Source organism: Enterococcus sp. AZ179 (genome assembly GCF_050498885.1).
GTDB lineage: Bacteria > Bacillota > Bacilli > Lactobacillales > Enterococcaceae > Enterococcus_D > Enterococcus_D entomosocium.
Window position 1 is genome coordinate 3,215,759 of record NZ_JBMHEO010000001.1, and the last position, 115,343, is coordinate 3,331,101.

Consider the following 115,343-nt stretch of genomic DNA (forward strand, 5'->3'; position numbering starts at 1 on the left):
CACTAGGCAATGAATTTATCGTTTTGATCAAGGATTCCTCTTTGCTTTCAACGATCGGCATCTACGAGCTGATGAACAGTGCGCAGATCGTTGTCACCAGTTCTTTCCAACCATTAACGCCTTTCTATGTGGCGGCGGTCATTTATTTCATCTTGACGTTTACGACTTCGCGACTATTGAGTTTATGGGAAAAGAAACTAGGAAAAGGCTATCGTCGTTAAAAGGAGAAGACAAGCTATGATGTTAGATATTCAAGAGTTACACAAAACCTTTGGCAGCAATCAAGTGCTAAAAGGGATCACAACGACGATCGAGCAAGGAGAAGTCGTTGTGGTGATTGGACCATCTGGTTCAGGAAAAAGCACGTTCTTACGCTGTTTAAACTTACTAGAAGTACCGACAAGCGGAAAAATCTTTTTTGAAGGAACCGATATTACCGATCCAAAGAATGATTTGTATAAGATGCGGGAAAAAATGGGCATGGTTTTTCAAAATTTCAATCTTTTTCCGAATATGACGGTTTTAGAAAACATTACTTTGTCCCCGACGAAAGTCAAAAAGATAGCAAAACCAGCTGCTGAAACACTAGCAAAGCAACTATTGAATGATGTAGGTCTGCCTGATAAGGCAAACTCCTATCCACAAAGTCTATCTGGTGGACAAATGCAACGGATCGCTATTGCACGTGCCTTGGCGATGGAACCGGATGTGATGCTCTTTGATGAACCGACTTCTGCGTTAGACCCTGAAATGGTTGGCGAAGTATTGTCCGTTATGCAGCGTTTGGCTCAGCAAGGAATGACGATGGTCATCGTCACTCATGAAATGGGCTTTGCGAAGGAAGTCGCGGATCGGATTTTATTTATGGATCAGGGAATCATTATGGAGGAAGGAACGCCAGAACAGCTCTTTGATCATCCGAAAAACCCGAGAACCATTGATTTTTTAAGTAAAGTATTGTAAAATGCGAGAAGCTCGCAGTTGCAAATGACAATTTTGGACTTTTTCTAAGCATCCTTTCAGTAAAAGGATGCTTTTTTGACGGAAAAAAAGAATACTTTAAAGAAGTGATGGAACAAACTGTTGTTTCGACACCTTCGTTTTTCAGTTCTTTTACAAGAAACCTGCAGAAACTGGCGCACTTGCTAGTATTCAAAAAGATTCTATTGTATAATTACAGGTTGAAGAGGTCTGATCTTGATAGAAACCATCTGCGTGATTGTAGGCAGATCGGACTGTTTCTTTTTAAGGATCGACAATTTGGATCGATGACTAGTCGTCGATTTTTAATACGTGAAGAAATCATGCAGCAAAGGAGATTTTATGTTTTCAAATTATAAACCGACTTGGATGGTCGATGCGATTTATAAAATCACCCCTAGCCAACTAAAGGCACAGGGGATCAAAGGGATTTTGACCGATCTTGATAATACCTTGATTGCTTGGAACAATCCTGACGGAACCGAAGAACTAAAAAACTGGCTACTGGAAATGAAAAATGCTGGGATACCGGTAGTTGTCGTTTCCAACAACAATAGTGAACGAGTGGCACGGGCAGTTGCGCCCTTTGGTTTAAAGTACGTACACCGCGCATTAAAACCCTTTTCAAGAGGGATCAAACAAGGCTATCAACAATTAGGCTTGAAAAAAGAAGAGGTCGTGATGATCGGCGATCAAATCATGACGGATGTACGAGGTGCCAATCGTGCCGGTGTTCGCAGTATTTTAGTGAAACCAGTGATCCCAACGGATTCTTGGAAAACCCAATTTAATCGAGCCGCAGAAAGAAAAATCATGAACTATTTATTGAAGCACAACCCAGAGTTAAAATGGCGTGGAGGAATTTAATATGACAGAAGGAATCGAAGAAATTCACTGTATCGGCTGCGGGGCAGTGATTCAGACAACGAACCCCAATGAATTGGGCTACACCCCGCAATCCGCATTAGAAAAAGGACTTGAATCAGGAGAAGTCTATTGTCAACGCTGCTTCCGTTTGCGCCATTACAATGAGATCCAAGATGTTTCCCTTACCGACGATGATTTTCTGCGTCTACTGAATGAAATCGGGGAAAAAGAAGCCTTGATCGTTAATGTCGTTGATATTTTCGATTTTAATGGTTCATTGATCCCAGGACTGCACCGCTTTGTCGGCAATAATCCTGTTTTATTAGTGGGCAACAAGGTGGATATTTTACCGAAATCTTTGAAAAAATCGAAAATGACCCAATGGATGAAGGAACGGGCTTACGAAGTCGGTTTGAGACCCGTCGATGTATTGTTGACGAGTGCCAAGAAACCGGGTGAAACCCAAGCGTTGCTACAAGCGATCGAAACGTATCGTGAAGGTCGTGATGTGTATGTGGTTGGTGTGACGAATGTTGGAAAATCAACATTGATCAATCAAATCATCAAACAAACAGCAGGGATCAACGAGCTGATCACCACTTCGCGATTCCCTGGAACTACATTGGATAAAATTGAGATTCCATTGGACGACGGGCACTTTTTGATCGACACACCAGGAATCATTCATCGTCATCAAATGGCACACTATTTAGGTAAAAAAGATCTGAAAATCGTGGCACCAGCCAAAGAAATTAAACCGAAAGTGTATCAATTGAACCCTGAACAAACCTTGTTCTTAGGGGGACTTGCCCGTTTTGATTTCATACAAGGAGAACGAAGTTCGTTTGTTGCCTATGTAGCGAATGATGTAGCGATCCATCGGACCAAATTAAGTAAAGCCGATGAATTTTATGAGAAACATGTTGGTGGGCTGCTGCAGCCGCCACGAGCAGATGAAGTGGCGGATTTTCCTGAACTCGTCCGTTTCGAATTTTCAATCAAAGAAAAAACCGATATCGTTTTTGCTGGACTTGGCTGGATCACGATCACCAAACCATGTGTCATCGCCGGGTGGGCGCCAAAAGGTGTCGATGTGCTTAGACGTAAAGCATTAGTATAAGGAAGAAGGAAGATTATGGACTTACGAGGAAAACAAAAAAGATTTTTACGAAGTGAAGCGCACCATCTAAACCCGATTTTTCAAATCGGCAAAGGCGGCTTGAATGACGCGATGGTGTCGCAAATTGAAGAAGCACTAGAAAAACGGGAATTGATCAAAGTCTCATTACTCCAAAATACCGATGAGGTTGCTGACGAAGCAGCTGAAACGATCCGTGAGAAAGTTGGCTGTGAAGTGGTTCAGATCATCGGACGAGTGATCGTTTTATTCAAACCGTCTAGTAAAGAAAAATACCAAACGATTTCAAGCAAAGTTCGTTCAATTTAGGAGGGAGAAGGCATGCAAGGACAAACATTTGGAAAGGTACAAACGGTTTTAGAGACACAAACACAAGAACTTGTACCGAAAAAGCAAGTGGGCATTCTTGGTGGAAATTTTAATCCAGTACACTACGCACATCTGGTCATGGGTGAGCAAGTAGGGCAAGCATTAGGGCTGGATAAAGTTTATTTCATGCCTGAGTATTTACCGCCTCATGTTGATGAGAAAAAGACAATTCCCGCTGAGCATCGTTTAGCGATGTTGAAGTTGGCGATCGCCGATAATCCGCGATTTGCTGTAGAGACCATTGAGTTGGAACGAAAAGGTAAGAGTTATACGGTTGATACGATGCGGGAATTGACAGCTAAGAATCCAGATACTAATTATTATTTTATCATTGGCGGGGATATGGTGAACTATTTACCAAAATGGCATCAAATCGATGAGCTGATGGAATTGGTAACTTTTGTGGGGGTTCGCCGCCCGGAAGTGCCGATCGATAGCCCATACCCGATTATTTGGATCGATATTCCTCTAATGGATGTCAGCTCAACAACAATTCGTAAAAAAGTGCAACAAGGTTGTTCGGTTCGCTACTTATTGCCTGATAATGTGTTACACTATATTCAAGAAAAGGGGTTGTACTTGGATGAAGAGTGAACACTACACACAAGCAGAACGGGAACTTTTGATGCAAAAGGTCCAAATGCAGATGAGTCAAAAGCGCTTTGAGCATGTGTTAGGTGTCGAAAAAACGGCCGTTGCCCTTGCGGAAAAATATGGCGCTTCACCGGTCAAAGCCAGCATCGCTGCTTTGACTCATGATTATGCCAAAGAACGCAGCGATGAAGAATTTCGATTAGTCATTCGTAGAGATGGATTTGAATTGGATCTCTTGAACTGGAACAATGCTATCTGGCATGGACTCGTCGGTGCTGATTTCGTTCAACGAGAATTAGAGATCGATGATGATGAAATCTTACAAGCGATCCGTTTGCACACAACCGGAGCTGCCAAGATGAGCCTACTAGATAAAATCATCTATGTGGCAGATTATATCGAACCCGGGCGTACGTTTCCTGGAGTCGTTGAGGCTAGGGAAATCGCAATGATCGACTTAGATGCCGCTGTTGCTTACGAAACGAAACATACCTTGCTTCATTTGATCGAAACAGAAGCAGTTATCTACCCAAAAACGATCGAAACCTACAATTTTTGGGTAGCCAAATATAGGAGGGAATTACCATAGATAGTCAGAAAATATTAGAAATTGCTGTAAAAGCCGCCGATTCAAAACATGCCGAAGATATTATGGCATTAGATGTGCGGGAAATCTCTTTGCTAGCAGATTACTTTGTGATCTGTTCAGGAAATAGTGAACGTCAAATCAATGCGATCATTGATGAAGTCATCGATAAAGAAGAAGAAAGTCAAGTATCTGTTCGCCGTGTCGAAGGAAAAGATGGTGGAAAATGGGTCTTGATCGACTTAGGTGACGTAATCGTTCACGTATTCAGTGCCTCAGAACGTGCTTTTTACAACCTAGAAAAATTATGGTCTGATGCGCCGCTTGTGGATCTTAATGAATGGGTCGTGGCGTAATGGCTTACGAAACCTTCGCATTTGTCTATGACGAAGTAATGGATTCCAGTCTCTATAAAAAGTGGCTGGATTTTTCTTGTCGTCATTTAGGAAAAAGAAAACAGCTGTTAGAATTGGCTTGTGGAACCGGTGCGTTAGCCGTTGAATTTGCCAAGGCTGGTTTTGATGTGACTGGGTTAGATCTTTCAGAAGAGATGCTGATGATCGCTAGTCAACGGGCTGAAAAAGAAGAGGCGGCTGTGCAATTTGTTGCGGGTGACATGCTGGATCTCGTAGATATTGGCACCTATCAAGCTATTACTTGCTATTCTGACTCTCTTTGCTACATGGAAGATGAGCAGAGTGTGCAGCAAGTGTTTGATGGTGTTTACAGTTGTTTAGAAGAAGATGGCGTCTTTTTATTTGATGTGCATTCCTTATATCAAATCAATGAAGTGTTTCCTGATTATAGCTACCATTACCAGACGGATGAATTTGCCTTTCTTTGGGAAAGCTATCAAGGAGAAAAAGACCATAGCATTGAACATTTCTTGACCTTTTTTGTTGCACAAGAGAATGGGTTGTTTGAACGCTTAGATGAGCTTCATCAAGAAAGAACCTATCCTCTCGAAAGCTATTTAAGAATGTTAGAAAATGCTGGTTTTGCTAATGTTGAATGCTACGCTGATTTTATCGATACAAAACCAAATGAAAAAAGCCGTCGCTGGTTTTTTGTCTGCCATAAGTAACCGTTATGTAAAACAGGAGGGATGTCGATGAAGGCTTGCGGACTAGTCGTAGAATATAACCCTTTTCACCATGGCCACCAATACCATGTGGACAAAGCCAGGCAAGAAACCAACGCTGATGTCATTGTAGCCGTGATGAGTGGGAATTTTTTACAGCGTGGCGAACCAGCAATCATCGATAAATGGCAACGAGCCCAAGCGGCATTGCAAAATGGCGTCGATTTGGTCGTTGAACTGCCATCCGCTTGGGCCGTCCAGTCTGCTGATTTTTTTGCAGCGGGAGCGATTAGGATCTTACAAAATCTGCAATGTGATTCTTTGTGTTTTGGAACAGATGCGAAACAACCCTTTGACTATGCAAAGTTCGCTCAGTTTGAAAAAGAAAATCAGCGGATGATCGATGACGCATTTCAACGCATAGCTAGGCAAAATGCTACCTATAGTCAAAAAATGAGTATGGTCCTCAGTGAGCTTTATCCTGAGTACCATGCAGAAAATGACCAGCCGAATCATCTGTTGGGTATGGCGTATGCACGGGAAGTGTTGTGTTATGAAAAACCAATGAGGCTTGTTCCCATCCAACGAATTGCGGCCTCTTATCATTCAGAACAATTTGAGCATCCAACGATCGCTAGTGCCACAGCCATTCGTCAAGGTCTCAAACAAGGTGAAGCTGTTGTGGATTTTGTTCCTGAAGCAACACAAAAATTTCTTTCGCAAACAACAGTCGACTGGGAAACCTTTTGGCCGTATCTTCAATACCAGATCATTTCTGCCCCCCTCGAAAAATTAGCTGCTATTTACCAGATGGAAGAAGGACTAGAATATCGACTAAAACAATATGTGACTGCGGCGGATTCGTTTGCAGATTTTATCAAGTTGTTAAAGACAAAACGCTATACCCAAACGAGACTGCAGCGTCTTGCTTGTTATGTATTGTTCCAAGTGACAAAAGCTGAAATGAAGGAAGCCCAAGCACATCCCTTTATTCGAGTCTTAGGCTATACAAAGCAAGGGCAGCACTATTTAAAAGAAGTCAAAAAAGAGTTGACCCTTCCGCTGATCGCTAAATTCGGTAAGAAAGAAGCACAGCGCTACGGCTTGTCATTGCGGATCGACCAGATCTATCAGCAAGGGAATCCTCAAATCACAGAACAAAATTTTCGAAGAATTCCGCTTTTTATTGATAAATAAGTGAAAATTACTTCACAGAACGCCATTTGACAAGTATAATGAATAAGGATTTTTAAAAACAAGAAAGCGAAGTGAAATCATGGGTCGTAAATGGGCAAATATCGTAGCGAAAAAAACTGCTAAAGATGCAAACAATAGCCGAGTTTATGCAAAATTTGGAATCGAAATCTACGCAGCAGCAAAATCGGGTGATCCTGATCCTCACGCGAACCAAAAATTACGCTTTGTTATCGAACGTGCGAAAACCTACAATGTGCCAAAACACATTATTGACCGTGCGATTGAAAAAGCCAAAGGTTCTGGCGATGAACAATACTCAGAACTTCGATATGAAGGATTTGGACCAAATGGATCAATGGTGATCGTCGATACTTTGACAAACAACGTCAACCGTACCGCAGCCGATGTTCGGGCCGCTTTTGGTAAAAACGGCGGGAATATGGGTGTTTCTGGGGCAGTTGCTTATATGTTTGATAACACAGCATTATTTGGCTTTGCTGGTGACGATGCTGATGAGATCTTAGAATACTTGATGGACAAGGAGATCGATGTTCGTGATGTTGTTGAAGAAGATGGACAAATTATCGTTCACGGTGAACCAAGTGACTTCCATGCCATTCAGGAAGCCTTGAAAGAAAAAGGAATCACCGAATTTTCAATTGCTGAAATGCAAATGATTCCTCAAAATGAAGTAACCTTGACTGGCGATGATCTAGAAAAATTCGAAAAAATGATCGATGTATTAGAAGATCTTGAAGATGTTCAAAATGTCTATCACAATGTGGCAGACGCTGAAGAATAAGACATACTGGCAGCCTAGAGGTGATCTGGCTGCCAGTTTTTGGTGTTTTTTTCATCAACCTTCCGTTGTTTAGTCAAGTGAAAAAACAAGAGAGCGAGAAGCACTTCTCTTGAAAATTCTTCAATATTCATCGTCTTTTCAGTTGGTTTCCAGACATTTTATATGTTATGATTTACTACATAAGCAAACAACTCGTTAGGGGGGCAGACATGGAAGAAAAAATCGTTTTAGAGCCATTTAATCGAATCTTAAGTGGTTTTGAAAAGCTAGCAGAAGTGTCTGTATCGATTTCTGACTGCTCGGCTCTTTGTCGGAAATATCAAAAGTATGGGGTGGAAGGGTATCGTCTAGGCGATTATCGTGGTTCTTCTTATTTGAATCGTTATTTAAATGTCGTCGTTGATCGCGCACCCTTGTTAATTTATAAAGAGCGATTCTTGATTCCTTTGGTCTTTCGCATGTCGGAATACTCTGAACGGCTCTTTATCGATGATTATCGAATGGAAGGGTTCTTCTTGCTGTTGGATTGGCTTTTAGAACACCGACCAGAAAAAGCAATTATTGATTATAAGCGAACGCGTGCTTTACCTCACAGAAAAGAATTGGTAATCGATAGTTCTTATGTGCTTTTTCGATTGACGGAAATTCTCGACGGTGCTGGTTTTCCTCTTAGTCGCTTTACAACGATCGAGGAATTTAGTCAATGGAATCGTACCCATCGTTTGATCGATAATGGCAGTATCGGACGTCATACAAAATTATTTGTTCCAGAAGATCCGGAACACGTTTCTGAGCTGCAGATGATTTTAACAATCGTTGGGATGCGTTATCCAGAAACCCGCTTATTTATTGGCGAATTAAAAGGCTAAAAAACATCACAATCGGCTGGTTTCATTTGAGAATCAGTCGAAAGTGATGTTTTTTTGTTAGGTTATTCGTCAATCCGTGATGCTTCTTGAAACTGATAAGTGGCAGGATCAGCTTTCACTAGAAGCGGCAATTCTTCTTGGGTAAGGACGGTCAACTGATGCATCGCCCGTGTCGCCATTGTATAAAAAATCAATTGGTCTTGTTCAGTCGCGAAAGTGGCACCTGGTGTCCAGACAAATACTTGGTCAAACTCTAGCCCTTTTGCTAAAAAGGCCGGGAAGATCATGACATTGCGTTTCATGAAGTCTTCTTCAGAGGTGATCAGCTGCACTTGTTCCTGCATTGTTTCTGTCAGCTGGGCATATAACTGCTGGCAATCCTTTGCGGTTTTACAAATGATCGCGGTGCGCCAACGCTGATTCTCCGCTGCCTTTCGAATACTGGTTTCTAGGAAAGCCAGATTTTCAGATTCAGTTCCTTTAACAATTGTTGGTACCGCACCTTTACGAGCCGTCAATTCCACTTGATCACTGCCAACTAAAAATTGATTGGCGAAATCTGTGATTTCCTTAGTCGAACGATAGCTGGTTTTCAATTGATAACGTTTCACGCTTTCGTGGGGGAATAATTCTGCTAATGCTCCGACGATCGTTTCATTGCCATAAACTTTTTGGTTCAAATCGCCGCACAGGGTGATACCAGCCTTTGGATAAAGCTGACGCAGCAGAGCCACTTGTGCTGGTGGAAAATCCTGCATTTCATCGATAAAGATAAACCGAGCTTTTTCTTCGACGTGAACAGGATAAAGCTGTTTGATCAGTAAGAAAAACAAAACGGCGTCTTCTTGTTTGATTTGTCTTTGGCGCATTCCTTGGCGAATGTTGGCAATACTTTGCTGCCAAGCCGCAGCCTCGATGCCAGTTTCTTTGACTGCAGCAGACTCAACCGATTGTAAAAAGTGTAAGTATTGCTTGGCTTGGTTGATAAACTGAAAGTTTTTCACTCCCCGCGTCAAGGAACGGAACTTCTTACGGACGATCTGCTGTCTGAGTTTCTTCCGCAAACGGCGTTCGTTTTCTTCGCTGTATTCTTGATGAGGATCGTTGGTAAATACTTGTTGCAATTGCTCTTCGGTCGCTTCTTTGACCCAGTCTTTTTTGGCTTCATCTTTTTCCAAGCCGCCGATTTTTTTTAATAATTTTGTTTGAAGCAGTTGGGTTCTTTGGTAAATCGGCAATTCATGATTGGTTTCTTGGTACCAGCGGCGAATCTGTTCTTTTGTCAAATAGGTTTGCCCTTGGATTTTTAGATCACGGAACAAGGGGCCGATCGGTGCAATCGAACGGACATAACGGTTGATTTTTTCCACCAAGAAAAGACTACTTTTGATTTTTTCAATGGCATCATCGTCGCCGCTTAAAAAGTTCTCTTCTTGTTGGGTTTCTTTTGTTACTTCATAGCCAGTCAGAATCAATTGGATAAAGTGGTGGAAGGTTCTTGTGGGCACTTCACTTTCCCCTAATGAAGGCAGGACCATGGATATATAGTCAGAAAACAAATGATTGGGTGAAAACAGCAAGACTTGTTTTTCGTCCAGCCATTTGCGATTCCGGTAAAGTAAAAAGGCGACCCGCTGCAATAAAGCAGAGGTTTTCCCACTTCCAGCAATCCCTTCGATCAGTAAAAATTTATTGGTGGTATCACGAATAATTTGGTTCTGTGCTTTTTGGATCGTTGAAACGATGTTACGCATTTGAGAAGAAGAGGCCTCATCCAAGATTTCCAATAAAAATTCGTCATTGATGATCTCCGAAGTATCGACCATCGATAAGATCTCACCATTTTGAATTTTAAACTGGCGTTTTAAGAGCAGCTCTACCGTAAAACGGTCGGTGTCTGTTTCGTAGAATGTTTCACCAAGTTCTCCTTCATAGTAAAGATTAGCGATCGGTGCGCGCCAGTCAATGACGATCGTTTCTTCCTCTTTGTCTCGTAAAGAAGCGATCCCTAAATAGAGGGTCTCGGTTTCTTGCTCTTCTTTGAAATCGATTCGAGCAAAGTAGGGATTGCCTGCCATCGTTGTTAGGGTTTTGACGCGTTTTTCTTGTGATTCTGCGGTTTGATACTTGATCAGCAGTTCTTGTTCATGCTGCTGGTACTCGATAACTGATTCATAAAAGGCTTCACTGTCGCCTCCGCGAATTTTCTTATCGGCGATTTCTTTTAATTGATCATCCATTTTAGCGGCTAATTCTTGTTTTTGCTGCGAAAGGATCGCTTGTTCTCTGTGGATCAGAGCAATGGTCTCATTGATATGTTGTTGTTCTTTTTGACGTTCGTTCACGAAGGATCCTCCTTAAAAAAATTGCGACATAAAATTATAGCATATTTTCCCTGTGAATGTCGTGGAAAAAAAGAAACTATGCTAATATTTATAAAAAGAGCTTAGGTGTTCAAAAACGAAACGAAATAGAGGTGGAAAAGGTGAGAGAAGAAGCAGAATTGCGCCAATTGATCCTGTCTGTTGGGAAACGTGTTGGGGCACGTGCCATCGGTTTATCTGGTTCACGGACCGATCCACAGGCGCCAAAAGATATTTTGCAGGATTTTGACGTGGTCTTCGTGATGGAGGATATTCAGCCTTTGGTCGATGATTCTTCATGGTTAGAAGCCTTTGGATCAATCATGATCAGGCAAACACCGGAAGCTAGCACGATTTATCCACCCAGCTTGGGTGGTTGTTTTACCTACTTAATGCATTTTCAAGACGGAGCACGAATCGATCTCATGCTTTGTCCTCTTGCACTGGTCGATCGTCTTGCTAAAGAACCAGGCTTGCAGCCGCTGCTTGATCCAGACCAATTACTAAGTTTTGCTAATCAAGCAAATCATTCGCATTACTGGATCAAGCGCCCGACCCAAGCCGCTTTTCAAGAACACTGCAACGAATTTTGGTGGGTAAGCACGTATGTCGTGAAAGGGCTGCTTCGAAAGCAACTAATTTATGCTACGGATCATTTATACACCATTTGTTGGCAAGAATTGTTATGGATAGAAGATTTGTTTGTTGCCCATGCTCAGCAATTTCAGGTGAGTACTGGGAAAAATCATAAATACCTGCAGTCGTTTCTAACGGAAAAGGAGTGGCGGGAATTGACCTCATTGCTTGATTTTTCCACGATCACTGCTTGCGGTCAGTCCCTTTTGAAGATGCAAAAACGATTTGATAAGCAAGCAAAGAAAATCAGCGAGAAATTAGGGTTGGCCTATGATTGGCAAGAAGCTGAGAATGTCCAAACATATACGAAGTATTGGAGTGAAAAAAATTGGCAGATGAGACCAGAGAACCAAAAATAAAAGACAGTCAGATTCAAGCGTTTTGGCAGCGGTTTTTAAAAGCAAATCCAAGAAATCAATCTTCTCTGACCTATGAAGATGCTTGGTCCTTTGGTGATACTTCAGAAATGGCGGATGAACTGGCAGCACTTGTTTTAGCTGGCAAAAAGACAGCGACGACCTCCGCCGCTGCGCTCTATGAAATCGAGCAAGAAGCATTGCCACAATCAGAAACGTATAGTGTCCTTTTAGATGGTTCGGATGTACCAAGAGCTGTTCTTTATTTAGAGTCAGTGTCGATCGTGCCATTTGATGAAGTGACAGCAGCGTTTGCCTTTTTAGAAGGGGAAGGAGATCGCACTTTGGCTTATTGGCGCCGTGTTCATGAAGCTTTTTTTCGACGAGCTTATGCCTCAGCGGGGTTGTCTTTTCACGATCAAATGCTATGCGTTTGTGAAAAGTTTTCTGTCGTGTATCAGGAGGAATAAAGACACGTTTTTCTTTGGAAATCATGGGAATAGCTTTTGTCTTTTTGAAAAAGGTGTATAATCAAAAGCAAACAAAGGAGGAAATCGTATGCCATTTATTCATGTCGAACTAGTTGAAGGGCGTTCGCAAGAACAACTGACGAATATGATGAAAGAAATCACTGAGGCGGTCCATAAAAATACGGGTGCCCCTAAGGAGCATATCCATGTCATCATCAATGAAATGAAGCAAGGAACCTATGCTGTGAATGGCGATTGGAAATAATTCTCTTGCTTTTTCTTGTAGGTAGTGGTTTAATTGAGCCATAATCGATCAATAAAAAAGACACCTGAGTTTGAGAGTCTTCGATAAGAGAGGGAAATCTTGGCTGAAAATTTCCTGGAAGAAAACCAAAGGATGACCACTTTTTTTAGACCTCTGTCGAAACGGAGGCGGTTGAACCGTTATCTCATGAAGAGGAAAACAGACTTTTTCTGTTTTCGAACAATAGGTGGAACCACGAGTGATCGTCCTAGTATCGTAACCGATACTAGGACTTTTTTATTGATTGAAATCATTCAAAGGAGGACATTCATATGTCATTATTTATTACATTTCCTGATGGCGCAAAAAAAGAATTTGCTGTTGGGGTAACAACTAAAGAGATTGCTGAAAGTATCTCGAAAAGTCTTGCAAAAAAAGCCTTAGCTGGAAAAGTCAATGGACAACTGATCGATCTTTCACGTCCGATCGAAGAAGATGCAACGATTGAGATCGTGACACCCGATCATGAAGACGCCTTAGGTTTACTTCGTCATTCGACAGCTCATTTAATGGCTCAAGCCATGCGCAGACTCTATCCATCGATCCATTTTGGAGTAGGACCTGCAATTGATTCTGGTTTTTACTATGACACAGACAATGGGGAAAAACCAGTAACTGCGGAAGATCTACCAGCAATCGAAGCAGAAATGATGAAAATCATTAAAGAAAATCTGCCAATTGAACGACGTGTATTAACAAAAGAGGAAGCTTTGGCTCTTTTTGCTGAAGATCCATACAAAGTTGAGTTGATCACAGAATTACCAGATGACGAAACGATTACTGCCTATCAGCAAGGAGAATTTGTTGACTTATGCCGCGGCCCTCATGTCCCATCGACAGGTCGTATCCAAGTGTACAAATTGTTATCAGTAGCCGGAGCCTATTGGCGTGGAAGTTCTGATAATCAAATGATGCAAAGGGTATATGGAACAGCCTTTTTCGATAAGAAAGACTTGAAGGAATTTATTCGTTTACGAGAAGAAGCAAAAGAACGCGATCATCGTAAATTAGGGAAAGAATTAGAATTGTTTATGTTGTCCCCTGAAGTCGGCGCGGGTTTGCCTTTCTGGTTGCCAAAAGGAGCAACGATCCGTCGTACGATCGAGCGTTATATCGTGGATAAAGAAGTTAGCCTTGGGTACCAACACGTATACACACCAATCATGGCAAACGTGGATTTATACAAAACATCAGGGCACTGGGATCATTACCACGAGGACATGTTCCCACCAATGGATATGGGGGATGGCGAAATGCTGGTTCTACGACCAATGAATTGCCCACATCACATGATGGTTTACAAAAATGACATCCATTCGTATCGTGAACTACCAATTCGGATCGCTGAATTAGGAATGATGCACCGCTATGAAAAATCAGGGGCACTATCAGGGTTGCAACGGGTTCGGGAAATGACCTTAAATGATGGTCATACATTTGTTCGTCCTGATCAAATCAAAGAAGAATTCAAACGGACACTGGATCTTATGGTGGGCGTTTACGAAGACTTTAATATTACTGACTATCGTTTCCGTTTAAGTTATCGCGATCCACAAAACAAAGACAAATATTTTGATGACGATGCGATGTGGGAAAATGCGCAAACAATGCTAAAAGCGGCCATGGATGAATTAGAATTGGATTATTTTGAAGCTGACGGTGAAGCAGCTTTCTACGGACCTAAACTAGATGTCCAAGTGAAAACAGCTTTAGGTATGGAAGAAACCTTGTCAACGATCCAATTGGATTTCTTATTGCCTGAACGGTTTGATCTAACATATGTTGGTGAAGATGGCGAAAACAACCACCGTCCAGTGGTGATCCACCGCGGCATCGTTTCAACGATGGAACGTTTTGTGGCTTATCTGACGGAAGTCTATAAAGGCGCATTCCCAACGTGGTTGGCGCCGATCCAAGCATCGATCATTCCAGTTTCAGTCGAAGCTCACAGTGACTATGCTTACGAAATCAAAGAACGCTTGCAGGCACAAGGACTGCGGGTAGAAGTGGATGACCGCAACGAAAAAATGGGGTATAAGATCCGCGCATCACAAACCCAAAAAATTCCTTATCAAATTGTTGTTGGGGATCAAGAAGTCAATGATGCGACAGTCAATATCCGTCGCTACGGCAGCAAGGAGACCCAAGTCGAAGAATTGAATCTGTTTGTTGATGCAATGGCTGCTGAAGTGAAAAATTATAGTCGAGCATAGCTTTTGGTTCAAAGAAAACAAATGATTTTATAGTATAGGCACCTGCTTTCAGCAGGTGCCATTTACCTTTTTTAATCTATATAAAATAAAATAATTAGATTTTTTTTGTTTTTGTGAATAAAATCGTGTATAATTAGTATGTGATAAAAAGGAATAAACTAGAAGGAGTTTGTGATGAATTATAATTACGGAGTTAGAAAGAAATCGGTTGTATCGGTCATTTTATTAACATTTATTACTTGTGGCATTTATACATTCTTTTGGATGTACCAAACAACCAAAGAGCTGGCAGAATACAGCGGGGATAATCGTCTTTCGCCAGAGACGTCGATTTTACTCACGATCCTTACTTGTGGATTGTATCAAATTTATTGGTGGTACCGAATTGCGGATATCTTTATGAGTGCACAACAACGAGCGAATATGCCTCGTCTGAGTGACAACAAAATTCTTTTTGTCGTCTTGAGCCTGTTTGCTTTTGATTTCATCAACATGGCGATTTTACAAGGTGATATGAACCAAATGTGGGAAGCGGCTGATCAAAATGCCATGACCTCATCTAACAATACAAACGATTCGTCTGATTCAGATGATTGGGTAGATTATTGATTTGTCCGTTTAAAAGGTTAACGGGGTTTCCTTGTCCAGGTTGTGGCATGACGCGCGCCTACTTGCACTTATTTCAGGGTGATCTTGAAGGTGCGCTGCATTTTCATCCCTTGTTTTGGTTAGTGCCGATCGTATTCGGAATCGTTTTATTCAAAAAAAATCCGAAAATCAGCAAACTTTACTACAGTCACAACCTGTGGGTGACATTGACACTTTTGGTACTAGTGGTTTATGGTGGTCGGCTCTGGCTTCATTTCCCACATGACGCGCCAATGGACTTTGATCCAGAGAGCATTTTCCCACAACTACTACGTCGGATTGGTCAAGTGATTCACTAACAGCCATTCACCCAAGCATTAAAAATCTTTAAGAAAATGCTTTGTTTTTTTCTGAAAGCGAAGGGAACATGCGACAGTAGTTGAATCTTTATGAAAATTGTGTTATATTTACAATGTAATGATACTTAGAGTGAGTGAGCGGTTTTTTCGCTCACTCTTTTTAATGGAATGAAGTTCGTTTCGTTGAGAAATAAAGGAGGCGATGTTGTGAGTACGGTAGTGGAAACTGTTACAGATATAGTGACCCCTATTCTGGATGCGCAAAAATTTGAATTAGTTGAAGTAGAATTTGTGAAGGAAGGGAAAAATTGGTTTCTTCGTGTGTTCATTGATAAAGAAGGCGGAATCGATATCGAGGAATGTGCCTTTGTCAGTGAACAACTTAGTGAACAATTAGACCAATGCGAACCTGATCCTATTCCACAGGCCTATTTCTTGGAAGTTTCTTCCCCTGGCGCCGAGCGTCCATTGAAGAAAGAAGCAGATTATCAACGGGCAGTCGGCGAGTACATTCATGTTTCTTTATATCAACCGATTGATGGAGAAAAACAGTTCGAAGGCTTTTTACAGTCATTCGATGAAAATCAGCTAGTTATGAAGACCCGAATCAAAACCAGAGAAAAAGAACGAACGATCGACCGGAAAAATATTGCCAAAGCTCGTTTAGCCATTCAATTTTAAACACGGAGGAATGAAAGAATCATGAGTAAAGAAATGTTGAATGCATTGGATGCATTAGAAGCAGAGAAAGGCATTTCAAAAGAGATTGTCATCGATGCCTTGGAAGCGGCATTGGTTTCAGCGTACAAACGTCATTACGGGCAAGCACAAAATGTGGAAGTAGAATTTGATCAGAAAAAAGGCAATATCCACGTCTATGCAGTCAAAGAAGTGACAGAAGAAGTCATGGACTCGCAACTAGAGGTTTCATTAAAAGAAGCGATGACAATCAACCCCGCTTATGAAATCGGCGACAAAATCCGCTTTGAAGTAACGCCTAAAGACTTTGGTCGTATTGCGGCGCAAACGGCAAAACAAGTCATTTTGCAACGGGTCCGTGAAGCGGAAAGAAACATTATCTATAACGAATTTAGTGCGTACGAAAAAGACATTTTGCAAGGAATCGTTGAACGCCAAGACAATCGTTATATCTATGTAAACTTAGGCAAAATTGAAGCCGTGCTTTCAAAACAAGACCAAATGCCAAATGAGTTTTATCAACCCCATGATCGGATCAAAGTATTCGTTTCTCGTGTTGAAAATACTTCAAAAGGACCTCAAGTATTCGTTAGCCGCAGCCATCCAGATTTGCTGCGCCGATTATTTGAACAAGAAGTGCCAGAAGTATATGATGGTACTGTAGAGATCGTAAGTATTGCTCGTGAAGCAGGGGATCGTGCCAAAGTTGCTGTTCGTTCCTTTGATGCCAACGTCGATCCAGTCGGCACTTGTGTTGGCCCTAAAGGTCAACGGGTTCAAGCGATCGTCAATGAACTAAAAGGCGAAAACATGGACATCGTGGAATGGAATGAAGATCCAGCGATCTTCATCGCCAATGCGTTGAATCCAGCAGAAGTCAGCGACGTTATTTTTGATGTTGATAATCCGAAGGCTTGTACTGTTGTCGTGCCTGATTACCAACTATCATTAGCGATCGGTAAACGCGGACAAAATGCTCGCCTAGCAGCCAAATTGACTGGCTTCAAAATCGATATCAAATCAGAAACAGACATGGAAGAATTTTATGCGAAGCTGGATGAAGGCGACTATATCGATGAGTATGATGCCAATGCTTCAGAAGCTGCTGAAGAAATCAGTACAGAAGCAACAGAATCTGCAGAAACAGTTGATGAAGCGATCCTTCCATCAGACATGACTGCGGATGATTATGAAAATGTTGAGTTTGACGAAAAATAGTTGAGGTGAGATCGTGATGAAAAAACGAAAAATTCCTTTACGAAAATCAGTGATTTCAGGCGAAATGCTACCTAAGAAAGAAATGCTTCGTATCACTCGTTCAAAAGAAGGCGTTGTTTCCATCGATCCGACAGGAAAAATGCCAGGTCGGGGAGCTTATATAGCGATCGAACCGGCTGAAGCCCAGAAAGCATGGGATAAGCGTATCTTGGATCGAGTGCTGGAAACGAAATTGACAGATGAATTTTACCAAGAACTATTGGACTATGTAACGCACCAAAAAGCGCGAAAAGAGTTATTTGCAAATGAATAAAACCAAAGCATTAAATATGTTAGGACTAGCCATGCGTGCTGGGAAATTAGTAACTGGTGAAGAAATGACTTTAAAAGAGATTCGCAATGAGAAAGCAGCTTTAGTCATTATCGCCAGTGATGCTGGTAAAAATACACAAAAGAAAATTAAGGACAAAAGTTCTTATTACGAAATTCCGCTCCTAGATGCATTTTCTGCTGATGAAATCAGTGCGGCCATTGGGAAACCAAGAATGGTCATTGGCATCTTAGATCAAGGATTTGCAAGGAAGGTGCAGGAATTAATATTAGGTTAGGAAGGTGATTGCATGGGAAAAAAAAGAATTTATGAACTTGCAAAAGAATGGAATAAGTCGAGCAAAGAGGTTGTTGAAAAAGCACAATCTTTAGGCTTTGATGTCAAAAATCATATGGGCGCGATCTCAGATGGAGAGGCGCAAAAATTGCAGCAGTCATTAGGCGGCAATCCAAATGGTAAAACATCTGCAAACTCAAATCCCGCAAATCAGAAACCAGCCAACCAGCCGGAAAAACAAGAGCAAAAGAAATTTAAAACGCAAAGAAATAATCCTAACTTCCAAAACCGTCATAACAATCAAAGTCAACAGCGAACTACGCAAAGCAATAACCGTCCTGCTGGTCAAGGACAAGTAGATCGCACGAACAGTCAAGGAAGTAACAGACCAAATAACCAAGGAAGTCATAATCGAGTGAATAACCAAGAGAATCGTAACAATCAAGGGCAACAAAACCGCCCAACAAACCAAGGACAACAAAACCGTCCGAATAATCAAGGGCAAAAAAATCGCCCAACAAACCAAGGACAGCAAAACCGTCCGAATAATCAAGGGCAACAAAATCGTCCGAACAATCAAGGACAGCAAAACCGTCCAAACAACCAAGGACAACAAAATCGTCCGAACAATCAAGGACAGCAAAACCGTCCGAATAATCAAGGGCAACAGAATCGCCCAACAAACCAAGGACAACAAAACCGTCCGAATAATCAAGGGCAACAAAATCGCCCAACAAACCAAGGACAGCAAAACCGTCCAAATAACCAAGGGCAACAAAACCGTCCGGCCGCTCAATCTGCAGGAAATACGCAAGGGGCAGACCGTAACAATAACCGTCCGCAAGGATCGAATGATTCCCGTGGAGGAAATCAAAACCGCGGCAAGTCAAACTACGGTGGACGCAACAATAATTTCAACAATAACAATCGCAACAAATTCAATAAAAAAGGCAAAAAAGGCCGTCAGCAGACGGAAAAGAAACCGCCAGTTCCAGCACGTAAATTCCGTGAGCTACCAGAAGTATTGGAATATTCAGAAGGCATGAACGTAGCGGATATCGCGAAAAAAATCTACCGTGAACCAGCAGAGATCATCAAGAAACTCTTTATGATGGGGGTTATGGTCAATCAAAACCAACCTTTAGATAAAGATACGATTGAACTGCTTGCTACCGATTACGGAATCGAACCACAAGAAAAAGTTCAAGTGGATATCGCAGACATCGATAAATTCTTCGAAGCAGAAGAACAAATTGAAGAGAATTTAGTATCACGACCACCTGTTGTGACGATCATGGGTCACGTTGACCACGGGAAAACAACATTGCTTGATACTTTACGTCATTCACGCGTAACAAGTGGTGAAGCTGGGGGAATTACGCAGCATATTGGCGCTTACCAAATCGACATCAATGGCAAACCAATTACTTTCTTAGATACTCCTGGACACGCGGCCTTCACTAGTATGCGTGCACGGGGAGCAAGTATCACCGATATCACGATTCTTGTTGTCGCAGCTGATGATGGAGTGATGCCACAAACAGTGGAAGCGATCAACCATGCGAAAGCAGCAAAAGTGCCGATCATCGTTGCAGTAAACAAAATCGATAAACCAGGTGCTAACCCACAACACGTGATGCAAGAATTAAGTGAACATGAGTTGATCCCAGAAGCTTGGGGTGGCGATACGATCTTCGTTGAAATCTCAGCGAAATTTGGGCAAAACATTGAAGAATTGCTTGAAATGATCCTCTTAGTAGCAGAAGTCGAAGATTTGAAAGCTGATCCTACCCAACGGGCGATCGGTACAGTCATTGAAGCGCGCCTTGATAAAGGAAAAGGTCCTGTAGCAACACTATTGGTTCAACAAGGGACTCTTCATGTAGGTGATCCAATTGTTGTAGGGAATACTTTCGGTCGTGTTCGCGTAATGACGAATGATTTAGGTCGTCGTGATAAAGCAGCTGGACCTGCTACACCAGTCGAAATCACAGGATTGAATGATGTGCCTCAAGCAGGTGATCGTTTCGTTACTTTTGAAGACGAGAAAACAGCTCGAGCAGCGGGTGAAGAACGTGCAAAACGTGCTTTGATGGAGCAACGCGCATCAAGCAGTCGTGTGACATTGGATAACTTGTTTGAAAGTCTAAAAGAAGGCGAACTGAAAGAAGTAAATGTCATCATCAAAGCAGACGTACAAGGTTCAGCTGAAGCATTAGCTGCTTCATTGAAGAAAATCGATGTTGAAGGTGTGCGAGTGAACATCGTCCATTCAGCCGTTGGTGCAATCAATGAAAGTGATGTAACGCTAGCAGCAGCAAGTAATGCCATCATCATCGGATTCAACGTCCGTCCAACACCGCAAGCCAAACAGCAAGCGGAAGCGGAAAAAGTCGATATTCGTTTGCATCGCATCATCTACAAAGCGATCGAAGAAATCGAAACTGCGATGAAAGGGATGCTTGATCCTGAATTCGAAGAAAAAATCACTGGTCAAATGATCGTTCGTGAAACATACAAAGTATCTAAAGTGGGCACGATCGCAGGTTGCTACGTAACGGAAGGCAGTATTCGCCGTGACAGTGGCGTCCGCGTGATCCGTGACGGCATCGTTATCTATGAAGGCAAACTTGCCAGCTTGAAACGCTTCAAAGATGATGTCAAAGAAGTGAAGCTAGGGTTTGAATGTGGCGCGATGATCGAGAAATTCAACGATCTTAAAGTTGATGACGTGATCGAAGGCTATGTCATGGAAGAAGTACCGACAAAATAACGGAATGACAACTATACAAGGAGGCTTTTTGAATGGCTAACTATCGAGATCGCCGAGTGGCACAAGAAATCTTAAAAGAAGTCAATCAAATTCTTCGTAAAAAAGTTCGTGATCCTCGCGTGCAAGATGTGACGATCACAGATGTACGAGTAACTGGAGATTTACAGCAAGCAACGATCTTTTACAGCACCCTAACGGACTTAGCTTCAGATAAGCAAAAAGCCCAAGCAGGACTGGAAAAAGCAACTGGCTTGGTTCGTCGTGAATTAGGTCAAGCGTTAACGCTCTATAAAGTTCCAGAAATCCAATTCGAATTGGATGAATCAGTACAATACGGGAATAAAATTGATGAAATGATTCGCGCATTGCACTCAGAAGAATAAAAAAAAGAGCAGCTTCCAATCGAAGCTGTTCTTTTTTATTTGAAAAGAGCATCAGGTATTCATCAGTAAAGTTACCAGTCCAGCAACACCTGTCCCCAAGAGCCAGCCTCCGATCACATCTGTTAAAAAATGGATCCCTAAGTAGACTCTGCTAAAGCCGATCATAAAGCTTAACAAAACTGCCAGCAGACTCATCGGAAGGACTGCTGAGGGAACCAATTGTCCAAGATTCAAGGCGATCGTTCCGTACATGGCAGCGGATGTGGCAGCATGGGCACTAGGAAAGCTGTGATCTTTTTCTTCAACTAAACGATGATCGATCGGACGATCTCGTCGGACGATCCGTTTGATCAGGTAAGCAGCTGCTGATACTATGAAGATACTGACTGCTGTTTTTGGTGCAAGATCCGCCCGCGATGATGGAAAGACAAACAATAGTAAAGCGATCGCAACTGTCGGAAAGGCTTTTCCTAAATTGGTAAAAAAGTGCATCATGCGCGTCAAAGAAGGCGTACGGCTTTGGATGATCTGCAAAGCAAACGCTTCTTCCCAACGCTGCATCGTGCCGAGCTGAATCATGATCAAAAAGATGGCAAATCCAATAAATGACCCTATCGTTAAAACAACCATTTTAGGACCTCCTTATATGCTTAGTTTATCATGTAATGAGAAGGAGCGAAAAGGATTTTGTCGTGCAATGAATTTTTTTTATATGTTATAATAAGCAAGTTGAAGTGAAATGGAGGAATACGATGGACGGGATTTTACCATTATGGAAAGAGCGTGGACAAACAAGTCACGACTGCGTGTTTAAATTACGAAAAATATTAAAGACAAAAAAAATCGGACACAGCGGCACACTAGATCCTGACGTGGATGGTGTCTTGCCCATTTGTATCGGAAAAGGAACGAAGATCGTCGAATACTTGGTTGATTCTGGAAAAGTCTACACCGGGGAAATCACCTTGGGCTTCAGTACCACTACAGAAGATCGGTCGGGGGATATCGTTGAACAACAAGCACTAACTCGTCCGTTTACGAAGACAGAAATCGATCAGGCAATGAAACAGTTGACGGGGACGATTACCCAGATCCCGCCGATGTATTCGGCGGTCAAAGTCAATGGCAAACGACTTTACGAATATGCTCGCAACAATGAAACTGTCGAGCGACCACAGCGCAAAGCAGAAATTTATTCCTTCAAACGAATTTCAGAGCCGGTTTTTCATGAGGACAATACGCAAAGCTGGCGTTTTGAAGTTTCTTGTGGAAAAGGGACTTATGTTCGCACGTTAGCGGTCGACACAGGAAAATTGCTGGGTGTACCCGCGCATATGTCTGATTTGACTCGCTTAAAAAGCGGTGGTTTTTCTAAAGAACAATCTTACACGATTGCAGAGGTGCAAAAGGCAGTCGATGAACAACGTGTTTCGGAACTACTGCTACCGGTGGAATATGGGGTATCGGAGTTTGTTCAAGTGACGATCGATGCGGACCTCTGGCAGAAAGTAAAAAATGGCATGCGCTTGCCTTTCAGCGTGTTTGGATTACCAAAGCGCCCAGAGGAATTAGTGGCGATTTTTTATCGAGAACAATTGATCAGTATCTATAAAGCTCATGACAAATACCAAGATATGATGAAACCGGTAAAAGTCATCCGTACAGAAATAGGAGAATGAACATGGAAATCATTGAAATGAGACACCCTTATGATCACGAAACGATTCCTGATGAGGAGATCGTCTTAGTGTTAGGCTTTTTCGATGGCGTACATCTAGGTCATCAGAAAGTCATTGAAACAGGACGAAAGATCGCAGAAGAAAAAGGGTTAAAATTGGCATTAATGACCTTTAATCAACATCCCTCGATCGTTTTTCAAAAAGTCGATCCTGAAAAAATGCAATACCTGACCAGCTTGGCTCAAAAGGAAGCGCATATGGAAAAGCTTGGAGTAGATATTCTTTATATCATTGAGTTTACTTCTGCTTTTGCAAATCTGGCACCACAGGTGTTTGTGGATGAATACATGATCGGTCTGCATGCAAAAGTTGTTGTTGCTGGATTCGACTATACCTACGGCAAGAAAGAGATAGCCAACATGGCGCTGTTACCAACATATGCAGAAAATCGTTTTGAAGTTGTGACTGTCGCGCAAGAATCGTTTGATGAAGAAAAGGTTAGCTCCACACGCATTCGCTCTGCCCTACAAAATGGCGATATGGCACAAGTCAATCGCTTGTTAGGGTATATTTATGAATTTGAAGGAACCGTCGTTCACGGTGATGCTAGAGGACGAGAACTTGGGTTTCCAACCGCGAATATCAAAGTAAAGAGCACCGTTCGGTTGCCAAAAGAAGGCGTCTATGTGACGGAAATCAAAGTCGGTGACAAGTGGTATCCATCGATGGGATCGATTGGTCACAATGATACGTTTGGTCAGGGGCGCCAGTTAACAGTTGAAATCTATATTCTCGATTTTCACCAAGATATCTATGGTGAAACCGTGGCGATCCGCTGGCATCATTTCTTACGTGATCAAGTCGCTTTCAATGGCGCACAAGCGTTGATCGAACAATTAAAGCAAGATGAACGAGACACTGAAACTTATTTTGATGGGCTTTCTGAAGAAAACTAAGCATTCGTAGTGAAAAGAAGCGTTTCTGGCTTCTTTTCACTTTTTCTTTTTCTTTCTTTTTATAACGTAGTTTATTTGAATTCTAATGCTTTCCCCATGAGGAAAAAACGTTTTTTCGATATACTAAAAAATAGGCAAAAATGATAATTTATGCAGAACGCTGCAAAGGGAAAGGGAGAGAAAAAGTGACAATTGGAAAAAAAGCGAAAAAGGGGAAAGAAAAGAAAGATTTAACTAAAATGAAAACGCCTCATACGTATGTCATCATCTTTGGGGTCGTATTGTTGGCGTGGTTGCTGACTTTCTTAGTTCCCGCTGGAAAATTCAGTACACAAGAAATCGAGTATACCGATGCAAATGGGGAAATAAGTACCAGAACGGTCTTGATGCAAGATTCGTTTCGTTATGCCTACCCGTTAGATAACGAATACGTCTATCAACAGTTGAATCAATTGGAAGACGATCCACAAGAGTTGGAAGAATTAGATGTCGATCCTGAGGCTTTAGCAGCTGTTCTAGCTGAAGGGCCTAAAGAGTTGTCCCAGAGTCAATTAGATGAGGTGGGACTGACCGATGACACGCTTTACAGTCTTTACGGCGAAAAAATTTATGATACTTCTGAAAAACTGCACAAAACAGCCAAGGTTTGGGGAACTGATGACTTTAACGGTTTCGGCTTCTTAAATTTTGTTTTTGAAGGATTGGTTTCTGGTGATAAATACGGCTCAGCAGTTGGGATCGCAGCACTGATCCTAGTGGTCGGTGGTGCGTTTGGTATTATCATGCAAACCGGAGCGATTGATGCGGGGATCTTTGCATTTATCAGCAAAACTCGTGGATTAGAACGCTTGGCATTGCCGCTGTTGTTCTTTGCTTTTTCATTTGGGGGCGCTACCTTTGGGATGGCAGAAGAAGTCATTCCGTTTTCGATGGTCATGGTGCCTTTCGTGATCGCATTGGGGTATGATTCGATCGTGGCGGTCACCGTCACCTATGTCGCCTCCCAGATTGGAAATGCCACCTCGTGGATGAGTCCGTTTAGTGTGGCAGTAGCTCAAGGGATCGCAGGTATTCCCGTTCTTTCAGGCGCAACGTTCCGAATCATCATGTGGGTCGTGGTTACCGCACTATCCGCAGGGTACCTCATGATCTATGCCGAAAGAATTCGCAAGAATCCTGAGAAATCGCTAACGTATCAATCGGATGCGTATTTTAGAAATCATCTTGAAAAAACCTCCAGTGAGCAAAAACCATTTTTATTAGGTCATAAATTGATCTTGGTTGAAATGCTGGCGGTTTTGATCTGGATCGTATGGGGTGTGACGCAGAAAGGCTACTATATTCCCGAGATTGCTTCTCAATTCTTTGTTATGGGCTTAGGGGCAGGAATCATAGCGGTTCTTTTCAAATTAGAAAATATGGGCTTGAATGATGTGGCGAGTGCCTTTCAATCTGGTGCCTCAGAATTGGCAGGAACTGCAATCGTTGTGGGGATGGCCAAAGGGATTCTTCTGGTTCTCGGCGGTTCTGATGCCAATGTGCCGTCAGCGTTGAATACGATTTTGCACAGCATCGGCGGTTTGTTAAGCAATGTTCCAGCATTTATTGGTGCCTGGTTCATGTACATTTTCCAAAGCTTCTTCAATTTGATCGTGACTTCAAATTCAGGTCAAGCTGCATTAACCATGCCGATCATGGCGCCATTAGCCGATCTTTTAGGTGTCTCTAGACAGATCGCTGTCTTGGCTTATCAATTAGGCTCGGGCTTTATGGATGCCTTCACTCCAGTATCGGCAAGTCTGATCGGTGTCTTAGGTGTCGCAAGAATCGAATGGGTGAAATGGGCGAAATTCCAGATCAAAATGCAAGGTTTCTTATTTGTATTAGGAACCATTTTTATCTTTATTGCGGTCGCAATCGGCTTGCAATAAGAAGTAATCAGCCACAAGGAGGAAGCACTTATGAAGGTGATACGACAAGCAGAGGTTTACGCTCCTGACTATTTAGGAAAAAAAGATATTTTATTAAATGAAGACAAGATCATTGCTATTCAAGATTCGATTGAAGGAGGATTCTCAGGTGTTCCTCTTGAAGAAATCGATGGCACAGGGTTACTCGCTGTGCCCGGCTTTATTGACTGCCACTTTCATATCTTAGGAGGTGGCGGGGAAGGCGGCTTTCAAAACCGGACACCAGAAGTGAAATTGAGTCAATTGACCTCTGCAGGAGTAACGACAGTGGTTGGCTGTTTAGGTACTGACGGAGTAGGCAGAGATATGACTGCCTTGATCAGTAAGGCGCGTGGACTAGAGGCGGAAGGCATCACGACTTATCTTTATGACGGTTCGTATCGATTGCCTTTGGCGCCCGTCACGGATTCCATCATCCAAGATTTTTTGACTATCGATAAAATTATTGGTATCGGTGAAATTGCCGTTTCTGACCATCGTTCTTCACAACCAAGTTTCGAAGAATTTACCCGCGCGGTTGCGGATGCTCGTGTTGGTGGGATGCTTTCTGGAAAAGCAGGTATCGTAAACGTCCACTTAGGTGGAGGAAAGAAAAAATATGAGCTGCTTTTACGAACCATCGAAGAGACAGAGATTCCAATCAGCCAATTTTTACCGACACATGCCAATCGGACCAGCGAGCTTTTCGAAGCAAGTATTGCTTTTGCAAAAATGGGTGGAACGATCGATTTTACGGCGAGTGAAGATCCTGATTTCTGGGAAAAAGAAGACGATGAGGTTCGCTTCAGTAAAGGATTGAAACGTTTGTTAGCAGAAGGGATCGGGCTGGATCAATTTACCATGACCTCTGATGGGCAAGGCAGCCTCCCGTACTTTGATGAAAACAATCAATTCATAGGTCTGGGTGTCGGCAGTTCGCGAGCGCTGATGGTAGGCATTAAAGAAGCAGTCCAAAAAGAGCAGATTCCATTGGAGATCGCCATTCGAGCAATCACTTCCAATCCAGCGAAAGTATTGAAGCTTGATCAAAAGGGACGTCTTGCAGCAGGGATGGATGCTGATATTTGCTTGCTGAACAAAGACTCATTAGCAGTAGAAACGGTTCTAGCAAAAGGCAGAACAATGGTAGAAGAACAAGAAGTAAAAGTGTGGGGTACCTTTGAACAACTAACATAAGAAGAATTCAGTTTTAACAGACTAAGAAACGGTTGTTTTTCTAAACAGAGTTGTAGAAGAAAATAAGCAGCCCGATCCATGACCAGCATTTACTGGACTTGATCGGACTGCTTTTTTCAATTAAACGCAAGTATTCTTAAGCTTGCAACTCATCCAATTTCTTCATGTCTTCTTCAGAAATTTCAAAGTCAACTTTGGCATTGTCAGCAATGTATTCTTCATGAACGGATTTTGGCAATGGCAGAATGTCTTTTTGTAGCAAGTAACGAATTGAAAGTTGTGGAATAGATTTTCCATAGGCTTCAGCAATCGTCTTCACTGCATCGTTATCGAGTAAACGACCAGTAGCGATTGGTGAATAGCCTTCCACTAAAATTTCGTGCGCTTTGCAAAATGTCAATAGTTCTTCATTTGTGAGGCCAATATGGTAAATAAACTGGTTGACCATCGGTTTCACATCGCAATGATCAAAAATATTTTGCAAATCTTTTTGATCGAAGTTGGAAACACCAATCGATTTTACTTTTCCACTTAAGTAGGCTTCTTCTAATGCTTTCCAAACATCGATGTTTTCAAGATAAAAATCTTTGTTTTCTGGATTGTTTCCCATGATTTTCCAAGGACGAGGGGCATGGATCAAAATCAAATCGATATACCCTAAGTCAAGTTTTTTTAGAGAAGCATCAATGCTATCAACCGCTTCTTGGTAGGTCTTTAACTCAGCAGGTACTTTCGTGGTAACAAAAATTTCATCGCGGGCAACGCCTGAATCGCGCACAGCTTTCCCAACCGCTTCTTCGTTTTTGTAAGCTGCCGCTGTATCGACATGTCGATAACCATTTTGAATGGCAAATTTTGTTGCGTTGTAAGCATCTTCTGGAGAAGATTGCCAGGTTCCAAGGCCAATCTTAGGAATTGCCAGTTTGTTCTGCAAGGTAAATGTTTCTTGTAATATCACGTATCTCAACCTACTTTCATCGCTTTTTTTTGTTACATCTTCCATTATAAAACGTTTTCTTGTTTGAAACAAATCAGACGCTGAAACTTTTGAGGGAAATTGACTTTCAAAAGGATCTTTGATACATTATCAGCAACCTAAACACAGAAAGATGTGGAAAAAATGGATTTTGTTAAAGAAGATTTTGCCTATTATCGGCGCTCTTTTGAATTGATGTATCGCAGTTATTTCCGTAGAAGAATGATTGCCCTTGGTGTGGCGATTTTGATTATCTTAGGTTATTTACTTTTGTTACAAGAAAGTTTGCTTTTAAATATCATTTTGCTAGTTATATTGCTAGGCATAATGGCGTGGTTGGTTTCACTTTATCAGCGAGCGAGTGAGGTCGTACTTGCTTTCGAAGAAGAAAATCAGGTGCCGAAAATTCATCAACTGACAGAATTTGAGGATCATTATGCGTTCCAAATGAATGATGGAACAACGATGCGCGTGAAGAAAAACGGCAATCGCAACTTTCCTTCCAATAATAAGCAGTACACGTTGATGGCAGGCTATAAAAAAGTTTTCTTTGTGCAACAACCCTTGATGATTTTTTATTATGACCTCTTGGAGATGAAGTATGATGAAGCGTATCGTTTGAAACGAAACCGCCAAAACGGGTTCAATCGTTGGTCGCGTTATTTCAGTTTTCGCTCCTTTAAGGGATCGATTGGCAATGTCTTTCAATTCTTGCTGGGAAATATTTTCTTCTTATTTATTGCGTATCGGTTGATCCGCTATCTGATCGATATTTTGCTGCACATTTTATAACTGTTACCAAGGTGAAGATTCTCATCGTTTTCATAGACTGGTGAAAAAGATGATAGGACTTAATTTTTTTAAAAAGGTATACTTAAGTCAGATAAGACAAGCAATTGTCTTTCGTGAATAAGAGTCCTGCTCTTGTTAAGTAAGCCGTCAACAACAGCTTATCTATTGTGGCGCTAACAGTTTGGGGGAAGTGTTAGTTCTTGTAACAAACAGATTTTTTTCTGGGCGGGATAAGAACAAAAGCGGTATTTTACCGTACTTAATAAGAGTAGTGCTCTTTATTTTTTCTATGAATATTTAAAGACATCACTTCTTGGAACTGGTGTTTTTTCTTGCTTAAAAATAGTCCAAGTGATAGGAGAATTCTAAGAACTATGCTACAATGAGTGCCGGTGCTCTCAGCGGTGGGAGCAAAAAAGAAGGTAGAGGAGAATTACTTAGGAATGCCTGAAGGTCAAACAATAAACGATCCATCTACAAAAAGCGCGCAAAATATTTCTGCGTATATACATATACCTTTCTGTGAACATATCTGCTACTACTGTGACTTCAACAAAGTGTTTTTAGAAGGGCAGCCAGTGGATGAGTACATCGAAGCGTTACTAAAAGAAATTGAGCTGACCCTCTTGCGTCAGCCTCTCAATGAGGCGAAAACGATTTATATCGGCGGCGGGACGCCAACGTCGCTTTCGGCGAACCAACTGGATCGATTGCTGTCAGGTGTGCATGAATTGCTGCCAACACACACAACCAAAGAGTTTACTGTGGAAGCAAATCCTGGTGATTTGAGTGAAGAAAAAATGCTGGTTTTGAAAAATCATCAAGTCAATCGCTTGTCGATGGGGGTCCAGACCTTTGATAATCGCTTGCTTAAAAAAATTGGCCGCAAGCATACCGCTGAAGATGTTTATTCAACTATTCAGCTGCTGGAAAAACATGATTTTCAGAATGTGACGATCGATTTGATTTATGCACTTCCGGGACAAAGCATAGAAAGCTTCCGTGATACACTGACGCGAGCGATTGATCTCGGGTTGCCTCACTATGCAATGTATTCTTTGATTTTAGAAAACAAAACCATGTTTATGAACTGGGTTCGCCAAGGGAGAATGGCACTGCCTTCTCAAGAAGCTGAAACGCAGATGTTTGATGAGGCGATCGCCGCGATGACAAAAGCTGGATTGAACCAATATGAAATCAGTAATTTTGCACGACCAGGGTATGAGTCCTTACATAATCTAGTGTATTGGAACAATGAACATTATTTTGGCTTTGGGGCAGGCGCCAGCGGGTATCTTGGACAGACTCGCTACAAGAACAAAGGTCCAATCCAGCATTATTTGAAACCATTACAGGAAAATCAGTTGCCAATCCACGAAATCGAAGAATTGACAACCAGCAATCAAATGGAAGAGGAACTGTTTTTAGGCCTTCGTAAAAAGGTCGGCATTTCAAAAATACAGTTTGCAGAAAAATTCGGGAAGTCTTTTCAGGAAATCTATGGTTCAACGAGCGAACAGTTGATTCAAAAAGGCTGGTTGGCTAGTCAAGGTGACCGTGTCTTTTTAACGAAAGCTGGGATGTTTATTGGCAACGAAGTGTTTGAAGCATTTCTCTTGGATGCAGAAAAATAAGAAAGAACGAGTAAGAGAAGTAGCCATTTCGTGCTGCTTCTTTTTTTGATTTCTTTTTTAGCACTCTCTTAGAAAGAGTGCTAAAAAAGTGATGCAAATACTTGACATTCCTAGCAAATATGGTATATTTATAATCGTGTTAGCACTTAATAGGAATGAGTGCTAACGGAGGAGTGGATAAAATGTTGACACCTAGACAACAAATGATTTTACACCTCATCATCCAAAATTATACGAATACTGGTCAGCCCACGGGCTCGAAGCGATTGATGGAAGATGGGGTTGAAGCTAGCTCTGCCACCATTCGTAATGAGATGAAGGCGCTGGAAGAAGCTGGACTTCTGTTAAAGACACATTCATCTTCAGGGCGTGTGCCGTCAATAAAAGGGTATCGCTATTACGTTGATCACTTATTGAAGCCATCGGAAGTTGACCAAAACGAAATTCAAACCATTCGTCATTCTTTTGGAAAAGATTTTCATGAAATCAATGAAATCATCCAGCAGTCTGCCACGATCTTGTCCAACTTGACTAGCTATACAGCGTTGTCTCTCGGGCCAGATATGAAGGAAAGGAAATTGACCGGTTTTCGAATCGTCCCATTGAATGCACGACAGATCATCGCGATCATCGTGACGGATAAAGGGAATGTCGAAAATCAAGTCTTTACTCTTCCTGAATCGATGAGCAGCGAAGATTTGGAAAAAATGGTAAGGATCATCAACGACAAATTGATCGGTGAGCCTCTAATGACGGTCTACCATCGTTTAAGAACAGAGATTCCTATGATTCTGCATAAGTATTTTCAAACGACTGACGGAATCGTTGATCTCTTTGATACGATGCTGAGCCACATTTTTGAAGAAAAAATCTTCGTCGGCGGGCGAATGAATCTTCTGGATTTTGAACCGACGCAAGATGTTAGTCAGTTCAAATCGATGTATTCATTTATGAAAAATGCAGATCAGCTGACACAGCTGCTGGCGCCAAGAGATTCTGCGATTCAAATCAGAATCGGCTCTGAGCTTGGCAATGACTTGTTACAAAATATGAGTCTGATCCAAGCTAGCTATGAAATCGAAGGTCATGGACAAGGAACGATCGCTTTATTAGGTCCATCAAGTATGCCGTATTCACGGATGTTTGGTTTGATGGAAGTTTTTCGAGGCGAGTTAGCAAAAAAATTGGCCGATTATTATCGCGCATTAGACGCTGCCAATGAATAAGCGGCAATGAAACAAATCGTAGAAGGGATGGTTGAAACGTGACGGAAAAAGAAGAGCGTTTAGATGAAGAATTAGATAAAACTGCTGAAGAAACCGCAGAAACAACTGAATCTTCAAATGAATCAACTGAAACTGAAGCACAGACTCCTCAACCAGAGGAAGAAACAGTGGAAAAAAGCGAATTGGAACTTTTGCAAGAAAAGAATAATGAATTGGAAGATCAATTCCTGCGTGCTCGTGCAGAGATCGCAAATATCACTTCACGTAACCGCAACGAGCGGGAACTTTTACAAAAATACCGCTCGCAAGATCTTGGCAAAAAACTGTTGCCAGCAATCGACAATTTGGAACGAGCGATGGCAGCAGATGTCGATCAAGACCAAGCGGCGAATTTGAAAAAAGGCGTTGAAATGGTTCTTGAAAGTCTGCGTCAAGCCTTAAAAGAAGAGGGAATCGAAGAGATTCCTGCTGAAGGTGCAATGTTCGATCCGAACTTGCATCAAGCGGTGCAGACTGTACCTGCCTCTGATGAAACACCGGCAGACACAATCGTTACTGTCTTGCAAAAAGGGTATAAATTGCATGATCGTGTCTTGCGTGCAAGCATGGTCATCGTTGCACAATAGTTCTTTCTATCTATAAGTAGATGTTTAAATTAAAAAAGGGAGTGTATTACTTATGAGTAAAATTATCGGTATCGACTTAGGAACAACAAACTCAGCTGTTGCTGTCCTTGAAGGCGGCGAAGCAAAAATCATTACGAATCCAGAAGGAAACCGTACCACACCTTCTGTTGTCTCATTCAAAAATGGTGAGATCCAAGTAGGGGAAGTTGCAAAACGCCAAGCAGTGACAAATCCTAATACGATTTCTTCTATTAAACGCCATATGGGTGAAGCTGGATACAAAGTAGAAGTTGAAGGCAAATCGTATACACCACAAGAAGTTTCCGCAATGGTTCTTCAATACATCAAAGGATTTGCTGAAGACTATTTAGGGGAAAAAGTTGAAAAAGCAGTCATCACTGTTCCTGCATACTTCAACGATGCACAACGTCAAGCAACCAAAGATGCTGGTAAAATTGCCGGTCTTGAAGTAGAACGGATCGTCAATGAACCAACTGCCGCAGCTTTAGCTTATGGGTTAGATAAAACAGATAAAGATGAAAAAATCTTGGTCTTTGACTTAGGTGGCGGTACTTTCGACGTATCGATCCTTGAATTAGGTGATGGCGTCTTTGACGTATTATCAACTGCTGGGGACAACAACCTAGGTGGGGATGACTTTGATAACAAAATCATCGATCACATGGTAGCAGAATTCAAAAAAGAAAACGGCATTGATCTTGGAAAAGACAAAATGGCTTTGCAACGTTTGAAAGATGCTGCTGAAAAAGCGAAAAAAGACTTGTCAGGTGTAACAAGTACACAAATCAGCTTACCGTTTATCACAGCTGGCGATGCTGGTCCATTGCACTTGGAAATGACCTTGACTCGTGCGAAATTTGATGAATTAACAGCAGACTTAGTAGAACGTACAAAAATTCCAGTACGTCAAGCTTTGAAAGATGCTGGTCTATCACAATCAGAAATCGACGAAGTGATCTTAGTTGGTGGTTCAACTCGTATTCCGGCAGTAGTTGATGCTGTACGTAAAGAAACCAATAAAGAACCAAACAAATCAGTAAACCCAGATGAAGTGGTAGCGATGGGGGCTGCGATCCAAGGTGGCGTGATCACTGGGGATGTGAAAGATGTTGTCTTACTAGACGTTACACCATTATCATTAGGTATCGAAACGATGGGTGCTGTCTTCACAAAATTGATCGATCGTAACACAACGATCCCTACAAGTAAATCACAAGTCTTCTCAACTGCAGCAGACAATCAACCAGCCGTTGATATCCATGTCTTGCAAGGGGAACGTCCAATGGCTGCTGATAACAAAACATTAGGAAGATTCCAATTGACGGATATTCCACCAGCACCTCGTGGCATCCCTCAAATCGAAGTAACATTTGATATCGATAAAAATGGGATCGTTAATGTTTCTGCAAAAGATTTAGGTACACAAAAAGAACAAAAAATCACGATCAAATCATCTTCAGGTTTATCAGATGAAGAAATCGAACGCATGGTAAAAGATGCTGAAGCAAATGCTGAAGCCGACAAACAGCGCAAAGAAGAAGTTGATCTACGCAATGACGTCGATGCATTGTTGTTCACTGTTGATAAAACATTGAAAGAGCTTGAAGGCAAAGTGGATGCAGACGAAGTCAAAAAAGCGGAAGAAGCTCGTGATGAGTTGAAAGCTGCGGTTGAAGCAAACAACTTAGAAGAAATGAAAACGAAACGTGATGCTTTGAATGAAATCGTACAAAACTTAACCGTTAAATTATACGAACAAGCAGCACAACAACAAGCACAAGAAAATCCAGAAGCTGCACAAGGCGGCGCAGACGATGTGGTTGACGCCGACTTTGAAGAAGTAGACGGTGACGATAAATAATCGCTGTTTGTGAAAAAGCCAAAGTCACCGCTTTGGCTTTTTCTTATGAATTTGCGAAACGTATTTTTCTAGAGCGAATTATATGCTAAAATACGAGAGACGCAAGAATAGAGTGGAGGGAAGCCAATGGCAGACAAAAGAGATTATTATGAGGTCTTAGGTCTACAAAAAGGGGCTTCGGATGACGAAATCAAAAAAGCTTATCGTAAGCTTTCAAAACAATATCATCCAGACATCAATAAAGAACCTGATGCAGAAGCAAAGTTTAAAGAGATTTCTGAGGCCTATGAAATATTAAGTGATTCCCAAAAAAGAGCTGCTTATGACCAGTATGGTCATGCTGGTACCGATCCGAACTACGGAGGCGGTTATGGCGGTGGATTCGGCGGCTTTAACAGTGGCGGATTCTCCGGTGGCGGTTTTGGTGGATTTGAAGACATTTTCGAATCGTTTTTTGGTGGTGGAGGCGGCAGAGCAGCCAATCCTAATGCACCTCGACAAGGAGCAGACTTGCAATATGCGGTTGATCTTTCCTTTGAAGAAGCGATTTTCGGAGTGGAAAAAACTGTTCAATACAATCGTGAAGAAACCTGTCATACCTGCGGCGGGAACGGGGCAAAACCAGGTACTTCACCAGAAACCTGTCATAAATGTCATGGTGCAGGTACTATCAATGTTGAACGTCAAACACCGCTTGGTCGTGTAATGAGCCGTCAAACCTGTGATGTTTGTCATGGAACTGGGAAAGAAATCAAAGAACCATGTACAACCTGTCATGGTACTGGCCATGAAAAGAAAAAACATAATGTAAAAGTCAACGTGCCTGCAGGTGTCGAAGATGGACAACAAATGCGTTTATCTGGCCAAGGGGAAGCTGGAACCAATGGTGGTCCTTATGGGGACCTATACGTTGTTTTCCGTGTGGAAGAAAGTGATATTTTTGATCGTGACGGTTCAGAGATTTATTACGAGTTGCCGTTGAACTTTGTCCAAGCAGCTTTAGGAGATGAGGTCAATGTGCCAACCGTTCACGGGAATGTGAAGTTAAAAATCCCAGCTGGGACCCAAACAGGTACGAACTTCCGCTTACGCGGTAAAGGAGCACCTCGCTTACGGGGAGGCGGCAATGGCGATCAACAAGTCAAAGTGAAGCTGATCACACCTAAGAACTTAAATGAGGAACAAAAAGAAGCATTGCGGGCTTATGCAAAAGCTAGTGGTCATGAAACCACCGAACAACAACCAGAAGGGTTTTTTGATAAAATGAAAGATGCTTTTGGTGGGAAAAAGAAATAACAAGTAAATAATCCAATTCATGCCCTTATAAAACCATCAGTTTTATAAGGGCATGAGTGTTTGTATGGCTATAAATGTGCAGTATGTGCGAGAATCGAATCTTCTTGGCGATCTTTTTTTCTTTTCCTTTGAAATCGCTTGCTTAGTGTGTCACAATAAAAGTAGACCAATTGAAGGAGGAGATACAATGGAAAGAATATTTGCGAGTCCGTCACGATACGTTCAAGGAAAAGGAGTATTGAAGGATGGTTTATCTCACATTAAAGATCTAGGAAAGAAAGTGCTGCTTTTGACCGATGAAACAGTTTGGAAAATTGCCGGGGAAGATTTATTTGAAAATCTCAAAGCGGCTGATTTAGGTCCGGTAAAAGAAATTTTTGGTGGAGAAGCTTCTGCAAATGAAATCGATCGTATCGTCTCTAAAGCCAAAAGCGAATCCATTGAAGTAATTGCTGCATTAGGTGGCGGGAAAGCCATCGATACTGGGAAAGCTGTTGCGGATGAATTAAACATACCGATTGCTGTTTTGCCAACGATCGCTTCTACTGATGCACCAACTTCGGCACTTTCTGTTATTTATACAGATGAAGGTCGCTTTGAAAAATATCGTTTTTACAACAAAAACCCTGAACTTGTCTTAGTGGATACAGCCGTTATTGCGAAAGCGCCTGCCAAATTACTTGCAGCGGGTATTGCGGATGCACTAGCAACCTATGTCGAAGCACGCGCCGTTGCCCGAAGCCATAGTAAGAATATGGTGGGTGGTATTCAACCAATTGCCGGCATGGCAATCGCTGAAAAATGCGAAGAGATTCTTTTTGAGAATGCACTGAAAGCCTATCAAGCAAATAAAAAACAAGTCGTTACCGAAGCTTTTGAACAAATCGTGGAAGCCAACACTCTGTTAAGTGGTTTAGGCTTTGAAAGTGCTGGTTTGGCAGCAGCTCATGCGATCCATAATGGCTTGACAGCCCTTGAAGGAGACGTCCATGATTTGACTCATGGGGAGAAAGTTGCTTACGGGACACTTACACAATTGATGCTGGAAAACGCGGATCCTGATGAAATTGACCAATATATTGAGTTGTATCAGGCGTTGGAATTACCAACGACATTAGCTGAAATGCATCTTTCTGATGTTAGCGATGCAGAGCTTATGAAAGTCGGTAAACAAGCAACCATCGAAGGGGAGACGATTCACAATATGCCGTTCACGGTATCCGCAGAAGATGTTGTAGCCGCGATCAAAGCCGTGGATGCCTATGTGACTGCTTATTATCCTCTTTAATGTTATTTTATAAACGTTCATTGATCGATACTTGTTGATTAAAAAAATATTTGACAAAAAAAAAGAGTCGTGCTATTTTGATAACAAGCAAATTAAAGGAGGGAACAAGACATGACGAACTTCAACACACAAACTACCTGTTGTTGTTGTATGGTGCAAAAAGCAGCATACCCATTTGTCATGCCTATTATTAGTTCCTTTGTCGTAGCAGATCGCTGATTTTTTTAGTGATTCGCTTCTATCCGGATAAGACGACATTTTTTTGGGGTACTGATGTAATAGTCAGTACCCCTTTTTGTTTGCTTTTTTTTACCGCTTTCAATGGCGACGGCTGATGATTGCAAGCCAAAATAGGTATATGAAGCTTACAAGTTTTGCCTAAAAATCTGAATAAGGAGTCAAACGATGATCGTTAAAAATGTAAAAGAATTGATAGGGCATACCCCGCTCTTTGAATTTGATGCCGCAGCTTTAGGCGGAAAAAAGGGAAGTAAAATCTATGCGAAACTTGAATATTTAAATCCTGGTGGCAGCATTAAGGACCGCTTAGGAAAGTACTTGATCGATGAGGCATTTCGTGAGCGTACAATCAATCATGAGACAACAGTAATTGAACCGACAGCCGGAAATACCGGGATTGGCTTAGCTATTGCCGGGATCGAGCATGGACTAAAAATGATTTTTGTTATTCCAGAGAAATTCAGCATTGAAAAGCAGCAATTGATTGAGGCATTAGGCGCAACTATCGTTCATACACCAACGAAAGCTGGCATTCAAGGGGCAATCGAAAAAGCAAAGGAATTAGCAAAAGGACAGCCGAATAGTTTTATGCCATTGCAGTTTCATAATCAGAACAATCCTGCAGCCTATCAAGCAACATTGGGGCCTGAGATCTATCAGGAATTACATGGAAAAATTGACAGCTTTGTTGCAGGCGCTGGCAGTGGTGGTACTTTTGCGGGTGTCGCGACGTACTTAAAGAAGCAAAAATCAAGCACTCGTCTTGCTGTTGTTGAACCGGAAGGATCAATCTTGAACGGCGGTCCTGCCCATGGCCACGAGATTGAAGGGATCGGTGTTGAGTTCATTCCACAATTTTTTGACGATTTGCTTATTGATAACATTTATACGATAAGTGATGCCGAAGGCTTTGCCTTTACTCGTTACTTGGCAAGAAACTATGGTCTGCTTGTTGGAAGTTCAAGTGGAGCCGTGATGGCAGCAGCAGTAAAAGAAAGCCTCGAATTACCAACCGGAAGCTCGATCGCCACAGTCTTTCCCGATGGTGGCGACCGCTATCTATCAAAAAAGATTTATGCTGGCCAATCAGCAATCACACCATTCATAGGAGGAACAAACAATGCATTTTAATACAAAAGTAATTCACGGCGGTATCAGCGAAGACGAACTCACCGGTGCAGTCAGTGTGCCAATCTACCAAACATCTACCTATCGGCAAAATGCTCTTGGTCAGCCAAAGCAATATGAATACAGTCGTTCAGGCAACCCAACTCGTTTTGCCTTAGAAGAATTGATTGCGGATCTTGAAGAAGGCGCTCAAGGGTTTGCTTTTGCCTCTGGATTAGCAGCCACCCATGCGATCTTCACGCTTTTTCAGACAGGAGATCATGTCATTTTAGGAGATGACGTTTATGGTGGGACATTTCGTTTGCTTCATCAAGTATTAGAAAAAAGCGGGTTGACTTATTCACTTGTCAAAACCGATGATTTAGTTGCTATTGAAACAGCAATTCTTCCGGAGACCAAAGCGATTTTTCTGGAAACACCGACGAATCCGCTGTTAAAAATCACGGATATCAAATCGGTTGCGAGACTAGCTGCCCAGCACGATCTCTTGACGATCGTGGATAATACCTTTGCGACGCCATATTTTCAAAAGCCGCTACAATTAGGCGCAGATATTGTGATTCACAGTGCTACCAAGTATCTCGGTGGACACAGTGATGTAGTAGCTGGATTAGCGGTTGCCAAAGAGCCGCTAATCGCCGAAAGAATTGCCTTTTTACAAAACGCTATTGGCGGTGTATTGGGGCCTCATGATAGCTGGTTGATCCAGCGAAGCATCAAAACACTTGCTTTGCGGATGAAAGCACATCAAAACAATGCGATGAAAATTGCCCACTACTTACAAGCACATCAAGCTGTCGCAAAGGTTTATTATCCAGGATTGATTGACCATGAAGGTTATGAGATCGCCAAATCACAGATGTCTGGGTATAGCGGTATGATATCTTTTGAACTAAACGATGAAACGAAAACAGCCGGCTTTGTTGAATCATTAAAGATTTTTACTTTAGCAGAAAGTTTAGGTGGGGTGGAAAGTTTGGTTGAAGTGCCAGCCGTGATGACTCATGCCTCAATCCCTAAAGAAATCCGCCAGCAATCAGGGATCAAAGAAGGACTGATTCGGTTGTCGGTTGGCATTGAAGACAGTGAGGATCTTCTGGCGGATTTAGAACAAGCGTTTGAAAAGGCAGGTAGCTAGTGATGGGCAGAGAGTTTATTCCAATTTTTTCTGACTGGGCAGCTGAGTACGATGAAACAGTTGCAGGTAAGGATGAAGAATATCGAGCGGTTTTTTTCAAATATGAACAGTTACTATCTGAAATTGCTGAAAAGGCAGGGCGGTCTGTGGTAGAATTTGGTAGTGGAACTGGAAATCTAACACAAGCTCTACTTGATCAAGGGAAAAACGTGCTGGCAATCGAGCCATCGCCAGAGATGCGGCGGATCGCCAAGTCAAAACCCAGTCTTTCTAAAGTGACTTTTGTAGATGGTGATATGGAGATTTTTCCTGAAATCACGGATGTAATCGATACGATCGTTTCTACCTATGTTTTTCATCATCTTACGGAGGACGAAAAACAACGGGCAATCGGCAAATATGCGGCGATGCTGCCAAAAGGCGGGAAAGTGCTTTTCGGGGATACGATGTTTCTTTCCTTAGCCCGAAAAATGGAGCTAATCGATGAAGCGCGGCAAGCTGGACACCAGCGACTAGCCGCTGATCTGCAACGGGAGTACTATCCAGTTACTGCGGATATCGAACGATATTTTCGCCAACATGGGTTTACCAGTCGTTTTAAGCAAATCAATGAGTATGTTTGGCTTGTGGAAGCACAAAAAGAGTAGGAGAGAAGTACAATGAAAATGAATGTTGAAAGCTTTAATTTGGATCATACGAAAGTCAAAGCACCTTATGTACGGGTTGCCGATAAAAAACAAGGAACAAATGATACCATCATCAAATATGATGTTCGTTTGAAGCAGCCGAACCAAGCACATATGGATATGGCAAGTCTGCATTCTTTAGAACATTTGACGGCAGAGTTGATTCGTAATCATGCAGATTATATCGTGGATTGGTCACCCATGGGATGCCAAACCGGCTTCTATCTGACTGTCTTGAATCATGACGATTATGAAGAGATTTTGACAGTCCTAGAAAAAACCATGAAGGATGTTTTGCAAGCAACTGAAGTACCTGCCAGCAATGAAGTGCAATGCGGTTGGGCGGCGAACCATACCTTAGAAGGTGCGCAAAAATTAGCGCAAGAATTTCTTGATGAACGTGACAATTGGTCGACCGTTTTTGCCTAAACAAAATAGAAGTAGAAAAAAGGTGCCTGCGTTTGTATTCGCGGACGCTTTTTTTGTTAATCCCGCAAAGAGAGGGGGATTCACTATTTTTCGTTTATGGTTCTACCGCTTGGACGGTGATGCCGACTCCATTCGGATTGTAGGTATGACTAATGTAAAACTCAAATCCTTCATGAACAAAGAAAAGTCTCCGAATGGCGCTAACGTCCCTGATGTGAGCATCTAAACCATACTGTACGATCAATGTCTCTTTGATCTCCTCAACATCAGCCTCTTTCTCGAATTGTGAGAAATCAATACCGAAAAATTCTGGGACATCAACCAATGTGATTTTCGCTAATCTTTCATCACCAGAATCATCAAAGTCAAAATCAAAGCTGATTTTGGACAGTTTATCCCGTGAACCTAAAGGCACTCTTTTTGTCTCGAGAGCGCTGCTATCAACCATCATTGATAACAAATCAATGGCTGAATCAGGTAAGCGAGTGGTTACTTTTCTTACTTCATCAACCATTGCTCCTTGATCGGGAGAAAAAACTTTTCTAGTCTCTTCTGTGACGATCACATTTTCGCGGCGCCGCTTTCGGTTGATGGCACTGCGCTCTTGGTTTACCCGATCACTACGTTTGATGAGATCGAGGCCAAGATCGCTGATGGACTCAGGGGAAGGTCTTTCTTCCAGTAAAGCAGTTAAGTAATCGATCTCTAAAAACTGCTCGTAGGCAGCTGCCGGCTGGTTTTCGCTGTAGAAGAGGGCAGCGCCAAGCAAAAAACAACTGATACCCAAAGAAAGCAAAAGGCTTCTTCTGCTATGCTCCCGGATTTTTTTTCTAAGTCGACTCAGTTTCATTTGATCCTTCAACTCCCAAGTTTTTTAGATGACTTCTGATAAAAGTGGTGATTGAATTTCATCCTGCGTTTTACCAATATCAGTCACGTGAGATCGCTTAATGGATTACTTAATTTCTGTTTCAGAAAACTGATCATGCCAGGCCACATCAGAAACGATTCGGTTAATAAGAGTGACAATGATTGCTTCACCATCGGAATTGATCCAGGCATTGGATTCCACACCTACGACTGCTAGTCGCCAAGAAGGAAGGCCACCCATGATTTCAAGAACTTGATCGCAAGACATTCCTATTTGCAGTTGATGGAGCAAGTCTTTGTTGACTGTTCGATTCCACCGTCGCGGCAGCCCGATCTGCAATTGTTCACAATACGAAAATTGAGGGGCAACTGTTTCGGTACTGCTCTGAGTTTGTGCAACGTCATCAGAAGAAGGAGTTGTTTCTGATGCGGGTTCTGATGCATGGTTCTCAGTTCTGGAAGAAGAAGCTCTGGTTTCTGAATCAGCTGACAAAGATTGAGAAGACGACGTTGCTTCTGGTGAAAAACTGCTTTTGGTGTTGTCATCCATGATTTCGTCAATCAAGGTACAGCCAGTGAGAAAGAGGGAGAGTATCACTAGTGGGAAAAATAAAATGATGGTTTTCATAAGATAGGTTCCTCCAAAATGATTTTCTTGGCCTTCCTTTGTTATTTTAATGTTGGTTTTTTATTAGGAAAACCCCGTCATTTGCTATAAAATAAAAAAGAAAAACGTTTGTATACCTATTTTGGTTTGGAGGGAGTGTTGTTTAATAAGTGTAACATGTTGCTTCTGATCTGGCTACTTGATTTCAAATGTCCTTTCATGGTTTTAGTAAAATTAGTATCTGCAGCTTACGATGGTGAAAAGGAAATGTTATAATAGATTTAACTACTCAATAAAAATTTGCTATTTTAAAGGTGAACCCTGTTTACTCTTACCAGGTCAACAGGAACCAGCATACCGGTTGCTAAGAATTTATGTAAGGATTCATAACAAGGAGAGGAGGGAATGAAGATGAGCATCTTAAAGCAGTGGCAAGCAAAACATCAAGCGAAAAAAGAAGCAAAAAAACAAGCGTTACGTTTAAAAAATGCGCAACTTCGTGCAGCAGGGAAAGAGCCATTGAAGGGTTGGGGAAAGATGGTTGATACTGGCGTCGGAGGGGCGAACAAAGCCAACCCTATCGATACAAAAGTATTTTTAGGTGAAAATCAAAAGCGGATTTCAGAAGAAACCAAACGAAAAAATCAATAAAAAAAAAGACCTCTGCAACAGTCCGAGAAAAGAGCTGTTGCAGAGGATTTTTTTAGATATTCAATACTTTGTCTAAGAAATCTTTCGTACGATCGTGCTTAGGGTTGGAAAAGATTTGCTCAGGTGTACCGTCTTCCAAGAAATTACCGCCATCAATAAACATCACACGGTTTGCTACTTCTTTGGCAAAGCCCATCTCATGAGTAACGATTACCATGGTCATTCCTTGTTTTGCCAAATCCTTCATAACATTGAGTACATCTCCAACCATTTCTGGATCGAGGGCGGAGGTTGGTTCATCGAACAACATCACATCGGGATTCATTGCTAAGGCTCTAGCGATTGCCACCCGTTGTTTTTGTCCTCCAGACAGATTGTCCGGGTACATGTCTTTTTTATCTGCCAAACCCACCGTCTCTAATAAACGAATCGCGTTTTGTTCCGCTTCTTGCCGAGAAGCATTTTTTAGATCCATTGGAGCTAAAATAATATTTTCTAAAACCGACAAGTGAGGGAAGAGATTGAAATGCTGAAACACCATGCCGATATGTTGACGAACAGCATTGATATTGGTGTTTTTATCCATCAGATGTGCGCCGTCAACGATAATATCGCCGCTGGTTGGTTCTTCTAAGCGGTTCAAACAGCGTAAGAACGTCGATTTCCCAGATCCTGAAGGGCCGATCACACAAACGACTTCTCCTTCAGCGATTGAAACATTGATATTGTTCAATACGGTATTGTCGCCGTATTTTTTTACAAGATTTTCAACTAAGATTTTTTCTTTCATGCTATTTCACCTTCTTTTCTAAAACTTTTGCAAGTTTCGTTAAAGCTGTGATCACGACTAAGTAAATAATCGCGATGATCAAGTAGACATAGGTACTTTGTGTGGTTCGTGCAACGATGATTTTCCCAGTTTGCAATAATTCTACGACTCCAATAACCGAGATGATCGTTGTATCTTTCAACGAGATAACGAATTGGTTAACGAAAGATGGAATCATGATTTTGATCGCTTGCGGTAAAATGATTTTCTGCATTGTCCGAGTGTAGGTCATCCCCAAACTACGAGAGGCTTCCATCTGACCTTTTGGCACCGCGTTGATCCCACCACGGACGATCTCAGCGATATAGGCACTGGCATTTAAGGTCAATGTAATGACCCCAGCAGCAAAGTCCGGAATCGTGATACCAATCGCATCGGAGAGGCCGAAGAAGATGAAGAAAGCCAATACCATCATAGGAATACCACGAATGATGTCAACATAGATCCCTGCAAAAACCCGCAATGCTTTGATTGGAGCAACACTAAATAGTCCAAAAATGATTCCGATCACTAATGCTAAGGCAAAAGAAATCAATGCTAGTAAAAGGGTATTCCATAATCCTTTTAACAAGACGTTATAGTTGTTGCTGATCAAACCAGTGATCGTTGATTCATCCACTCGTTTTTCTGTGGCAGATCCATCTTCAATGTATTTATTGATGATTTGATCGTACTCCCCAGTCCGTTTCATTTCTTTCAATGCTTCATTGAACATTTGGATCAGTTCAGGATTTTGGCCTTTTTTCACCGCAAAACCGTACTGACCACCAGATTCTTTTTCAATCGGTGTCACTAGTTTTTGTCCTTGGCTGATGGCATAACCAATCACTGGATAATCATCCATCATGGCATCAATTTGTCCGCCGTTAACAGCCGCATATAATTGATCGGCAGCATCATAATATTTGATCGAATAGCCATATTTCTCTTCGTTGGCGATCAAGAAGTCTGCACTTTCTGTCCCAACTTTTGCACCGACGGTTTTTCCATCTAAATCTTCATAGGATTTGATGGAATCATTGCCTTCTTTTACAGCAATCTGAATACCACTTTCAAAGTAAGAATCAGAAAAGTCATAGGATTGACGACGCTCATCAGTGATTGTCATCCCAGCGATCATCCCATCTGCTTGGTTACCATCCAACGCTTGCAAAGCTCCGGAAAAACCGATGAAATTGAATTCGATGTTGAACCCTTGCAATTCTGCCGCCCGGTTCATTAAATCAACATCGATCCCTACATACTCATTGTCTTCATTTTGAAATTCAAATGGAGCGAAGGCTGAGTCACTGGCAATTCGGTAAACATCTTTCTTTGGTTCGACTTTCACCATTTCACTAGTGCCTGCATCTGTATCAGACGTTGTGATGTAAGTATTGACGATTTCGTCGTATTTGCCGGAAGCTTTCATATTGGCTAAACCAGCATTGAATTTTTCAAGGAGTTCTTGGTTTTGGCCTTTTCTGACGGCAAATCCGTAAGAAGCACCTTTTTCAGGTTCGCCGACAAGTTTCATCGGTTCGCCATTGTTGATAGCATAGCCAAGCACTGGATAATCATCAAAAGCGGCTGCCACAGTACCATTGCGTACAGCGCCATATAGTCCAGTAGCGTCATCATATAATTTGATGTCGTAGCCATATTGGTCTTTATTGCTTTCTAGAAAGCGAGCACTTTCGGTACCAACCTTTGCACCGACCGTTTCGCCTTCAAGATCCTCGTAGCTAGTAATACTGTCATTGTCAGCAGCTACTGCCATTTGAATCCCACTATCGAAATAAGGATCAGAGAAATCAAAGGTCTCTTTACGTTCATCTGTGATACTCATCCCAGCGATCATGCCATCTAACTGATTTGATTGCACGCCTTGAATGGAGGCGTCAAAACCTAAAGGACGTAAATCAACTGCAAAACCTTGATCTTCTGCGATCGCATTTAATAAATCTATATCGATCCCAACGTATTCATTATTTTCATTTTGGAATTCGAAAGGAGCAAATGTTAAATCTGTTCCTATCTTATACGTAGTTTCCTCCGCACTTGCTGACTTTACTGAGAGCGTAAAAATGCTGATAATCAGCGCGATTAAAGCGAAGGACATGTGTTTTCTTTTCAAGAAAATTCCCCCTTTAGATATAACGTATTTATAGATTATATGGATTTTTTCTTCAACACACAAGTCTTTCTCTTTAAAAATATGACAAAATCGTTTAAACCTCACATTAGATGTTAGAAAATCAAACATGTTAAGTTATGCTTAATCGCATGAAACTTTCATAGCAAATGATGGCGAAAGTATGTTCGCTATGATATACTTATTTATGGAAAAGCGGCAGCGAGTTTTTCTTTTTTTGTTGTCGTTTAGAATAATCGAGGGGGAATGAAGATGATCGAAAGAACAACTTCCCATGAATTTGACTTAGTATCAAAATATCAACCAGCTGGGGATCAACCAGAAGCGATCCATCAATTGGTTGACGGGGTGGTCGGTGGAAAAAAAGCACAGATTTTGTTGGGAGCCACTGGGACCGGTAAGACTTATACGATTTCTAATCTAATCAAGGAAGTCAATAAACCGACATTGATCATTGCCCATAATAAAACATTGGCTGGACAATTATATGGCGAGTTTAAGGATTTCTTTCCAAATAATGCAGTCGAGTATTTTGTCAGTTACTATGATTACTATCAACCAGAAGCGTATGTTCCTTCCAGTGATACATACATCGAAAAAGACTCCAGTGTCAACGATGAAATCGATAAGCTCCGTCACTCGGCGACAAGTTCTTTATTAGAGAGAAACGATGTGATTGTTGTAGCTTCTGTCTCTTGTATTTTCGGTTTAGGTTCGCCGATCGAGTATGCAAGACAAGTTGTTTCTTTACGAGTAGGGATGGAAAAGTCTCGGGATCAACTATTAAAAGAATTGATCGAGATCCAATTTGAACGAAACGACATCGATTTTCAACGGGGGCGTTTTCGCGTGCGCGGCGATGTTGTGGAGATTTTCCCAGCTTCTCGTGATGAGCGAGCGTTGCGCATTGAGTTTTTTGGCGATGAAATCGATCGGATTCGTGAAGTTGATGCCTTGACGGGCGAGATCATGAGTGACACCGAACATGTGTCGATCTTTCCGGCAACCCACTTTGTGACCAATGAAGACCATATGGAACATGCGATCGCTTCAATCCAAAGTGAACTCGATGAACGACTGAAAGTTTTGCGAGCAGAAAATAAGCTGCTGGAAGCACAGCGTTTAGAGCAGCGAACCAACTATGATATTGAGATGATGCGAGAAATGGGGTATACCTCAGGAATCGAAAACTACTCTCGCCACATGGATGGACGAAAAGAAGGCGAACCGCCTTATACGTTATTGGATTTCTTCCCAGATGATTTTCTATTAGTAATCGACGAATCACACGTAACGATGCCCCAAGTTCGTGGGATGTATAATGGTGACCGTGCTAGAAAACAAATGTTAGTGGATTATGGCTTCCGTTTGCCTTCTGCACTGGACAACCGTCCGTTACGCTTGGAAGAATTTGAGAAACATGTCAATCAAATCGTCTATGTGTCAGCAACACCTGGCCCCTATGAATACGATCAAACCGATACCGTCGTTCAACAAATCATTCGACCAACTGGTCTGTTAGATCCGGTGATCGAAGTACGACCGATCATGGGTCAAATTGACGACCTCGTGGGAGAAATCAATGAGCGCGTCGAGCGAAATGAACGGGTCTTTGTGACGACCTTGACGAAAAAAATGTCTGAAGATTTGACGGATTACTTCAAAGAATTAGGGATCAAAGTCAAATACTTGCACAGTGACATCAAAACATTGGAACGAACAGAGATCATTCGAGACCTGCGCCTCGGTGAATTTGATGTACTGGTCGGAATCAACTTACTGCGAGAAGGGTTAGACGTGCCGGAAGTTTCTCTGGTTGCGATTCTTGATGCCGATAAGGAAGGCTTCCTGCGCAGCGAACGCTCATTAGTCCAAACCATTGGACGGGCAGCTCGAAACTCTGAAGGAAAAGTAATCATGTACGCTGATAAAATGACTGATTCGATGCAGCGAGCGATCGATGAAACGGCGCGACGCCGAAGTATCCAAGAAGCCTACAACGAAGAACATGGGATCGTACCGAAAACCATTATTAAAGAAATTCGCGATCTGATCGCGATCACAAAAGTGGCAGAAGAGACCGGTGAATACACCACGACTTCTTATGAAGAACTGAGTCGTGAGGAAAAAGCAACCTTGTTGTTGAAGCTAGAAAAAGAGATGAAAGATGCTGCGAAAGCATTGGATTTTGAAACGGCTGCTACCTTAAGAGATACTATTCTTGAGCTAAAAGCTGCTGATTAGAAGGAGAAACACTATGGCAAATGATAAAATCGTGATCCATGGGGCACGGGCCCATAATTTAAAAAATATCGATGTGACGATTCCCAGAGACCAACTCGTTGTTGTTACTGGTCTTTCGGGTTCAGGGAAAAGTTCCTTAGCTTTTGATACGTTGTATGCCGAAGGACAACGCCGATATGTAGAAAGTCTATCGGCGTATGCCCGTCAGTTTTTAGGTCAAATGGATAAACCAGACGTAGATAGCATTGATGGACTTAGTCCAGCGATTTCTATCGATCAAAAAACCACCAGCAAGAACCCGCGATCAACAGTAGGGACGGTTACTGAAATCAATGATTATCTGCGGCTTCTTTACGCTAGAATCGGTCACCCGATTTGTCCAAATGATCACATCGAGATCACTAGTCAGTCGGTTGAGCAGATGGTGGATGAAGTTTTGGCATTACCAGAACGCACCAAGATCCAATTGTTGGCACCGATCGTTTACCAAAAGAAAGGGCAGCACAAAAAAGTCTTCGAACGTATCCAAAGAGAAGGCTATGTAAGGATGCGCGTAGACGGTGAAGTCTATGATGTTTCTGAAGCGCCTGAATTAGAAAAAAATAAAAAGCACGATATTGCCATCATCATCGACCGGATTGTTGTGAAGGAAGGCATACGTTCACGCCTGTTTGATTCTTTTGAAGCGGCATTACGGTTAGCGGACGGCTATGCGGTAGTCGATGTGATCGGCCAAAAAGAAATGCTCTTCAGTGAACATTATTCTTGTCCTTATTGCGGTTTTACGGTTGGAGAATTAGAACCACGCCTCTTTTCATTCAACGCGCCTTTTGGTGCTTGTCCAGACTGTGATGGTCTTGGCGTGAAGCTAGAAGTCGATGTCGACTTAGTGATTCCCGATCAAAGCAAAACGTTGCGTGAAGGCGCACTATTGCCATGGAATCCAATCAGTTCACAATATTATCCGCAAATGCTGGAACAAGCCTGTCAAGAATTCAATATCGATATGGACACACCATTTGAAGAATTGCCAGAAGAACACAGAGATATTATCTTGAATGGTTCGAATGGGGAGATGTTCCATTTCCATTATGAGAATGATTTTGGTGGGGTGCGTGATGTTGAGGTCGCTTTTGAAGGGATCTTACCAAATATCAAACGCCGTTATCATGAAACCAACTCTGATTTCACCCGTGATCAAATGCGTTTGTATATGACGGAATTGACTTGTAAAACTTGTCATGGCTATCGTTTGAACCCTCAAGCGCTGTGCGTGCAAGTCAACGGAAAACATATTGGTGAAATGAGTGAGATGGCGATCAACAATGCCTTGAACTTTGTCGAAGAATTGAAACTAACGGAACAAGAGCAAATGATTGCACGTCCGATCGTGAAAGAAGTCGATGATCGTTTAAGCTTCTTAAAAAATGTCGGATTGGACTATTTGACCTTGAGTCGTGCGTCAGGCACACTCTCTGGTGGGGAAGCGCAACGAATTCGCTTGGCAACACAAATCGGCTCCAATCTGTCTGGGGTGCTTTACATTCTTGATGAGCCATCGATCGGTCTTCACCAACGAGACAATGATCGCTTGCTAGATTCATTGCGGAAAATGCGTGATCTCGGGAATACCCTGATTGTCGTTGAGCATGACGAAGACACGATGCGGGCAGCAGACTACTTGATCGATGTCGGTCCGGGTGCAGGACATGCAGGTGGCGAGATCGTCGCTGCAGGCACTCCCGATGAAGTCGCTGCCAATGAGTCTTCTTTAACAGGTCAATACTTATCTGGAAAACGAGAAATCCCAACACCGACGGAACGCCGCAAAGGCAATGGTGAAAAGATTCGTGTGACCGGTGCCTCCGAGAATAACTTGAAAAACATTTCGGTCGATTTTCCATTAGGAAAGTTCGTCGCAGTTACAGGGGTCTCTGGCTCTGGTAAATCAACATTAGTCAATGAAATTTTGAAAAAAGCCTTGGCGCAAAAAATCAATCGGAATTCGAACAAACCTGGCCGCTTTAAAACCATTACTGGTTATGAAGCTATTGAGAAATTGATCGATATCGATCAGAGCCCGATTGGTCGGACACCTCGAAGCAATCCGGCAACATATACCAGTGTCTTTGATGACATTCGTGATTTATTTGCTAAAACCAATGAGGCGAAAGTCCGTGGTTATAAAAAAGGACGCTTTAGTTTTAATGTAAAAGGTGGACGCTGTGAAGCATGTAAAGGGGACGGAATCATCAAGATCGAGATGCACTTCTTACCTGATGTCTACGTACCTTGTGAGGTTTGTCATGGCAAACGTTATAACTCAGAAACGTTAGAAGTTCATTACAAAGGAAAAAACATTTCGGAAATCTTAGATATGACCGTGGAAGATGCAGTGGAATTTTTCCAACATATTCCCAAAATCCATCGAAAATTGCAAACGATCGTCGATGTCGGTTTAGGTTATGTCACTATGGGACAACCAGCGACTACTTTGTCTGGTGGGGAAGCGCAACGGATGAAGCTTGCCAGTGAACTGCACAAAAATTCCAATGGCAAGAGTTTTTATATCTTAGATGAACCGACGACTGGTCTGCATACGGATGATATTGCCCGTTTGTTGAAAGTTTTGGAACGATTTGTCGACGCTGGCAACACCGTTTTAGTGATCGAACACAACTTGGATGTCATCAAATCAGCGGACCATGTGATTGACCTAGGTCCAGAAGGTGGCGAAGGCGGTGGCACGATCATTGCAACTGGTACACCAGAAGAAATTGCTGCGGTTTCAGACAGCTACACCGGTCATTATTTGAAAAAAGTCCTTTAAGCAGATGAAAAAGCACTCACTTTTTCACTTGTCTGTCAATAGGTTTCGCTAAAGTTTAAGGAAGCGTGAAATATCTGCAAATTTCATGATAAGGGCTTGAAATCAAAATTTTATTTGTTAGAATAGCAATAGGTATACGTATATTCGCATTGAATAAACTGCCTATAAGTTCTATCCGTTCAAAGTGGGAGAAAGCAATCAAAGATAGATACTTTGATTGCTTTTTTCTTTGTGGTATTATAATGCTATTGTAATTAAACGAAACGAGAGAGGTCGTTTTTCGTATTCAAAAGAGAGAGTGATTTTTGATGAGTCAGGAAAATTTTCTTCCCATATTATTAGGAAGCGATATGAATGTTTATGGTATGGCCAGAGCGTTCCACGAAGCATATGGTATTCAATCAGTTGCCTATGCAGGCGCCGAACTTGCGCCAACCCGCTTTAGTAAAATTGTAAAAATCAATCAAGTGGAAGGTTTTGACCATGATCCCGGATTCACTGAAACGTTGATCAAGTTAGGAAAAAATACTTACAACGATCCTGCGATGAAATATTTGTTGATTCCTTGCGGCGATGGTTATGCGGAACTGTTAGCGAAGCATAAAGAAGAATTGAAGCCCTATTATACCTTTATCGCTAACGATTATTCTTTACTAAAACGGTTGATCAACAAAGTAAGCTTTTACGAAGTCTGCGAGGAATATGGCTTGCCTTATCCTAAGACCTTCATTTTAACGCCTGAACTGTTGACGGAAGGAACGTTCAAAGGAGAGCTGCCTTTTGATTTTCCTGTGGCTTTGAAACCAGCAAATAGTGTCGCGTGGCTGTCAGTTGATTTTGAAGGACGCAAAAAAGCCTTTATTATTGATAATCGAACAGAATTTGAAGAAATCGTTTCTCGCATTTATCAAGCGGGTTATCAATATGAAATGATCGTCCAAGATTTTATTCCTGGCGACGACAGCAACATGCGGGTTTTAAATGCCTATGTTGATGAGAATCACGAAGTTCGTGTGATGGGCTTAGGTCATCCTTTACTAGAAGACCCAACCCCTGGCGCTGTTGGGAATTATGTCGTGATCATTCCAGATGAAAATGATCAAATCTATCAAATGATTCGTAAGTTTTTAAAAGAGATCGAGTATGTTGGATTTGCCAATTTTGACTTGAAATATGATGCGCGCGACGGGCAATATAAATTATTTGAAATCAACTTGCGTCAAGGAAGAAGCAGTTTCTTTATTACCTTAAGCGGATTGAATTTGGCAAAGTTTATCACTGAAGATTTAGTCTTCGAAAAACCTTACACAGAAACGGTTTATGGCAAAGCTGACGCGCCGGAGGCGAAATTATGGCTAGGTGTACCAAAAAACATCTTCTTGACTTACGCAAAAGAAAATCCTGCGAAAGAACGAGCAAAAAAATTATTAGCAGACAATCGCTGGGGAACGACCGTCTTTTATAAAGAAGACTTATCGCTGAAGCGTTGGATTCTATTAAAGAGAATGTTCCATCTATACAACAAACGATTCAAAACGTATTTCCATACGAAAGAAGGCTAGAAGATGGAGAATTTTTTTAGTATTTTAGGCGGCATGGGAACGTTAGCGACGGAAAGTTTCGTCCGCATTTTAAACCGACGGACACAGACCCATAAAGACCAAGATTACTTGAACTATGTTTTATTCAATCATGCGACAGTACCGGATCGGACGGCATATATTTTAGACAATACGTTAGAAAACCCTGTTCCTTATTTAATGGACGACATCGAAAAACAAAATTTATTAAAGCCAAATTTTATTGTGTTGACTTGTAACACAGCGCATTATTTTTTTGATGAGTTGCAAGCGGCTACTGAGATTGAGATTTTGCATATGCCTCGTGAGGCAGCGAAAGTCGTTTTTGAAAAAGGCGTCACTGGAAAAGTGGCCTTTCTTGGGACAGAAGGCAGTGTCAAAGCCGGCATCTATGAGAAAGAATTGCGCCAGTTGGGACTTGATGTCTATCTCCCAGAGCCAGCGATCCAAAAAAAGGTCAATACATTGATCTATGATCGAATCAAAGAAAATGATCATCTGGATCAAGAACTTTACTTTGAGATACTGGAAGAAGTCACCGAACGCATCGGCTGTGAAAGCGTAGTACTTGGATGTACCGAGTTATCCTTGATGGATGAATTTGTGACTGACAATCCTTATCCAGTCGTGGATGCCCAATCCATTTTAGTTGATCGGACGATTGAAAAAGCATTGGCAAATCGCCAAGCAATCTAAAGCTGATAGCGACGTTAGCGGCATTTTTTGAGCTAACGTCTTTTTTTATGCCGGTGTTCCAATGATACGCCCGGCATGATATAATAGAGTTGTTTCAGAAAGGAGTTTTACCTATGACTGAAGTGGATCATTTAGAATTGGTCATTATTACTGGGATGAGCGGAGCCGGCAAAACAGTCGCGATCCAGAGTTTTGAAGATATGGGGTACTTTTGTATCGACAATATGCCCCCAAGCTTGATCCCTAAATTTTGGGAACTGATCAAAGAATCAGGAAAAGTGACAAAAATTGCCTTAGTTGTCGATCTGCGTTCAAGATCGTTTTTTGAAGAAATCCAAAGTATGCTGATCGATATTGAAAACACGAATTTTATCGACACACGGATGCTCTTTTTAGATGCATCGGACAATGAATTGGTGTCAAGATATAAGGAAACGAGAAGAGCACATCCATTAGCGATGGATGGCTTAGTTACGGAAGGCATTCGCAAAGAGCGAGCGATCTTAAACGATTTGAAGACGCGCGCCAGTATTGTTATCGACACAACGACGTTGACCCCTCGGCAACTGAGAGAAAAAATCAATCAAGAATTTCGTGCTTCTCATGAGACAGGGTTTCGTATTGAAATACTTTCGTTTGGCTTCAAGTATGGCTTGCCGATCGATGCTGATATCGTGATGGATGTTCGTTTCTTACCGAATCCCCATTACATTCCAGAGTTGCGTCCTTTAACGGGTAAAGATGAACCCGTGTATGATTACGTCATGTCTTTTCCAGAAACGGAAAAATTCTATCAGCAATTTAGTACACTGTTGCAAACGATCATGCCAGGCTATGTCAAGGAAGGTAAAAGCAGCTTGACGGTGGCTATCGGCTGTACTGGGGGTCAACACCGTTCGGTTGCATTATCGGAGCGCATCGGGGCGGTTTTGGCAGAAGACTATCGCGTCAATATTACTCATCGCGACAAAGATAAGCGCAAAGAGACGGTGAATCGTTCATGAAAATGAAAACGTACCGGATCAGAAAGCCGAAGATCGTTGTGGTAGGTGGCGGAACTGGGTTACCAGTCATCCTGAAGAGCTTGCGGAATCAAGGTGTCGACATCACAGCGATCGTTACGGTCGCTGATGATGGCGGTAGCAGCGGCGAGATCCGCAATTTGGTTTCCTCTATTTCACCACCGGGGGATCTGCGCAATGTTCTGGCGGCTCTATCTGATATGCCGCAATTATATAATGATATTTTTCAATACCGTTTTAAAGCGGAAGACAAATTTTTAGCCAATCATGCCCTTGGGAACTTGATTATTGCGGCGATTGCTGAAATGCGTAGCAGTACCTATGAAGCCATTCAAATTTTGTCGAAAATCATGCATATCGATGGACGAGTATATCCTTCCTCAGATCTGCCATTGGTGTTGCACGCTGTTTTTAAAGACGGCACCGAAGCGGTAGGAGAGTCCAAAATCGCGGTTGATCGCAAAACGATCGAACGGGTCTTTGTTCGTAATCAAGAAAATAATGATGAGCCGAAAGCAGCTCGTAAAGTTGTTTCTTCAATTATGGAGGCAGATATGATCGTCTTGGGTCCTGGTAGTCTCTTTACTAGTATTTTGCCCAATCTCATGATCAGCGAGATCGGCCAAGCAATGTTGGAAACACAAGCTGAAACGGTTTATATTTGTAATATCATGACCCAAAAAGGTGAAACCGAACACTTTAGTGATGCCGACCATGTGCGAGTCTTGCATAAGCATTTAGGCAAACCCTTTATTGATACGGTGTTAGTCAACACCGAGAAAGTTCCAGAAGGATATATGGACCCAGAGATTTATGATGAATATCTTGTACAAGTGAAACACGATTTCCAAGGACTGCGAGAAGAAGCCAGCCGTGTCATTTCAGCTGACTTTCTGGAGCTTAGAGATGGCGGAGTTTTTCATGACGGAGATAAAGTGATTGAAGAACTTCTACGTATCGTTTACGGGGCCAAAATCTAAGAAAGGAGGGATTTTTTAATGTCCTTTGCAGCAGAAGTAAAAAAAGAATTGACTGCATTAGAAGTTCATCGCGAACATGCCAAGGCAGAACTGGCAGCTTTGATTCGGATGAATGGGTCATTAAGTATCAACAACCAGCAATTTGTTTTAAACGTTCAAACAGAAAACGCGGCGATTGCCAGACGCATCTACTCTTTACTAAAAGATCATTACGACGTGCGCAGCGAGTTGCTGGTCCGTCGCAAAATGAAATTAAAAAAGAACAACGTCTACATCGTTCGTTTGAAGCAAGAGACAAAGCGCGTGCTTTTGGACTTAGATATCATGGACGGGCTGATGTTTCAAAGCCATGTTTCTGATGAGATCATGGGCAATACTCAAAAAATGCGTTCCTATTTACGAGGGGCTTTCATGGCATCAGGATCGATCAACAATCCAGAAACTAGCCGCTATCACTTAGAGATTTATTCCATCTACGAGGAGCATAACCAAGATATTTGCGATATGCTAAACGCATATGGTTTGAATGCCCGTGCATTAGAACGTAGAAATGGGTATATTTCTTACTTGAAAGGCGCTGAGAAAATCGCTGATTTTTTGACTCTGATCGGCGCCACCAATTCCATGTTGAAATTCGAGGACGTGCGGATCGTGCGAGACATGCGTAACTCAGTCAACCGTTTGGTGAATTGTGAAACCGCCAATATGAACAAAACGATCGATGCTGCTTCGAAGCAGATCGACAATATCGAGTTTATTCAAGATCGAGTTGGCTTGCAAGCTCTACCTGAAAAGCTGCAAGAAATCGCCGAATTACGTTTGGAACATCCCGAGGTCAGCTTGAAAGAGCTAGGAGAAATGATTCCATCAGGAGCGATCTCGAAATCAGGGATCAATCATCGCATTCGAAAAATCAACGAATTTGCCGATCATCTTCGTGAACAAGTCAGCTAGTCGAATGGAATAAAAATGAATTAAAAGAGCAGGAGCAGATTTGACGTGGATGTTCGCGTCAAATCTGCTCCTGCTCTTTTATTTGTGGTTACTCATTGATCAATGCAGTTAATTCCTCAGCAGTGATCGATTCATCAAAAATGTGCCCATCTAAGATAATCGTTGGCACAAATTGAATGTTGGCGTTTTTCGCTTCTTCCACAATTTCTCCGGCGATCGCAGGATGATTTTGTTCAGATAGCCCTAAGGTATTTTTCGCATATTCTGCCACTTCATTTAAAGATAAATGACCCCATTCGTCTTGTGTTTGATAAATTTTTGTAATCTCAGCGATCGTTGCCTGAGGATCTGTACTGGAAACAAACCGATGCATCACATTGCCTCGTTGCAATGATTCTTTTTCTTTGTCGAATAATTTGATGACACGGCGTAGTTTCCCAGCTGTGACAGCTTCACTTAAGATCGGTAACGATTCCTCAAACCATTGCCGACAATAAGGACAACGCAAATTCATAAATTCGACGATCGGTTTAGCGGAAGGGTCTCCGATATGTATCCCTGTTACCGCATTTGTTTCTTGTGCTTTGATGATTGAAATATCCATTAAGATTCCTCCTTTTTCTTTTAGTTTACCGAAGTTTCTACTGAAAGAAAAGCCTCAGGTCTTTTGATCCGAGTCTGTGAAATGAGGAGGGAAATTAGCTAAATACTATGTATTTCGTTTCACGAAATAAAGAAAATTACCCAGCCGGTGCTTTTATATTCCTTGATTTTCAGCTATAATGAATTGTGTTTTATTGTGCAAAATGATGATTAAAGGAAGTTATATAGATGAGAAAAAGAAAAACAATGGATGGCAATACGGCAGCTGCCTATATTTCCTATGCCTTTACGGAACTTGCGGCGATCTATCCGATAACCCCTAGTTCAACCATGGCTGAATTAGTGGATCAGTGGTCTGCTCAGGGAAAGCATAATCTTTTTGGGCAGCCGGTGAAAGTGGTTGAAATGCAATCTGAAGCAGGGGCGGCGGGTGTGGTTCACGGCTCATTAAAAACCGGTGCCTTAACGACGACCTATACGGCATCTCAGGGACTTTTGTTAATGGTACCAAATATGTACAAGATTGCTGGGGAAATGCTGCCAGGCGTCTTTCATGTCGCCAGCCGAGCAGTAACAACCAATGCCTTGAATATTTTCGGAGATCATACCGACGTAATGGCCACTCGACAAACAGGCTTTGCTATGCTAGCGGAAAGCAGTGTTCAAGAAGTAATGGATTTAGCGCCAGTCGCTCATTTAGCAGCAATTGAAGCCAACATTCCATTTTTAAACTTTTTTGATGGTTTCCGAACCAGTCACGAGATTCAAAAAATCGAGGTGCTGGACTATGAAGAACTCGCACAACTGGTTAATCATGAAAAGTTGGCTGCTTTTCGTCAAAAAGCGATGAATCCGAATCACCCAACAACGAGTGGGACGAATCAAAATCCTGATATCCATTTTCAACAGCGGGAAACGATCAATCAGCACTATCAAACATTGCCTGAGATCGTTCGTTTTTACATGAAGAAAATCAATGCTTTAAGAGGAACCAACTATGATTTAGTGGACTATTATGGTGCTGCGGACGCCGAAGAAGTTATCGTTTCGATGGGGTCCTCAACGCAAACGATCCAGCAAACGGTGGATCATTTGTGCGCTTCTGGACGCAAGGTGGGAGTCTTGTCGATCCATCTGTATCGACCATTCCCATTAGAAGTCTTCTTAGAAAAAATGCCTGCTACCGTCAAAAGTATCGCTGTATTGGATCGCAGCAAAGAACCTGGTGCCAACGGAGAGTCTTTGCTTTTGGATGTGCAAAGTGCCATGTATGATGCAGCGATTCGGCCGACGATCATTGGTGGACGCTATGGTCTTGGGTCAAAAGATGTGACGCCTGATCAAATCGTTGCCGTTTATGACGAATTGATTAAGCCAAAAGCGAGCCAAAAGAAACGCTTCACCATTGGGATCACGGATGATGTGACGCAATTGTCGTTGCCCTCAAAAGGCACGCTAGATCTAACTGATCCATCCACCTTCCAAGCGAAATTCTGGGGATTCGGCTCTGATGGGACCGTTGGGGCGAATAAGTCAGCAATCAAAATCATCGGTGACCATACCGAAAAATATGTGCAAGGCTATTTCCACTATGATTCGAAAAAATCTGGTGGTCTAACGGTTTCCCATCTGCGATTTGGGGATACCCCCATTCGTTCTACCTATCTGATCGAACACGCGGATTTCGTTGCATGTCATACGCCTGCGTATTTGCATACGTATGATTTGCTGAAAGGACTCAAAAAAGGCGGAACCTTTTTATTAAATACGACCTGGTCACAAGAGCAAATTTTAAATAATCTACCGAAGAAGATGAAACGTTATCTTGCTGAAAACGAGATCCGTTTTTATACCATCAACGCCATGCAGTTGGCAATGGAAGTTGGCTTAGGTGGGCGGATCAATACCGCGATGGAAACAGCCTTCTTTTACTTGGCAAACATCATTCCGACCGAGGAAATCTTGCCGATTTTAAAAGAAGAGGCGCTGAAAAGTTATCGGCACAAATCGATGGCGATCGTTGAAAAGAACCAAGCAGCCATTGATCGCACCATCGAATTATTACAAGAAATCCCTGTTCCAAGCGAGTGGGCAACAATCGAAGTGCCGGAAAGGACATCCACTGCTATGACACAATTTGTGCGGGAAATCGTGGAACCCATCAACCGTCAAGAAGGCAATCAACTATCCGTCGGCACCCTCGTAAGGAACCAAATGACTGAAGGGGTGATCCCTGTCGGGACAACAGCGGTTGAGAAGCGGGGCATCGCTGTTGAAGTGCCTGAGTGGCTATCAGATCGCTGTACCATGTGCAATGAGTGTGCCTTCGTCTGTCCTCATGCGGCGATCCGCCCGTTTTTGGCAGATGAAGATGAATTAACCGAAGCACCGGAAGGCTTTATCGTCAGAGAGATGCGAGGAGCGAACGGCCAAAAATATCGAATTCAAGTTTCCGTTGAAGATTGTACAGGTTGCGGCCTTTGTGTGGAGGCATGTCCCGCCAAAGGGAAAGCCTTGACGATGCGTCCTTACGAAGAACAAAAAGAGCAAGCTTTAAATTGGGCTTTTGCGATGACTTTACGCCAAAAGGAAAATCCAGCAAAACCAGGAACTGTTTTGGGCTCCCAATTCAATAAGCCCTTATTGGAGTTCTCTGGTGCTTGTGCGGGCTGTGGGGAAACCCCTTATGTCAAACTTCTGACCCAAATGTTTGGTGATCGCATGATGATCGCCAATGCGACCGGCTGCTCTTCGATTTGGGGTGGAACCTCACCAGTATCCCCTTATACAACCAATCACTTAGGACAGGGTCCAGCTTGGTCAAACTCGCTGTTTGAAGACAATGCCGAATATGGCTATGGCATGTTCTTAGCCAACCAAACCCGACGGGAGAAATTAGCAGCCCAGTTGCAGTCATTGAAAGCCGCTGTATCAGAAGAATTGCAGGCTTTGATTGATGATTGGGACCTTCATCGAGAAGAAAGTGCTGGGACACAGCAGCGAGCAGCAAAATTGATCGCCGCCTTAGAAGCTGAGGCTTCCACGACACCTCAACTGAACAAAATTCTGCAGGAAAAAGATTTGTTTGTTAAGCCAAGCCAATGGATGATAGGTGGCGATGGCTGGGCATATGATATTGGGTTTGGCGGTATCGATCATGTTCTCGCTTCTGGTGCAGATGTCAATATTCTTGTGTTAGATAATGAAGTTTATTCCAATACGGGGGGGCAAGTCTCCAAAGCGACACCAACTTCGGCTATTGCTAAATTCGCTGCTAGTGGCAAGTTTGTTTCCAAAAAAGATTTAGGAATGATGGCGATGACCTACGGACATGTCTACGTCGCACAAATCGCATCTGGTGCTAATCAAATGCAAACGATCAAAGCCTTTGAAGAAGCCGAGCGGTTCCCGGGACCGTCAATCATCATTGCCTATACGCCATGTATCACTCACGGTCTTGCTGGCGGAATGCGTCAATCCTTGAAAGAAGCGCAAGAAGCAGTTGCATCAGGGTATTGGAGTCTCTACCGCTATAACCCGCTGTTGGCAGAAAATGGGAAACAGCCAATGACGCTCGATTTCAAAAAGCCAGCATTTGATCAAATGCCTGCCTTTATGCAGACCCAAGTCCGATTTGCTTCCTTGCAGTCTGCCAATCCCAATGCGGCGCAAGCCTTGTTTGAAAAAACCGTTTCAGATGCGAAAACTCGTTTCTATAACTATGCCCGCTTAGCAGGTCAAGAAGAAAAAATTCGAGCAAAGCTTGAAAAAAATGTAAGTACTGATACAGAACAACCAATGGCAGTAAAAACGGAGCGTGTGCGAAGAGAAAAACAGCCGTTAAGCGAAGAACAGCTCGCTGAAAGAGCAGCACGGCGTGCAGCGCGCGCAAAACGTCGTCAGCAAGAATAATCGCTAGCTGAGGAACGACCCTGGAAAAACGCTTTATCACGTTTTTTCAGGGTCGTTTGTTGTTTTTCCTATGAAATGCGTGCAAGAAGCTCTTTTAGATGAAATCTTCTAAGACCTTTGACAAACAATGATTTCATGATAATGGTAAACTAAATAAAAGAGCTGTTTATTTTTTCAAAACTTTTTCATAAATTTGTTTTTTTTCAAATCTTTGAAGAGGTCCTATGTTATACTATTATCTGAAGTCTTAAGAATAAAGGAAGGCTGTTTATGTTGATAAATTTCAGGGATTTTTTTAATTTAGATTATTGGAGAGAATTGCTCTCATTTGATATATTTTCTTGGTCTTTTTTAGTAAATGTTTTAGATGTGATCGTTGTTTGGTACTTGGTTTATAAGCTTATCCAGCTTGTGCGAGGGACAAAAGCGATCCAGTTGTTCAAAGGAGTCGGACTGTTCATTGTTCTAAGGTTTTTGGCTGGTATCGTAGGATTAAAGACGCTATCTTGGTTGATGGATCAAGTCATTACTTATGGGGTGATCGCCGCAATTGTTATTTTCCAACCAGAAATTCGACGGGGGCTAGAGCATCTTGGACGCAGCTCTTTTTTCAAGACTTCTAAAAACGAAAAACGGCGGGATGAAGTTTTGGTCCAAGCACTGGACAAAGCTGTTCAATATATGGCAAAACGAAAGATCGGTGCATTGATCACGATCGAGCGGACGACTGGTTTAGAAGAATACATCGAAACTGGGATTCCCTTAGATGCGGATGTGACGGGCGAACTACTGATCAATATTTTTATTCCTAATACACCGCTGCATGATGGTGCAGTCATTTTAAGAGATGATAAGATCGCTGTTGCTAGTGCCTACTTGCCATTGTCAGAAAGTCCACTGATTCCGAAAGAATTCGGGACACGTCATAGAGCAGCTGTTGGGATATCAGAAGTCAGTGACGCATTGACCATTATCGTCTCAGAAGAAACCGGCGACGTTAGTATTACGCTAAATAATCGCATGTTGACTGAACTTTCTCGCCAAGAGTATCTCGACGTGTTGAATCGCGAATTAGTTCCGGAAGAAAAACCTGGCAAACGCAACTTGCTGCAATCTTTCTTTGAAGGGGTCAACAAAGGAGGAAGAAAATGATCAAGAAAGAGCGTCGTCAAAACGTATTTTATGGTATACTAGCGCTGTTCTTTAGTCTGGTTTTGTTTTTCATCGCCAGCGGATCAAGTCTGCAAGTCAATCTTGCGGGAACATCAAATCCTTATGAGGAAGAGATCGAAAATGTACCGATTCAGACCACCTACGACACGGATGAATACTTCATCCAAGGATTTGAAACAACAGTGGATGTGACTTTATCTAGTCGAAATCGGGTACAATTGAATGCAGAACGTAGTGAGGAAACACGGAGCTTTCGAGTCGTAGCTGATTTGACTGGGCTCGATGAAGGAACCCATGAGGTCCCTTTAGAAGTAAAAAATCTTAGTTCAAGCGTCACAGCTGAAATCGAACCAAAAACAGTCACTGTGACGATCGAGAAAAAAGTGACCCAAACGTTTACCGTTGAACCCATCATCTCCACTGACGGAGCAACGAGTGGTTACGGCGTCGATTCAATGAGTGTCGATCCGCAGAAAGTAGAAATCACAACTGGCGATCAAACATTAGCTGAAATCGACCGAGTGGTAGCGATCGTAAATCCAGATGATATCACTGGGGATTCGATCACTGTCAATGGAACAATCGAAGCCTGGGATAGCGACAACAATCCATTAGCGATCATCGCGGATCCTGATTCGGTAGATGTTGCATTGGTGATGGAGGCTCCAAGCAAAGAAATTGAATTGTTTGTTACACAACAAGGGACAACTCCAGACGGGATCTCCCATTACATTTATCGCATGAGCAGTATCAGTGCCGTTCTGACAGGACCACAAAGAATCTTGGATGAAACCCAACAGATCGGTGTGCCGGTGGACGTTAGTGAGATCACGACAACGACGGAACGGACAGTAACCATTCCAGTGCCTGAGGGGACAACAATCAATCCAACGGTCGTGACGATCCAAATCACACCGGTTGCAGAAGCTACTACGGAGAATCAATCAAACAATGATAGCAATGAAGCAGTGAATAGTGAGAATTCTCAAGACAACTCTTCAACAGACGACACGACGAACGAACAAACAGAGAATTCCGCAAGCAGCACGACGACAAGTAGTTCTTAGTCGTTTGACTGTAGAGAATGAATAAGAGAGGTTATTAAAATGGGAAAATATTTTGGTACTGATGGTGTTAGAGGAGAAGCTAACAAGGAATTGACACCTGAGTTAGCATTTAAATTGGGGCGTTACGGCGGCTATGTACTAAGTCAACATGAAACCGGGGACCGTCGTCCTCGCGTATTGGTTGGGCGAGACACACGAATTTCTGGACAAATGCTAGAAAGCGCATTGATTGCTGGTTTGTTATCCGTTGGGATCGAGGTATTTCAATTAGGCGTTATTTCCACACCAGGAGTGGCATACTTGACGAAAGTACAAAAAGCAAGCGCAGGTGTGATGATCTCTGCCTCTCACAATCCTGCACAAGACAATGGGATCAAGTTCTTCGGAAATGATGGCTTTAAATTAGTCGATGAACAAGAAGCTGAAATTGAAGCATTGCTTGATGCGCCGGAAGATACACTTCCTCGACCTTCTGCCGATGGCTTAGGAACGGTGGATGAGTTCCCAGAAGGGTTATTGAAATACTCTCAATTTCTACGTCAAACGATTCCTGACGATTTAGAAGGGATCACGGTTTGTGTCGATGCAGCAAATGGCGCAACAGCTACAAGCGTTAATCGTTTGTTTGCCGATCTAGAAACAGAATTCTTCACAATGGGAACTTCCCCAGATGGGTTGAACATCAATGATGGTGTTGGTTCGACTCACCCCGAAACATTAGCCGAATTCGTCGTTGAAAAAGGGGCCGATGCTGGTCTTGCATTTGATGGAGATGGCGATCGGGTCATCGCAGTTGATGAACTAGGAAATATCGTTGATGGCGATAAGATCATGTATATCTGTGCAAAATATTTAGCAGAACAAAAACGCTTGAACCAAGGAACGATCGTTACAACAGTCATGAGCAATTTAGGGTTCCACAAAGCAGTGGAAGCAATTGGTCTGAAAGATGTGATCACACAAGTCGGTGACCGTTATGTCGTAGAAGAAATGCGTAAAAACGATTATAATTTCGGTGGCGAGCAATCAGGGCATATGATTTTCTTGGATTTCAATACGACAGGTGACGGTTTACTATCAGGAATTCAACTATTGAATATCATGAAACAAACGGGCAAGAAACTGTCGGAATTAGCAGGAGAGGTAACGATCTATCCACAAAAACTTGTCAACATTCGAGTGACAGATAAAAATGGTGCGATGGATGTTCCAGCTATCCGTAAAATCGTGGAAGAGACAGAAGCAGAAATGAACGGCGAAGGCCGTATCTTGGTTCGTCCTTCAGGAACAGAACCATTGCTTCGGGTGATGGCAGAAGCACCAACCATTGAAAAAGTCGATTACTATGTTGAAAAAATCGCAGCGGTCGTTCGAGAAGAAATCGGTGCGGAATAAATGAAGAAGTAAGACGATCAAAGATATTCTTTGTTCGTCTTTTTTGTCTACTTACCAGCAAGAAGTCAACTTGCGAACTAGAGAAACTTGTCAACGAATTTGTCGACAACGCTTAAAAGGGAACACGCCGTGGGCAAGCCTTGCGAAGTATAGTTGCTTTTAAAAGTCTTTTCGGATTTGTTGGGCAGAAAACAAGAAAAAAGAACCCCTATGAACGATCGAGTCATCGAACGAGGAGTTCTTTTTATTAAACAGAAGATAACCAATTCGGTTTCAGTTTTTTTAAAAACTATTCAACGGTAACGGATTTTGCTAAGTTTCTTGGTTTATCAACATCGAATCCGCGTTGTAAAGTGGCGAAGTAAGCCAGCAGCTGTGTTGGAACGACTGCCACTAAGCTGGTTACCAATGGATGAACATTTGGCAAAATGATTTGATCAGTCGCTTTTGCTAACTCTTGACTAACGATCACAAGGGTGTGAGCCCCACGAGATTCGACTTCTTTCAAATTGCCTCGCGTATGAGAGCCAGTCACTTCTTCCGTGATCACACCGATCACTGGTGTACCTTCTTCGATCAACGCGATGGTGCCGTGTTTTAATTCACCAGCCGCAAAGCCTTCCGCTTGGATATAAGAAATTTCTTTTAATTTCAATGCCGCTTCCATTGATACATAGTAATCATTCCCACGACCAATGTAAAATGCATTACGGGTTTCGGAAAGAAAATCTTCAGCAAATTGACTGATAACAGCTTTTTCATCCACTAAAGCCTCCATTGCAGAAGCAACGATGCTTAGTTCATGGAACACGTCAAAATCCAATGCTTCAGGGACAGCTTTTTCATCACCAATGGCTTTTGCTAATAAGGTCATGACAGCGATCTGTCCGGTATATGCTTTTGTAGAGGCAACGGCGATTTCTGGACCAGCATGAAGCAATAAGGTATGGTTCGCTTCTCGAGAAAGAGTAGAACCAGCAACATTGGTAATCGTCAGACTAGGAAGACCTAACTGGTTGATCGTCACTAATACTTGACGGCTATCTGCCGTTTCACCACTTTGTGATAAGAACAAGAAGAAGGGTTTTGCTGACAACAATGGCATGTTGTAGCCAAACTCACTAGATAAGTGAACCTCAACAGGGATCTGTGTTAGCTTTTCTAAAATGGATTTTGCTGCCCAACCAGCATGATTACTGGTACCACATGCGATGATGTAGATTCGATCGCTCGCTAAAAGTTCGTTTTTTAACGCTGGATCGATTACTACTTCACCGGATTCTCCTTGATATTCTTGGATCAAGCGGCGCATCACGGTTGGTTGATCATCGATTTCTTTTAACATGTAGTAAGGGTACGTTCCTTTTTCGATGTCAGTCAGATCTAGTTGTGCTTCATAAGATTCACGGTACACAAGGTTTCCTTTTGGATCTTCGATTTCGATCGCATCGGCTGTTACGGTCACCATTTCGCCATCTTCGATCTCAACAAAATGAGTCGTTTGATCGAGCATTGCTAAGGCATCGCTGCAAATGACATTAAATCCATCTCCCAAACCGATCAATAAGGGACTTTTATTTTTAGCAACATAAATGGTTTCTGGATCTTTTTTTTCTACTAAAGCAAAGGCATAAGAGCCGCGAATCAAGGACAAAGCTTTTTTAAAGGCCGCTTTGGTCGTGCTGTTGTCTTGCTCTTTCAACACTTCAATCAAATGAACAACGATTTCGGTATCTGTTTGACCTTCAAACTGGTGGTTGCTTAAATATTCTTGATGAAGCTCTTCAAAGTTTTCGATCACACCATTATGAACCAAAACGAGTGCTTGGTTTGCCGAAGTGTGAGGATGAGCATTCATTTCTGATGGCTTGCCATGGGTCGCCCAACGGGTATGTCCGATACCGATCGTTCCTGTTACTTCAGAAGTCACTTTTTCTTCCAAGTTTTTGATTCTTCCTTGGGCTTTCACTAAATGATCCGAAGTCCGATCAGCGACATAAAGGCCTGCTGAGTCATAGCCCCGATACTCTAAGCGTTCCAATCCGTTTAAAATAATTCGTTCTGCATTTGATTTTCCTACGATTCCTACAATTCCACACATAATGATAATCCTACTTTCAAAAAATTTAGTTTGGCATTATGTATTTCTATCTGCGCAGCAAGTCTTTGTCATCATCTTACGATGAGATTTGTTCTTGCCTGTAGAGTGCAGTCCCTAGAGTCATCCGCCGAATGTTTCGATAAACTCTTTCCTCGTCATCTGTTTCCAGATCAGGCGCTATCCATATTGGTCTATCTATCCTCCTTGTGAAATATTTTATAGAAATACAAGCAATATCATAATATTTATTCCTGTTTCTGTCAACTGTAAGTTATATGAAAATAATTGGTATAGTTATTGGTAAGGTTGATTTGAACCAGTCTAAAGGGAATCAAAATAGCTGACATAGCTTTGTCGAATAAGATTCCCAAGAAATTTCCTCATAAAGCTATGCTTTTTTTTTTAAGTTCGCTACAATAAAAAAGTAAGAAAGTGAGGGAATGAAATGCCAGAATTTGTAAATTGTATGACTTTTTCAGAGCTAAAGAAAATAGTAGCTGCGATAGAAAAAGATCCTAATGTCACAGATGAAACAAAGGTCATGTTGGATACGGGCTGGGACAGCTTGCAAGAAATTTTACCCGGATCAGTCACCGTGGAAACCGCGCAAACATTCAAAGTCCAGGATGAACTAACAAAGGAATTTTTTGGCGGCTACGTCTTAGCTGAAAAAAGCGAGAAATTTGATGCGGTTGGTGACGAAGAAGCAGTGATCGTCATCAAAAATCTATACTAAATTATGGGAAAGGCGAAAAGTTAGGTGGGAAAATGAATAAAAGAAGATGGATCGCAGCGGCGATCGCAGCAGGGTTATTTATCTGCTCGGGGGTTTTTTCAGTAATCACAAATCGTCCAGAGCAAGAGGAAACTCAAACGCTGCAAGGTTTAAATGCTTTGTTCTACGGAAGTAATGCGATCGAAGAGACAACGTTAGTTGCCGGAGATCAAGACAATCGCATTGTTCGCTTATCTTTAGAAGGAACGATCGCCAGCAGCTCCAGTGGCGGCTTATTCACAACAGAATCTTATGATCATCAGCGATTTTTAGAAGAACTACGGATGATCCAAGAAGATCCAACTATTGGGGGCATCTTGATGGAAGTCAATACCCCAGGAGGCGGCGTCTATGAAAGTGCCGAGATTGCTCGTGAATTAGCAAAAATCAAAGAGTTAGGGATTCCGATGTATGTCAGTATGAAAAACATGGCAGCCAGTGGCGGTTATTATATTTCGGCAGGTGCTGATAAAATTTTCGCAACGGATGAAACGATTACCGGTTCGATCGGAGTGATCATGTCGGGGCTCAACTATGCCGGCTTATTCGAAAAGCTAGGGATCGAAGACAATACGTATAAAAGTGGTGCACTAAAAGATGTAGGTTCAGCAACGAGAGAGCCAACAGAAGCCGATAAAGAAGTCTTGCAGACCTATGTCGACAATGCTTATGGTCGGTTCGTTAAAATTGTGGCTGAAGGACGCGGCATGACAGAAGAAGCCGTTAGAAAGATCGCTGATGGCCGCATCTATGATGGTCAGCAAGCGGTGTCTGTTGGCTTAGTGGATGAAATCGGTTTTCCTGAAGATACATTAGCAGCAATGCAAGCAGATCTAGGCTTGGAAGATGCAGAGATTTTCAGCTATGACGTTTCATCTACTGGATTTGCTTCTACTTGGTTAGGTTCAAGTTTAGCCGAACTGCAAGGACTAAAAGAATCAAATACAGAACGAGTGATCCAATTGATGGAAAGCTTAGGAACAAGCGATGCCCCTAAACCTCTTTATTATTATGGAGGTGAATAACTATGACAGATAAAAACAAGTATTCCACTGGCACATCGTCAACGGATGACAGTCACACAAGTACAACAATCGATCAAAGGGAACAGCGCGAAACCTCCACACCGTCAACCGGTCATACGGATGTGCGAACTGAAGCGCAGGTTTCAGAAACAGCCGAACCAGTAAACGCCAGCAAAGCGATGAAGAACGCACAAGTAAACCATCCCGATGATTTTTATCAACAAGTCTTGACGTCTTTTCAAGAAGAAGAGTATAACCAAAGTGAGATCGAAGAAAGACAAAAAGCGTGGCAGCATTTTGAAGAACCTGAAAAACAGACCGAAGACAAACGGTTCTTTAATGACTTTCCTAGCTACTTTTTTGCCGGTTTTTGGATTCGTTTGTTTGCTTTTTTAGTGGATCTTCTAGTGATCCGGGCAATCACGCAAATAACGATTGGCAGTATCTATAATCTAGCGAATCTAACGGCAACCAATCAGCGGTTTGGTCTTTACAACATCTGTGCCTTAGCGATCTATCTGGGCTATTTTGTTCTGATGACGAAGCTGAATCATGGCCAAACAATTGGGAAAATGCTCTTTGGCATCCGAGTTATTTCTTTTGTAGAAGAAGAACTCAGTTGGCAAACGGTCTTGATTCGCGAACTTTGCGGGCGCTATGTGCTGCAATTCAATGTTTTCTTTTATCTCGGTTATTTACCAATCGTCTTTAATAAAAATAAGCAGCAGGCTGCGGATTATTTTGCAGAAACAAGTGTGGTAACCATCAATTTGATCAAGGCCTTTAATAAACAGGTGGATGCCAATCACGTAATGATTGGTGCACAAAACTAACTAGCAGATCAAGCAATTAGTAAAGGAGGGATCGTGAATGGGTGAGACGATTGATTTCCCAGGACCAAATGAGCGGCTTCGTCTGGCGGCAGAAAAAGCCTACCAGTCAAAAGAGTTTTTGCAGGCTTATCGTTTGTACAATGAACTTTATCAAAAAAACGCCAGTTTTGAGATCAATCAATGGCTCGTGGAATGCTTGCAACAGCTGAATGATTTTGCCAAAGCGTTAGATCTTGCGGAAGACTATCTAGATGATTATTTGAAACAAACTGATGGTTTTTTACAAATTGGTCATCTGCTGATCTTGGATGGTCAATACTTAAAAACTCGGCGCTGGCTTACATTAGGTCAGAAAACAAAAATTCCAAAACGCTATCAGGAACAGTTGGCTAGTGAACTAGCTAAAGTAGAAGAAGTACAACAAATTTTAGGATTGGAAGATTTTCATGGGAAACGCAAGCATTTACGCGCATTAGATGAAGCCAATCAACCGGTGAGTGCAACAGAGTGGCACGTTTTTACCCAAGCAATTACCAAATCACAATTTATCTCGCTGATGCATGACACGTTGGCTTCCATCAAAAATCCGTATTTGCTACCTAAATTAGTGGATGAGCTCGTGCGTCTTGAAGTGGACGAACCTTTTGACCTAATCGATTACCTTGGGAATATGCAGCAAATCGTTCCGAAAGAATTGAAACTTTTACAGGAGGATGACGCTGTTAAAGCGATCCATAAAGCGATCGAAGAAACGATCGCCCAAGAGGACCCGATTTTAGCGGAAAGTGTCTCAGCAGAAATCGATGATCATTTAGCGATAAGTTACCCGTTTTTACCGGCAAAAGAAGAGGCAAACGCATGGGTGGCAAGCTACATTGAAGATTATCGCGGGTTATTTGAAGAAAAAGAACAGCCAAAAGCAGACAATGAAATAGAAGAACGCAAACGACACTTGCGCAATATCCTACGTTTGAGCATTCGCTGAAAGAAAAATTCGCAACTTTCATGGTAAAATGTTTACAATTAAACAACGTTAGTGTACTATTTAAAGGTATGCATGAAGCTATTTCATATGTAAATCAATTAATATTCGGAGGGAAATAAATGACTGCAAAATGGGAAAAAACAGGCACCAATGATGGTGTTTTGACATTTACGATCGCTCAAGCGGAAATCCAAAAAGGCTTGACGACTGCATTCAATAAAGTGAAAGGCAATCTTAACGTACCTGGCTTCCGTAAAGGGAAAGTTTCACGCCAAGTATTTAACCGTATGTACGGCGAAGAAGCGTTGTATGAAGATGCATTGAACGCTGTTCTTCCAGAAGCTTATGAAGCTGCTGTAAAAGAAGCAGGGATCGATCCTGTTTCGCAACCAAAAATCGACGTTGACAGCATGGAAAAAGGTCAAGACTGGGTAATCAAAGCAGAAGTTACTGTAAAACCTGAAGTAAAACTTGGTGATTACAAAGATTTAACTGTTGAAAAACAAGACCGTGAAGTAACAGAAGAAGACGTTGATGCACGCATCAAACGCGAACAAGAAGCACAAGCTGAATTAGTTATCAAAGAAGACGAAGCAGCTGAAAATGGCGACACAGTCGTTATCGACTTTGAAGGCTTCTTAGGAGAAGAAACATTTGAAGGCGGCAAAGGTGAAAACTACTCACTTGAACTTGGCTCAAACTCATTCATCCCTGGTTTTGAAGAACAATTAGTAGGAACAAAAGCTGGCGATAGCAAAGACGTTACCGTGACTTTCCCAGAAGATTATCAAGCAGAAGATTTAGCTGGTAAAGAAGCAGTCTTCAAAGTAACGGTTCACGAAGTAAAAGCAAAAGAACTTCCTGAATTAGATGATGAATTCGCAAAAGACGTTGATGACAGCGTTGAATCATTAGCGGAATTAAAAGAAAAATATCGTGCTGAATTGACTGAAACAAAAGAAAAAGCAGCAGAAGATGCAAAAGATGAAGCTGCGATCCGTCAAGCAGTTGAAAACGCAGAAATCGTTGAATTACCACATTCAATGGTACATGATGAAGTACACCGTTCAATGGATGAGTTCTTGAACAATATGCAACGTCAAGGAATCTCACCTGAAATGTATTATCAATTAACTGGTTCAACTGAAGCAGATCTTCACACACAATTTGAAGGCGAAGCAGAAACACGCGTGAAAACAAACCTTGTCATTGAAGCAATCGCTAAAGAAGAAGGTTTGGAAGCAACAGAAGAAGATATCGAAAAAGAAATCAAAGAACTTTCTGAAGCTTACAATATGCCAGTGGATCAAATCAAACGCGTCTTAACAGAAGACATGTTGAAACACGATATTACAATGAAAAAAGCAGTTGAACTTGTAACAGGCACTGCAAAAGAAGCGTAGTCAAAACTCTTAAAAACGGCGAACATCTAGTGGTGTTGGCCGTTTTTTCATGGGAGTAAATAGGGGATATCTCGGAATTACTAACAAATGATAAGAAAACGTTAGGCAAAGTAAAAATGACTTTTTCTTTCAAAAAAGTTATGATATGATTGTTTAAGACTGCAAAGTTAGTAAACCAAATTCCACTCCTTTAAATAGGTTGGAAAATTTTCAAGGGGTGAACAGTATGTACGATAATACAAACGGTAATGAAGCTGTTCGTTGTTCTTTTTGCGGAAAAACGCAAGAAGAGGTGAAAAAGATCGTTGCAGGGCCTGGGGTCTATATCTGTAATGAGTGCATTGATTTGTGCAAAGAAATCATTGATGAAGAGTTTTACGAAGAAGCAGTTCGGGAGTTTACCGAAGTGCCGAAACCGCAAGAACTATTGAATGTCCTCAATGAATATGTGATTGGACAAGATCGTGCCAAACGAACATTGGCTGTAGCGGTTTATAATCACTATAAACGCGTCAATGTAGAAACGACAGCTGAAGATGTGGAGTTACAGAAAAGCAATATTTGCTTGATCGGGCCAACAGGTTCAGGTAAAACATTTTTGGCACAAACGCTAGCACGTTCACTGAATGTGCCTTTTGCAATCGCTGATGCAACCAGTTTAACAGAAGCCGGCTATGTCGGTGAAGATGTGGAAAATATTCTTTTGAAGCTTTTACAAGCTGCTGATTATAATGTAGAAATGGCTGAAAAAGGGATTATCTATATTGATGAGATCGATAAAATCGCCCGTAAGAGTGAAAATGTATCGATTACTCGTGATGTCTCAGGTGAAGGTGTTCAGCAAGCTTTGCTGAAAATCCTAGAAGGAACCACTGCTAGTGTGCCGCCTCAAGGGGGACGGAAACATCCGCATCAAGAGATGATCCAAATCGATACGACCAATATTCTCTTTATCGTTGGTGGGGCGTTTGACGGGATCGAAACAATTGTTAAAAACCGCTTAGGTGAAAAAACCATTGGGTTTGGTACAAACAACAAACGTCTTGAAGAAGGCGAGAGCGTGATGCAACAGATCATTCCTGAAGATTTGCTTAAATTCGGTTTGATCCCTGAATTTATCGGCCGTTTGCCAGTGATGGCTGCTTTAGAGAAATTGACGGTAGATGATTTAGTGCATATTTTGACTGAACCAAAAAATGCACTTGTCAAACAATATCAAAAATTGATGGCATTAGATGACACAGAACTCGAATTTGAGCCAGAGGCTTTACGTGCGATTGCTGCGCAAGCAATTGAGCGAAACACCGGTGCTCGTGGATTACGTTCGATCATCGAAAATATCATGATGGAAGTCATGTTCAATGTTCCTTCTGATGAGTCGATTCAAAAAGTCACTATTACGGAAGAAGCTGCGAAAGGACTTGGCGAACCAAAAATCATTTACAATGAAGAGACAAAAAAAGCAGTCTAATCGAGACCAAGTCGGATAGTTTCATTGCTATCCGGCTTTCTTTTTGAAAAAAATGAAAAGGAGCGATCCAATGAAAGTACATGAAGCTGAGATCGTCATTAGTGCTGTTTCACCAGCACAATACCCAGATACACCCTTACCGGAGATTGCCTTAGCAGGGCGCTCCAATGTCGGTAAATCTTCCTTTATCAATACATTGATTAACCGTAAAAACTTAGCCCGAACCTCGTCAAAACCGGGGAAAACCCAAACATTGAATTTTTATTTGATTGAAAATACGCTGCATTTTGTCGATGTCCCTGGCTATGGCTATGCAAAAGTATCAAAAACCGAGCGAGCAAAATGGGGAAAAATGATTGAAACGTACCTCGAACAAAGAGAGCAGCTGCGAGCAGTAGTATCTTTGGTAGATTTGCGCCATGCACCTTCCCAAGAAGATGTTCAAATGTATGAATTTTTAAAGTATTATGAGATCCCTGTGATCGTTGTTGCCACCAAAGCAGACAAAATCCCTCGTGGGAAATGGAATAAGCATGAAAGTATGATCAAAAAAGCGTTGTCCTTTGATCCAGCTGATACGTTCATTCTTTTTTCTTCCATTACCAAACAAGGAAAAGAAGAAGCATGGAAAGCCATCGAAGCAGCAATCAAATAATTTTGAATAAAGAAACGAAGCGAGCAAGTCGCTCCCTTCGTTTTTTTGCTTTTTAAAAGTAAAAATTGGGGATTTAGGCTATTCTACGGAGCGTAGAGTGCCAAATTTGCCCAATCTCAGCGAAAATCTCCTTAATGTTTGTTAAACTTGTAACAAGGAGGTGTGGTCGAATGCATGAAACATTAAGTAAAAAATTAAAAGAGTATCGATCAAGACATAACTTAACCCAGAAGGAATTAGCTGCGAGGTTATTTGTTTCTGATAAGGCCATTTCAAAATGGGAACGAGGAAATGGGTTGCCAGACATCGAGACATTGGTTCGTCTCGCCGATTTATTAGGCACTCCAGTGGAAGAGCTATTAAAAGAAAAGAAAGAAACCTACTATTATGAATACAAAAGTGAACGGAGGGTTCTACGGCTTCCGTTAATGCACATTTTGATTCCCAATTTATTCTTATTACTGAATCAAGTGACGAGCGTTTGAGAGTTTTTTGTTCTGATGAAAGAGGTACCCACTGCGTCTGGCTGGTTCTGTCTTGGCGTTAAAGCCAAAGGGGTCATTGCTATGGGGCTTATCAGTTTGGGACTGCTATCGATCGGTGTTATGTCCTTTGGCGCGTTGGCAATCGGGACCATCAGCATCGGCGCGTTCGCTTTTGGTCATTTCTGTTTTGCCTTGCTCGTTGGTATAGGAAATATCGCCGTTGGATCGGTTGTTGTTGGAAATGTTGGTATCGGATTACTTGCATTAGGAAGTGTTGCTGTTGCATGGATTGGAGTTGCAAATTATGGTGTAGGGAGTTTTATGGCTGTTTTGCCATCGAGTGCAACGGCAAAGGATTTCAATCAAGCGATTCAGCAACTGCTAGCGACAGACATCCCGGATTTGATCAAAACCACTTTTTTTGAACCAATGATTCGCTTTACTCAATCCCCAATCGTGGTAGCTGGCTTTGTGGTCACGATCCTAGCAGGCGTCGTTTTCATTCTTTGTCTGGTGATTATCGGCTTGATTCGCTTACGGCAAAGTGTTTTATATGAAGAGTTGTAATGTGAGAAGGAGGATCAGATTCTAATTCTCCCAGATAAGTTGATTTGGTCGCTCATTTCTTAGCTAAAAAGGTAAAAAAGGCAAGGACCTCGCAGTCCTGTGCCTTTTTTGTTAGTCTGCTTTTTTTATATTATTTGCTTTTTTTTGCTCTTTTTCATCATCAGGTTCGTTTTTTAAGAAACGCTCAATGTCCTTTTCCTGCTTTTTATTGTCTTTGTCGTTATCGGGAAGAAAGGCAAAATCATCAAACATTTTATCTAGCGAGTCTTCTCGTTGGAATTTTAAGCCCATAAGGTTCACCTCCAAGCGCCTTTAGTTTACCACGAACGGTCGTAGATTTCACCAAAAAAAAGCGAAATAGTGTTCAATCGTTTCTCCCTTTACTATAATTAAAGAAAGGGGATAGAAAAGAGGGATAGCGATGATCAAAACTGAAAAAATTTACGGCTTTCTACAATCGACACAAATGGAAGCATCACAGTTGCGTTTGTTGATTGAAAATTGGTTCGCTTTGGTTCGTCTTAGCTATCAGCCGACGGAATACTATTACAATCAGCAAGAAAAGAAACCTTATGATTTTGATGAGGTCAGTCAACTGCTGCATAGCGACCCTGAAGAAATCAATACTGAATTGATTGTGACGGACGGCCAAAATGAGTCCAGTATCCATATCATTCAAGAGGCTGTTTTACAACGGCACCTGTTTACGAAAGACGTATTTTCCACACAGAAAACAGTGATTTTAAGTTACTTCGATGAAACGATGCAAAGAGATGGAATGTTTGGCTATTTGCGTTCATATGATGAGTACCTGATGCATAACGTCGAGCGAATCGAGAAAAGACAAAATTTTCAATCGATTGCTGAAATCAACGCGTTACCGAAGCGGAAAAATTTTGAACAAGAGATCGTTATTGATTGCAATCAATTTGCTGGGTACGATGTTTTTTACAATGGCTACACACTGACCTCTTGTTGGCGAATGTACTTTTCGGTATTCTATGCCCGTATTATTCCTCAGGTGATCATTACGGATGCGCAACAAGTCGAGCAGGTCCAAGTTAGAGATCAGGGAATCGTGATGGTGGAATTGTATCGCGATCCGTTTCAGTGGGATCACGAGTTGAATCTTTCATACCAGCGTTTGTTTCGCGATCAAACTGGGATCGATCAATTGACATGGGATAATGGCGTCGGTATTTTGAGGGAACCATATATTGAGTACGCCTTTGGCGACCAATTGATCCAAACCATCCAGTACCAAAATGATCGGCTGCAGCCGACGACTAAGCGTAACGCGACACATTTCGTCACTCGAAGCTTCGATTTGGTGAACGAAGAGTACCAGGAGCGACGGGTGAAAGGTTACTTGAATGCACAAGCGTATTTTCCTTGGATCGACCAAGATCGGTTGCGCATGATGGATTATATTGTATTAAAACCGGAATTGACTGTAGATGATGGGGTCGAGGCATATGCCTTTTATATTCGGAATCACCTCGAAATTGATTACTCAGAGGATCGCTTTAAAGACTACACAGCTTGCTTACAATTTTATTTACCAGAAACAGCCTTGAAGGAGCTGCCGATAGACGGATTGAAAGCAGCGATGCCGGATGTTCATTTTGGGTATTTGCACCGCACGCGCAAATATACGTGGGTCAATCTAAAAAAGAATGGCAAGAAACTTCGAGTGTATTTTATGAATACCCAAAAGCTAGTCGAACAGCAGCTCTTTACCAATCAAGAATGAAAAAGACCCGCAAGATCACGAGGATCTTGCGGGTCTTTTCAATTAGGCAGCTTGTTCAGGCGCTTTTTTCAACAAACCGAATACAACGCCAGAAACGATCGCACCGATTAAGATGAATAGCAAGAACAAAATTGGTTTAGATAATAATAGAACAACGAAGATCCCACCATGTGGTGCCATTAATTGGATATCAAAGGCACCGACAAGCGCACCAGTCAGTGCAGAACCAACGATAAAGCTTGGGATCGCCCGCAATGGATCTGCTGCTGCAAATGGGATCGCACCTTCTGTGACGAAGGATAGCCCCATGACGATGTTTGTTAAACCAGCTTCTTTTTGGTCTTTGGTGAATTTATTTTTGAACAATAACGTTGCGACAAAGATTGCCAATGGAGGAACCATTCCGCCCGCCATTACAGATGCCATCACGACGCTACCACCTTCAGCAACGGTCGTTGCCAATGTTGCAGTACCGAAAACATAAGCGGCTTTGTTGATTGGGCCACCTAGATCGGCTGCCATCATTGCTGCTAACAAAGCACCAAGTAAAGCGGCGTTGGTACCACTTAAGCCAGTCAAGAAGCTATTCAAACCGTCATTGATGGCTTTCATTGGCACGTTGATCAGTAACATCAAGAAGCCAGTGATCAATAGGCCGAAAACAGGGTAGAAAAGGATCGTTTTGATTCCTTCTAATGATTTTGGTAAACCTTTGAATAATGAACGCAAGAACTTGATGACATAACCAGCTAAGAAACCGCCAATCAATGCTCCTAAGAATCCAGCACCACCCGTATTTGCTAGGGCACCTGCTGCGAAACCGACGATCAATCCAGGTCGGTCACTGATACTTGAAGCGATGAAACCAGCTAAGACAGGTAACATAAAACCAAATGCCGCGCTACCGATTTGATTGAACCAAGAAGCGGCTTGGTTGTAGTTTCCTAATTGACTCAAGGCATCTTGAGGGACACCCATGAACTGGTCCACCATGAAGGAAATAGCGATCATGATTCCACCGGCAATAACAAATGGTAACATGTGAGAAACACCATTCATCAAATCTTTATAGATTCGTTGACCGACTGAACCATCAGCAGAAGCGTCCTCTTTATCAGAAGCTTGGCCACTACCGTGAAAAACAGGAGCAGTTCCGCTCAATGCTTCATTGATTAATTGCTCGGTTTTACGGATACCATCGCTCACAGGACGGTTTACTAAATGTTTGCCGTCAAAGCGATCCATTTCAACTTTTTTATCGGCAGCTACGATCACACCAGCAGCTCGGGCGATATCAGCTTCTGTTAAACGATTTTTGATTCCTTCTGAACCATTTGTTTCGACTTTGATGTCAACACCAAGTTCTTTGGCTTTCTTTTTCAAAGCATCTTCTGCCATGTAGGTGTGGGCGATCCCTGTCGGGCAAGCTGTAACTGCGACGATATAGGGACGTTCGCTAGCAGGTGCTGCTTCTTGGTTTGCCGCTTCTTCTGCTAAAGCATCGGCTTCTTGCTGTGCCTCAGCTTCTGAGAAAAGTTGTTGTACTTGATCAGCAGTTGTCGCTGTTTTTAGTTTAGCAACGAAATCTGGATCGATCAATAAGCGAGATAGAGCTGCTAACGCTTGTAAATGAGTATCATTTGCTCCTTCTGGTGCTGCGATCATAAAGAAGAGGTACGTTGGTTGTCCATCTAACGCCTCATAGTCGACACCCGCATTACTCTTTGCGAATAAAACCGTCGCTTCTTTGACTGCACTGTTTTTGGCATGGGGCATTGCGATGCCGTCACCTAACCCTGTTGAGGTTTGGGCTTCTCGGGCAAGAATTCCTTCTTTGTAGATTTCGACATCTGAAATCCGTCCGACAGCATATAATTTTGCTACCATTTGATCAATGGCACCTTTTTTGTCTGTTGCTTGCAAGTCCATGATCATGGCATCTTTCAGCATCAACTCATTGATTTTCATTTTTTCCATCCTCCTATAGATTCACTTGTTCAATAATGACTTCCGGTAGTAATTCTTCGATAAATGACGCCTCAGCTAAATCATCTGAGAACGCAGTGGCACTGCCACAAGCGACCCCCCATTTGAATGCTTCAACCACATCTTTGGTCTTTGCGTAACGCCCAATGAATCCAGCAATCATGGAATCTCCAGCGCCAACTGAATTTTTCAAAGGTCGTTTCAACACATTGGAGCGATAGATCTCATTGCCAGTAAAGAGCAGGGCACCATCACCACCTAGAGAGACGATGACATTTTTAGCGCCATCCTTTAGCATTCTTTGGCCATAAGGCAAAATATCTTCGATTGTTGAAAAAGAAGTTTCATAAAGTTCCGCTAATTCATGATTATTTGGTTTGATCAGCAAAGGCTGATCGGATAAGGCATCAAATAGTTCCGCACCAGTCGTATCAATGACAAATTCTGCACCAGCTTCTTTAACGATTTTGATCAATTCTTTATAAAAGTCGGCTGGAAGACCAGCTGGTTTACTTCCTGATAGGATGACGATGTCTTCGGCAGAAAGAGCGGCTAATTGGTGTTTTAATTCAGCGATTTCTTGCTCTTGAATGACTGGACCAAGGCCGTTGATTTCTGTTTCTTCGCCGGATTTTAATTTGATATTGATCCGGGTATCGGCAGCGACTTGCGTAAAATTGCTGTTGATTTCCTCTTTGGTCAGCCACTCTTCAATAAAACGACCAGTAAATCCGCCAACAAAACCAAGGGTAGTCGAGGAGATGCCAATTCGCTTCAAAATCCGTGAGACATTGATTCCTTTGCCACCAGGTAGTTTAAAGTCTTGTTTCATTCGATTAAGGGTACCGATCTCCAAATGATCGACGTGGACGATAAAGTCGATCGATGGATTGAGTGTTACTGTGTAAATCATTGTATTACCTCCATAATGGTTGTTTTTGCTCTGAATTTCGCTAAATAGTTTTTTGGGCAATAATCGGTGATGATCGTTGCACCTTCAATAAAAGCAACTTGAGCAAAAGTTGTTTGCTGAAACTTGGAATGGTCTAGCAAGACATAGGCTTGTTGACTGTGCTCTAGTGCAATCTGCTTGATCAGGGCTTCTTCAGGATCGGGTGTGGTGAAACCAGCTTCCGAATGAGCACCGTTCATGCCCATAAAACAGCGGTTAAAGCGCAATTTACGCAACTGTTCACCGGCATTGATTCCTAAAACAGCGTTCGTAGCTATCTTAATGGTTCCCCCTAAAATCATGGTGTCGATCCCGTGATCAATCAGTAGGGAAGCGTGCTTGACGGAGTTCGTGACAACTTTCAGCGCTGTGATGGACGATAAGAAAGGAATCATTTCAAGGGTCGTTGTTCCTGCGTCTAGATAAATGACTTCACCATTTTTGATCGTTTGTGCGGCTGCGCGAGCAATTTTTTGTTTTTCTGTTTGAAATTTCGCTTTTTTTTCAGACATGTTGGGTTCAAAACCTAATTGCTGGCTTTTTTTGGCCCCGCCGTGAATTCTAACTAGAAACCCTTTATCTTCCAGTTCTTGGAGATCTCTGCGGATTGTTGACTCTGAAGCATCCAGCAGTTGGATCAGTTCACTGACTTTGACGATTTCCTCTTGCTCTAATCGTGCCAAAATCGCTTGATGCCGCTCCTCTGTAAGCATTTACATCACCTCTTCACCTGCCATAGTAACATATGATTCATTCAAAATCAATCATAAACAGTAAAAAACATTCATGATGAAAGCGTGAATAATAGAAATCGGTCACAAACGGTCATGCTAACCTTCATTTTCCTGAGATTGCTGTCCTTATATTTGACAATTTTTACTATTATTTGGCTTAATTGAATTAAGGGGGGATAAATAAATGAATAACAAAGTCATTTTACAAGGGTTCGAATGGGACCTGCCGGCAGATAGCCAACACTGGAACAAATTGAAAGAAATGAGTAAAGAAATCAAAGAGTATGGATTTACCGCAATTTGGCTGCCGCCTGCCTATAAAGGGACAGCTGGGTCCGAAGACGTTGGGTATGGTGTCTATGATTATTATGATCTAGGCGAATTCGATCAAAAGGGGTCGGTGCCAACAAAATATGGAACCAAGGATGAGTATTTGGAAGCCATCAAAGCACTACAAGAACAAGGAGTTGAGGTTTATGCCGATATCGTCTTTAATCACTTGATCGGCGCCGATGAAAAGGAGGTCGTTCCGGCGGTTAAATACAATACCGAAAACCGCAATGAACCGATCAGTGATGAAGAAGAGATCGAAGCTTGGACTAAATTCACTTTCCCAGGACGTAAAGGAACTTACAATGACTATGTCTGGACCTGGCATAATTTTTCTGGTGTCGATTATGATGATCGCAATAAAGACCACGGGATTTTTAACTTCGCTGATAAGGGCTGGGAAAACCAAGTGGATGATGAAATGGGTAATTACGACTATTTAATGGGTTGTGATCTGGACATGGAAAATCCTGAAACGGTGGAACAGCTCAATAAATGGGGGCAATGGTACCAAGAGCTGACTGGTGTTGATGGCTATCGCTTAGATGCGGTAAAACACATTGAGTTCAACTATTACGCAGATTGGATCTTGAATCGTCGGGAAGAAAAAGGCAAACCACTATTTGTTGTCGGAGAATATTGGTCAGGGGATCTGCCAAAATTAGAAGAGTATTTAGATTCTTCAGGAAATCTGATTTATTTATTCGATGTGCCTTTGCACTATAATTTATATGAAGCATCTCACTCGAATGGCGAATATGATATGAGTCAAATTTTTGCCGGTACACTGACTGCCGCGCGCGAAGATTATGCCGTGACTTTTGTAGACAATCATGATACGCAAGTCGGACAAAGTTTACAATCTTGGATAGACGGATGGTTTAAAGTCCATGCTTATTCATTGATCCTTTTACGAAAAGCGGGTGTACCGGTTGTTTTCTGGGGTGACTTATTCGGAATCCCAGCGCAAGAAATCGCTCCTGTTGGTGATGCTTTGATCCATATGTTAAAACTTCGAGAGAAGCTTGCATTTGGGAATCAAGTCGATTATTTCGATGATCCTAATTGTATTGGCTGGGTATTAACTGGCGATTATGAACATGAGCTTTCTGGATTGGCGGTCGTGATGACCAATGCTCAAGGTGCGGAAAAAGAAATGACCATCAGCGCGATCCATGGTGGAGAGACCTTCGTGGATATATTGAGAAATAATGAAGCGAAAGTTGTTTTAGATGATACCGGAAAAGGTGTTTTCCCGGTCAATGATGGGCAAGTGTCAATCTATGTGAATGAAAAGCTAGTAGAGAAATACTTTAGCTGATCTCTTTCAATAGTCATAATAAGAGGCTGGTAAGTTTACAGCCTTTTTATTATGTAAACAAACAACGGACTGACTTTTTTCTTTCGAAACTGATGGCATCGTGAGTACTAAAATCAAAGCGCTTTTAATTAAAAGTTTTCAAAGCGTTCGGTTTTCCCCATTCACGGATAATGCTATAATTGAGAAGATTGAGAAAGAAAGGATGTTTAAAAGCATGTCATCCAAAAGTGAATTACTTAAACGCATGAATCCACGGCAAAAAGAAGCCGTTATGCATACGGAAGGGCCGTTGCTGCTGATGGCAGGGGCAGGAAGCGGGAAGACCCGTGTCCTAACCCACCGAATCGCCTATTTAATAGAAGAAAAAAATGTAAATCCATGGAATATTTTAGCCATCACATTTACGAATAAAGCGGCACGTGAAATGAAAGAACGGGTCAGTCAACTATTAGGATCGGGTGGTGAAGACGTTTGGGTTTCAACCTTCCACTCGATGTGTGTCAGAATTTTGCGCAGGGATGTTGATCGAATCGGGTATTCGAAGAATTTTACTATCATTGATTCTTCTGAGCAAAATACGCTGATGAAACGAGTATTAAAAGAATTGAATATCGATCCCAAAAAATATGATCCTCGTTCTATTTTGGGAACGATCTCTCATGCAAAGAATGAGCTGTTGACACCTGAAGCTTACCAAGCCATGGAAGGTAGTCTCTTTGAGCAAATCGTAGGTCGTTGTTATGAAAAATATCAAAAAGAGCTGCGTAATAATCAATGCATGGACTTCGATGATTTAATCATGAATACGATCCGCCTCTTCCAAGACAATGAAGATGCGCTGCAATTTTATCAACGGAAATTCCACTATATCCATGTCGATGAATACCAAGATACCAACCATGCCCAATACACGCTAGTCAATTTATTGGCCGCTCGTTTTCGAAATCTTTGTGTCGTTGGGGATGCGGACCAAAGTATTTACGGTTGGCGTGGCGCCAACATGCAAAATATTTTAGACTTTGAAAAAGACTATCCGGATGCCGCAACGATATTGTTAGAGCAAAACTATCGTTCAACGCAAACGATTTTAAATGCGGCAAACCAAGTAATCAAAAATAACCGCAACCGCCCAGACAAAAATCTGTGGACAGAAAATCGTGATGGGGAAAAAATCACTTATTATCGCGGGGATAGTGAACGAGATGAGGCGCGATTTATCGTCAGTGAAATGCAGAAACAAATTGCAGAAAAGAACCGTAAATTCGGTGATTTTGCGATTTTGTATCGGACCAACGCCCAGTCACGGATCATTGAAGAAATGCTTTTAAAAGCCAACGTTCCTTATACGATGGTCGGCGGCAGAAAGTTCTATGACCGCAAAGAAATCCGTGATATTTTGGCTTATTTATCGGCGATCGCCAATCCTCGTGATTCCATCAGCTTGGAACGAATCATCAATGTACCAAAACGTGGGATCGGTGCGATATCCGTCGAAAAACTACGAGATTTTGCGAATCTTCATGAGTGGTCATTGCTAGAAGCAGCCATGAACGTCGAGTTGGCGAATATTTCTGGAAAGGCCGGCAAAGAATTAGGAAGCTTTGGGATGATGATGGATGGCTTCGCCCAAATGGTTCCTTACCTCTCAGTAACTGAACTGACGAAAGAAATATTAGAAAAGACGGGTTATCGTCAAGAGTTAGTCAACCAGAATAATTTAGAAGCACAAGCTAGACTTGAAAACCTGGAAGAATTTTTATCGGTTACCCAAGAATTCGATAAACGATTTGAGGCGCAAAACGAAGACGATGCAGATGCACCAGATGAGAAGTTGAGTGTTTTCTTAAATGACTTAGCTTTATTGTCAGACGTCGATAGTTATGAAGAAGAAAGTAGTCAAGTGACGTTGATGACCTTGCATGCTGCAAAAGGACTGGAGTTTCCAGTGGTATTCTTGATTGGTTTGGAAGAAAATATCTTCCCGCTTTCTCGGGCTTTAATGGAAGAAAGCGAACTCGAAGAAGAACGGCGCCTTGCTTATGTGGGAATCACTCGTGCTGAGGAAGAGCTCTTTATGACCAACGCTTTTTCCAGAACATTATACGGTCGTACCCAATACAATCGTCCGTCACGGTTTATCGAGGAGATTGAACAAGATCTGCTGCAATCATTAGGCGAGCGTTCACAACCGAAAGCTGCTGCACCGTTTCAACCAAAAGTCTTTAAACCGAGCTATACACAGCCGCGTCAAACGACCGTCGCTTCTAAGCAACAGACCTCTGCAGCTGGTAATACATGGCAAGTAGGCGAGAAAGTTCAACATAAAAAATGGGGAATCGGTACGGTCGTTCGGACGACTGGCAGCGCGCAAGACATCGAATTAGATGTGGCGTTCCCACAACAAGGCGTCAAACGATTGTTGGCGGCCTTTGCGCCGATTGAAAAAGTTGAAAAATAAGGAGGATATTAGGATGGATGTCCCTTCAAAAGAAATCCAATCACGAGCAGAAGAGCTGCGTACGCAATTAAATCAGTACGCGTACGAATACTATGTAAAAGATCAACCTTCTGTTGAAGATTATCTCTATGATCAGCTGTATGCAGAACTGGTTGAAATTGAAACCAACTACCCGCAGCTAGTAACCGAAGACTCGCCCACCCAACGAGTAGGTGGCATCATTTTACCTGGCTTTGAAAAAGTCACCCATGATATCCCACTTTATAGTTTGAACGATGTGTTTGATAAAGAAGGAATCGTGGCTTTTGATGCCCGTGTTCAAAAAGCATTGGGGAAAGCGGTAGATTATGTCTGCGAGTTAAAAATCGATGGATTGTCTATCTCATTAAAATATGAAGAAGGGCGCTTTGTTCGGGGAGCAACTCGAGGGGATGGTACGGTAGGTGAAAACATTACAGAAAACCTAAAGACCGTCAAATCGATCCCACTAAAATTAAAAGAACCAATCTCGTTGGAAGTTCGTGGCGAATGCTATATGCCAAAGGCTTCGTTTTTGAAGTTGAATCAACAGCGAGAAGAAGAAGGGGTGGAAGTTTTCGCCAATCCGAGAAACGCAGCTGCTGGAAGCTTGCGACAATTAGACACACGGATCGCAGCCCAAAGAAACTTAAGCACCTTCTTGTACACACTGGCTGATTTTGGTCCGATTGAAGCCAATGATCAATTTTCGGCATTGAATGAATTAGATCAATTAGGCTTTCGTACAAATCACGAACGCAGAGTGTGCCACACCATCGATGAGGTGTGGGCATATATCGAAGAGTTTCATGACAAGCGCAGTGAGCTTCCTTACGAGATTGATGGTGTTGTCATCAAAGTCAATAATTTTAAAGATCAAGATGCGCTAGGCTTTACCGTAAAAGCACCCCGATGGGCGGCGGCATATAAATTTCCACCGGAAGAAGCGGAAACAGTGATCGAAACGATCGAATGGACCGTGGGACGAACGGGTGTTGTGACACCGACCGCTGTTATGACCCCTGTCCGGGTTGCCGGAACGACGGTCAGCCGCGCCAGTTTGCATAATGTAGATTTCATTAAAATGAAGGACATTCGCATTGGCGATTCGGTCATCATCTATAAGGCGGGGGACATTATTCCAGAGGTTGCGAAAGTCTTGGAAGAAAAACGCACGGAAACAAGTGAACCCTTTGAAGCGCCTACACATTGTCCCGAATGTGGGAGTGAGCTGATCCATTTAGATGAAGAAGTTGCCTTGCGTTGTATCAATCCGAAGTGTCCAGCGCAGATTAAAGAGGGCTTAAGCCACTTTGTTTCCCGAAATGCTATGAATATTGATGGTTTAGGGCCACGTGTTTTAGAGCAAATGTTCGATAAATCCTTAGTCAAAGATGTGGCCGACTTGTACTTTTTAACAGAAGAACAATTGCTGACCCTCGATAAAATCAAAGAGAAATCAGCTAATAACCTTTTGCGTGCCATCCATCAAAGCAAAGAAAATTCAGTTGAGCGCTTGATTTTCGGGCTAGGCATCCGTCATGTTGGTGCCAAAGCGGCTCGGATTTTAGCGGAACATTTTGGTGACCTTCGGACCCTTAGCAAAGCCAAAGAAGAAGAGATCATTTCGTTGGAAACCATTGGTGCTACAATTGCAGAAAGTGTCGTTACGTATTTTGACAATCAAGAAGTTCACGACCTTTTAGATGAACTTGAAAAAGCGGGTGTTAACTTTGCTTATCTAGGGCTGAGAACGGATCAATTGGAAGAAGTGGAGTCGCCATTTAAAGAGAAAACAGTCGTTTTGACAGGGAAATTGAGTCATTTCACCCGCGAAGAAGCCAAAGAAAGAATCGAAAACCTTGGTGGAAAAGTCACCGGAAGTGTGTCGAAAAAGACTGATATCGTTGTTGCCGGGGAAGAGGCTGGCAGTAAACTGACCAAAGCCCAGTCCCTAGGCGTTACCGTTTGGGATGAAGCTCAAATGGTGGCTGCGATCGAAGGCAGTCATTCGGCAGAACAATAACTGTTAAGTATTGTCACAGACGAGAAGCAGTTGTTTCTTCTTGTCTAATTGAAATCATTTCTTCCCTGCAATACGAGGAAAGAAATGATTTCTGCTTTTATTTGCAATTATATTTGATAATTTTCAAATTCTATTTCATGATTTGTTAAAAAAATGATACAATACATTGGAAAAACGTAAACGTAGATTACGGATACGAGAAAGAGGAGGATTTTATGGCGATCAGCGAAGAACAAGTCAAACACGTTGCCAAACTAGCAAAACTTTCATTCTCAGACGATGAATTACATGAGTTTACCTCTCAGCTAGGAAAAATTATTGATATGGTAGAAACACTTGAAGAAGTGGATACTACAGGAGTACCCTTTACATCGAATGTCGCAGAAACGATCAATGTGATGCGTGAAGATGTAACGACAGGTGGCTGGGACCGTGATGAATTAATGAAAAATGTTCCAGAATCCGAAGAAGGCTTTATTAAAGTGCCTGCAATCATTGACAATGGGGAGGCGGGTGCCTAATGACTGAACTATATAATAAAAGCTTAGAAGAATTGCATAGCTTATTAGTGTCAAAGGAAATTACTGCGACAGATCTAACGAGGGAAACCTTTGCTCGCATTAAAGAAACAGAGCCAAAAGTCGATGCGTTTCTTGCATTGAACGAAGAAAAAGCCCATGCGTTAGCGCAAGCTATCGATCAAAAAGGTATCACTGAAAGCAATGTGTTGGCAGGGATTCCCATTGGGATCAAAGATAACATTGTTACCAAAGATCTACGCACAACAGCGGCTTCAAAAATTTTAGGCAACTTTGACCCAATCTACGATGCAACCGTCATGGACAAAGTTTACCAAGCAGACATGATTCCAGTAGGTAAGTTAAACATGGATGAATTTGCGATGGGGGCGAGTACGGAAACGTCGTTCTTTAAGAAAACAAAAAACGCTTGGGACGAGACAAAAGTACCTGGTGGTTCATCAGGTGGCTCGGCGGCTGCCGTTGCAGCGGGACAAATCCCCTTATCATTAGGTAGCGATACGGGTGGTTCGATTCGCCAACCAGCAGCTTTCAATGGAATCGTCGGGTTGAAGCCAACATACGGACGGGTTTCTCGTTTTGGTTTGATCGCGTTTGCATCTTCGTTAGATCAAATTGGTCCAATGACCCGTGGTGTGAAAGACAATGCCATCGCATTAAATGCCATCAGTGGGTTTGATGCAAAAGATAGTACGTCAGCCGGGGCAGCTGTTCCTGATTTTACAGCAGGTCTGACTGGTGATATCAAAGGCATGAAAGTTGCTTTGCCAAAAGAATACTTAGGCGAAGGAATTCAAGCGGGCGTCCGAGAAGCGATCTTAAAAGCTGCAGACACTTTCCGTGCGTTAGGAGCGACCGTGGAAGAAGTCAGCTTGCCACATTCAAAGTATGGGGTAGCTGTTTACTATATCATCGCTTCTTCAGAAGCAAGTTCTAATTTGCAACGTTTTGACGGCATCCGTTACGGTTTCCGTTCAGAAAATGTCAGCAATTTAGAAGATGTCTATGTTAATTCGCGCAGTGAAGGATTCGGGGAAGAAGTAAAACGTCGGATCATGTTAGGTACGTTTTCACTAAGTGCTGGCTACTACGATGCCTACTTCAAAAAAGCCGGTCAAGTACGAACGTTGATCAAACAAGATTTCGATAAGGTCTTCAGCCAATACGACTTGATCATTGGCCCAGCTTCCCCAACGGTAGCATTTGGTATTGGAGAAAATATCAATGATCCGATCACTATGTACTTGAATGATATTTTAACCATTCCTGTGAACTTAGCAGGACTGCCAGGGATGTCGATTCCAGCAGGTTTTTCTGAAGGACTGCCTGTCGGCTTGCAAATCATTGGGAAACATTTTGATGAAGCAACCATGTATAAAGCGGCTTATGCCTTTGAACAAGCAACTGATTTCCACACGAAAAAACCAGTGATTTTAGGAGGGGATAAGGCATGAACTTCGAAACAGTCATTGGGCTTGAAGTCCACGTAGAATTAAAAACAGAATCAAAGATTTTTTCTCCAGCACCTGCTCACTTTGGCGCTGAACCAAATAGCAACACGAATGTGATCGACTGGGGCTATCCAGGTGTTTTACCAGTAATGAACAAAGCGGCTATCGAATTTGGGATGAAAGCTGCGCTTGCGTTGAATTGTGAAATCTCAAAAGAAACACATTTCGACCGCAAAAACTATTTCTATCCTGATAATCCAAAAGCCTATCAAATTTCACAATTCGATCAACCGATAGGTCATGATGGGTGGATTGAAATCGAAGTGGAAGGTAAAAAGAAAAAAATCCGCATTGAGCGAGTTCATTTGGAAGAAGATGCCGGGAAAAACATGCACGGCAAAGGCGGTTATTCTTATGTTGATCTAAATCGTCAAGGAACCCCTTTGATCGAGATCGTTTCCGAAGCAGATATGCGTTCACCAGAAGAAGCATATGCGTATCTAGAAGCATTGCGCTCAATCATCTTGTTTACAGAAGTATCTGATGTGAAGATGGAAGAAGGTTCCATGCGTTGCGACGCCAATATTTCGTTGCGACCTTACGGCCAAGAACAATTCGGAACAAAAACAGAATTGAAAAACTTAAACTCTATGTCCTTCGTGAAAAAAGGTTTAGCATTTGAAGAAAAACGCCAAGCCAAAGTATTGCTTTCTGGAGGCGAGATCCAACAAGAAACTCGTCGTTTTGATGAAGCAACCAGCAAAACTTTATTGATGCGTGTCAAAGAAGGTTCTTCTGATTATCGTTACTTCCCAGAACCAGATATCCCACGATTTGTGATCGATGATGAATGGATCGAACGGGTACGTCAAAGCTTGCCAGAAATGCCGCAAAAACGTCGTGCCCGTTACATCTCTGAATTGGGCTTACCAGAATACGATGCAATGGTCTTGACTTTATCAAAAGAAATGTCCGATTTCTTTGAAAAAACCATTGATGCCGGTGCTGATCCCAAACAAGCTTCTAACTGGTTGATGGGGGAAGTTTCAGCGTATCTGAACAGTGAAAAATTGGAACTGCCAGAAACAAAATTAACCCCAGACAATTTAGCGGGAATGATTCGTTTGATCGCCGATGGCACCATCAGTTCGAAGATTGCGAAAAAAGTCTTCAAAGAATTGATCACAAACGGCGGCGACGCTGAAGAAGTCGTAAAAGCCAAAGGATTGATCCAATTATCAGATCCTGCGCAATTACTACCAATGATCAATGAAGTATTAGATAACAACCAACAATCCGTCGATGACTTCAAAAACGGAAAAGACCGCGCAGTTGGTTTCTTAGTTGGTCAAATCATGAAAGCAACCAAAGGACAAGCGAATCCAGGCGTTGTGAACAAGCTGTTGCAAGAAGAACTAGCAAAGCGATAAGAGGCAAGCGATGAAAAGAGCAAGAGTAATCTATAACCCGACATCTGGGAAAGAATTGATTCGAAAAAATTTAGCAGATATTTTAGATGTTTTGGAAAGAGGCGGTTATGAGGCGAGTGCGTTTGCCACGACCGCTGCACCATTTTCCGCCCGTGATGAAGCAAGAAGAGCTGGCGAAGCTGGTTTTGATTTGGTGGTAGCTGCCGGTGGTGATGGCACGATCAATGAAGTCGTCAATGGGATCGCTCCTTTAGAAAAGCGACCAAAAATGGCGATCATTCCTGGAGGAACCACCAATGACTACGCACGTGCACTAAAGATTCCTCGGACCGATATCAAAGCAGCTGCGGAAGTGATTTTGAAGCAGCAAACGGTGAAGATGGATGTTGGAAAAACACCTAACACGTATTTTATCAACATCGCTGCTGGCGGACACTTAACAGAACTGACCTATGATGTTCCTTCTGAGTTGAAAAGTGTTTTTGGCTACTTAGCTTATCTAGCAAAAGGAGCGGAATTACTCCCTCGTGTCAAACCGATCAAAATGCATCTAAAGTATGAAGACGGAGAATACATTGGCGGAGCGTCGATGTTCTTTTTAGGGCTGACGAATTCAGTGGGAGGCTTTGAACAGATTGCGCCTGATGCAAAGCTTGACGATGGGAAATTTTCGTTGATCATTGTCAAAACGGCCAATATTTTTGAGATTGTCCACTTAGTTGCTTTAATGATGAATGGTGGCAAGCACATCAACGATCGTCGTCTGATTTATACGAAAACATCTTTTCTTGAAGTAGACGCGCCAGAGCAGGTCAATCGATTAATGATCAACCTTGATGGTGAATACGGCGGAGATGCTCCTATGCGCTTTGAAAATCTACACAATCATATTGAGTTTTTTGCGAATGTCGATCAAATTCCTGATGATGCGGTCGTTGGTGAGCAGAACTATCAAGAGATGAGCGAAGGTTTTATTAAAGAAGTCGAACGTCTTTCCGATGAGGACATCAATGGAGATGGCAAGATCGGCGACGAAACAAGGTAAACGATTTTTCTTTTCATGCAAAGTGAAAGAACAGGGACTTTTGGACCTGTTCTTTTTTTAAAAAATAAATTGTGGAAAAAGTAACAGGAATATTTTTAAGAAAAGTTGATAGAACAGCTTTTCTTAAATTTTAGTAAAGGACGTTTTTTGCGTTATGTTCCACATCGGACGTTTGTTTCACGGATATTAGCGTGATTCATGAAGATAAAACGAATGAAAAATTGGAAAAACGAACGATCTTCGCTAAAAAACGAACTTTTTGAAAATATACTCGTTAAAGTTCGTCATTTACGTATTTCTATGCAATCTAATGATGCAAAAGCCAGAGAGAATATGCTATAATGGTGAAACGAAGAAATGGGGGGACCGGAATGGAGCACATCGATTCTACAAAAGCGCTAGATCTGCTTAGAGATGACGCAGAACGAATCAAAAAGCTGATCCGAAACCAAGAAAATAGTTTATGTATCGCACAATGCAAAGCATTTGAAGAAGTGGTTGATACCCAAATGTATGGTCTATCACGGCAAGTGGCATTTGCGATCCGCTTGGGGATCGTCGATAATCAAACAGGACAACAATTGATGGCGGATCTCGAAAAAGATCTGAACCAATTGTACAGCGAGGTCTATGAAGACCAGCGGACACCTGAAATCGGCAAGGAGGCATAAACTTGCCAGAAAAAGTAAAGAAAAGACATTTATTAGATTATAGTATTTTACTGCCTTATATAGTGATGTGTGTTACGGGTTTGATGATGGTCTACAGCTCCACATCCTATGTTGCGATGACCGCCACACAACCGACCACAGCTGCTTCTTACGTCATCAATCAAGCAATATTCTGGTTGTTGAGTCTAGTAGCGATCACTGTCATGTATAAAATGAAAACGGATGTTTTTCGGAACAAAAAATTTGTCCAGATCGCCATGATCGTCATTTTGTTTTTATTGATCGCTGCCTTCTTTTTCCCAAGAAGAAACGGGGCCCATGGTTGGTTAACGATTGCGGGCTTTTCCATTCAACCAGCTGAGTACTTGAAATTTATTGTCATCTGGTTTTTATCTGTGACTCTTTCCTATCGACAAAAAGGTATCCAACAAGAGTTTTGGAAAACGGTTTGGCGTCCAATCGGAATCGTCTTCGTCTACACCGGGATCATGGCATTTTATCCCGACTTCGGGAATGCTGTGATCGTCATGCTACTGGCTTTTGTCGTTTTATTATCTAGTGGTCTGAATTACCTGTATACCCTGATATTAGGTGTGGCAGGAATCGTAGGCAGTACATTGATCGTCTTCTTGGTAAATTTAACTGGTGGAAAGCTTTTACCTGATTATGTCTATAGTCGCTTCTCATCATTTTTAAACCCATTTGCGGATGAATACAATACAGGTCATCAAATGGTTAATGGGTATTACGCAATGTTCAACGGTGGGCTTTTCGGACGCGGACTTGGAAATAGTATCCAAAAACGTGGCTTCTTAAACGAAGCGCACACCGATTATATATTTTCGATCGTTATGGAAGAATTAGGCTTGATCCCATCGATCATTATCTTAGGTGTTTTGTTCTATATGGTGGGACGGATCTTTCTTGTCGGTATCCGTTCAAGAGATCCCTTTAATTCCATGATGTGTATCGGCATAGGGACATTATTTATGTCTCAGATTTTCATCAACTTAGGGGGGATCACTGGTTTGATCCCATTGACGGGAATCACTTTTCCGTTTTTAAGTCAGGGTGGGTCAAGTTTGCTGATGCTGTCGATTTGTATTGGTTTTGTATTAAATATCAGTGCCGAAGAAAAGAGGAAACAATATTATTTGAATTATTGATCAATTGAATGGAGTGGATTAGATGAAGAAAATTCTTGTTGCCAATCGTGGAGAAATCGCGATTCGTGTCTTCCGCGCATGTGCGGAGTTAGGAATCAAAACAGTCGGTATTTATGCTGCGGAGGATGAATACTCCGTCCATCGCTTTAAAGCAGACGAAGCGTATTTAGTGGGGAAAGGCAAACGGCCGATTGATGCGTATTTAGACATTGAAGATATTATTCGCACAGCGAAAAAAGCCGGGGCTGAAGGGATTCATCCAGGGTATGGTTTTTTATCAGAAAACCTGGGCTTTGCTCAGCGCTGTGAAGAAGAAGGTTTGATTTTCATCGGACCATCCACTCACCACTTAGATATTTTTGGCGACAAGATCAAAGCAAAAGCAGCAGCGATCGAGGCGGGGATTCAATCCATTCCCGGATCTGACGGTCCAGTGGCATCGATTGACGACGTTTTAGCATTCGCTGACGAACATGACTATCCAATCATGATCAAAGCAGCTCTTGGCGGCGGTGGTCGAGGCATGCGTGTCGCTCATGATGAAAAAGAAGCACGTGATGGCTACGAACGTGCCAAAAGTGAAGCGAAAGCGGCATTTGGTAGTGACGAAGTTTACGTTGAAAAATATATTAGTAATCCAAAACATATTGAAGTCCAAATTCTAGGGGATACGCACGGAAATGTCGTCCATCTATTTGAACGTGACTGCTCTGTTCAGCGCCGTCACCAAAAAGTAGTCGAAGTGGCACCTTGTGTGTCAATGACGACTGAACAACGGGAAAAAATTTGTCAAGCTGCCGTTCAATTGATGAAGCATGTTGGCTATATCAATGCCGGAACAGTGGAATTTTTAGTTGAAGGCGATAAATTTTACTTTATCGAAGTAAACCCTCGGGTCCAAGTGGAACATACAATCACTGAAATGATCACCAATTTAGATATCGTGACGACACAAATACTAATTGCACAAGGCAAGAATCTGCATAAAGAAATTGGGATTCCTGAACAAAAAGATATTCGCTTCGAAGGGGTTGCGATTCAATGTCGCGTGACAACGGAAGATCCAGCGAATAATTTTATGCCAGATACTGGTAAGATCGATACCTACCGCTCTCCGGGTGGGTTTGGGGTTCGTTTAGATGTCGGAAATGCTTACGCCGGTGCGGTGGTAACCCCTTATTTCGACTCGCTACTTGTAAAAGTCTGTACGCATGCTGCTTCGTTCGACCAAGCAATTCAAAAAATGATGCGCTGCCTGAAAGAATTCCGTGTACGTGGGGTAAAAACAAACATTCTCTTCATGCGAAATGTCGTTTCTCATCCAGCGTTTCGTTCTGGTCAAGCCAAAACGACTTTTATAGACAATACACCAGAACTATTCAACTTCCCTAGGATCCGTGACCGTGGGAACAAAACCATGAAATATATCGGGGAAATTACCATCAATGGATTTCCGGGGATCGAAAAACAAAAGAAACCATTTTATAATGAGCCACGGATGCCACAACACATCCAAGCAACGCCTGATTTTGTCAGCGCCAAAAATATTTTAGATACGAAAGGTGCCGAGGGTGTCGTTGAATGGATCGGTCAACAAAACAATGTCTTACTGACGGATACAACCTTCCGAGATGCCCATCAAAGTTTGTTGGCAACTCGTGTAAGAACCCATGACTTTAAGAAAATTGCCGCGATGACGGAAGCTGGCCTGCCACAATTGTTCTCAAGTGAAATGTGGGGTGGAGCAACGTTCGACGTTGCCTACCGTTTCTTAACAGAAGATCCATGGGAAAGATTGCGGATGTTCCGGAAAAAAATGCCGAATACCTTGTTGCAAATGTTGTTTAGAGGCTCCAATGCTGTGGGATATTCCAATTATCCAGACAATGTATTGGAAGAATTCATCAAAGAATCTGCAGCGCAAGGAATTGATGTGTTCCGAATCTTTGATAGTTTAAACTGGGTTCCACAAATGGAGAAAAGTATTCAAGCCGTTCGCGATACAGGAAAAATTGCAGAAGCAACGATTTGCTATACCGGGGATATCAATGATCCGACCCGTCAAAAATATTCAGTACAATACTACAAAGATATGGCGAAAGAATTGCAAAACCTTGGTGCCCATATCATTGCTATCAAGGATATGGCTGGATTATTAAAACCGCAAGCGGCTTATCGTTTGATCAGTGAGCTAAAGGATACGATCGATGTGCCGATTCATCTGCATACCCATGATACGAGTGGAAATGGGATCATTACTTACTCAGCAGCTACTAAAGCCGGTGTTGACATCGTGGATGTCGCTATGTCAGCGGTCAGTGGCGCAACGAGTCAACCAAGTATGAGTAGTTTGTATTATGCACTATTGAACGGCGAACGCTGCCCAGAAATCAATGTAGACAATATCCAACAGTTGAACCACTACTGGGAAGATGTCCGCATGTACTACCATTCCTTTGAAAATGGCTTGAACGCACCTCAAACGGAAGTGTACAAGCATGAAATGCCGGGGGGACAATATACCAATCTCCAGCAGCAAGCCAAAGCCGTTGGTTTAGGCGAAAAATGGGATGAAATCAAAGAAATGTATCATGAAGTCAATATGATGTTTGGAGACATCGTGAAAGTGACGCCTTCTTCGAAAGTCGTTGGGGACATGGCACTCTTTATGGTTCAAAATGGCTTGTCTGAGAAAGATGTTTTTGAAAAAGGCGATACATTAAGCTTCCCTGAGTCAGTAATCACATTCTTCCAAGGTGAGTTAGGTCAGCCAGTTGGTGGCTTCCCGAAAGAATTACAGCGCATTATCTTGAAAGGACGCCCAGCCTTTACCGAACGTCCTGGAACATTCGCGAAGCCAGTTGATTTTGCTGATGTGAAGCAAGAACTAGCGGAGAAAATCGGCTATGAACCAAAACATGAAGAAGTCTTGAGCTACTTGATGTATCCGCAAGTCTTCCTTGATTATCGAAAAGCTTATGAACAGTTTGCAGATGTGAAAGTTCTTGATACTCCAACTTTCTTTAACGGCATGCGCTTAGGTGAAACGATCAATGTTGAATTAGAAAAAGGCAAAATCTTGATCATTCGTCTAGATGAGATCGGTGAGCCAGATATTGAAGGCAACCGAACCCTCTTCTTTAACTTGAACGGACAACGCCGAGAAATCGTCGTTAAGGACAACTCAATCATCAGCTCTGTTCAAACGAAACGTAAAGCAGAGCCAACGAACAAAGAACAGATCGGTGCTTCGATGAGTGGCTCAGTTTTAGAAGTATTAGTCAAAAAAGGCGACCGGGTGGCACGTGGACAAACCTTGATGGTCACGGAAGCGATGAAAATGGAAACTTCGGTTGAAGCCCGCTTCTCAGGCGTAGTTGAACATGTGTATGTAACCGATGGGGAACCAATTCAGTCAGGAGATCTTTTGATTGAAGTCAAAGAGAAGTAAGGAGTCGATCCACAGATGAAGCGAAGAGGATTATTGTTTTGCGGCTTATTTGTCCTAGCCCTAATAATCGTGTATTTGCAGCCAGTTTTCATGCAAAACGCTTCAGATTCAAGAGTGACGATCGAAAACCCAATCAAAGCACCAACAAACATGAATTACGAACCAATCGCAGCTCAAGGATTAGCTGAATTGATCGGGGAACCTGTTTCGGATTTCGAAGAAGTCTATGGTCTTCCAGTTCAAACATATCGATCAGGTTACGAGTTTGAAATTCGGGTCTACAATCAATTAGACGATCAACAGTATGTTGAGATCAATACCGATGGTGAAAGTGTGCAAGCAATCAAAGTAATCGGCGCCGGGGGCTCTTCCCTGGCACCTTTTACGATGGGCATGACCTTGACTGACTTGACGGAGTTGACCATGATCTATCCTAACTTTACCTTGACACAAAATGATCGTGCGATCAGTTTCGAATTGATGGAAGAAGATATGAACTACCGTCCATTAGTGGCTTTTGACAACGGGACATTTGCTGTTTTGTTCTTTGATCAGGAGACTGCCCAACTGCAAGCCGTCACTTACTTGGATCAGACCACATTGCTTAAACTGGCACCTTATCCCTTGACGGAAGGGCAGCGACCGCTATTTCAAGTTTCGCAAACAATTGACCAAGCCCAAGCCAACCTTGAAAAAGAGACCCTGGCGTTTGTTATCATCGATAAAATTCGCCAGCAAATCGGCTTAGACAGCTTCTCACAAGATACCCAAACACATCAAGAAGCAGCTGGACTTTTATTTAATTTGACGAATAACCTATCAGACTATTTGACTTCTCAACGAATCCATTCTTATCAACGAGCACTTTCTTCGGAAAAGACAAGTAATTTTGTCTTATCGAATGACGAATGGCGAGAGTTGTTAGCGGAAAAGGAATTGGAAGCATCTGCTTCAATCTTCGAAGCGCCTGTTTATGATCCAACTTTTACGATTTTGTCATGGTTCAGCAACCCAAGATTTACTGAGCGCCTGACCCATGAACAATCAGAAAAGATAGGAATTGCTTTTTCTGAAGCAAATATGGTAGTCTTAGTGCAAGAAGATGTGGAAGGGACCGAGGATAGTACGTCAGATGATTTACGATGAAGCCTTTTTTGAGATTGAAGATCAAATTGAAGCACTTGTGAAGGCAATCAAAGCAAGTGAAACGTGTAAAACCTATCAAAAAGCGAAACAGGTCATGCATCAAGACCCTGATGTTCAGACATTGATGCGATCGTTTTTAGAAAAAAAACTAGATTTTGAAAGAATTGAAGCTTACGGTGAGTATGCGCCTGATTTCAAAGAAAAAAAACGGGCGTTGCGCACAGCCAAGCGGCAGTTGGATCTTAATGAACAAGTAAGTGAGTATCGCTGGAGTGAAACACAACTGCAGCGTTTGCTGGATGAACTGACTGTGGCGATCTCTACTTGTTTTTCTCCCTCTGTCAAAGTGGACGCTGGGAGTCCCTTTTTTCAATCAAAATCAAGTTGTGGAGGAAATTGTCATGCACGAGGATAAAGAGCCTTTTACGATGCAAAAGCGTCGAGGATTGATCGTATGGGTTTACAGCCTACGTCAACTAAAGAATTTGCGCCGTTTTGGTTTTGTTCATTATGTGTCACGCAAGATGAAATACGTGGTCATGTATTTGAACGAAGAAGAATACGAAAGCAAAAAAACAAAAATCGAGCAGTTTCACTTTGTTCGACAAGTTGAAGCTTCCTATCGACCAGATGTCGAAATGGATTTTGCTGAAAAAATTGGTACGTCAGCAGCCTATCCAGTGAAAGATGAAGGGTTTGATATCGAAGAAAAAAATACGATGATTCGATTGGCAGAAAACGTGTAATAAAAAAGTGGGGGTGCCTTGAGTCACCGCCATTTTTTTATTGCTATTTATAGAAACAGTGCTATATTTGTATTTACGAAGATCTTGGAGGGAAAAAAGCATGCGTGTAGTAGCCGGAGAATATGGTGGCCGCAGATTAAAAAGTCTCGCTGGAGACAACACTCGCCCCACGACAGACAAAGTAAAAGGGGCGATTTTTAACATGTTAGGGCAATATTTAGATGGAGGTGTTGTACTGGATTTATTCAGCGGAAGCGGGGGCTTAGCTATCGAAGCGGTCTCTCGGGGAGCTGATCATGCGGTTTGTGTCGACCGTAGTTTTCCAGCAACCAAAGTGATCCGCGAAAATATTGCTATAACCAAAGAACCCGAAAAGTTCACGGTGCTAAAAATGGATGCGAATCAAGCTTTACGGCAGTTTGCAGCTGAGGGACAAAGTTTTGACTATCTCTTTTTAGATCCACCTTACGCAAAGCAAGAGATTGTGCAACAAGTGGAATCAATGTTGATAGACGGATTGATCCGCCCCTTTGCTTACGTAGTTTGCGAAACAGACAAGTCCATCGTCTTACCAGAACAAATCGGCTCGTTGCATTTGGTCCGTGCCCAAACCTATGGCATATCGGCAGTGACGATCTATAGAAATGAGGGATAACGTGAAAAAGATTGCTTTATTTCCAGGGAGTTTTGACCCATTGACATCCGGTCATGTTGATCTGATCGAGCGAGGAGCCACGCTTTTCGATGAATTGATCGTCGGCGTTTTTACAAACACCAATAAAAAAAGTTTTTTTACGAGTGAAGAAAAAGTTCATTTGATCGAAGAAGCCCTCGCCCATATTCCTAACGTCAAAATTCTGGCACAAGAAACAGAGCTAACAGTCACGATTGCGAAAAAATTAGGTGCCCAGTTTCTGCTTAGAGGCATTCGCAGTGTGAAAGACTATGAATATGAGCGGGACATTATGGAAATGAACCATCACCTAGAACCCTCATTAGAGACCGTCTTTCTTTTAGCAGACGCAAAACATAGTTTCATCAGTTCCAGTTTGTTGAAAGAGATCTTAACCTTTAACGGCGATGTTGCCGAATATTTACCTCAAAATATCTACGATGCTATAGTAAAGAAGCGTGATACCAATGAATCTTAAATCAACGATCAAATATGTTCTCTTGTTTGTTTTAGCGCTGATCATCGCCGCTTGTGCCTTTTTGCCGATTCCCTATTATATCGAGCAACCAGGAGCAACGATCGATTTAAAAGAGCTGATTACCGTCAATCAAAAAGAAGACACATCAGCCGGCTCCTTTTCTTTGACCAGTGTTGGAATTCGACAAGCTACCGTGTTCACAGCGATTGGAACGAAATTCAATGAATTCCAAGACTTGATCAGTGAGGAAGAACTTTTAGGCGGTGCGACAGATGAGGAGTACAACCGCATTCAACGCTACTATATGGAATCCTCGCAAAATAGTGCGATTGAGCAAGCATTAAAGCTAGCAGACTTACCTTATGAAATGACCTATAAAGGGGTCTATGTCATGGGGATCGATCCAAATTCCAGCTTTGCTGGGACAATATCCGTTGGAGATACCGTCACCGCAGTCAATGGTAAAGAATTTAAAAGCAGTCAAGATTTTATCGACTACGTCCAAAGTCAAACCATTGGTGATGAAATCACCGTGACTTACTTGCAAGATGGCGAAGAAAAAGAAGCAACGGGCAAACTAATTGAACTGGAGAGCAATCAAAAAGCCGGTATCGGCATCTCCCTCGTCGATCATACAGAGATCACTTCTGATGAAGAGATCGTGATCGATTCTGGCAATATCGGAGGACCTTCCGCTGGTTTGATGTTCACCCTTGAAATCTATGAACAGTTGACCGGAGATAACCTACGTAAAGGCCACAACATAGCTGGGACAGGAACGATCTCAGCTGACGGAACCGTTGGTCGAATCGGTGGGATCGATAAAAAAGTAGCGAGTGCCAGTGAAAGTGGTGCAGAAATCTTCTTTGCCCCAGATGATGAAATCACTGACGAAGAGCGTGAAATAGATCCTTCCATCAAAACAAATTATGAAGAGGCAGTGGCAGCAGCGAAGAAGTTAGACACGGATATGAAAATCGTTCCGATCGCCAATGTCCAAGATGCCTTGGATTATCTAGCAACACTAAAAGAAGCAAATTAAAACGGCGCTCGCCGTTTTTTTTATTGTCTAAAGAATACAGTAGGCTCAAAGAAAAGGTTATGCTATACTTTTAGATAAGGAGTGTGAATCTAGTGGAATTAAAAAGACAACAACCGATCGTTGAAGCATATCATTTCGATATGAAACCGAAAGACAAAGAAATGGAAACCAAATTGAATGTCGGCTTTGCGCCGTTAAAAGTCAAAGATGAAGAATATATGGAAAAAAACAGTATTATTGGCGCCCGGCTAGAATTTCAATTAGTGTTCCCTGATTATGTTTTGTCAGGACGTGTCGGACAGGTCAATCATATTTTGAATCGTAAAGTCAATTCTGGAGAAGATCTAACAAAAGCTGAAACTGATCGTTTGGTTGAGCCATTGTTTGATATCGTCAAACGCCTGACGTATGAGGTGACAGAAATCGTGACCGACAAACCAGGACTCCAACTGAACTTCAATACCAACTCGAACCCCACACAAGAATCGACCGAAGAAGAAAAATAAGTTGAAATAGGAGGGATTTCCATTGTTTTCCAACCAAATGCAAGTGATGCTCTACGTTGATGATGTGACGAAAGCTGTCGAATTTTGGCAAGAATTAGGCTTTGTGATCATTGAACAGCAAACGATCGATGGAACATCCGTTGTCGAAATCGCTCCTTCAAAAGAGGCAGAGGTTCATTTTGTCTTATATGACCGTGAGTTCATCGAAACGCACTCACCTGAAGTCGCATTAAATTCCCCATCGATCATGTTTTTTGCTGAGGATATTACAGCTCTCTATAAAAAACTTTTAGAGATGGAAGCAGAAGTCGGCGAATTGATTCAGATGGAAGAACAGCTGGTTTTCAATTTTGCCGATCCGGATGGCAATTATTTTGCTGTTTCAGGAAAATAGGTTTTACCGATCGTAATCAATCATTCGTCTTTATGAACCCGACTCTATGCTGTCGAACCGTTCAAGACGAATGATTGTTTTTTGATTTTAATGCAAGACATTTTGCAGCCAAAGGGCTAAAATTGATAATAAGAGACTCAATTGCCTTTAAGGAGGGAATGACTATGCAAAACTATCTTTATGCAATCAGTGATATTCATGGAATGGCCGATCTTTTTAAAAGTCTTCTTGCGGAATATGATCCGAAAATCCATCAGTTGCTTTTGATTGGTGATCTAAATGACCGAGGACCAAAGTCCAAAGAGTGTTTAATGCTCGGAAAGAAATTAGTTGAAGAACATCAAGCGATTTATTTACGTGGCAATCACGAAGAGTATTTTCTGCAATTTCTAAATGCCCCAGAGGATTGGTTCGCCGCCTACGTACGCAATGGCGGCAAAGAAACGATTGAAAGTCTTTTACATTCAGGAGCTACTGAAGAGTATTCGCCAACGGAAATTGCCTTGATGATCCGAAGTAGATATGGAGACTTAATAGAGTTTTTGATGGAGCGGCCGCTTTATTACGAATGGGGGAAGTATCTTTTTGTCCATGCGGGCGTGGATTTAAGTAAAAAAGATTGGCGGAAGACCGCCGACCACGATTTTATCTGGATTCGCGAGCCATTTCATAAAGGAAAAAACCGTACAGGAAAAACGATCGTTTTTGGTCATACCATCACGCCAATGCTGCATGGAGATATGCAGACGACGGATCTTTGGCAACAAGACGACAAAATCGGCATCGATGGCGGGGCAGTATTTGGTGGATCGGTGCATGGCGTGATTTTTGATGACAAAGGGGTCCTTCAGGATATCGAATATCAAAATTTAGCAGGACCTTGGCAACCAGACTTTTAAAAGTCTTTTCTAAAAAGAGAAAAGCAGCCATTACAAGAGCCCCGAAGCAATGTTCCTTTCGTGCCTTCTTGTTTCCTCAATGGCTGACTTTTTTATGTTAAAATAGCAAAAGCAACAAAGGAAAGGTGAGAACGAATGGCAGAAATGAATCAAGAGGTACTTGATTTAGTGAAACAAGAACTAACCGCTTTTACCCAAAAACAAATCAGTACGGTGTTACAATTATTGCAAGAAGGAAATACCGTTCCGTTTATTGCCCGCTACCGTAAAGAAATGACGAATGGACTTGACGAAGTTCAGATTCGAGAAATCGAAGAGCGGTATCAGTACTTAGAAAACCTAGAGAAACGCAAGCAAGAAGTTTTGCGCTTGATAGAAGAACAAGAAAAGCTAACGCCTGAACTATCACAGGCGATTTTAGCTGCGACAAAAATGCAGGCCGTCGAAGACCTGTATCGTCCTTACAAACAAAAACGACGCACCAAAGCGACGATCGCCAAAGAAAATGGCTTGGAACCATTTGCTCAGTGGCTGTTAAGCTTCTCAAAAACAGGTGATGTACAAGAAAAAGCGGCCGAATTTATGAGTGATGCTGTTCCTACTGTAGAAGATGTCTTGGCTGGCGCCCATGAGATCATTGCAGAAGGCGTTGGTGATACTGCTGAATTTCGAAGTTGGATTCGGAGCTATTATTCTAACAAAGGACTGTATAAGAGCACGGTCAAAAATGCTGAAAAAGATGAAAAAGGCGTTTATGAAATGTATTACGATTTCCAACATCCTATCAATAAGATGGTTTCCCACCGGGTTTTAGCCACCAATCGTGGAGAAAAAGAAGACATTTTGAAGGTAACGCTTGTGGCAGATGAAGAAAAAATCACGGAGTACCTACGTCGGAAATTGATCACGAATAGTGATTCACCCGCAGCCAGTTTTGTCCAAACTGCTGCTGCTGACGCCTTGAAACGGTTTATCTTACCAGCGATCGAACGAGAGATCCGCAATGAATTGACAGAAAAAGCCGACGAACAAGCAATTGCGATTTTTGGAGAAAATCTTCGCAATCTGTTGCTGCAGCCGCCATTGAAGGGCAAAATCGTTTTAGGTTTTGATCCAGCGTATCGAACGGGCTGTAAATTGGCCGTCGTTGATGAGACAGGAAAAGTACTAGCGATCGAAGTGATCTATCCCCATAAACCGGCGCCGATAAACAAACGAGAAGCGGCTGGACCAGCGTTTCGTCGCTTATTGCAAACCTATAAAGTTGAAATGGTCGCAATCGGTAATGGAACGGCGAGTCGAGAGTCAGAGCAATTCGTCGCTGAACAATTAAAATTGATCGATCAAGAAGTATATTATGTGATCGTGAATGAGGCAGGCGCTTCTGTTTATTCGGCCAGTCCGATCGCCCGGCAAGAATTCCCTGATCTGCAAGTGGAAGAACGCAGTGCCATCAGTATTGGTCGCCGTCTGCAAGATCCGCTGGCAGAATTAGTCAAAATTGATCCACAATCGGTGGGCGTCGGGCAATATCAGCATGACGTCTCACAAAAACGCTTAGCCGAACAATTGGATTTTGTCGTTGAAACAGTCGTCAACCAAGTAGGCGTTGATGTCAATACCGCAAGTGCGGCACTCTTACAGCACGTGGCTGGTCTAAATAAAACGACCGCTCAAAATATTGTGACTTATCGAGAAGAAAAGGGGGTATTTACGCAGCGAAATCAACTGAAAAAAGTCCCTCGCTTAGGGCCAAAGGCCTATGAACAGGCAATCGGGTTTATGCGGATTCCTGGCGGAAAAGTCATTTTGGACAATACCGGGATTCATCCAGAAAGTTATGAAACTGCCAAAGAAATTTTGGCGCTCGCGGATATTTCTCTAGCGGAGCTTGGGAAAGAACAATCGGAAGAAAATAAAGTGAAGTTGGCGCAAATGCGTCCAGCAGAACTTTCTGCTAAATTGTCTGTCGGGAAAGAAACCATCACAGATATCTTAAAAGCGTTAATGCAGCCAGGACGTGATATGCGGGATGAAATGCCAGCCCCATTATTGCGCAAAGATGTGTTGAGTATGGAGGATCTAAAACCGGGAATGGAATTGAAAGGAACTGTTCGAAATGTGATCGACTTTGGTGCTTTCGTCGATATCGGTGTCAAACAAGATGGACTGGTTCATTTGTCGAAGCTGAGCCGTTCGTTTGTAAAACATCCGAAAGACGTTGTTTCCGTTGGTGACGTCGTAACCGTTTGGATCGAGCAAGTAGATGTCAAAAAAGGCCGTATCAGTTTAACAATGGTCGATCCAGGAAATGCTAAATGACCCAACAAGAATTGCAGCGTTTGGTGGAAGAGCTTTCGCTGTCTGTTTTCAATAAACCATTTACGCATCGAGCGGTATTTAATTCTCGCTTAAAAACAACCGGTGGCCGTTACCATCTAAGTGATCACCACTTGGATTTCAATCCAGTGATGCTTACTGAACACGGGATGGAGGTTTTTATCGGCATTATCAAGCATGAATTATGTCACTATCATTTGCATTTAGCAGGTCTTGGTCATCGTCACCAAGATCCTGCTTTTAAAGCATTGCTGGCAAAAACGGGAGGCCTGCGGTATGCACCTCCTGCCATAAGAACAGCTAAGCATTGCTATCGATGTCAAAATTGTGGCTGCGAGATTCGGCGGCAGCGGCGTGTGGATATCAAAAAATTTGTTTGTGGAAAATGTCGCGGACGTTTGCTAGAAATAGGAAATGATGAGAAAAGTCAAGTCGAAAAATAAAACTCGTTGCTATTTTTTTCATTTTGTATGATAATGTAGGTCGTGTGACAACCTGATATTTGTCAATACACGCGTTTTTTTACGACGCGGATTTGAGAAAAGAGGATTATAATAATGGAAAATCAAAACAAAATACATCATTTTGTTGGAATCAAAGGTTCCGGTATGAGTTCATTGGCTTTGATTCTGCACGAAAAAGGCTACCAAGTACAAGGCTCTGATGTGGAAGAATATTTCTTCACTCAACGTGATCTAGAAAAAGCAGCAATCAAATTGTTGCCTTTCGATAAAGCAAACATTCAACCAGAAATGGTCATTATCCAAGGGAATGCTTTCCCTGACACCCACGAAGAAATCATACGGGCCAAAGAACTTGGTTTAGAAGTCACTCGTTATCATGACTTTATTGGCCAATTCATTCAGCCCTATACGAGTATTGCTGTGACTGGTTCTCACGGAAAAACCAGTACGACAGGATTGCTTTCTCATGTTTTAAGCGGCATCCGGCCAACAAGTTTCTTGATTGGCGATGGTACCGGTCATGGAGAGCCCGATGCGGAATTCTTCTCGTTTGAAGCTTGTGAATACCGCCGTCATTTCTTAGCTTATTCACCGGACTATGCAATTATGACCAACATCGATTTTGATCATCCGGACTATTTCCACTCGATTGACGATGTCTTCTCAGCCTTTCAATCGATGGCAAGTCAAGTAAAAAAAGGCATTTTTGCTTTTGGTGATGACGAGTACCTGCGTAAACTTGAAGCAGATGTCCCGATCTACTATTACGGCGTCAACGATAACGACGATGTTCAAGCAAAAAACATTGAACGCACCACCCAAGGTTCAGAGTTCGACGTCTTTATCCATGGTGAAAATATTGGCCATTTTGTCTTGCCAGCGTTTGGTCAACACAACATCAACAACGCACTCAGTGTGATCGCTGTGGCTTACAAAGAAGGATTGGACATGAAAGAAGTTGCCGCTGAGATGCTCTCATTCCCTGGAGTGAAACGTCGCTTCAGCGAAAAAATCGTAGCGGATATGACGATCGTAGACGACTACGCCCATCATCCTGCAGAAATCAAAGCAACGATTGATGGCGCTCGTCAAAAATATCCGGATAAAGAGATTATTGCTGTCTTCCAACCTCATACCTTTACCCGTACGATCGCTTTAATGGATGAATTTGCGGAAGCGTTAGATCTTGCAGACCATGTGTATCTATGTGACATTTTTGGATCTGCCCGTGAATCTCGAGGGGATGTTAAGATTGAAGATCTGGGCAATAAAATTCAAAGAGGCGGAACTGTGATCAAAGAAGAGAACGTTTCTCCGCTACTAGATCATCAAAATGCTGTCGTGATTTTCATGGGAGCAGGAGATGTGCAAAAATTTGAAACAGCCTATGAAAAACTACTAAGCAATACAACTCGTAACGTATTGTAATCAAAGACTCTTGTGGCGTGTTTGCTGCAAGAGTTTTTTACATCTGAAGTTTTTGCAAAAGCAGCACCGCGAACTTGCACTTTTGTCGGCATCTGATAGAATATACTAAGATGAAACTATTCTTTTTGGAGGAATTAAATTTTGAATATAGGAAAACCGCGAAAAATAGGGAAAAGTATTGAAGATATCGAGGAAGGCGATTCGTTATCCTTAACAGAATCGATCGAAGACAATCAACTGTTGTTATATTTAGGGCTTACTAATGATGCAAACCCTTTGTATATTCAACATGACTACACGCAAAATACTGAGTATCAGCGTCCAATCGTCCCATCCATCATGTTGATGGGGATCATCACCAGTGCCGTATCGAAGCATTTGCCTGGTCCTGGCTCTCATGTAGTCAATTTTTCGGTGAACTTTATTGAACCTGTATATCATTATGAAACATTGACCTTTGAATTCGAAGTGATCAAAGTGGATAAAATGAAAGACGTGGTAACTATTTCGGTTGAAGCGATCAACACAGAAGATCATCGTATTTTAGATGCTGTGGTCATGGTCCAGCCGCCAAAAGCAGTAGCAGTAAATGAGGAGGAACAACAAGATGAATAATTTAAACAATGAAACCGTCCAAGCTCAAGGCTTAAATCGCTTTTATTCAAAAGTGTATTTATTCTTCGGCGTTGGGCTTGCGATCAGTGCGATCTCGGCCTATATTTTTGGGGAAGTCTTCAAAGCGCAAACCCTGCAATTTATCAACAATTTTCCGCTAGGATTTACCGGTCTTTGGATCTTACAGATCATTTTAGTCATTGTATTAGGTGTGAAGGCGCAGAAAAATCCGTCCTTGACCGTTGCTGGCTTTTTAGTCTATTCGCTCTTGAATGGATTGACCTTGTCTGTGACATTGATGATCTATGACTTTGGATCGATCGTGGGAGCATTTGTTTCAGCAGCCGTCACTTTTGGTGTCATGTCAGCATTTGGGATCATGACCAAACGTGATCTAAGTGTGGTTGGTCGTATCGGCTATGGTCTGTTGATCGGGATCATCATCTCAACGCTCTTGAATGTATTTATTTTACGCAGTCAACCGGTTGACTTTTTCTTATCGATCGTGACCGTCTTTGTCTTTATGGGAATCACCGCTTATGACAATCAGCAAATCCGCAATGTATACTTCGCAACGAATGGTGGCGCAAATACTGGAGTGGCCGTTTTCATGGCATTACAACTGTATTTAGACTTCATCAACTTATTCCTAGCGTTATTGCGAATCTTTGGCAAAAACAACTAAAAAAAGTGCGAGGAAACTCGCCTTTTTTTTTGTATAAAATGAGAGAGAAAACAAAGCAATTCATCGCTTTTGTGCCCGTTCTTTGATAGAATAAAGAGGAACTTTTTGAGAAAAGGAGTAATCAAATGCCAAAAAATAAATTACTACTCGTTGATGGGAATAGTGTGGCTTTTCGCGCGTTTTTTGCGTTGCATAATTCATTAGAACGGTTTAAAAATGCCAACGGGCTGCACACAAATGCCATCTATGCGTTTCATACTATGTTTGAAAATGTGATGGCAAAAGAACAGCCAACACATGTTTTAGTGGCTTTTGATGCTGGAAAAACCACCTTCAGGACAGCGATGTATGAAGATTATAAAGGTGGGCGTTCAAAAACCCCTGGGGAATTTAAAGAACAAATGCCTTACATTCGCGAATTGATCAACGCGTTAGGTGTTCAATACTACGAATTAGATAACTATGAAGCCGATGATATCATTGGCACATTGGCAAATAAAGTCGATAAAGAGCTATTTGATGTCGTCGTTTTATCTGGCGATCGCGATTTGACCCAGCTGGCAACGGAGCACGTGAAAGTTGACATTACGGTCAAAGGCGTTAGCGAAATTGAAAGTTATACGCCCGCTCATGTGGCTGAAAAATATGACGGCCTAACGCCCTTACAAATCATCGACATGAAAGGACTAGCTGGCGATGCTTCCGATAATATTCCCGGCGTCACCAAAATTGGTGAGAAGACAGCCATTAAGCTTTTAAAGGAATATGGCTCCGTTGAGGGAATCTATGAACACATCGATGAAATGAAAAAAAGCAAGATGAAAGAAAACTTGATCAATGACCGTGAGATCGCCTTTCTTTCAAAACAATTAGCAACCATCGATGTGGATGCGCCCATTGAGGTCGATGTCGACAAACTGAAATATGAAGGCAAAGATTTAGAGAAATTGGTGCCATTCTACCAAGAAATGAACTTTAATAGCTTCTTAGATAAGCTGCAAATTACAGCTGAACCAGTTGAGATGGAAGACATTTTGTTTTCGGTCGTTGAAGAAGTAACGGAAGATATGTTCCAGGGAGACACAGCATTGTATGTCGAGATGATGGGGGATAACTATCATTTGGAAGACATTGTCGGTGTTGCTTGGGGCAATCAAGAAAAAATTTATGTCAGCAATCGTGAAGAATTGTTTGAAAGTCCAGCCTTTACCGATTGGTTAAAAGACGAGAAACGTAAAAAATTCGTCTATGATGCCAAACGCACGTACGTGGCGTTAAACCGGTACACGACAGCACCAAAAGGAATCGCTTTTGATGTTTTATTGGCAGCTTATCTTTTAGACACGAATGATACGAATAATGACATCGCAGGTGTTGCCGCTCACTATGGCTATGATGCGATCCAATCGGATGAAGCGATTTATGGAAAAGGAGCGAAAAAAGGGCTGCCGGCGGATGAGGAAGACTTCTTTGCTCATTTAGCCCGTAAAGTAGCGGCGATTACAAACCTAACCCCAAAACTTACGGAAGAATTGGCAGCGAAGAATCAAACAGCGCTCTTTGAAGAAATGGAATTGCCTTTATCAATGATTTTAGCTGAGATGGAGATTACCGGTATCAAAGTTGATGCGTCTCGCTTGCATCAGATGAAGGGCGAATTTGCACAACGGTTGCATGAAATTGAAGAAAAAATCTACGCCGAAGCTGGAGAAACCTTCAACTTAAACTCGCCGAAACAACTGGGTGTGATCTTATTTGAAAAAATGGGCTTACCAGTTATCAAAAAAACCAAAACTGGCTATTCGACAGCAGTTGATGTGTTAGAACAACTAAAAGAGCAAGCACCAATCGTTGAAGACATTTTGACTTATCGTCAAATCGCTAAGATCCAATCAACCTATGTAGAAGGCTTATTAAAAGTGATCCAAGGAGATGGCAAAGTCCATACGCGATATGTACAAACCTTGACCCAAACTGGTCGTTTAAGTTCTGTCGATCCAAACTTACAAAACATTCCGATTCGTTTAGAAGAAGGTCGAAAGATCCGCGAAGCCTTTGTGCCACGAGAAACTGATTGGGTGATCTATTCCTCTGACTACTCTCAAATCGAACTACGGGTGTTGGCACATATTTCAGATGATACCCATTTGAAAGAAGCCTTTATCGAAGGTCAGGATATCCACTCAAGTACAGCGATGCGAGTCTTTGGTATCGAAAAAGCAGAAGATGTGACACCAAATATGCGTCGTCAAGCCAAAGCGGTCAACTTCGGTATCGTTTATGGGATTTCTGATTATGGCTTATCACAGAATCTAGGAATCACCAGAAAAGCCGCCCAACAATACATCGATACGTATTTTGAAAAATATCCTGGTGTGAAAACGTATATGGAGGATGTGGTTCGTGAGGCGAAGGACAAAGGGTACGTTGAAACCTTGTATCATCGCCGTCGTTACCTACCTGATATCAATTCTCGCAATTTCAATATTCGGACTTTTGCTGAAAGAACCGCCATCAATACACCGATTCAAGGCAGTGCGGCGGATATCTTAAAAATTGCCATGATCGATCTGGCGAAACGTTTGAAAGAAGAAAAATTAGCAGCAACGATGCTGCTGCAAGTACACGATGAACTAGTCTTTGAAGTACCTGAATCTGAATTGCCTCGTCTTGACGCTTTGGTGAAAGAAGTGATGGAGCAAGCCGTTGCATTGCATGTCCCTTTACTGACAGACAGCAATTGGGGCAAAACATGGTACGATGCAAAATAAATGAGGTGAACAGAGGTGCCGGAATTACCAGAAGTTGAAACGGTCCGCAAAGGACTTGAAAAACTTGTTTTAAATAAAACGATCGAATCGGTCGAGATCCTTTGGCCGCGAATCATCGAAAGTCCTGAAGTGCCGATCTTTTCGGCACTGTTGAAAGGGCAACGTTTTGAAAAATTTGAACGACGTGGAAAATTTTTGATTTTTAAATTGACAGATTATGATCTGATCTCTCATCTACGAATGGAAGGCAAGTACGAGTATTTTGAGTCAGACCCGATTGTCGATAAACATACACATGTCATTTTCCATTTTACAGATGGCAGTCAGTTAAATTACCATGATGTAAGAAAATTTGGTCGTATGACCTTAGTGGATAAAGACCAAAGCGCAGCCTATAAAGGGATCATGCAATTAGGTCCTGAACCTAAGCCTGAATTGTTTTTATTAGAAGCATTTGAACAAGGATTGAAGCGTTCGAAAAAAGCCATCAAACCGTTATTGCTTGACCAAAAGCTCGTTACTGGTTTGGGCAATATTTATGTAGATGAGGCGCTGTGGCAAGCAAAAATCCATCCAGAGCAACCAGCGGATTCATTAATGCCAACTGAAGTAGATGTGCTGCATGAAGCAATCATCGATGTCTTAGAGCGAGCTGTTGAAGCAGGCGGAACTACCATTCGGACCTATCTCAATGCACTAGGAGAAGCCGGGAAATTCCAAATGTCATTAAATGTCTATGGCCAGACAGGCAATCCTTGTGGCCGATGTGGCACACCAATCGTCAAGATCAAAGTTGCCCAACGGGGGACGCATTTTTGTCCTCAGTGTCAAAAACTGCATGTGAGGTCCAACAAATGAGTTTTGTTTTAGGCGTCACTGGGGGAATTGCCACTGGAAAAAGTACTGCAGTCGCGCATTTTCGTTCACTGGGTTTACCGATTATTGATGCCGATATCATCGCAAGAGAAGTCGTTGAACCGAATACGGAGGGCTTGCAGGCGGTGACGCAAGCCTTTGGTCCGCAGATTTTGACCGATGATGGGCACCTAGATCGACAAACCCTCGGTGCTTTGATTTTTAACGATCCAGAAAAACGCCGCATGCTGAATCAGACGTTATCTCCTTTTATTCGACAAGAGATTTTGTCTCAGATCGAAGAAAAAAAACAGGAAGTGCCCTTGTTGATCGTTGACATTCCTTTGCTTTATGAAGCCGACTACGACCAATACATGGATCAAACCGCAGTCGTTTATGTGCCAGAAGCGATTCAAAAAGAGCGGTTGATGGCACGTAATCAATTGAATGAGCAAGACGCGCAACAACGAATCGACAGTCAGCTTTCAATTGAGAAAAAGAAACAACGGGCCGATATTGTCTTTGATAATCAAGGAACGATCGCCCAACTCAATCAGCAGATCGATGATTGGCTCGCATCTATAAATAAATAGGTAAAGCAGCAGGTTCCCTTTCACTAAAGGGAACCTGCTATTTTATCTTTCAATAGCAAACCTAGCCCTATCATTTCCAAAAACAACTGGCGCTGAAACATGTCGGAAACTGTTTGGTTTGGAAAGTAAGACGATCGTTTATGAATGGTTAAATATCAAAGTACCAGCCCTGATTTATTTTGGGGTCACGATCACGCGATTGCTGGAAAAGGGGTGAAGAACGATCGGCTGATCATAAAAAGAGGTGAGAACCTCCTCAGTAAAAATCGTCTCTCGTTGACCAGCGGCGTGGACTTTGCCGTTTTTTAACATCAGCAAATGAGTGAAAATCGGTAGTAGCTCTTCTGTATGATGGGTAACGTAAAGAAGAGTCGGCGTATTCGGCAGTTGTGAAAAAGCCTCCAGACGGGTTAGCAGTTCTTCTCGCGCAAATAGATCAAGGCCCGTACAAGGTTCGTCCAAAATCAGGATCTCTGGTTGTGCCATCATGGCCCGTGCGATCATGACAAATTGTTTTTCTCCTTGAGAAAGGACGTGATAGGAACGATGGATCAGATGAGTCAGCCTCAAGTCAGCCAAAAGTGCTTTTGCTTGGTCCAGTTGGTTTTCATCATAAGATTCATAAAGACCAATACTGGAATAAAGCCCGGATAGAACGATCTCTTCAGCCCGGTCTCGTCCATAAAACTTATTTTGTAAAGCGGAACTAACCCAACCGATGCGCCGTTGAAGATCCGGGACAGACGTTTTGCCGTATCGTTCACCTAGGACTGTTCGGTGACCAGAAGAAGGCCATAAAGTTCCTGTAATCAGCTGCAAAAGTAAACTTTTCCCCGCGCCATTCAGGCCTAAAACCGCCCAATGCTCATTTTTTTCCACTTGCCAATTGATGGTTTCTAATAAAAATTTTTGGTTGCGAATGATTGAAACCTGTTGAAAATCAAGGACTGTCATCGATAATCGAACCTAATCAGGTTCTTCACCTCCATTTATAAGAATATTCAGAAAATAATACCTACTATTATAACACATCAGTCCAAATTTCGCTGGTTGGTTGGTATCGCATTCATATCTTTTGTCAGAATTCAGAATGCTTGTTATGATGAAACTATACAGGAGGGATGATAACTATGGGTACTTTTAAAGACGAAAAAGATGTGATCGTTGGCAAGGCTAAAGAAAAAATCGGTGAGTGGACCAATAATGAAGAACTTGCCCATTCTGGGAAAGAACAAGCACACGAAGGTCAGATCAAGAAAGAGCACGATCAAAAAAGAGTCAATGAATTAGAAGATCAAAATGACGAGCGCGATGCCCGCAATGATCGAACTACCCCAGAAAATGTCAGCAGTGAAGAATTGTTGCGAGCTGAAAATCCTGATGCCAATAAAATTTCTTCTGCCGATCGTCGAGATGCAGACCAGCTGAAGCATTATACTGGAATTGAAGATAAATTATAACTGAACACGGATGCCTTCGTCTTCTAGACGAGGCATTTTTTTGTTAACCAGAGTGGATGAAGAGTCAAGAGACTACTGCTCAGTTGACAATTGCTCAACATCTCATTATAATCCATTAAGATCGCATAGAGAGAAGCAAAGAAATTGGGAGGTGGTCATCAAATGCTTATTTATGCATTGTGTACGACTGTCAAGAAAGTAGAACAGCCGCAATAGGAAACGGAAAATTAGAAAGAAGGCTTTTTTATGATCGAACCTTACCAATTTCATTCAATTAAACATCAAGTATACCAATTAGTTCGAACCTATCAATCGGTGAATGATCCTCGAACGATCAAAACGGTTGAAACGATGACCAAAGACGCCATAGAACATTTTTTTCCTGAAGAAGAAACAGCACCACGTGAAATTTTAACTGCTTTCTTTCAACAGGGGATGACGATCAGTCGCAGCAATGAGCTGTTAACAGAACTCAAAGAGTACGTCCGACCCTTTCAGGTGCCGACAACAAAACAAATTGAAAAAATGTTTCGGAAAGTAAAAAAACTGAAAATACCTGATTTTGCTTCCGTTGATTTAAAAGAGACCACTTATCTTGCTTGGGATGATATCGGTAGTCAAAGCAAGTTTATGATCATAGCCACTGAGCAGGGATTTACAGGACTTCACGGTCATGTGTCAACCGAGGTCAAAAAAGGGATCTGTCCCTTGTGCCAGCATGAAGGAAATGTGTCGATGTTTCTTTCTTTGACCAAGAGCAACGGCGATGGAACATATACGAAACGCGGGAATTATATTTGCCGTGATAGCAAAAGGTGCAATCAGCAGTTGGAACAGCCAGCAAATTTGCATGATTTTGTTTCTTTGCTGCAAATGAAAGATAAATAACGAAATGAAACGGCAGAAATCTTTCTGCCGTTTTTTCTCATTGAAAAAAACAACAGTTATAGCATTATTTAAATTTTGTATTAAATGAACAGAATAAACCACTTTGGCTATTGTACCAATGGATTTCATGTTATAATTAATCATAGAAACCGATGACTTTACGTGAAAACGTAAGCGCATAAGAGAGAAAATGAGGTGGAACTATGCAATGTCCAAAATGTCATCATAACAATTCGAGGGTAGTTGATAGTCGACAAGCCGATGATGGACGTGTGATTCGCCGTCGTCGTGAGTGCGAAAATTGCGGCTATCGCTTTACAACATTTGAACGTATTGAAGAGGCACCCTTGCTTGTGATCAAGAAAAATGGTGCCCGTGAAGAATTCAACCGAGAAAAAATTTTACGGGGCTTGATTCGTTCTGCTGAAAAACGACCAGTGACAATGGATCAGATGGAAACAATCGTCGATCATGTGGAAAGTCGTGTCCGTGCTCTTGGTGAAAATGAAATATCTACGACACAAATTGGTGAGTATGTGATGGAAGATCTAGTTGATTTAGACGAGATCGCTTATATCCGTTTTGCCAGTGTATACCGCCAGTTTAAAGACATGTCAGTTTTCTTAAAAGAACTACAAGACATCGTCGAAAAAGCGAAAGAACCACAAGAATAGAGGGGGACAACAAGTGGGCAATAGTTTACCGAATCAATCGTACAAAGTGTTCAAAAGCCGTCCACTTACAACGGAAGGGAAAGACGCCCTCATTTATTTGTATCAACCAATTATTGAAAGTGATGCTTTAGCGTTGTATTTGACACTAGCAAGCGATGTCCAAGCCCAAAGCATTTCTGGCGAGGAGTCGATGACGACCGTGCATCTAGATATCTTGAATGCCATGAATGTCGGAATGCCTCGCTTCATAAAAGCCAAGCAAAACCTAGAAGGTATCGGCTTGCTGAAATCATATGAAAAAGCAGATTTGCAAAACGGATCCTCCTATCTGTATTGGTTGCAAGAACCGGTCCATCCAGCAGCGTTTTTTCAAGATGAATTGTATGCCTATCTGTTGTTGGAAAGAGTCGGAGAGCGTAAATTTAATCAGCTGGTCAAGCTGTATCAGCCAAAGCAGTGTTCCTTGACCGATTATCAGGAAGTGACTCAATCCTTCTCAGCCGCCTATGGGTTAAATACCGCACGTTTTGCTTCCCATGAAGAAACGTTACAGGCAGTCAGTGATTCTTTTCAAGAAACCAATGCGAACTTGGTGCTTGACGAAAAGCAGTTGGATTGGGACTTTCTTTTATATGAAGCGCAGCGTCGGTATATCCGTGCCGCTAATTTCACGCCAAGTTTTCGACAAAAGTTAGTTCTATATTATTCCTTATATGGCTATGATGTGTTGGAATTGTTGGATTTGATGGCGGACAATGTTTCTTTGACAACAGGCGAGGTCGACCAGAAAAAGCTGGAACAAGCCATCATGAAGAAATCACGACAAACATTCACGAAAACATCAAAAAGAGAAGATCCCCAAGCGGAAAGTCAGTTGCGCCGCTTCAATACCTTAAAACAGAATGGTTTTTCAGAAAATGATGTATTATTGAT

At 42.2% G+C, this 115,343-nt stretch carries 106 protein-coding genes (2 of these 106 running past the window's edge); 92 read left to right on the forward strand and 14 right to left on the reverse strand.

All coding sequences use genetic code 11. The features are described from left to right. The 12 genes from IGI88_RS15095 to IGI88_RS15150 form a co-directional block, all read left to right on the forward strand. On the forward strand, positions 1–221 hold the 3' end of the coding sequence (locus tag IGI88_RS15095; protein WP_005225900.1) for an amino acid ABC transporter permease. Its footprint begins 469 nt before the window's first position; only the last 221 of its 690 coding nucleotides appear in the window; its start codon lies beyond the left edge, outside the window; it ends in the stop codon at positions 219–221. A 16-nt stretch (positions 222–237) separates the two neighbouring features. Further along, on the forward strand, positions 238–963 hold the full coding sequence (locus IGI88_RS15100; protein ID WP_005235590.1) for an amino acid ABC transporter ATP-binding protein: 726 nt from the start codon (positions 238–240) through the stop codon (positions 961–963). Positions 964–1,323: 360 nt separating this feature from the next. Further along, positions 1,324–1,848: a YqeG family HAD IIIA-type phosphatase gene (locus IGI88_RS15105; protein ID WP_005225903.1), complete on the forward strand. Its 525-nt coding sequence runs from the start codon at positions 1,324–1,326 to the stop codon at positions 1,846–1,848. Between the two features lies 1 nt (position 1,849). Further along, entirely contained in the window at positions 1,850–2,968 is a 1,119-nt protein-coding gene (gene yqeH, locus IGI88_RS15110; RefSeq protein ID WP_429960741.1) for a ribosome biogenesis GTPase YqeH, read from the forward strand. 15 nt (positions 2,969–2,983) lie between these two features. Beyond that, positions 2,984–3,295, forward strand: coding sequence for a ribosome assembly RNA-binding protein YhbY (gene yhbY / locus IGI88_RS15115; protein ID WP_008378170.1), 312 nt, complete (start codon positions 2,984–2,986; stop codon positions 3,293–3,295). A gap of 12 nt (positions 3,296–3,307) precedes the next feature. Next, on the forward strand, positions 3,308–3,949 hold the full coding sequence (locus IGI88_RS15120) for a nicotinate-nucleotide adenylyltransferase (protein ID WP_016620357.1): 642 nt from the start codon (positions 3,308–3,310) through the stop codon (positions 3,947–3,949). Next, positions 3,939–4,538 carry a bis(5'-nucleosyl)-tetraphosphatase (symmetrical) YqeK gene (gene yqeK, locus IGI88_RS15125; protein ID WP_005235599.1) on the forward strand — a complete coding sequence of 200 codons (600 nt, stop codon included), beginning with the start codon at positions 3,939–3,941 and terminating at the stop codon, positions 4,536–4,538. Before IGI88_RS15120 ends, yqeK begins: the two co-directional genes overlap by 11 nt. A gap of 11 nt (positions 4,539–4,549) precedes the next feature. Beyond that, positions 4,550–4,891 carry a ribosome silencing factor gene (rsfS, locus tag IGI88_RS15130; protein ID WP_034878521.1) on the forward strand — a complete coding sequence of 114 codons (342 nt, stop codon included), beginning with the start codon at positions 4,550–4,552 and terminating at the stop codon, positions 4,889–4,891. After that, positions 4,891–5,619 (forward strand): class I SAM-dependent DNA methyltransferase, encoded by a 729-nt coding sequence (locus IGI88_RS15135; RefSeq protein WP_016612181.1) that lies wholly within the window; start codon positions 4,891–4,893, stop codon positions 5,617–5,619. The genes rsfS and IGI88_RS15135 overlap by 1 nt, the downstream gene beginning before the upstream one ends. Before the next feature lie 27 nt (positions 5,620–5,646). Then, positions 5,647–6,813, forward strand: a complete 1,167-nt coding sequence (locus tag IGI88_RS15140) for a nucleotidyltransferase (protein WP_429960742.1) — start codon at positions 5,647–5,649, stop codon at positions 6,811–6,813. Between the two features lie 79 nt (positions 6,814–6,892). Beyond that, positions 6,893–7,615, forward strand: coding sequence for a YebC/PmpR family DNA-binding transcriptional regulator (locus IGI88_RS15145; protein ID WP_005225911.1), 723 nt, complete (start codon positions 6,893–6,895; stop codon positions 7,613–7,615). A 209-nt stretch (positions 7,616–7,824) separates the two neighbouring features. Next, entirely contained in the window at positions 7,825–8,484 is a 660-nt protein-coding gene (locus IGI88_RS15150) for a hypothetical protein (RefSeq protein WP_034872543.1), read from the forward strand. Between the two features lie 62 nt (positions 8,485–8,546). Here the strand turns inward: IGI88_RS15150 and helD are convergent, their stop codons facing one another. Beyond that, positions 8,547–10,829 (reverse strand): RNA polymerase recycling motor HelD, encoded by a 2,283-nt coding sequence (helD, locus tag IGI88_RS15155; RefSeq protein ID WP_086332426.1) that lies wholly within the window; start codon positions 10,827–10,829, stop codon positions 8,547–8,549. Positions 10,830–10,969: 140 nt separating this feature from the next. On the opposite strand from helD, the gene IGI88_RS15160 reads away from it, so the two are divergent. From IGI88_RS15160 to rbfA, 12 genes are all read left to right on the forward strand, one after another. After that, the gene (locus IGI88_RS15160; protein WP_086332425.1) at positions 10,970–11,842 is read left to right on the forward strand and encodes an aminoglycoside 6-adenylyltransferase; all 873 of its coding nucleotides are present in this window, start codon (positions 10,970–10,972) and stop codon (positions 11,840–11,842) included. Continuing rightward, positions 11,812–12,309: an ASCH domain-containing protein gene (locus tag IGI88_RS15165; RefSeq protein WP_005235615.1), complete on the forward strand. Its 498-nt coding sequence runs from the start codon at positions 11,812–11,814 to the stop codon at positions 12,307–12,309. Before IGI88_RS15160 ends, IGI88_RS15165 begins: the two co-directional genes overlap by 31 nt. Before the next feature lie 88 nt (positions 12,310–12,397). After that, positions 12,398–12,574, forward strand: a complete 177-nt coding sequence (locus IGI88_RS15170) for a 2-hydroxymuconate tautomerase (protein ID WP_005225916.1) — start codon at positions 12,398–12,400, stop codon at positions 12,572–12,574. A gap of 311 nt (positions 12,575–12,885) precedes the next feature. Beyond that, positions 12,886–14,826 carry a threonine--tRNA ligase gene (gene thrS, locus IGI88_RS15175; RefSeq protein WP_086332424.1) on the forward strand — a complete coding sequence of 647 codons (1,941 nt, stop codon included), beginning with the start codon at positions 12,886–12,888 and terminating at the stop codon, positions 14,824–14,826. Positions 14,827–15,000: 174 nt separating this feature from the next. Beyond that, on the forward strand, positions 15,001–15,435 hold the full coding sequence (locus tag IGI88_RS15180) for a DUF4234 domain-containing protein (RefSeq protein WP_008378150.1): 435 nt from the start codon (positions 15,001–15,003) through the stop codon (positions 15,433–15,435). After that, on the forward strand, positions 15,432–15,773 hold the full coding sequence (locus IGI88_RS15185) for a DUF2752 domain-containing protein (protein WP_429960857.1): 342 nt from the start codon (positions 15,432–15,434) through the stop codon (positions 15,771–15,773). The genes IGI88_RS15180 and IGI88_RS15185 overlap by 4 nt, the downstream gene beginning before the upstream one ends. 207 nt (positions 15,774–15,980) lie before the next feature. Next, positions 15,981–16,454 carry a ribosome maturation factor RimP gene (gene rimP, locus IGI88_RS15190; RefSeq protein ID WP_008378146.1) on the forward strand — a complete coding sequence of 158 codons (474 nt, stop codon included), beginning with the start codon at positions 15,981–15,983 and terminating at the stop codon, positions 16,452–16,454. Positions 16,455–16,475: 21 nt separating this feature from the next. After that, a complete protein-coding gene (gene nusA, locus IGI88_RS15195) occupies positions 16,476–17,690 on the forward strand; it encodes a transcription termination factor NusA (protein WP_008378144.1) in 1,215 nt (404 codons plus the stop codon). A gap of 16 nt (positions 17,691–17,706) precedes the next feature. Beyond that, the gene (rnpM, locus tag IGI88_RS15200) at positions 17,707–18,003 is read left to right on the forward strand and encodes an RNase P modulator RnpM (RefSeq protein WP_005225922.1); all 297 of its coding nucleotides are present in this window, start codon (positions 17,707–17,709) and stop codon (positions 18,001–18,003) included. Continuing rightward, positions 17,996–18,298 carry a YlxQ-related RNA-binding protein gene (locus tag IGI88_RS15205; RefSeq protein ID WP_005235626.1) on the forward strand — a complete coding sequence of 101 codons (303 nt, stop codon included), beginning with the start codon at positions 17,996–17,998 and terminating at the stop codon, positions 18,296–18,298. The genes rnpM and IGI88_RS15205 overlap by 8 nt, the downstream gene beginning before the upstream one ends. Before the next feature lie 12 nt (positions 18,299–18,310). Continuing rightward, complete coding sequence (infB, locus tag IGI88_RS15210) at positions 18,311–21,070, forward strand: translation initiation factor IF-2 (protein ID WP_429960743.1); 2,760 nt, start codon at positions 18,311–18,313, stop codon at positions 21,068–21,070. Between the two features lie 32 nt (positions 21,071–21,102). Then, complete coding sequence (gene rbfA, locus IGI88_RS15215) at positions 21,103–21,453, forward strand: 30S ribosome-binding factor RbfA (RefSeq protein ID WP_005225925.1); 351 nt, start codon at positions 21,103–21,105, stop codon at positions 21,451–21,453. Between the two features lie 51 nt (positions 21,454–21,504). Here rbfA and IGI88_RS15220 read toward each other — a convergent pair whose 3' ends face one another. Then, a complete protein-coding gene (locus IGI88_RS15220; protein ID WP_086299383.1) occupies positions 21,505–22,083 on the reverse strand; it encodes a phosphatase PAP2 family protein in 579 nt (192 codons plus the stop codon). Positions 22,084–22,205: 122 nt separating this feature from the next. Here IGI88_RS15220 and truB point away from each other — a divergent pair, with 122 nt between their 5' ends. The 4 genes from truB (at position 22,206) to iadA (ending at position 27,234) form a co-directional block, all read left to right on the forward strand. Next, positions 22,206–23,132 (forward strand): tRNA pseudouridine(55) synthase TruB, encoded by a 927-nt coding sequence (gene truB / locus IGI88_RS15225; protein ID WP_101699076.1) that lies wholly within the window; start codon positions 22,206–22,208, stop codon positions 23,130–23,132. A 2-nt stretch (positions 23,133–23,134) separates the two neighbouring features. Continuing rightward, positions 23,135–24,088, forward strand: a complete 954-nt coding sequence (gene ribF / locus IGI88_RS15230) for a riboflavin biosynthesis protein RibF (protein WP_008378129.1) — start codon at positions 23,135–23,137, stop codon at positions 24,086–24,088. A gap of 239 nt (positions 24,089–24,327) precedes the next feature. Then, entirely contained in the window at positions 24,328–26,019 is a 1,692-nt protein-coding gene (yfcC, locus tag IGI88_RS15235) for a putative basic amino acid antiporter YfcC (protein ID WP_176273503.1), read from the forward strand. A gap of 30 nt (positions 26,020–26,049) precedes the next feature. Next, complete coding sequence (gene iadA, locus IGI88_RS15240; RefSeq protein WP_016620344.1) at positions 26,050–27,234, forward strand: beta-aspartyl-peptidase; 1,185 nt, start codon at positions 26,050–26,052, stop codon at positions 27,232–27,234. 136 nt (positions 27,235–27,370) lie between these two features. Here iadA and IGI88_RS15245 read toward each other — a convergent pair whose 3' ends face one another. Further along, positions 27,371–28,237 (reverse strand): aldo/keto reductase, encoded by an 867-nt coding sequence (locus IGI88_RS15245; protein WP_086299384.1) that lies wholly within the window; start codon positions 28,235–28,237, stop codon positions 27,371–27,373. Positions 28,238–28,354: 117 nt separating this feature from the next. Here IGI88_RS15245 and IGI88_RS15250 point away from each other — a divergent pair, with 117 nt between their 5' ends. The 11 genes from IGI88_RS15250 to IGI88_RS15300 all read left to right on the forward strand — a co-directional run bounded on the left by IGI88_RS15250 (position 28,355) and on the right by IGI88_RS15300 (position 40,575). After that, complete coding sequence (locus tag IGI88_RS15250; protein WP_429969533.1) at positions 28,355–29,002, forward strand: hypothetical protein; 648 nt, start codon at positions 28,355–28,357, stop codon at positions 29,000–29,002. A 443-nt stretch (positions 29,003–29,445) separates the two neighbouring features. Next, complete coding sequence (gene hemW, locus IGI88_RS15255; RefSeq protein WP_051154609.1) at positions 29,446–30,636, forward strand: radical SAM family heme chaperone HemW; 1,191 nt, start codon at positions 29,446–29,448, stop codon at positions 30,634–30,636. Positions 30,637–30,818: 182 nt separating this feature from the next. Then, entirely contained in the window at positions 30,819–31,862 is a 1,044-nt protein-coding gene (hrcA, locus tag IGI88_RS15260) for a heat-inducible transcriptional repressor HrcA (protein ID WP_005225934.1), read from the forward strand. Positions 31,863–31,900: 38 nt separating this feature from the next. Further along, a complete protein-coding gene (gene grpE, locus IGI88_RS15265; RefSeq protein WP_005235647.1) occupies positions 31,901–32,488 on the forward strand; it encodes a nucleotide exchange factor GrpE in 588 nt (195 codons plus the stop codon). 52 nt (positions 32,489–32,540) lie between these two features. Further along, positions 32,541–34,370, forward strand: a complete 1,830-nt coding sequence (gene dnaK / locus IGI88_RS15270; protein ID WP_005235649.1) for a molecular chaperone DnaK — start codon at positions 32,541–32,543, stop codon at positions 34,368–34,370. A gap of 126 nt (positions 34,371–34,496) precedes the next feature. Continuing rightward, entirely contained in the window at positions 34,497–35,666 is a 1,170-nt protein-coding gene (dnaJ, locus tag IGI88_RS15275; protein ID WP_005235650.1) for a molecular chaperone DnaJ, read from the forward strand. 187 nt (positions 35,667–35,853) lie between these two features. Then, positions 35,854–36,954 (forward strand): glycerol dehydrogenase, encoded by a 1,101-nt coding sequence (locus IGI88_RS15280; RefSeq protein ID WP_008382170.1) that lies wholly within the window; start codon positions 35,854–35,856, stop codon positions 36,952–36,954. 405 nt (positions 36,955–37,359) lie between these two features. Continuing rightward, positions 37,360–38,325: a PLP-dependent cysteine synthase family protein gene (locus IGI88_RS15285; protein ID WP_429960744.1), complete on the forward strand. Its 966-nt coding sequence runs from the start codon at positions 37,360–37,362 to the stop codon at positions 38,323–38,325. Next, on the forward strand, positions 38,315–39,460 hold the full coding sequence (locus IGI88_RS15290; RefSeq protein ID WP_429960745.1) for a cystathionine gamma-synthase: 1,146 nt from the start codon (positions 38,315–38,317) through the stop codon (positions 39,458–39,460). Before IGI88_RS15285 ends, IGI88_RS15290 begins: the two co-directional genes overlap by 11 nt. A 2-nt stretch (positions 39,461–39,462) precedes the next feature. Beyond that, positions 39,463–40,107: a class I SAM-dependent methyltransferase gene (locus tag IGI88_RS15295; protein WP_429960746.1), complete on the forward strand. Its 645-nt coding sequence runs from the start codon at positions 39,463–39,465 to the stop codon at positions 40,105–40,107. Positions 40,108–40,119: 12 nt separating this feature from the next. Further along, positions 40,120–40,575 carry an S-ribosylhomocysteine lyase gene (locus IGI88_RS15300; RefSeq protein WP_008382180.1) on the forward strand — a complete coding sequence of 152 codons (456 nt, stop codon included), beginning with the start codon at positions 40,120–40,122 and terminating at the stop codon, positions 40,573–40,575. Between the two features lie 94 nt (positions 40,576–40,669). On the opposite strand, the gene IGI88_RS15305 is transcribed toward IGI88_RS15300, so the two are convergent. After that, positions 40,670–41,425, reverse strand: a complete 756-nt coding sequence (locus IGI88_RS15305) for a Tat pathway signal sequence domain protein (RefSeq protein WP_429960747.1) — start codon at positions 41,423–41,425, stop codon at positions 40,670–40,672. A 105-nt stretch (positions 41,426–41,530) separates the two neighbouring features. Then, the gene (locus IGI88_RS15310; RefSeq protein WP_429960748.1) at positions 41,531–42,073 is read right to left on the reverse strand and encodes a hypothetical protein; all 543 of its coding nucleotides are present in this window, start codon (positions 42,071–42,073) and stop codon (positions 41,531–41,533) included. Positions 42,074–42,463: 390 nt separating this feature from the next. Between IGI88_RS15310 and IGI88_RS15315 the strand changes: the two genes are divergently transcribed. Further along, positions 42,464–42,703: a hypothetical protein gene (locus IGI88_RS15315; RefSeq protein ID WP_008382185.1), complete on the forward strand. Its 240-nt coding sequence runs from the start codon at positions 42,464–42,466 to the stop codon at positions 42,701–42,703. Between the two features lie 52 nt (positions 42,704–42,755). Here the strand turns inward: IGI88_RS15315 and IGI88_RS15320 are convergent, their stop codons facing one another. Next, positions 42,756–43,493, reverse strand: coding sequence for an amino acid ABC transporter ATP-binding protein (locus tag IGI88_RS15320; RefSeq protein ID WP_005235668.1), 738 nt, complete (start codon positions 43,491–43,493; stop codon positions 42,756–42,758). A 1-nt stretch (position 43,494) separates the two neighbouring features. Beyond that, on the reverse strand, positions 43,495–45,648 hold the full coding sequence (locus IGI88_RS15325) for an amino acid ABC transporter substrate-binding protein/permease (RefSeq protein ID WP_008382186.1): 2,154 nt from the start codon (positions 45,646–45,648) through the stop codon (positions 43,495–43,497). A 270-nt stretch (positions 45,649–45,918) separates the two neighbouring features. Here IGI88_RS15325 and uvrB point away from each other — a divergent pair, with 270 nt between their 5' ends. From uvrB to whiA, 7 genes are all read left to right on the forward strand, one after another. Then, the gene (uvrB, locus tag IGI88_RS15330) at positions 45,919–47,910 is read left to right on the forward strand and encodes an excinuclease ABC subunit UvrB (protein ID WP_008382187.1); all 1,992 of its coding nucleotides are present in this window, start codon (positions 45,919–45,921) and stop codon (positions 47,908–47,910) included. A gap of 13 nt (positions 47,911–47,923) precedes the next feature. Beyond that, positions 47,924–50,740 (forward strand): excinuclease ABC subunit UvrA, encoded by a 2,817-nt coding sequence (gene uvrA / locus IGI88_RS15335; RefSeq protein ID WP_086299388.1) that lies wholly within the window; start codon positions 47,924–47,926, stop codon positions 50,738–50,740. 308 nt (positions 50,741–51,048) lie between these two features. Continuing rightward, positions 51,049–52,302, forward strand: coding sequence for a carboxylate--amine ligase (locus tag IGI88_RS15340; protein ID WP_035007337.1), 1,254 nt, complete (start codon positions 51,049–51,051; stop codon positions 52,300–52,302). 3 nt (positions 52,303–52,305) lie between these two features. Further along, a complete protein-coding gene (locus IGI88_RS15345) occupies positions 52,306–53,016 on the forward strand; it encodes an amino acid racemase (RefSeq protein WP_005235674.1) in 711 nt (236 codons plus the stop codon). A 113-nt stretch (positions 53,017–53,129) separates the two neighbouring features. Then, the gene (rapZ, locus tag IGI88_RS15350; protein ID WP_429960749.1) at positions 53,130–54,020 is read left to right on the forward strand and encodes an RNase adapter RapZ; all 891 of its coding nucleotides are present in this window, start codon (positions 53,130–53,132) and stop codon (positions 54,018–54,020) included. After that, entirely contained in the window at positions 54,017–55,018 is a 1,002-nt protein-coding gene (locus IGI88_RS15355; protein ID WP_008382192.1) for a gluconeogenesis factor YvcK family protein, read from the forward strand. Before rapZ ends, IGI88_RS15355 begins: the two co-directional genes overlap by 4 nt. Positions 55,019–55,036: 18 nt before the next feature. Continuing rightward, entirely contained in the window at positions 55,037–55,972 is a 936-nt protein-coding gene (gene whiA / locus IGI88_RS15360; RefSeq protein ID WP_005235679.1) for a DNA-binding protein WhiA, read from the forward strand. An 88-nt stretch (positions 55,973–56,060) separates the two neighbouring features. On the opposite strand, the gene IGI88_RS15365 is transcribed toward whiA, so the two are convergent. Further along, positions 56,061–56,576 carry a DsbA family protein gene (locus IGI88_RS15365; RefSeq protein WP_016611872.1) on the reverse strand — a complete coding sequence of 172 codons (516 nt, stop codon included), beginning with the start codon at positions 56,574–56,576 and terminating at the stop codon, positions 56,061–56,063. 227 nt (positions 56,577–56,803) lie between these two features. Between IGI88_RS15365 and nifJ the strand changes: the two genes are divergently transcribed. From nifJ to glmM, 4 genes are all read left to right on the forward strand, one after another. Further along, on the forward strand, positions 56,804–60,487 hold the full coding sequence (gene nifJ / locus IGI88_RS15370; RefSeq protein WP_086299392.1) for a pyruvate:ferredoxin (flavodoxin) oxidoreductase: 3,684 nt from the start codon (positions 56,804–56,806) through the stop codon (positions 60,485–60,487). Positions 60,488–60,757: 270 nt separating this feature from the next. Beyond that, positions 60,758–61,639, forward strand: a complete 882-nt coding sequence (gene cdaA / locus IGI88_RS15375; protein WP_005235688.1) for a diadenylate cyclase CdaA — start codon at positions 60,758–60,760, stop codon at positions 61,637–61,639. Next, a complete protein-coding gene (locus tag IGI88_RS15380; RefSeq protein WP_194188491.1) occupies positions 61,636–62,727 on the forward strand; it encodes a CdaR family protein in 1,092 nt (363 codons plus the stop codon). Before cdaA ends, IGI88_RS15380 begins: the two co-directional genes overlap by 4 nt. Before the next feature lie 39 nt (positions 62,728–62,766). Beyond that, positions 62,767–64,122 (forward strand): phosphoglucosamine mutase, encoded by a 1,356-nt coding sequence (gene glmM / locus IGI88_RS15385; protein WP_008382200.1) that lies wholly within the window; start codon positions 62,767–62,769, stop codon positions 64,120–64,122. Positions 64,123–64,411: 289 nt separating this feature from the next. On the opposite strand, the gene glmS is transcribed toward glmM, so the two are convergent. Next, positions 64,412–66,223: a glutamine--fructose-6-phosphate transaminase (isomerizing) gene (gene glmS, locus IGI88_RS15390; RefSeq protein ID WP_008382201.1), complete on the reverse strand. Its 1,812-nt coding sequence runs from the start codon at positions 66,221–66,223 to the stop codon at positions 64,412–64,414. A gap of 445 nt (positions 66,224–66,668) precedes the next feature. On the opposite strand from glmS, the gene IGI88_RS15395 reads away from it, so the two are divergent. The 9 genes from IGI88_RS15395 (at position 66,669) to IGI88_RS15435 (ending at position 74,422) form a co-directional block, all read left to right on the forward strand. Continuing rightward, complete coding sequence (locus tag IGI88_RS15395; RefSeq protein WP_005235701.1) at positions 66,669–66,959, forward strand: hypothetical protein; 291 nt, start codon at positions 66,669–66,671, stop codon at positions 66,957–66,959. A gap of 32 nt (positions 66,960–66,991) precedes the next feature. Then, positions 66,992–68,023: a signal peptide peptidase SppA gene (sppA, locus tag IGI88_RS15400; RefSeq protein WP_005235703.1), complete on the forward strand. Its 1,032-nt coding sequence runs from the start codon at positions 66,992–66,994 to the stop codon at positions 68,021–68,023. A 2-nt stretch (positions 68,024–68,025) separates the two neighbouring features. Next, complete coding sequence (locus IGI88_RS15405) at positions 68,026–68,856, forward strand: RDD family protein (protein WP_429960750.1); 831 nt, start codon at positions 68,026–68,028, stop codon at positions 68,854–68,856. Between the two features lie 37 nt (positions 68,857–68,893). Then, positions 68,894–69,841, forward strand: coding sequence for a hypothetical protein (locus IGI88_RS15410; RefSeq protein WP_429960751.1), 948 nt, complete (start codon positions 68,894–68,896; stop codon positions 69,839–69,841). Between the two features lie 119 nt (positions 69,842–69,960). Next, a complete protein-coding gene (tig, locus tag IGI88_RS15415) occupies positions 69,961–71,244 on the forward strand; it encodes a trigger factor (RefSeq protein ID WP_005235710.1) in 1,284 nt (427 codons plus the stop codon). Positions 71,245–71,470: 226 nt separating this feature from the next. Then, entirely contained in the window at positions 71,471–72,715 is a 1,245-nt protein-coding gene (gene clpX / locus IGI88_RS15420; protein ID WP_005235713.1) for an ATP-dependent Clp protease ATP-binding subunit ClpX, read from the forward strand. A 70-nt stretch (positions 72,716–72,785) separates the two neighbouring features. Further along, complete coding sequence (yihA, locus tag IGI88_RS15425) at positions 72,786–73,370, forward strand: ribosome biogenesis GTP-binding protein YihA/YsxC (protein ID WP_008382206.1); 585 nt, start codon at positions 72,786–72,788, stop codon at positions 73,368–73,370. Positions 73,371–73,540: 170 nt separating this feature from the next. Then, complete coding sequence (locus IGI88_RS15430; protein ID WP_429960752.1) at positions 73,541–73,855, forward strand: helix-turn-helix transcriptional regulator; 315 nt, start codon at positions 73,541–73,543, stop codon at positions 73,853–73,855. Positions 73,856–73,870: 15 nt separating this feature from the next. Then, positions 73,871–74,422, forward strand: a complete 552-nt coding sequence (locus tag IGI88_RS15435; RefSeq protein WP_429960753.1) for a hypothetical protein — start codon at positions 73,871–73,873, stop codon at positions 74,420–74,422. Positions 74,423–74,533: 111 nt separating this feature from the next. Here the strand turns inward: IGI88_RS15435 and IGI88_RS15440 are convergent, their stop codons facing one another. Beyond that, entirely contained in the window at positions 74,534–74,713 is a 180-nt protein-coding gene (locus tag IGI88_RS15440; RefSeq protein WP_008380128.1) for an SPJ_0845 family protein, read from the reverse strand. A gap of 130 nt (positions 74,714–74,843) precedes the next feature. Here IGI88_RS15440 and IGI88_RS15445 point away from each other — a divergent pair, with 130 nt between their 5' ends. After that, positions 74,844–76,175, forward strand: a complete 1,332-nt coding sequence (locus tag IGI88_RS15445) for a hypothetical protein (protein WP_429960754.1) — start codon at positions 74,844–74,846, stop codon at positions 76,173–76,175. A 42-nt stretch (positions 76,176–76,217) separates the two neighbouring features. Here IGI88_RS15445 and IGI88_RS15450 read toward each other — a convergent pair whose 3' ends face one another. From IGI88_RS15450 to IGI88_RS15460, 3 genes are read right to left on the reverse strand one after another with little or no spacing between them, the layout of a single operon-like run. After that, positions 76,218–78,143 (reverse strand): PTS fructose transporter subunit IIABC, encoded by a 1,926-nt coding sequence (locus IGI88_RS15450; protein WP_429960755.1) that lies wholly within the window; start codon positions 78,141–78,143, stop codon positions 76,218–76,220. Positions 78,144–78,156: 13 nt separating this feature from the next. After that, on the reverse strand, positions 78,157–79,074 hold the full coding sequence (gene pfkB / locus IGI88_RS15455) for a 1-phosphofructokinase (protein WP_429960756.1): 918 nt from the start codon (positions 79,072–79,074) through the stop codon (positions 78,157–78,159). After that, positions 79,071–79,826: a DeoR/GlpR family DNA-binding transcription regulator gene (locus IGI88_RS15460; protein WP_005235726.1), complete on the reverse strand. Its 756-nt coding sequence runs from the start codon at positions 79,824–79,826 to the stop codon at positions 79,071–79,073. Before IGI88_RS15460 ends, pfkB begins: the two co-directional genes overlap by 4 nt. Positions 79,827–80,031: 205 nt before the next feature. Here IGI88_RS15460 and IGI88_RS15465 point away from each other — a divergent pair, with 205 nt between their 5' ends. The 27 genes from IGI88_RS15465 to coaE all read left to right on the forward strand — a co-directional run bounded on the left by IGI88_RS15465 (position 80,032) and on the right by coaE (position 111,388). Beyond that, positions 80,032–81,498: an alpha-amylase gene (locus tag IGI88_RS15465; protein ID WP_016611862.1), complete on the forward strand. Its 1,467-nt coding sequence runs from the start codon at positions 80,032–80,034 to the stop codon at positions 81,496–81,498. A 214-nt stretch (positions 81,499–81,712) separates the two neighbouring features. Then, complete coding sequence (pcrA, locus tag IGI88_RS15470) at positions 81,713–83,956, forward strand: DNA helicase PcrA (protein ID WP_429960757.1); 2,244 nt, start codon at positions 81,713–81,715, stop codon at positions 83,954–83,956. A 13-nt stretch (positions 83,957–83,969) separates the two neighbouring features. After that, positions 83,970–86,000, forward strand: coding sequence for an NAD-dependent DNA ligase LigA (gene ligA, locus IGI88_RS15475; RefSeq protein ID WP_086299399.1), 2,031 nt, complete (start codon positions 83,970–83,972; stop codon positions 85,998–86,000). Between the two features lie 215 nt (positions 86,001–86,215). Beyond that, positions 86,216–86,521 (forward strand): Asp-tRNA(Asn)/Glu-tRNA(Gln) amidotransferase subunit GatC, encoded by a 306-nt coding sequence (gene gatC, locus IGI88_RS15480; protein WP_005225977.1) that lies wholly within the window; start codon positions 86,216–86,218, stop codon positions 86,519–86,521. Then, positions 86,521–87,993: an Asp-tRNA(Asn)/Glu-tRNA(Gln) amidotransferase subunit GatA gene (gene gatA, locus IGI88_RS15485; protein ID WP_144330628.1), complete on the forward strand. Its 1,473-nt coding sequence runs from the start codon at positions 86,521–86,523 to the stop codon at positions 87,991–87,993. The genes gatC and gatA overlap by 1 nt, the downstream gene beginning before the upstream one ends. Beyond that, the gene (gene gatB / locus IGI88_RS15490) at positions 87,990–89,420 is read left to right on the forward strand and encodes an Asp-tRNA(Asn)/Glu-tRNA(Gln) amidotransferase subunit GatB (protein WP_005225979.1); all 1,431 of its coding nucleotides are present in this window, start codon (positions 87,990–87,992) and stop codon (positions 89,418–89,420) included. The genes gatA and gatB overlap by 4 nt, the downstream gene beginning before the upstream one ends. A gap of 10 nt (positions 89,421–89,430) precedes the next feature. Continuing rightward, positions 89,431–90,465, forward strand: coding sequence for a diacylglycerol kinase (locus IGI88_RS15495; RefSeq protein WP_005235735.1), 1,035 nt, complete (start codon positions 89,431–89,433; stop codon positions 90,463–90,465). 371 nt (positions 90,466–90,836) lie between these two features. Further along, the gene (locus IGI88_RS15500) at positions 90,837–91,136 is read left to right on the forward strand and encodes a YlaN family protein (protein WP_008380108.1); all 300 of its coding nucleotides are present in this window, start codon (positions 90,837–90,839) and stop codon (positions 91,134–91,136) included. Positions 91,137–91,138: 2 nt separating this feature from the next. Continuing rightward, positions 91,139–92,302: an FtsW/RodA/SpoVE family cell cycle protein gene (locus IGI88_RS15505; RefSeq protein WP_005235746.1), complete on the forward strand. Its 1,164-nt coding sequence runs from the start codon at positions 91,139–91,141 to the stop codon at positions 92,300–92,302. Positions 92,303–92,324: 22 nt separating this feature from the next. Then, positions 92,325–95,753: a pyruvate carboxylase gene (locus IGI88_RS15510; RefSeq protein ID WP_429960758.1), complete on the forward strand. Its 3,429-nt coding sequence runs from the start codon at positions 92,325–92,327 to the stop codon at positions 95,751–95,753. A 15-nt stretch (positions 95,754–95,768) separates the two neighbouring features. Next, the gene (locus tag IGI88_RS15515; protein WP_005235750.1) at positions 95,769–96,899 is read left to right on the forward strand and encodes a CAP-associated domain-containing protein; all 1,131 of its coding nucleotides are present in this window, start codon (positions 95,769–95,771) and stop codon (positions 96,897–96,899) included. Beyond that, a complete protein-coding gene (locus IGI88_RS15520; RefSeq protein ID WP_005235752.1) occupies positions 96,886–97,314 on the forward strand; it encodes a YlbF family regulator in 429 nt (142 codons plus the stop codon). The genes IGI88_RS15515 and IGI88_RS15520 overlap by 14 nt, the downstream gene beginning before the upstream one ends. Beyond that, entirely contained in the window at positions 97,301–97,645 is a 345-nt protein-coding gene (locus tag IGI88_RS15525; protein WP_005235753.1) for a YlbG family protein, read from the forward strand. Before IGI88_RS15520 ends, IGI88_RS15525 begins: the two co-directional genes overlap by 14 nt. Positions 97,646–97,745: 100 nt before the next feature. After that, positions 97,746–98,300: a 16S rRNA (guanine(966)-N(2))-methyltransferase RsmD gene (gene rsmD, locus IGI88_RS15530; RefSeq protein ID WP_005235756.1), complete on the forward strand. Its 555-nt coding sequence runs from the start codon at positions 97,746–97,748 to the stop codon at positions 98,298–98,300. A 1-nt stretch (position 98,301) separates the two neighbouring features. After that, complete coding sequence (gene coaD, locus IGI88_RS15535; protein WP_005231326.1) at positions 98,302–98,796, forward strand: pantetheine-phosphate adenylyltransferase; 495 nt, start codon at positions 98,302–98,304, stop codon at positions 98,794–98,796. Continuing rightward, entirely contained in the window at positions 98,786–99,838 is a 1,053-nt protein-coding gene (locus IGI88_RS15540; protein WP_429960759.1) for a SepM family pheromone-processing serine protease, read from the forward strand. The genes coaD and IGI88_RS15540 overlap by 11 nt, the downstream gene beginning before the upstream one ends. 92 nt (positions 99,839–99,930) lie before the next feature. Then, positions 99,931–100,344 carry a DUF1149 family protein gene (locus IGI88_RS15545; protein ID WP_008380094.1) on the forward strand — a complete coding sequence of 138 codons (414 nt, stop codon included), beginning with the start codon at positions 99,931–99,933 and terminating at the stop codon, positions 100,342–100,344. Positions 100,345–100,366: 22 nt separating this feature from the next. Beyond that, entirely contained in the window at positions 100,367–100,738 is a 372-nt protein-coding gene (locus IGI88_RS15550) for a VOC family protein (protein WP_005235761.1), read from the forward strand. Positions 100,739–100,902: 164 nt separating this feature from the next. Further along, positions 100,903–101,637 (forward strand): metallophosphoesterase family protein, encoded by a 735-nt coding sequence (locus IGI88_RS15555; protein ID WP_034878541.1) that lies wholly within the window; start codon positions 100,903–100,905, stop codon positions 101,635–101,637. Positions 101,638–101,772: 135 nt separating this feature from the next. Beyond that, positions 101,773–103,959 (forward strand): Tex family protein, encoded by a 2,187-nt coding sequence (locus IGI88_RS15560; RefSeq protein WP_429960760.1) that lies wholly within the window; start codon positions 101,773–101,775, stop codon positions 103,957–103,959. After that, positions 103,956–104,420: a SprT family protein gene (locus IGI88_RS15565; protein ID WP_005235765.1), complete on the forward strand. Its 465-nt coding sequence runs from the start codon at positions 103,956–103,958 to the stop codon at positions 104,418–104,420. Before IGI88_RS15560 ends, IGI88_RS15565 begins: the two co-directional genes overlap by 4 nt. Before the next feature lie 114 nt (positions 104,421–104,534). Then, positions 104,535–105,869, forward strand: a complete 1,335-nt coding sequence (gene murC, locus IGI88_RS15570; protein ID WP_005235767.1) for a UDP-N-acetylmuramate--L-alanine ligase — start codon at positions 104,535–104,537, stop codon at positions 105,867–105,869. A gap of 141 nt (positions 105,870–106,010) precedes the next feature. Further along, positions 106,011–106,484: a MaoC family dehydratase gene (locus IGI88_RS15575; RefSeq protein ID WP_005235769.1), complete on the forward strand. Its 474-nt coding sequence runs from the start codon at positions 106,011–106,013 to the stop codon at positions 106,482–106,484. Continuing rightward, positions 106,477–107,169, forward strand: coding sequence for a Bax inhibitor-1/YccA family protein (locus tag IGI88_RS15580; protein ID WP_087664096.1), 693 nt, complete (start codon positions 106,477–106,479; stop codon positions 107,167–107,169). Before IGI88_RS15575 ends, IGI88_RS15580 begins: the two co-directional genes overlap by 8 nt. A gap of 125 nt (positions 107,170–107,294) precedes the next feature. Next, positions 107,295–109,940 carry a DNA polymerase I gene (gene polA / locus IGI88_RS15585; RefSeq protein WP_005235779.1) on the forward strand — a complete coding sequence of 882 codons (2,646 nt, stop codon included), beginning with the start codon at positions 107,295–107,297 and terminating at the stop codon, positions 109,938–109,940. A gap of 15 nt (positions 109,941–109,955) precedes the next feature. Continuing rightward, positions 109,956–110,798 (forward strand): DNA-formamidopyrimidine glycosylase, encoded by an 843-nt coding sequence (gene mutM, locus IGI88_RS15590; RefSeq protein ID WP_016620072.1) that lies wholly within the window; start codon positions 109,956–109,958, stop codon positions 110,796–110,798. Then, positions 110,795–111,388, forward strand: a complete 594-nt coding sequence (gene coaE, locus IGI88_RS15595) for a dephospho-CoA kinase (protein ID WP_086299408.1) — start codon at positions 110,795–110,797, stop codon at positions 111,386–111,388. Before mutM ends, coaE begins: the two co-directional genes overlap by 4 nt. Before the next feature lie 174 nt (positions 111,389–111,562). Here the strand turns inward: coaE and IGI88_RS15600 are convergent, their stop codons facing one another. Then, complete coding sequence (locus tag IGI88_RS15600; protein WP_061054212.1) at positions 111,563–112,342, reverse strand: ABC transporter ATP-binding protein; 780 nt, start codon at positions 112,340–112,342, stop codon at positions 111,563–111,565. A 176-nt stretch (positions 112,343–112,518) separates the two neighbouring features. Between IGI88_RS15600 and IGI88_RS15605 the strand changes: the two genes are divergently transcribed. The 4 genes from IGI88_RS15605 to IGI88_RS15620 form a co-directional block, all read left to right on the forward strand. After that, positions 112,519–112,848, forward strand: coding sequence for a hypothetical protein (locus IGI88_RS15605; RefSeq protein WP_008380072.1), 330 nt, complete (start codon positions 112,519–112,521; stop codon positions 112,846–112,848). 246 nt (positions 112,849–113,094) lie between these two features. Then, on the forward strand, positions 113,095–113,736 hold the full coding sequence (locus tag IGI88_RS15610; protein ID WP_429960761.1) for a FusB/FusC family EF-G-binding protein: 642 nt from the start codon (positions 113,095–113,097) through the stop codon (positions 113,734–113,736). A gap of 203 nt (positions 113,737–113,939) precedes the next feature. After that, the gene (nrdR, locus tag IGI88_RS15615; protein WP_005226004.1) at positions 113,940–114,410 is read left to right on the forward strand and encodes a transcriptional regulator NrdR; all 471 of its coding nucleotides are present in this window, start codon (positions 113,940–113,942) and stop codon (positions 114,408–114,410) included. Between the two features lie 13 nt (positions 114,411–114,423). Continuing rightward, positions 114,424–115,343: the 5' portion of a replication initiation and membrane attachment family protein gene (locus IGI88_RS15620; RefSeq protein ID WP_429960762.1), read on the forward strand. Its footprint extends 457 nt past the window's final position; the window shows 920 of its 1,377 coding nt (coding positions 1–920); it begins with the start codon at positions 114,424–114,426; its stop codon lies beyond the right edge, outside the window.

Excerpts from the sequence above, each read along its gene's own strand:
- iadA (WP_016620344.1), top strand. The coding sequence starts at position 26,050 with ATGAAGGTGATACGACAAGCAGAGGTTTACGCTCCTGACTATTTAGGA.
- IGI88_RS15525 (WP_005235753.1), top strand. The coding sequence starts at position 97,301 with ATGCACGAGGATAAAGAGCCTTTTACGATGCAAAAGCGTCGAGGATTG.
- rsmD (WP_005235756.1), top strand. The coding sequence starts at position 97,746 with ATGCGTGTAGTAGCCGGAGAATATGGTGGCCGCAGATTAAAAAGTCTC.
- rapZ (WP_429960749.1), top strand. The coding sequence starts at position 53,130 with ATGACTGAAGTGGATCATTTAGAATTGGTCATTATTACTGGGATGAGC.
- IGI88_RS15140 (WP_429960742.1), top strand. The coding sequence starts at position 5,647 with ATGAAGGCTTGCGGACTAGTCGTAGAATATAACCCTTTTCACCATGGC.
- IGI88_RS15300 (WP_008382180.1), top strand. The coding sequence starts at position 40,120 with ATGAAAATGAATGTTGAAAGCTTTAATTTGGATCATACGAAAGTCAAA.
- nrdR (WP_005226004.1), top strand. The coding sequence starts at position 113,940 with ATGCAATGTCCAAAATGTCATCATAACAATTCGAGGGTAGTTGATAGT.
- polA (WP_005235779.1), top strand. The coding sequence starts at position 107,295 with ATGCCAAAAAATAAATTACTACTCGTTGATGGGAATAGTGTGGCTTTT.
- IGI88_RS15150 (WP_034872543.1), top strand. The coding sequence starts at position 7,825 with ATGGAAGAAAAAATCGTTTTAGAGCCATTTAATCGAATCTTAAGTGGT.
- IGI88_RS15600 (WP_061054212.1), bottom strand. The coding sequence starts at position 112,342 with ATGACAGTCCTTGATTTTCAACAGGTTTCAATCATTCGCAACCAAAAA.
- IGI88_RS15310 (WP_429960748.1), bottom strand. The coding sequence starts at position 42,073 with ATGAAAACCATCATTTTATTTTTCCCACTAGTGATACTCTCCCTCTTT.
- IGI88_RS15540 (WP_429960759.1), top strand. The coding sequence starts at position 98,786 with ATGAATCTTAAATCAACGATCAAATATGTTCTCTTGTTTGTTTTAGCG.
- sppA (WP_005235703.1), top strand. The coding sequence starts at position 66,992 with ATGAATAAAAGAAGATGGATCGCAGCGGCGATCGCAGCAGGGTTATTT.
- uvrA (WP_086299388.1), top strand. The coding sequence starts at position 47,924 with ATGGCAAATGATAAAATCGTGATCCATGGGGCACGGGCCCATAATTTA.
- ligA (WP_086299399.1), top strand. The coding sequence starts at position 83,970 with ATGGATGTCCCTTCAAAAGAAATCCAATCACGAGCAGAAGAGCTGCGT.
- dnaK (WP_005235649.1), top strand. The coding sequence starts at position 32,541 with ATGAGTAAAATTATCGGTATCGACTTAGGAACAACAAACTCAGCTGTT.
- yhbY (WP_008378170.1), top strand. The coding sequence starts at position 2,984 with ATGGACTTACGAGGAAAACAAAAAAGATTTTTACGAAGTGAAGCGCAC.
- IGI88_RS15435 (WP_429960753.1), top strand. The coding sequence starts at position 73,871 with ATGAAAGAGGTACCCACTGCGTCTGGCTGGTTCTGTCTTGGCGTTAAA.
- IGI88_RS15465 (WP_016611862.1), top strand. The coding sequence starts at position 80,032 with ATGAATAACAAAGTCATTTTACAAGGGTTCGAATGGGACCTGCCGGCA.
- IGI88_RS15610 (WP_429960761.1), top strand. The coding sequence starts at position 113,095 with ATGATCGAACCTTACCAATTTCATTCAATTAAACATCAAGTATACCAA.
- hemW (WP_051154609.1), top strand. The coding sequence starts at position 29,446 with ATGCCTGAAGGTCAAACAATAAACGATCCATCTACAAAAAGCGCGCAA.
- rnpM (WP_005225922.1), top strand. The coding sequence starts at position 17,707 with ATGAAAAAACGAAAAATTCCTTTACGAAAATCAGTGATTTCAGGCGAA.
- clpX (WP_005235713.1), top strand. The coding sequence starts at position 71,471 with ATGTACGATAATACAAACGGTAATGAAGCTGTTCGTTGTTCTTTTTGC.
- IGI88_RS15245 (WP_086299384.1), bottom strand. The coding sequence starts at position 28,237 with ATGGAAGATGTAACAAAAAAAAGCGATGAAAGTAGGTTGAGATACGTG.
- IGI88_RS15365 (WP_016611872.1), bottom strand. The coding sequence starts at position 56,576 with ATGGATATTTCAATCATCAAAGCACAAGAAACAAATGCGGTAACAGGG.
- IGI88_RS15135 (WP_016612181.1), top strand. The coding sequence starts at position 4,891 with ATGGCTTACGAAACCTTCGCATTTGTCTATGACGAAGTAATGGATTCC.
- IGI88_RS15405 (WP_429960750.1), top strand. The coding sequence starts at position 68,026 with ATGACAGATAAAAACAAGTATTCCACTGGCACATCGTCAACGGATGAC.
- dnaJ (WP_005235650.1), top strand. The coding sequence starts at position 34,497 with ATGGCAGACAAAAGAGATTATTATGAGGTCTTAGGTCTACAAAAAGGG.
- IGI88_RS15410 (WP_429960751.1), top strand. The coding sequence starts at position 68,894 with ATGGGTGAGACGATTGATTTCCCAGGACCAAATGAGCGGCTTCGTCTG.
- IGI88_RS15450 (WP_429960755.1), bottom strand. The coding sequence starts at position 78,143 with ATGAAAATCAATGAGTTGATGCTGAAAGATGCCATGATCATGGACTTG.
- IGI88_RS15560 (WP_429960760.1), top strand. The coding sequence starts at position 101,773 with ATGGCAGAAATGAATCAAGAGGTACTTGATTTAGTGAAACAAGAACTA.
- IGI88_RS15445 (WP_429960754.1), top strand. The coding sequence starts at position 74,844 with ATGATCAAAACTGAAAAAATTTACGGCTTTCTACAATCGACACAAATG.
- IGI88_RS15120 (WP_016620357.1), top strand. The coding sequence starts at position 3,308 with ATGCAAGGACAAACATTTGGAAAGGTACAAACGGTTTTAGAGACACAA.
- IGI88_RS15355 (WP_008382192.1), top strand. The coding sequence starts at position 54,017 with ATGAAAATGAAAACGTACCGGATCAGAAAGCCGAAGATCGTTGTGGTA.
- tig (WP_005235710.1), top strand. The coding sequence starts at position 69,961 with ATGACTGCAAAATGGGAAAAAACAGGCACCAATGATGGTGTTTTGACA.
- IGI88_RS15510 (WP_429960758.1), top strand. The coding sequence starts at position 92,325 with ATGAAGAAAATTCTTGTTGCCAATCGTGGAGAAATCGCGATTCGTGTC.
- coaE (WP_086299408.1), top strand. The coding sequence starts at position 110,795 with ATGAGTTTTGTTTTAGGCGTCACTGGGGGAATTGCCACTGGAAAAAGT.
- yqeK (WP_005235599.1), top strand. The coding sequence starts at position 3,939 with ATGAAGAGTGAACACTACACACAAGCAGAACGGGAACTTTTGATGCAA.
- IGI88_RS15605 (WP_008380072.1), top strand. The coding sequence starts at position 112,519 with ATGGGTACTTTTAAAGACGAAAAAGATGTGATCGTTGGCAAGGCTAAA.
- infB (WP_429960743.1), top strand. The coding sequence starts at position 18,311 with ATGGGAAAAAAAAGAATTTATGAACTTGCAAAAGAATGGAATAAGTCG.
- ribF (WP_008378129.1), top strand. The coding sequence starts at position 23,135 with ATGGAAATCATTGAAATGAGACACCCTTATGATCACGAAACGATTCCT.
- yqeH (WP_429960741.1), top strand. The coding sequence starts at position 1,850 with ATGACAGAAGGAATCGAAGAAATTCACTGTATCGGCTGCGGGGCAGTG.
- uvrB (WP_008382187.1), top strand. The coding sequence starts at position 45,919 with ATGATCGAAAGAACAACTTCCCATGAATTTGACTTAGTATCAAAATAT.
- IGI88_RS15220 (WP_086299383.1), bottom strand. The coding sequence starts at position 22,083 with ATGGTTGTTTTAACGATAGGGTCATTTATTGGATTTGCCATCTTTTTG.
- IGI88_RS15170 (WP_005225916.1), top strand. The coding sequence starts at position 12,398 with ATGCCATTTATTCATGTCGAACTAGTTGAAGGGCGTTCGCAAGAACAA.
- thrS (WP_086332424.1), top strand. The coding sequence starts at position 12,886 with ATGTCATTATTTATTACATTTCCTGATGGCGCAAAAAAAGAATTTGCT.
- IGI88_RS15380 (WP_194188491.1), top strand. The coding sequence starts at position 61,636 with ATGATCAAGAAAGAGCGTCGTCAAAACGTATTTTATGGTATACTAGCG.
- IGI88_RS15495 (WP_005235735.1), top strand. The coding sequence starts at position 89,431 with ATGAAAAGAGCAAGAGTAATCTATAACCCGACATCTGGGAAAGAATTG.
- truB (WP_101699076.1), top strand. The coding sequence starts at position 22,206 with ATGGACGGGATTTTACCATTATGGAAAGAGCGTGGACAAACAAGTCAC.
- IGI88_RS15305 (WP_429960747.1), bottom strand. The coding sequence starts at position 41,425 with ATGAAACTGAGTCGACTTAGAAAAAAAATCCGGGAGCATAGCAGAAGA.
- gatC (WP_005225977.1), top strand. The coding sequence starts at position 86,216 with ATGGCGATCAGCGAAGAACAAGTCAAACACGTTGCCAAACTAGCAAAA.
- yihA (WP_008382206.1), top strand. The coding sequence starts at position 72,786 with ATGAAAGTACATGAAGCTGAGATCGTCATTAGTGCTGTTTCACCAGCA.
- IGI88_RS15290 (WP_429960745.1), top strand. The coding sequence starts at position 38,315 with ATGCATTTTAATACAAAAGTAATTCACGGCGGTATCAGCGAAGACGAA.
- glmS (WP_008382201.1), bottom strand. The coding sequence starts at position 66,223 with ATGTGTGGAATTGTAGGAATCGTAGGAAAATCAAATGCAGAACGAATT.
- cdaA (WP_005235688.1), top strand. The coding sequence starts at position 60,758 with ATGTTGATAAATTTCAGGGATTTTTTTAATTTAGATTATTGGAGAGAA.
- IGI88_RS15100 (WP_005235590.1), top strand. The coding sequence starts at position 238 with ATGATGTTAGATATTCAAGAGTTACACAAAACCTTTGGCAGCAATCAA.
- IGI88_RS15440 (WP_008380128.1), bottom strand. The coding sequence starts at position 74,713 with ATGGGCTTAAAATTCCAACGAGAAGACTCGCTAGATAAAATGTTTGAT.
- IGI88_RS15250 (WP_429969533.1), top strand. The coding sequence starts at position 28,355 with ATGGATTTTGTTAAAGAAGATTTTGCCTATTATCGGCGCTCTTTTGAA.
- IGI88_RS15315 (WP_008382185.1), top strand. The coding sequence starts at position 42,464 with ATGAGCATCTTAAAGCAGTGGCAAGCAAAACATCAAGCGAAAAAAGAA.
- IGI88_RS15520 (WP_005235752.1), top strand. The coding sequence starts at position 96,886 with ATGATTTACGATGAAGCCTTTTTTGAGATTGAAGATCAAATTGAAGCA.
- IGI88_RS15280 (WP_008382170.1), top strand. The coding sequence starts at position 35,854 with ATGGAAAGAATATTTGCGAGTCCGTCACGATACGTTCAAGGAAAAGGA.
- IGI88_RS15395 (WP_005235701.1), top strand. The coding sequence starts at position 66,669 with ATGCCAGAATTTGTAAATTGTATGACTTTTTCAGAGCTAAAGAAAATA.
- IGI88_RS15565 (WP_005235765.1), top strand. The coding sequence starts at position 103,956 with ATGACCCAACAAGAATTGCAGCGTTTGGTGGAAGAGCTTTCGCTGTCT.
- gatA (WP_144330628.1), top strand. The coding sequence starts at position 86,521 with ATGACTGAACTATATAATAAAAGCTTAGAAGAATTGCATAGCTTATTA.
- IGI88_RS15320 (WP_005235668.1), bottom strand. The coding sequence starts at position 43,493 with ATGAAAGAAAAAATCTTAGTTGAAAATCTTGTAAAAAAATACGGCGAC.
- IGI88_RS15555 (WP_034878541.1), top strand. The coding sequence starts at position 100,903 with ATGCAAAACTATCTTTATGCAATCAGTGATATTCATGGAATGGCCGAT.
- IGI88_RS15285 (WP_429960744.1), top strand. The coding sequence starts at position 37,360 with ATGATCGTTAAAAATGTAAAAGAATTGATAGGGCATACCCCGCTCTTT.
- IGI88_RS15500 (WP_008380108.1), top strand. The coding sequence starts at position 90,837 with ATGGAGCACATCGATTCTACAAAAGCGCTAGATCTGCTTAGAGATGAC.
- yfcC (WP_176273503.1), top strand. The coding sequence starts at position 24,328 with ATGAAAACGCCTCATACGTATGTCATCATCTTTGGGGTCGTATTGTTG.
- IGI88_RS15145 (WP_005225911.1), top strand. The coding sequence starts at position 6,893 with ATGGGTCGTAAATGGGCAAATATCGTAGCGAAAAAAACTGCTAAAGAT.
- IGI88_RS15105 (WP_005225903.1), top strand. The coding sequence starts at position 1,324 with ATGTTTTCAAATTATAAACCGACTTGGATGGTCGATGCGATTTATAAA.
- IGI88_RS15345 (WP_005235674.1), top strand. The coding sequence starts at position 52,306 with ATGGAGAATTTTTTTAGTATTTTAGGCGGCATGGGAACGTTAGCGACG.
- IGI88_RS15205 (WP_005235626.1), top strand. The coding sequence starts at position 17,996 with ATGAATAAAACCAAAGCATTAAATATGTTAGGACTAGCCATGCGTGCT.
- IGI88_RS15340 (WP_035007337.1), top strand. The coding sequence starts at position 51,049 with ATGAGTCAGGAAAATTTTCTTCCCATATTATTAGGAAGCGATATGAAT.
- hrcA (WP_005225934.1), top strand. The coding sequence starts at position 30,819 with ATGTTGACACCTAGACAACAAATGATTTTACACCTCATCATCCAAAAT.
- IGI88_RS15580 (WP_087664096.1), top strand. The coding sequence starts at position 106,477 with ATGAATAATTTAAACAATGAAACCGTCCAAGCTCAAGGCTTAAATCGC.
- gatB (WP_005225979.1), top strand. The coding sequence starts at position 87,990 with ATGAACTTCGAAACAGTCATTGGGCTTGAAGTCCACGTAGAATTAAAA.
- IGI88_RS15295 (WP_429960746.1), top strand. The coding sequence starts at position 39,463 with ATGGGCAGAGAGTTTATTCCAATTTTTTCTGACTGGGCAGCTGAGTAC.
- nusA (WP_008378144.1), top strand. The coding sequence starts at position 16,476 with ATGAGTAAAGAAATGTTGAATGCATTGGATGCATTAGAAGCAGAGAAA.
- IGI88_RS15430 (WP_429960752.1), top strand. The coding sequence starts at position 73,541 with ATGCATGAAACATTAAGTAAAAAATTAAAAGAGTATCGATCAAGACAT.
- glmM (WP_008382200.1), top strand. The coding sequence starts at position 62,767 with ATGGGAAAATATTTTGGTACTGATGGTGTTAGAGGAGAAGCTAACAAG.
- IGI88_RS15515 (WP_005235750.1), top strand. The coding sequence starts at position 95,769 with ATGAAGCGAAGAGGATTATTGTTTTGCGGCTTATTTGTCCTAGCCCTA.
- pfkB (WP_429960756.1), bottom strand. The coding sequence starts at position 79,074 with ATGATTTACACAGTAACACTCAATCCATCGATCGACTTTATCGTCCAC.
- pcrA (WP_429960757.1), top strand. The coding sequence starts at position 81,713 with ATGTCATCCAAAAGTGAATTACTTAAACGCATGAATCCACGGCAAAAA.
- murC (WP_005235767.1), top strand. The coding sequence starts at position 104,535 with ATGGAAAATCAAAACAAAATACATCATTTTGTTGGAATCAAAGGTTCC.
- IGI88_RS15180 (WP_008378150.1), top strand. The coding sequence starts at position 15,001 with ATGAATTATAATTACGGAGTTAGAAAGAAATCGGTTGTATCGGTCATT.
- whiA (WP_005235679.1), top strand. The coding sequence starts at position 55,037 with ATGTCCTTTGCAGCAGAAGTAAAAAAAGAATTGACTGCATTAGAAGTT.
- nifJ (WP_086299392.1), top strand. The coding sequence starts at position 56,804 with ATGAGAAAAAGAAAAACAATGGATGGCAATACGGCAGCTGCCTATATT.
- rbfA (WP_005225925.1), top strand. The coding sequence starts at position 21,103 with ATGGCTAACTATCGAGATCGCCGAGTGGCACAAGAAATCTTAAAAGAA.
- IGI88_RS15460 (WP_005235726.1), bottom strand. The coding sequence starts at position 79,826 with ATGCTTACAGAGGAGCGGCATCAAGCGATTTTGGCACGATTAGAGCAA.